General features: G+C 69.3%; 111 protein-coding genes, 2 tRNA genes and 1 pseudogene (2 of these 114 only partly in view). 67 read left to right on the top strand and 47 right to left on the bottom strand.

Annotated features, from left to right (window positions below):
* Nucleotides 1–2,402, top strand: the 3' portion of a protein-coding gene (locus BJY18_RS22445) for a PDDEXK-like endonuclease domain-containing protein (RefSeq protein ID WP_184781827.1). 1,639 nt of this gene lie to the left of the window's left edge; the window shows 2,402 of its 4,041 coding nt (coding positions 1,640–4,041); the start codon falls outside the window, past its left edge; it ends in the stop codon at nucleotides 2,400–2,402.
* Nucleotides 2,402–3,253: a hypothetical protein gene (locus BJY18_RS22440; protein WP_184781826.1), complete on the top strand. Its 852-nt coding sequence runs from the start codon at nucleotides 2,402–2,404 to the stop codon at nucleotides 3,251–3,253. The genes BJY18_RS22445 and BJY18_RS22440 overlap by 1 nt, the downstream gene beginning before the upstream one ends.
* 56 nt (nucleotides 3,254–3,309) lie before the next feature.
* Here BJY18_RS22440 and BJY18_RS22435 read toward each other — a convergent pair.
* Together BJY18_RS22435 and BJY18_RS22430 are read right to left on the bottom strand one after the other, a co-directional pair.
* A protein-coding gene (locus BJY18_RS22435; protein WP_184779869.1) for an IS5 family transposase occupies nucleotides 3,310–4,115 on the bottom strand; the annotation gives its coding sequence in 2 pieces (ribosomal slippage) (nucleotides 3,310–3,776 and nucleotides 3,776–4,115; 807 coding nt in all).
* Between the two features lie 53 nt (nucleotides 4,116–4,168).
* On the bottom strand, nucleotides 4,169–4,933 hold the full coding sequence (locus BJY18_RS22430; RefSeq protein ID WP_246458942.1) for a thermonuclease family protein: 765 nt from the start codon (nucleotides 4,931–4,933) through the stop codon (nucleotides 4,169–4,171).
* Nucleotides 4,934–5,196: 263 nt separating this feature from the next.
* On the opposite strand from BJY18_RS22430, the gene BJY18_RS22425 reads away from it, so the two are divergent.
* The gene (locus BJY18_RS22425; protein WP_184781824.1) at nucleotides 5,197–6,795 is read left to right on the top strand and encodes a 3'-5' exonuclease; all 1,599 of its coding nucleotides are present in this window, start codon (nucleotides 5,197–5,199) and stop codon (nucleotides 6,793–6,795) included.
* Here BJY18_RS22425 and BJY18_RS22420 read toward each other — a convergent pair.
* The gene (locus BJY18_RS22420) at nucleotides 6,784–7,104 is read right to left on the bottom strand and encodes a nucleotide pyrophosphohydrolase (protein ID WP_184781823.1); all 321 of its coding nucleotides are present in this window, start codon (nucleotides 7,102–7,104) and stop codon (nucleotides 6,784–6,786) included. The genes BJY18_RS22425 and BJY18_RS22420 overlap by 12 nt on opposite strands.
* Nucleotides 7,105–7,206: 102 nt before the next feature.
* Here BJY18_RS22420 and BJY18_RS22415 point away from each other — a divergent pair, with 102 nt between their 5' ends.
* Nucleotides 7,207–8,577, top strand: a complete 1,371-nt coding sequence (locus BJY18_RS22415; RefSeq protein ID WP_312873925.1) for a hypothetical protein — start codon at nucleotides 7,207–7,209, stop codon at nucleotides 8,575–8,577.
* Here BJY18_RS22415 and BJY18_RS22410 read toward each other — a convergent pair.
* The 5 genes from BJY18_RS22410 to BJY18_RS22390 form a co-directional block, all read right to left on the bottom strand.
* The gene (locus BJY18_RS22410; RefSeq protein WP_184781822.1) at nucleotides 8,550–10,091 is read right to left on the bottom strand and encodes a hypothetical protein; all 1,542 of its coding nucleotides are present in this window, start codon (nucleotides 10,089–10,091) and stop codon (nucleotides 8,550–8,552) included. The genes BJY18_RS22415 and BJY18_RS22410 overlap by 28 nt on opposite strands.
* A gap of 97 nt (nucleotides 10,092–10,188) precedes the next feature.
* Nucleotides 10,189–11,079 (bottom strand): IS982 family transposase, encoded by an 891-nt coding sequence (locus BJY18_RS22405; protein WP_184778676.1) that lies wholly within the window; start codon nucleotides 11,077–11,079, stop codon nucleotides 10,189–10,191.
* A gap of 74 nt (nucleotides 11,080–11,153) precedes the next feature.
* Nucleotides 11,154–11,315 carry a hypothetical protein gene (locus BJY18_RS22400; RefSeq protein ID WP_184781821.1) on the bottom strand — a complete coding sequence of 54 codons (162 nt, stop codon included), beginning with the start codon at nucleotides 11,313–11,315 and terminating at the stop codon, nucleotides 11,154–11,156.
* 160 nt (nucleotides 11,316–11,475) lie between these two features.
* A complete protein-coding gene (coaA, locus tag BJY18_RS22395; RefSeq protein WP_184781820.1) occupies nucleotides 11,476–12,408 on the bottom strand; it encodes a type I pantothenate kinase in 933 nt (310 codons plus the stop codon).
* A 141-nt stretch (nucleotides 12,409–12,549) separates the two neighbouring features.
* Entirely contained in the window at nucleotides 12,550–13,173 is a 624-nt protein-coding gene (locus tag BJY18_RS22390) for a macro domain-containing protein (protein ID WP_184781819.1), read from the bottom strand.
* Between the two features lie 98 nt (nucleotides 13,174–13,271).
* Here BJY18_RS22390 and pheA point away from each other — a divergent pair, with 98 nt between their 5' ends.
* The 3 genes from pheA (at nucleotide 13,272) to BJY18_RS22375 (ending at nucleotide 15,563) form a co-directional block, all read left to right on the top strand.
* Nucleotides 13,272–14,177: a prephenate dehydratase gene (gene pheA, locus BJY18_RS22385; RefSeq protein WP_184781818.1), complete on the top strand. Its 906-nt coding sequence runs from the start codon at nucleotides 13,272–13,274 to the stop codon at nucleotides 14,175–14,177.
* A complete protein-coding gene (locus BJY18_RS22380) occupies nucleotides 14,174–14,797 on the top strand; it encodes a histidine phosphatase family protein (RefSeq protein ID WP_184781817.1) in 624 nt (207 codons plus the stop codon). The genes pheA and BJY18_RS22380 overlap by 4 nt, the downstream gene beginning before the upstream one ends.
* 130 nt (nucleotides 14,798–14,927) lie before the next feature.
* Nucleotides 14,928–15,563, top strand: coding sequence for a DUF4232 domain-containing protein (locus BJY18_RS22375; protein WP_184781816.1), 636 nt, complete (start codon nucleotides 14,928–14,930; stop codon nucleotides 15,561–15,563).
* 31 nt (nucleotides 15,564–15,594) lie between these two features.
* On the opposite strand, the gene BJY18_RS22370 is transcribed toward BJY18_RS22375, so the two are convergent.
* The 4 genes from BJY18_RS22370 to BJY18_RS22355 form a co-directional block, all read right to left on the bottom strand.
* Nucleotides 15,595–16,257: a hypothetical protein gene (locus tag BJY18_RS22370; RefSeq protein ID WP_184781815.1), complete on the bottom strand. Its 663-nt coding sequence runs from the start codon at nucleotides 16,255–16,257 to the stop codon at nucleotides 15,595–15,597.
* A gap of 78 nt (nucleotides 16,258–16,335) precedes the next feature.
* Nucleotides 16,336–17,535, bottom strand: coding sequence for an MFS transporter (locus tag BJY18_RS22365; protein ID WP_184781814.1), 1,200 nt, complete (start codon nucleotides 17,533–17,535; stop codon nucleotides 16,336–16,338).
* A gap of 160 nt (nucleotides 17,536–17,695) precedes the next feature.
* Entirely contained in the window at nucleotides 17,696–18,046 is a 351-nt protein-coding gene (locus tag BJY18_RS22360) for a metallopeptidase family protein (protein ID WP_184781813.1), read from the bottom strand.
* Nucleotide 18,047: 1 nt separating this feature from the next.
* Nucleotides 18,048–19,010: a septum formation family protein gene (locus BJY18_RS22355; protein ID WP_184781812.1), complete on the bottom strand. Its 963-nt coding sequence runs from the start codon at nucleotides 19,008–19,010 to the stop codon at nucleotides 18,048–18,050.
* Nucleotides 19,011–19,104: 94 nt separating this feature from the next.
* On the opposite strand from BJY18_RS22355, the gene BJY18_RS22350 reads away from it, so the two are divergent.
* The 4 genes from BJY18_RS22350 to BJY18_RS22335 are packed head-to-tail and all read left to right on the top strand — an operon-like array spanning nucleotide 19,105 to nucleotide 22,341.
* Nucleotides 19,105–19,713, top strand: coding sequence for a hypothetical protein (locus BJY18_RS22350; RefSeq protein WP_184781811.1), 609 nt, complete (start codon nucleotides 19,105–19,107; stop codon nucleotides 19,711–19,713).
* Nucleotides 19,714–20,880, top strand: coding sequence for a glutathionylspermidine synthase family protein (locus BJY18_RS22345; protein WP_184781810.1), 1,167 nt, complete (start codon nucleotides 19,714–19,716; stop codon nucleotides 20,878–20,880). It abuts the gene before it with no gap.
* Between the two features lie 56 nt (nucleotides 20,881–20,936).
* Nucleotides 20,937–21,389, top strand: a complete 453-nt coding sequence (locus tag BJY18_RS22340) for a DUF350 domain-containing protein (RefSeq protein WP_184781809.1) — start codon at nucleotides 20,937–20,939, stop codon at nucleotides 21,387–21,389.
* A gap of 37 nt (nucleotides 21,390–21,426) precedes the next feature.
* Nucleotides 21,427–22,341: a haloalkane dehalogenase gene (locus tag BJY18_RS22335; protein WP_184781808.1), complete on the top strand. Its 915-nt coding sequence runs from the start codon at nucleotides 21,427–21,429 to the stop codon at nucleotides 22,339–22,341.
* 36 nt (nucleotides 22,342–22,377) lie between these two features.
* Here the strand turns inward: BJY18_RS22335 and BJY18_RS22330 are convergent, their stop codons facing one another.
* Nucleotides 22,378–23,658, bottom strand: coding sequence for an aspartate aminotransferase family protein (locus BJY18_RS22330; RefSeq protein WP_184781807.1), 1,281 nt, complete (start codon nucleotides 23,656–23,658; stop codon nucleotides 22,378–22,380).
* Nucleotides 23,659–23,822: 164 nt separating this feature from the next.
* On the opposite strand from BJY18_RS22330, the gene serS reads away from it, so the two are divergent.
* Together serS and BJY18_RS22320 are read left to right on the top strand one after the other, a co-directional pair.
* Nucleotides 23,823–25,091, top strand: a complete 1,269-nt coding sequence (gene serS / locus BJY18_RS22325; protein WP_184781806.1) for a serine--tRNA ligase — start codon at nucleotides 23,823–23,825, stop codon at nucleotides 25,089–25,091.
* Nucleotides 25,092–25,163: 72 nt separating this feature from the next.
* Nucleotides 25,164–26,171 carry a DUF3558 family protein gene (locus tag BJY18_RS22320; protein WP_184781805.1) on the top strand — a complete coding sequence of 336 codons (1,008 nt, stop codon included), beginning with the start codon at nucleotides 25,164–25,166 and terminating at the stop codon, nucleotides 26,169–26,171.
* 18 nt (nucleotides 26,172–26,189) lie between these two features.
* Here the strand turns inward: BJY18_RS22320 and lhgD are convergent.
* Together lhgD and BJY18_RS22310 are read right to left on the bottom strand one after the other, a co-directional pair.
* A pseudogene (gene lhgD / locus BJY18_RS22315) lies at nucleotides 26,190–27,395 on the bottom strand (L-2-hydroxyglutarate dehydrogenase); the annotation flags it as partial.
* 32 nt (nucleotides 27,396–27,427) lie between these two features.
* Nucleotides 27,428–30,511, bottom strand: coding sequence for an AfsR/SARP family transcriptional regulator (locus tag BJY18_RS22310; protein ID WP_184781803.1), 3,084 nt, complete (start codon nucleotides 30,509–30,511; stop codon nucleotides 27,428–27,430).
* 172 nt (nucleotides 30,512–30,683) lie between these two features.
* On the opposite strand from BJY18_RS22310, the gene BJY18_RS22305 reads away from it, so the two are divergent.
* From BJY18_RS22305 to BJY18_RS22275, 7 genes are all read left to right on the top strand, one after another.
* Nucleotides 30,684–31,814, top strand: a complete 1,131-nt coding sequence (locus BJY18_RS22305) for a DegT/DnrJ/EryC1/StrS family aminotransferase (protein WP_184781802.1) — start codon at nucleotides 30,684–30,686, stop codon at nucleotides 31,812–31,814.
* Nucleotides 31,815–31,836: 22 nt separating this feature from the next.
* Nucleotides 31,837–32,763 carry an NAD-dependent epimerase/dehydratase family protein gene (locus tag BJY18_RS22300; RefSeq protein WP_184781801.1) on the top strand — a complete coding sequence of 309 codons (927 nt, stop codon included), beginning with the start codon at nucleotides 31,837–31,839 and terminating at the stop codon, nucleotides 32,761–32,763.
* A 71-nt stretch (nucleotides 32,764–32,834) separates the two neighbouring features.
* Nucleotides 32,835–34,031 carry a glycosyltransferase family 4 protein gene (locus tag BJY18_RS22295; protein WP_184781800.1) on the top strand — a complete coding sequence of 399 codons (1,197 nt, stop codon included), beginning with the start codon at nucleotides 32,835–32,837 and terminating at the stop codon, nucleotides 34,029–34,031.
* Complete coding sequence (locus BJY18_RS22290; protein WP_184781799.1) at nucleotides 34,018–34,632, top strand: acyltransferase; 615 nt, start codon at nucleotides 34,018–34,020, stop codon at nucleotides 34,630–34,632. Before BJY18_RS22295 ends, BJY18_RS22290 begins: the two co-directional genes overlap by 14 nt.
* An 87-nt stretch (nucleotides 34,633–34,719) precedes the next feature.
* Nucleotides 34,720–35,298: a Uma2 family endonuclease gene (locus BJY18_RS22285; protein ID WP_184781798.1), complete on the top strand. Its 579-nt coding sequence runs from the start codon at nucleotides 34,720–34,722 to the stop codon at nucleotides 35,296–35,298.
* 9 nt (nucleotides 35,299–35,307) lie between these two features.
* Nucleotides 35,308–35,796, top strand: a complete 489-nt coding sequence (locus BJY18_RS22280; protein WP_184781797.1) for a SigE family RNA polymerase sigma factor — start codon at nucleotides 35,308–35,310, stop codon at nucleotides 35,794–35,796.
* Nucleotides 35,797–35,799: 3 nt separating this feature from the next.
* Entirely contained in the window at nucleotides 35,800–36,525 is a 726-nt protein-coding gene (locus BJY18_RS22275; RefSeq protein ID WP_184781796.1) for a hypothetical protein, read from the top strand.
* A 1-nt stretch (nucleotide 36,526) separates the two neighbouring features.
* Here BJY18_RS22275 and BJY18_RS22270 read toward each other — a convergent pair whose 3' ends face one another.
* Both BJY18_RS22270 and BJY18_RS22265 read right to left on the bottom strand, forming a co-directional pair.
* Nucleotides 36,527–37,480 (bottom strand): Gfo/Idh/MocA family protein, encoded by a 954-nt coding sequence (locus BJY18_RS22270; protein ID WP_184781795.1) that lies wholly within the window; start codon nucleotides 37,478–37,480, stop codon nucleotides 36,527–36,529.
* Nucleotides 37,477–38,583 carry a DegT/DnrJ/EryC1/StrS family aminotransferase gene (locus BJY18_RS22265; protein ID WP_184781794.1) on the bottom strand — a complete coding sequence of 369 codons (1,107 nt, stop codon included), beginning with the start codon at nucleotides 38,581–38,583 and terminating at the stop codon, nucleotides 37,477–37,479. The genes BJY18_RS22270 and BJY18_RS22265 overlap by 4 nt, the downstream gene beginning before the upstream one ends.
* A gap of 240 nt (nucleotides 38,584–38,823) precedes the next feature.
* Here BJY18_RS22265 and BJY18_RS22260 point away from each other — a divergent pair, with 240 nt between their 5' ends.
* From BJY18_RS22260 to BJY18_RS22230, 7 genes are all read left to right on the top strand, one after another.
* Nucleotides 38,824–39,480, top strand: coding sequence for a UDP-N-acetylglucosamine acyltransferase (locus BJY18_RS22260; RefSeq protein WP_312873924.1), 657 nt, complete (start codon nucleotides 38,824–38,826; stop codon nucleotides 39,478–39,480).
* Between the two features lie 10 nt (nucleotides 39,481–39,490).
* Nucleotides 39,491–39,763 (top strand): acyl carrier protein, encoded by a 273-nt coding sequence (locus tag BJY18_RS22255; RefSeq protein ID WP_184781792.1) that lies wholly within the window; start codon nucleotides 39,491–39,493, stop codon nucleotides 39,761–39,763.
* Nucleotides 39,756–40,487 carry an SDR family NAD(P)-dependent oxidoreductase gene (locus BJY18_RS22250; RefSeq protein WP_184781791.1) on the top strand — a complete coding sequence of 244 codons (732 nt, stop codon included), beginning with the start codon at nucleotides 39,756–39,758 and terminating at the stop codon, nucleotides 40,485–40,487. The genes BJY18_RS22255 and BJY18_RS22250 overlap by 8 nt, the downstream gene beginning before the upstream one ends.
* A 53-nt stretch (nucleotides 40,488–40,540) precedes the next feature.
* On the top strand, nucleotides 40,541–41,950 hold the full coding sequence (locus BJY18_RS22245) for an AMP-binding protein (protein WP_184781790.1): 1,410 nt from the start codon (nucleotides 40,541–40,543) through the stop codon (nucleotides 41,948–41,950).
* A 70-nt stretch (nucleotides 41,951–42,020) separates the two neighbouring features.
* Nucleotides 42,021–43,073: a LuxE/PaaK family acyltransferase gene (locus BJY18_RS22240; RefSeq protein ID WP_184781789.1), complete on the top strand. Its 1,053-nt coding sequence runs from the start codon at nucleotides 42,021–42,023 to the stop codon at nucleotides 43,071–43,073.
* Entirely contained in the window at nucleotides 43,070–44,314 is a 1,245-nt protein-coding gene (locus BJY18_RS22235) for an acyl-CoA reductase (protein WP_184781788.1), read from the top strand. The genes BJY18_RS22240 and BJY18_RS22235 overlap by 4 nt, the downstream gene beginning before the upstream one ends.
* A 12-nt stretch (nucleotides 44,315–44,326) precedes the next feature.
* On the top strand, nucleotides 44,327–45,307 hold the full coding sequence (locus BJY18_RS22230; RefSeq protein ID WP_184781787.1) for a lysylphosphatidylglycerol synthase transmembrane domain-containing protein: 981 nt from the start codon (nucleotides 44,327–44,329) through the stop codon (nucleotides 45,305–45,307).
* A 1-nt stretch (nucleotide 45,308) separates the two neighbouring features.
* Here the strand turns inward: BJY18_RS22230 and BJY18_RS22225 are convergent, their stop codons facing one another.
* Complete coding sequence (locus tag BJY18_RS22225) at nucleotides 45,309–47,228, bottom strand: DUF6541 family protein (protein WP_184781786.1); 1,920 nt, start codon at nucleotides 47,226–47,228, stop codon at nucleotides 45,309–45,311.
* 217 nt (nucleotides 47,229–47,445) lie between these two features.
* On the opposite strand from BJY18_RS22225, the gene BJY18_RS22220 reads away from it, so the two are divergent.
* Complete coding sequence (locus BJY18_RS22220; RefSeq protein ID WP_184781785.1) at nucleotides 47,446–48,975, top strand: hypothetical protein; 1,530 nt, start codon at nucleotides 47,446–47,448, stop codon at nucleotides 48,973–48,975.
* Between the two features lie 122 nt (nucleotides 48,976–49,097).
* The gene (locus tag BJY18_RS22215; RefSeq protein WP_184781784.1) at nucleotides 49,098–49,841 is read left to right on the top strand and encodes a lysophospholipid acyltransferase family protein; all 744 of its coding nucleotides are present in this window, start codon (nucleotides 49,098–49,100) and stop codon (nucleotides 49,839–49,841) included.
* Between the two features lie 166 nt (nucleotides 49,842–50,007).
* Here BJY18_RS22215 and BJY18_RS22210 read toward each other — a convergent pair whose 3' ends face one another.
* Nucleotides 50,008–50,808: an HAD family hydrolase gene (locus tag BJY18_RS22210; protein ID WP_246460219.1), complete on the bottom strand. Its 801-nt coding sequence runs from the start codon at nucleotides 50,806–50,808 to the stop codon at nucleotides 50,008–50,010.
* 82 nt (nucleotides 50,809–50,890) lie between these two features.
* Between BJY18_RS22210 and BJY18_RS22205 the strand changes: the two genes are divergently transcribed.
* On the top strand, nucleotides 50,891–51,778 hold the full coding sequence (locus BJY18_RS22205) for an LLM class flavin-dependent oxidoreductase (protein ID WP_184781782.1): 888 nt from the start codon (nucleotides 50,891–50,893) through the stop codon (nucleotides 51,776–51,778).
* Between the two features lie 221 nt (nucleotides 51,779–51,999).
* Here the strand turns inward: BJY18_RS22205 and BJY18_RS22200 are convergent, their stop codons facing one another.
* A complete protein-coding gene (locus BJY18_RS22200; RefSeq protein ID WP_184781781.1) occupies nucleotides 52,000–54,012 on the bottom strand; it encodes a DUF6541 family protein in 2,013 nt (670 codons plus the stop codon).
* An 88-nt stretch (nucleotides 54,013–54,100) separates the two neighbouring features.
* Between BJY18_RS22200 and glf the strand changes: the two genes are divergently transcribed.
* From glf to BJY18_RS22180, 4 genes are all read left to right on the top strand, one after another.
* Nucleotides 54,101–55,324, top strand: coding sequence for a UDP-galactopyranose mutase (glf, locus tag BJY18_RS22195; RefSeq protein WP_184781780.1), 1,224 nt, complete (start codon nucleotides 54,101–54,103; stop codon nucleotides 55,322–55,324).
* Nucleotides 55,317–55,835 carry a phosphatase PAP2 family protein gene (locus BJY18_RS22190; protein WP_184781779.1) on the top strand — a complete coding sequence of 173 codons (519 nt, stop codon included), beginning with the start codon at nucleotides 55,317–55,319 and terminating at the stop codon, nucleotides 55,833–55,835. Before glf ends, BJY18_RS22190 begins: the two co-directional genes overlap by 8 nt.
* Nucleotides 55,832–56,920 carry a decaprenyl-phosphate phosphoribosyltransferase gene (locus tag BJY18_RS22185; RefSeq protein WP_221457894.1) on the top strand — a complete coding sequence of 363 codons (1,089 nt, stop codon included), beginning with the start codon at nucleotides 55,832–55,834 and terminating at the stop codon, nucleotides 56,918–56,920. Before BJY18_RS22190 ends, BJY18_RS22185 begins: the two co-directional genes overlap by 4 nt.
* Nucleotides 56,921–57,179: 259 nt before the next feature.
* The gene (locus tag BJY18_RS22180) at nucleotides 57,180–57,428 is read left to right on the top strand and encodes a helix-turn-helix domain-containing protein (protein ID WP_184781778.1); all 249 of its coding nucleotides are present in this window, start codon (nucleotides 57,180–57,182) and stop codon (nucleotides 57,426–57,428) included.
* A gap of 180 nt (nucleotides 57,429–57,608) precedes the next feature.
* Here the strand turns inward: BJY18_RS22180 and dprE2 are convergent, their stop codons facing one another.
* Together dprE2 and dprE1 are read right to left on the bottom strand one after the other, a co-directional pair.
* On the bottom strand, nucleotides 57,609–58,364 hold the full coding sequence (dprE2, locus tag BJY18_RS22175) for a decaprenylphospho-beta-D-erythro-pentofuranosid-2-ulose 2-reductase (RefSeq protein ID WP_184781777.1): 756 nt from the start codon (nucleotides 58,362–58,364) through the stop codon (nucleotides 57,609–57,611).
* On the bottom strand, nucleotides 58,361–59,731 hold the full coding sequence (gene dprE1, locus BJY18_RS22170) for a decaprenylphosphoryl-beta-D-ribose oxidase (RefSeq protein ID WP_184781776.1): 1,371 nt from the start codon (nucleotides 59,729–59,731) through the stop codon (nucleotides 58,361–58,363). Before dprE1 ends, dprE2 begins: the two co-directional genes overlap by 4 nt.
* A 144-nt stretch (nucleotides 59,732–59,875) precedes the next feature.
* Between dprE1 and BJY18_RS22165 the strand changes: the two genes are divergently transcribed.
* The 3 genes from BJY18_RS22165 to BJY18_RS22155 all read left to right on the top strand — a co-directional run bounded on the left by BJY18_RS22165 (nucleotide 59,876) and on the right by BJY18_RS22155 (nucleotide 63,365).
* Nucleotides 59,876–60,334 carry a GtrA family protein gene (locus BJY18_RS22165; RefSeq protein WP_184781775.1) on the top strand — a complete coding sequence of 153 codons (459 nt, stop codon included), beginning with the start codon at nucleotides 59,876–59,878 and terminating at the stop codon, nucleotides 60,332–60,334.
* 5 nt (nucleotides 60,335–60,339) lie between these two features.
* Entirely contained in the window at nucleotides 60,340–62,250 is a 1,911-nt protein-coding gene (locus BJY18_RS22160; protein WP_184781774.1) for a glycosyltransferase, read from the top strand.
* 101 nt (nucleotides 62,251–62,351) lie between these two features.
* A complete protein-coding gene (locus BJY18_RS22155; protein WP_184781773.1) occupies nucleotides 62,352–63,365 on the top strand; it encodes an acyl-CoA dehydrogenase family protein in 1,014 nt (337 codons plus the stop codon).
* Nucleotides 63,366–63,464: 99 nt separating this feature from the next.
* On the opposite strand, the gene BJY18_RS22150 is transcribed toward BJY18_RS22155, so the two are convergent.
* A complete protein-coding gene (locus BJY18_RS22150) occupies nucleotides 63,465–63,707 on the bottom strand; it encodes a hypothetical protein (protein ID WP_184781772.1) in 243 nt (80 codons plus the stop codon).
* Between the two features lie 129 nt (nucleotides 63,708–63,836).
* On the opposite strand from BJY18_RS22150, the gene BJY18_RS22145 reads away from it, so the two are divergent.
* The 3 genes from BJY18_RS22145 to BJY18_RS22135 are packed head-to-tail and all read left to right on the top strand — an operon-like array spanning nucleotide 63,837 to nucleotide 66,207.
* Nucleotides 63,837–64,604 (top strand): ESX secretion-associated protein EspG, encoded by a 768-nt coding sequence (locus tag BJY18_RS22145; RefSeq protein WP_184781771.1) that lies wholly within the window; start codon nucleotides 63,837–63,839, stop codon nucleotides 64,602–64,604.
* A gap of 32 nt (nucleotides 64,605–64,636) precedes the next feature.
* Entirely contained in the window at nucleotides 64,637–65,068 is a 432-nt protein-coding gene (locus BJY18_RS22140; RefSeq protein WP_184781770.1) for a hypothetical protein, read from the top strand.
* Nucleotides 65,065–66,207 (top strand): hypothetical protein, encoded by a 1,143-nt coding sequence (locus BJY18_RS22135; protein ID WP_184781769.1) that lies wholly within the window; start codon nucleotides 65,065–65,067, stop codon nucleotides 66,205–66,207. The genes BJY18_RS22140 and BJY18_RS22135 overlap by 4 nt, the downstream gene beginning before the upstream one ends.
* A 19-nt stretch (nucleotides 66,208–66,226) precedes the next feature.
* Here BJY18_RS22135 and glfT1 read toward each other — a convergent pair whose 3' ends face one another.
* Genes glfT1 through wzm form a run of 3 tightly spaced genes read right to left on the bottom strand, consistent with a single transcriptional unit; the run spans nucleotide 66,227 to nucleotide 68,907 of the window.
* Nucleotides 66,227–67,135, bottom strand: coding sequence for a galactofuranosyltransferase GlfT1 (glfT1, locus tag BJY18_RS22130; RefSeq protein WP_184781768.1), 909 nt, complete (start codon nucleotides 67,133–67,135; stop codon nucleotides 66,227–66,229).
* Nucleotides 67,135–67,950, bottom strand: coding sequence for a galactan export ABC transporter ATP-binding subunit Wzt/RfbE (gene wzt, locus BJY18_RS22125; RefSeq protein WP_184781767.1), 816 nt, complete (start codon nucleotides 67,948–67,950; stop codon nucleotides 67,135–67,137). The genes glfT1 and wzt overlap by 1 nt, the downstream gene beginning before the upstream one ends.
* Nucleotides 67,951–67,953: 3 nt before the next feature.
* Complete coding sequence (wzm, locus tag BJY18_RS22120; protein ID WP_184781766.1) at nucleotides 67,954–68,907, bottom strand: galactan export ABC transporter permease subunit Wzm/RfbD; 954 nt, start codon at nucleotides 68,905–68,907, stop codon at nucleotides 67,954–67,956.
* A gap of 144 nt (nucleotides 68,908–69,051) precedes the next feature.
* On the opposite strand from wzm, the gene BJY18_RS22115 reads away from it, so the two are divergent.
* From BJY18_RS22115 to BJY18_RS22095, 5 genes are read left to right on the top strand one after another with little or no spacing between them, the layout of a single operon-like run.
* Nucleotides 69,052–69,681, top strand: a complete 630-nt coding sequence (locus tag BJY18_RS22115) for a hypothetical protein (RefSeq protein WP_184784773.1) — start codon at nucleotides 69,052–69,054, stop codon at nucleotides 69,679–69,681.
* 28 nt (nucleotides 69,682–69,709) lie between these two features.
* Nucleotides 69,710–70,159, top strand: coding sequence for a hypothetical protein (locus tag BJY18_RS22110; RefSeq protein WP_184781765.1), 450 nt, complete (start codon nucleotides 69,710–69,712; stop codon nucleotides 70,157–70,159).
* Nucleotides 70,156–70,623, top strand: coding sequence for a GNAT family N-acetyltransferase (locus BJY18_RS22105; protein WP_184781764.1), 468 nt, complete (start codon nucleotides 70,156–70,158; stop codon nucleotides 70,621–70,623). The genes BJY18_RS22110 and BJY18_RS22105 overlap by 4 nt, the downstream gene beginning before the upstream one ends.
* Before the next feature lie 30 nt (nucleotides 70,624–70,653).
* Nucleotides 70,654–71,703: a pseudaminic acid synthase gene (pseI, locus tag BJY18_RS22100; protein WP_184781763.1), complete on the top strand. Its 1,050-nt coding sequence runs from the start codon at nucleotides 70,654–70,656 to the stop codon at nucleotides 71,701–71,703.
* A gap of 10 nt (nucleotides 71,704–71,713) precedes the next feature.
* A complete protein-coding gene (locus tag BJY18_RS22095; protein WP_184781762.1) occupies nucleotides 71,714–72,136 on the top strand; it encodes a DUF4345 domain-containing protein in 423 nt (140 codons plus the stop codon).
* A gap of 9 nt (nucleotides 72,137–72,145) precedes the next feature.
* Here the strand turns inward: BJY18_RS22095 and BJY18_RS22090 are convergent, their stop codons facing one another.
* The 4 genes from BJY18_RS22090 to pseB form a co-directional block, all read right to left on the bottom strand.
* Nucleotides 72,146–72,775 (bottom strand): hypothetical protein, encoded by a 630-nt coding sequence (locus tag BJY18_RS22090; RefSeq protein WP_184781761.1) that lies wholly within the window; start codon nucleotides 72,773–72,775, stop codon nucleotides 72,146–72,148.
* 3 nt (nucleotides 72,776–72,778) lie between these two features.
* Entirely contained in the window at nucleotides 72,779–74,485 is a 1,707-nt protein-coding gene (locus BJY18_RS37815) for a WXG100-like domain-containing protein (protein ID WP_184781760.1), read from the bottom strand.
* 120 nt (nucleotides 74,486–74,605) lie between these two features.
* A complete protein-coding gene (locus tag BJY18_RS22080; protein WP_184781759.1) occupies nucleotides 74,606–75,772 on the bottom strand; it encodes a DegT/DnrJ/EryC1/StrS family aminotransferase in 1,167 nt (388 codons plus the stop codon).
* Complete coding sequence (gene pseB, locus BJY18_RS22075; RefSeq protein WP_184781758.1) at nucleotides 75,765–76,748, bottom strand: UDP-N-acetylglucosamine 4,6-dehydratase (inverting); 984 nt, start codon at nucleotides 76,746–76,748, stop codon at nucleotides 75,765–75,767. Before pseB ends, BJY18_RS22080 begins: the two co-directional genes overlap by 8 nt.
* 41 nt (nucleotides 76,749–76,789) lie before the next feature.
* Here pseB and BJY18_RS22070 point away from each other — a divergent pair, with 41 nt between their 5' ends.
* The 3 genes from BJY18_RS22070 (at nucleotide 76,790) to BJY18_RS22060 (ending at nucleotide 79,710) form a co-directional block, all read left to right on the top strand.
* Nucleotides 76,790–77,536, top strand: a complete 747-nt coding sequence (locus BJY18_RS22070; protein ID WP_184781757.1) for a cytidylyltransferase domain-containing protein — start codon at nucleotides 76,790–76,792, stop codon at nucleotides 77,534–77,536.
* Nucleotides 77,533–78,495, top strand: coding sequence for a spore coat protein (locus BJY18_RS22065; protein ID WP_184781756.1), 963 nt, complete (start codon nucleotides 77,533–77,535; stop codon nucleotides 78,493–78,495). The genes BJY18_RS22070 and BJY18_RS22065 overlap by 4 nt, the downstream gene beginning before the upstream one ends.
* Before the next feature lie 72 nt (nucleotides 78,496–78,567).
* Nucleotides 78,568–79,710 (top strand): epoxide hydrolase family protein, encoded by a 1,143-nt coding sequence (locus BJY18_RS22060; RefSeq protein WP_184781755.1) that lies wholly within the window; start codon nucleotides 78,568–78,570, stop codon nucleotides 79,708–79,710.
* 26 nt (nucleotides 79,711–79,736) lie between these two features.
* Here BJY18_RS22060 and BJY18_RS22055 read toward each other — a convergent pair whose 3' ends face one another.
* Nucleotides 79,737–80,321 (bottom strand): bacterial proteasome activator family protein, encoded by a 585-nt coding sequence (locus BJY18_RS22055; protein WP_184781754.1) that lies wholly within the window; start codon nucleotides 80,319–80,321, stop codon nucleotides 79,737–79,739.
* 123 nt (nucleotides 80,322–80,444) lie between these two features.
* On the opposite strand from BJY18_RS22055, the gene BJY18_RS22050 reads away from it, so the two are divergent.
* Nucleotides 80,445–81,644, top strand: a complete 1,200-nt coding sequence (locus BJY18_RS22050; RefSeq protein WP_184781753.1) for a cysteine desulfurase-like protein — start codon at nucleotides 80,445–80,447, stop codon at nucleotides 81,642–81,644.
* Between the two features lie 44 nt (nucleotides 81,645–81,688).
* Here BJY18_RS22050 and BJY18_RS22045 read toward each other — a convergent pair whose 3' ends face one another.
* Both BJY18_RS22045 and ypfJ read right to left on the bottom strand, forming a co-directional pair.
* The gene (locus BJY18_RS22045; RefSeq protein WP_184781752.1) at nucleotides 81,689–82,666 is read right to left on the bottom strand and encodes an NAD(P)H-quinone oxidoreductase; all 978 of its coding nucleotides are present in this window, start codon (nucleotides 82,664–82,666) and stop codon (nucleotides 81,689–81,691) included.
* A 35-nt stretch (nucleotides 82,667–82,701) separates the two neighbouring features.
* The gene (gene ypfJ, locus BJY18_RS22040; protein ID WP_184781751.1) at nucleotides 82,702–83,631 is read right to left on the bottom strand and encodes a KPN_02809 family neutral zinc metallopeptidase; all 930 of its coding nucleotides are present in this window, start codon (nucleotides 83,629–83,631) and stop codon (nucleotides 82,702–82,704) included.
* A gap of 488 nt (nucleotides 83,632–84,119) precedes the next feature.
* Here ypfJ and BJY18_RS22035 point away from each other — a divergent pair, with 488 nt between their 5' ends.
* The 3 genes from BJY18_RS22035 to BJY18_RS22025 all read left to right on the top strand — a co-directional run bounded on the left by BJY18_RS22035 (nucleotide 84,120) and on the right by BJY18_RS22025 (nucleotide 85,726).
* Entirely contained in the window at nucleotides 84,120–84,587 is a 468-nt protein-coding gene (locus BJY18_RS22035) for a MarR family winged helix-turn-helix transcriptional regulator (RefSeq protein WP_184781750.1), read from the top strand.
* A gap of 26 nt (nucleotides 84,588–84,613) precedes the next feature.
* Nucleotides 84,614–84,698 (top strand) — tRNA-Ser (locus BJY18_RS22030).
* Nucleotides 84,699–84,817: 119 nt separating this feature from the next.
* Complete coding sequence (locus BJY18_RS22025; protein WP_184781749.1) at nucleotides 84,818–85,726, top strand: tyrosine-type recombinase/integrase; 909 nt, start codon at nucleotides 84,818–84,820, stop codon at nucleotides 85,724–85,726.
* 323 nt (nucleotides 85,727–86,049) lie between these two features.
* On the opposite strand, the gene BJY18_RS22020 is transcribed toward BJY18_RS22025, so the two are convergent.
* A tRNA-Ser gene (locus BJY18_RS22020) sits at nucleotides 86,050–86,138 on the bottom strand.
* Between the two features lie 95 nt (nucleotides 86,139–86,233).
* Between BJY18_RS22020 and BJY18_RS22015 the strand changes: the two genes are divergently transcribed.
* On the top strand, nucleotides 86,234–86,836 hold the full coding sequence (locus BJY18_RS22015; protein WP_184781748.1) for an NUDIX hydrolase: 603 nt from the start codon (nucleotides 86,234–86,236) through the stop codon (nucleotides 86,834–86,836).
* Between the two features lie 3 nt (nucleotides 86,837–86,839).
* Here BJY18_RS22015 and BJY18_RS22010 read toward each other — a convergent pair whose 3' ends face one another.
* A complete protein-coding gene (locus tag BJY18_RS22010; RefSeq protein WP_246458940.1) occupies nucleotides 86,840–88,240 on the bottom strand; it encodes a helix-turn-helix domain-containing protein in 1,401 nt (466 codons plus the stop codon).
* A gap of 538 nt (nucleotides 88,241–88,778) precedes the next feature.
* Between BJY18_RS22010 and BJY18_RS22005 the strand changes: the two genes are divergently transcribed.
* The gene (locus BJY18_RS22005) at nucleotides 88,779–89,129 is read left to right on the top strand and encodes a hypothetical protein (protein ID WP_184781747.1); all 351 of its coding nucleotides are present in this window, start codon (nucleotides 88,779–88,781) and stop codon (nucleotides 89,127–89,129) included.
* 623 nt (nucleotides 89,130–89,752) lie between these two features.
* Nucleotides 89,753–89,899 carry a hypothetical protein gene (locus BJY18_RS22000; RefSeq protein WP_184781746.1) on the top strand — a complete coding sequence of 49 codons (147 nt, stop codon included), beginning with the start codon at nucleotides 89,753–89,755 and terminating at the stop codon, nucleotides 89,897–89,899.
* Between the two features lie 310 nt (nucleotides 89,900–90,209).
* Here the strand turns inward: BJY18_RS22000 and BJY18_RS21995 are convergent.
* A protein-coding gene (locus tag BJY18_RS21995; RefSeq protein WP_184779869.1) for an IS5 family transposase occupies nucleotides 90,210–91,015 on the bottom strand; the annotation gives its coding sequence in 2 pieces (ribosomal slippage) (nucleotides 90,210–90,676 and nucleotides 90,676–91,015; 807 coding nt in all).
* 254 nt (nucleotides 91,016–91,269) lie between these two features.
* Between BJY18_RS21995 and BJY18_RS21990 the strand changes: the two genes are divergently transcribed.
* The 3 genes from BJY18_RS21990 to BJY18_RS21980 all read left to right on the top strand — a co-directional run bounded on the left by BJY18_RS21990 (nucleotide 91,270) and on the right by BJY18_RS21980 (nucleotide 95,216).
* Nucleotides 91,270–92,529: an IS701 family transposase gene (locus BJY18_RS21990; protein WP_446680338.1), complete on the top strand. Its 1,260-nt coding sequence runs from the start codon at nucleotides 91,270–91,272 to the stop codon at nucleotides 92,527–92,529.
* Nucleotides 92,530–93,004: 475 nt separating this feature from the next.
* Nucleotides 93,005–94,651, top strand: coding sequence for an alpha/beta hydrolase (locus BJY18_RS37810; protein ID WP_184781745.1), 1,647 nt, complete (start codon nucleotides 93,005–93,007; stop codon nucleotides 94,649–94,651).
* A gap of 121 nt (nucleotides 94,652–94,772) precedes the next feature.
* Entirely contained in the window at nucleotides 94,773–95,216 is a 444-nt protein-coding gene (locus BJY18_RS21980; protein WP_184781744.1) for an LppA family lipoprotein, read from the top strand.
* A gap of 147 nt (nucleotides 95,217–95,363) precedes the next feature.
* Here the strand turns inward: BJY18_RS21980 and BJY18_RS21975 are convergent, their stop codons facing one another.
* Nucleotides 95,364–95,684, bottom strand: a complete 321-nt coding sequence (locus BJY18_RS21975; RefSeq protein WP_184781743.1) for a hypothetical protein — start codon at nucleotides 95,682–95,684, stop codon at nucleotides 95,364–95,366.
* 339 nt (nucleotides 95,685–96,023) lie between these two features.
* On the opposite strand from BJY18_RS21975, the gene BJY18_RS37000 reads away from it, so the two are divergent.
* On the top strand, nucleotides 96,024–96,209 hold the full coding sequence (locus BJY18_RS37000) for a KTSC domain-containing protein (RefSeq protein WP_312873923.1): 186 nt from the start codon (nucleotides 96,024–96,026) through the stop codon (nucleotides 96,207–96,209).
* 7 nt (nucleotides 96,210–96,216) lie between these two features.
* Here BJY18_RS37000 and BJY18_RS21965 read toward each other — a convergent pair whose 3' ends face one another.
* Entirely contained in the window at nucleotides 96,217–96,498 is a 282-nt protein-coding gene (locus tag BJY18_RS21965; protein ID WP_184781741.1) for a DUF2277 domain-containing protein, read from the bottom strand.
* 92 nt (nucleotides 96,499–96,590) lie between these two features.
* Here BJY18_RS21965 and BJY18_RS21960 point away from each other — a divergent pair, with 92 nt between their 5' ends.
* On the top strand, nucleotides 96,591–97,526 hold the full coding sequence (locus tag BJY18_RS21960; protein WP_184781740.1) for an Ldh family oxidoreductase: 936 nt from the start codon (nucleotides 96,591–96,593) through the stop codon (nucleotides 97,524–97,526).
* 280 nt (nucleotides 97,527–97,806) lie between these two features.
* On the opposite strand, the gene BJY18_RS21955 is transcribed toward BJY18_RS21960, so the two are convergent.
* On the bottom strand, nucleotides 97,807–98,031 hold the full coding sequence (locus BJY18_RS21955) for an RNA-binding S4 domain-containing protein (protein ID WP_184781739.1): 225 nt from the start codon (nucleotides 98,029–98,031) through the stop codon (nucleotides 97,807–97,809).
* A gap of 73 nt (nucleotides 98,032–98,104) precedes the next feature.
* Here BJY18_RS21955 and BJY18_RS21950 point away from each other — a divergent pair, with 73 nt between their 5' ends.
* Together BJY18_RS21950 and BJY18_RS21945 are read left to right on the top strand one after the other, a co-directional pair.
* Nucleotides 98,105–98,938 carry an SDR family NAD(P)-dependent oxidoreductase gene (locus BJY18_RS21950; RefSeq protein WP_184781738.1) on the top strand — a complete coding sequence of 278 codons (834 nt, stop codon included), beginning with the start codon at nucleotides 98,105–98,107 and terminating at the stop codon, nucleotides 98,936–98,938.
* Between the two features lie 120 nt (nucleotides 98,939–99,058).
* Nucleotides 99,059–99,706 carry a hypothetical protein gene (locus BJY18_RS21945; RefSeq protein WP_184781737.1) on the top strand — a complete coding sequence of 216 codons (648 nt, stop codon included), beginning with the start codon at nucleotides 99,059–99,061 and terminating at the stop codon, nucleotides 99,704–99,706.
* A 193-nt stretch (nucleotides 99,707–99,899) separates the two neighbouring features.
* Here the strand turns inward: BJY18_RS21945 and BJY18_RS21940 are convergent, their stop codons facing one another.
* Nucleotides 99,900–100,556 carry a response regulator gene (locus tag BJY18_RS21940; protein ID WP_184781736.1) on the bottom strand — a complete coding sequence of 219 codons (657 nt, stop codon included), beginning with the start codon at nucleotides 100,554–100,556 and terminating at the stop codon, nucleotides 99,900–99,902.
* Between the two features lie 16 nt (nucleotides 100,557–100,572).
* On the bottom strand, nucleotides 100,573–102,153 hold the full coding sequence (locus BJY18_RS21935; protein ID WP_184784771.1) for a sensor histidine kinase: 1,581 nt from the start codon (nucleotides 102,151–102,153) through the stop codon (nucleotides 100,573–100,575).
* Nucleotides 102,154–102,345: 192 nt separating this feature from the next.
* Between BJY18_RS21935 and BJY18_RS21930 the strand changes: the two genes are divergently transcribed.
* The 3 genes from BJY18_RS21930 to BJY18_RS21920 are packed head-to-tail and all read left to right on the top strand — an operon-like array spanning nucleotide 102,346 to nucleotide 105,084.
* Nucleotides 102,346–103,152, top strand: a complete 807-nt coding sequence (locus BJY18_RS21930; protein ID WP_184781735.1) for an ABC transporter ATP-binding protein — start codon at nucleotides 102,346–102,348, stop codon at nucleotides 103,150–103,152.
* On the top strand, nucleotides 103,142–104,029 hold the full coding sequence (locus BJY18_RS21925; RefSeq protein WP_184781734.1) for an ABC transporter permease: 888 nt from the start codon (nucleotides 103,142–103,144) through the stop codon (nucleotides 104,027–104,029). The genes BJY18_RS21930 and BJY18_RS21925 overlap by 11 nt, the downstream gene beginning before the upstream one ends.
* Entirely contained in the window at nucleotides 104,029–105,084 is a 1,056-nt protein-coding gene (locus BJY18_RS21920; RefSeq protein WP_184781733.1) for an ABC transporter substrate-binding protein, read from the top strand. Before BJY18_RS21925 ends, BJY18_RS21920 begins: the two co-directional genes overlap by 1 nt.
* Nucleotides 105,085–105,168: 84 nt before the next feature.
* Here BJY18_RS21920 and BJY18_RS21915 read toward each other — a convergent pair whose 3' ends face one another.
* The 3 genes from BJY18_RS21915 to BJY18_RS21905 form a co-directional block, all read right to left on the bottom strand.
* Nucleotides 105,169–105,855, bottom strand: coding sequence for a DUF4232 domain-containing protein (locus BJY18_RS21915; protein WP_184781732.1), 687 nt, complete (start codon nucleotides 105,853–105,855; stop codon nucleotides 105,169–105,171).
* A gap of 225 nt (nucleotides 105,856–106,080) precedes the next feature.
* A complete protein-coding gene (locus BJY18_RS21910) occupies nucleotides 106,081–106,485 on the bottom strand; it encodes an SsgA family sporulation/cell division regulator (RefSeq protein ID WP_184781731.1) in 405 nt (134 codons plus the stop codon).
* A gap of 164 nt (nucleotides 106,486–106,649) precedes the next feature.
* Nucleotides 106,650–107,120, bottom strand: a complete 471-nt coding sequence (locus BJY18_RS21905) for an Lrp/AsnC family transcriptional regulator (protein ID WP_184781730.1) — start codon at nucleotides 107,118–107,120, stop codon at nucleotides 106,650–106,652.
* A gap of 216 nt (nucleotides 107,121–107,336) precedes the next feature.
* Here BJY18_RS21905 and BJY18_RS21900 point away from each other — a divergent pair, with 216 nt between their 5' ends.
* A complete protein-coding gene (locus BJY18_RS21900) occupies nucleotides 107,337–108,335 on the top strand; it encodes a beta-ketoacyl-ACP synthase III (protein WP_312873922.1) in 999 nt (332 codons plus the stop codon).
* Nucleotides 108,336–108,357: 22 nt separating this feature from the next.
* Here BJY18_RS21900 and BJY18_RS21895 read toward each other — a convergent pair whose 3' ends face one another.
* From BJY18_RS21895 to BJY18_RS21885, 3 genes are read right to left on the bottom strand one after another with little or no spacing between them, the layout of a single operon-like run.
* Nucleotides 108,358–109,848 carry an adenylate/guanylate cyclase domain-containing protein gene (locus tag BJY18_RS21895; protein WP_184781729.1) on the bottom strand — a complete coding sequence of 497 codons (1,491 nt, stop codon included), beginning with the start codon at nucleotides 109,846–109,848 and terminating at the stop codon, nucleotides 108,358–108,360.
* A gap of 49 nt (nucleotides 109,849–109,897) precedes the next feature.
* A complete protein-coding gene (locus tag BJY18_RS21890; protein ID WP_184781728.1) occupies nucleotides 109,898–110,098 on the bottom strand; it encodes a hypothetical protein in 201 nt (66 codons plus the stop codon).
* Entirely contained in the window at nucleotides 110,086–110,898 is an 813-nt protein-coding gene (locus BJY18_RS21885; RefSeq protein WP_184781727.1) for a class I SAM-dependent methyltransferase, read from the bottom strand. The genes BJY18_RS21890 and BJY18_RS21885 overlap by 13 nt, the downstream gene beginning before the upstream one ends.
* Before the next feature lie 213 nt (nucleotides 110,899–111,111).
* Between BJY18_RS21885 and BJY18_RS21880 the strand changes: the two genes are divergently transcribed.
* Nucleotides 111,112–111,620: the 5' portion of a sulfite exporter TauE/SafE family protein gene (locus tag BJY18_RS21880; protein ID WP_184781726.1), read on the top strand. Its footprint extends 253 nt past the window's final position; the window shows 509 of its 762 coding nt (coding positions 1–509); its start codon is at nucleotides 111,112–111,114; its stop codon lies beyond the right edge, outside the window.

Here is a 111,620-nt window from a genome sequence, read left to right as displayed (position 1 = left end):
TCGGCTCGGACATTTTCGGAACTCAGCTCGAGGCCTTCTGGTTCGCGACGGCGGATCGGGCCACCCGGGCGAAGGACCAGCGGACGATGTCTTGGAAGCACCGCCGAGCTTTCTTGAAGCAACTGCGTGCGATGTCCACTCAAGGTCTTCGAAAGCGCGCTGAGCTGCACGCATGTCTGGTTCAGGTGGTCGAGCAACGGGACCGGTGGCGCGCGCTGGGCGGCGTGCACACTCAGCCGGCACACGTGACCGGTTTGGCCGAGATGATGGGGCAGTACACCGAGTTGCGTCGCCAGCTTGCCGCGGTTGCGGCCTCGGCCTGCAGTCCTGTTCTGGAGACCGGCACCACCCCGGACATCGAACGTGCGCTGTCCGAGCTGTCCGGCGATCGCGAGACTTTGATCCAGATGCCCACGTTGACCGCACTGGCCGATGAGTTCGGTCGGCTGGGACTCGGCAGTCTGGTGAAACAGATCGCCGAGCAACGGCTCGACCCGGACCAGGCCTGGACGGCGTTCGAGCGAGCCTGGCTGGAGTCGGTCGAGGTCGAGCTACGCCTGACCGTACCGGCGTTGCGTGAATTCGTGGCCGATCAGCAGACGCGCGTGCTGGCGGAGTTCCGGGAAGCCGACCACGCGCACCTGCAGCTCTCCGCGGCTCGGGTGCGGCGGCACGTGGCTCGGCAGGCGATGGAGGCACGGGACACCTTCTCGGCACAGGCGCAAGTGCTCAAGCGGCAGGCAAGTCTGCGTTCTCGGCACCTGCCCATCCGCAAACTGGTCGAGCGGGCGCCGGACGTACTACTGGCTGTGCGGCCGTGCTGGGCGATGTCACCGCTGGTGGTGAGCCGGATGTTGCCTGCCGAGCGCCTGTTCGACCTGGTGGTCTTCGACGAGGCAAGCCAGATCCGGCCACACGATGCGATCACCTCGATCATGCGTGGACACCGGCTTGTGGTGGCCGGAGACGAGCGGCAACTGCCGCCGAGCAGCTATTTCGACAAGGTGCTGGTCGACGATGAAACCGGCGAAGACGATGCGGACATCGAGGAGCTCTCAGACTACGAGTCGGTGCTCACCGCATTGCGTCCGGTCCTGCCGAACAGCCAGATGTTGCGCTGGCACTACCGCAGTGCCGACGAGCGGCTCATCGCCTTCTCCAACCGAGAAATCTACGGCGATCGCCTGGTCACTTTTCCCGGTGCGCACCAGGGCAGCCCGGTCACCTTGGAAGTGGTGGACGGTGCGGCATCGCCTGGGCAACGTGGTTCAGCACCCGCCGAAGTCGCCAGAGTAGTGGAGCTGGTGCTCGAACACGCGCGTTCGCGGCCGGATGAGAGCCTTGGCGTGATCACTCCCGGAGCCCCCCACCAGGCACGGATCGAACGAGCGTTACGAGAAGCCCGCGGGCAGTCTCCGGAACTCGCCGGGTTCTTCTCTGCCGAAGTGCCGGTCGGTCGCCGGTTCTTCGTCAAGAACTTGGAAAGCGTGCAGGGGGACGAACGGGACGCGATCATCCTCAGCGTCGGCGTCGCCAGAGATGCGACCGGGAAGGTGAACCGTACCGGTTTCGGGGTGCTCAACTTCGATGGAAGTGAACGACGTCTCAACGTTGCGGTCACTCGAGCCAAGCGGCGGATGACCGTGGTGTCGTCGTTCACCGCGCATGACCTTGAACCGTCGGATCGGGTCACCGGTACCGAACTGCTGCGCAGGTACTTGGAGTTCGCCGCTGCGCACGGCCGGATCGACGAGGTCGGTCGCATCGAGCAGGTCGAACTCAATGGGTTCGAGCAGGCCATCGAAGTTGCGTTGCGAGGGCGCGGTGTGCCGGTGCACCCGCAGTGGGGTTTTTCCGGATATCGCATCGACTTCGCGCTTGCCCATCGCAGCACGCCCGGCCGCATGGTGCTCGCGGTGGAGGCCGATGGCGAGCGTTATCACCGGTCGCCGAGCGCGCGGGACCGGGATCGGCTCCGGCAAGCGCACCTCGAGCACCTGGGGTGGCGGTTTCACCGGTTGTGGTCATCGGCCTGGTTTGCCGACCCGGTTGCCGAGACAGACCGAATCGTCAAGGCGTGGGAGGAGGCGATGGCCGATCCGGATGCCGAACGGGTCGAGGCGGCACCGGTTGTACCCGCTGCGCCGGTGGTACCGGCTGCTGCCGAGCGTGGGCCGCGACCGAATGTGCCCGCTGGGTCGCCCATCCAGGAGTACAGCGAGGCGCAGCTGATCGAGCTTTGCCTCTGGTTGATGTCCGACCTGTTGTTGCTCGATCGGGAAGTCCGCCTACAGCAGGCGATGACCGAGCTCGGGTTCAAGCGGCGGGGCCAGAAGATCGTCACCCGGCTCACCCGGGCCGTCGAGATAGCTCAGGACCTAGCCGACAAGAAGGAGAACTGATGTTCCCGCTCGACCCGCGTACGATCGGAAAGCTGGCCGAGGCGATCGCCGATCTCGGCGGTCCCTACGAACGCCGAGGCGCGGAGCTGGCCGAGCTGCTGGCAAACGCCGGTTGGGTGGACCCGCCGGAGTACGACGGGTCTCCACGGATTCCGTGGTTGCGAGAACATATCGAGGAACGCCGGGAAGACCGGGCGGAGATCGAGCGGTTGCTGTGCCGGGTCTGCGATCCGATCGAGTATGACGGCGGCGCGGTGGTCGCCGAGGAATTCCGGGTTACGGTGAATGACAAGCTGGCTCCGGAGGACCTGGTGGTGACCTATGTGTCCGGCCGGCCGGTGATCGGTCAGCTCAGCAAGGACGGGACTCGGGCGACGTTCAGTGAGCCCGCGGACTTCCGCAACCGCCTGGAACGGTTGTTCGCCGACCCGGTGACTGTCGACATGCTGGTGCGCCGGCTCGACGAGACCCGGATTTGCGAGTCCGGGGGCGCCTATACGATGGCTGTGATCGGTATTGGCAGCCTGGTCGAAGGATTGTTGCTCCAGTTGTTGCTGGAACGCGATGCGGAACTGCGCGAAAAAGGGTTCCCGGATCCTCGCGGAAAAGGTGGACGTAAAGACGCCGGGAGAGTCAGCCTCAAGGAGCTGATCGACCTTGCGCACGGTAAGGACTGGATTCAGCTCGATGCTGCGAAATTCGTGGACACGGTACGCGACTTCCGCAATTTCGTGCACCCACGCAAAGAATTGTCGGAGCAGCCTAGGTTCGACCGGGACAGCGTAATGCTCTGCTGGGGACCGATGCACGCGCTGTTGAACGATCTCGAGGAGAATATCGCTCCGTTGTGAATTGTCGGTGGCGTCGGTACGGGCCGGCGCCACCGAATGCTCACTTAGAGCGTGTCTCATTTGGCGAGTTTCTTGTAACAGGTGATGGTGGCGGCGAGGGTGAGGAAGGCGAGGTAGTGGCTGGGTTTGCGTTCGTAGCGGATGGTCAGGCGCCGGTAGCTGGTCAGCCAGGCGATGGACCGTTCGATCACCCACCGGTGTCTTCCGAGTTTCTCGGTGGATTCGATACCTTTGCGGGCGATGCGCGGGATGATCCCGCGCCGGCGGAGCCAGTCGCGTAGGGCTGGGATGTCGTAGGCCTTGTCGGCGTGGAGCTTGGCCGGTTTCCGGCGGCGCGGTCCGCGGCGAGACCGGATCGGCGGCAGCGCGTTGACCAAGGGTCTGAGCGCGTGACTGTCGTGAGTGTTGGCCGCGGAGATCCCAACGGTTAACGGAAGTCCGGCCCGGTCGGACAGCACATGGATCTTCGAGCCGGGCTTGCCGCGATCGACCGGGCTCCGACCGGTCAGACCGCCCCCCTTTTGGCCCTGACGGATGCTCCGTCCAGGACCGCACGCGACCAGTCGATCATGCCCTTGCCGCCAAGTTCGTCCAGCACCGCCCGGTGCACATCGCGCCACAGGCCGACCTTGGTCCACTCGGTGAACCGCCGATGCGCTGTCGGCACGGTGACCCCGAAGCTGGGCGGCAGATGTCGCCAGGCGCAGCCGCTGGTCAGCACGAACACGATCGCGGTGAACACCGCCCGGTCGCCCACTCGTGACATGCCGCCACCCTGCGGGCGCGTCTTTCCCGGCGGGATCAACGGTTCGACCAGCGCCCACAACTCGTCGGGCACCAGCCGTCGCGACAACTCGTCCATCACAGCTCATGATCATGCCCACACCTCAACCAACAACCAAGTGAGACACGCTCTTATTCACAGGCGACACCATCTCCGTCGCGGTCGAGTTTGCGACTGTATCCGGGTTCGCCGGCATGAAGCGGTGCCGCGCCTGCGGCTCGCGCGGCAGCGCAGTTTTTATAGTAGATCGATTCGGGTGCGGGTGCCGGCGCAGGTTCTTCTTCGGTCGTCCGAGGAGGAGGTGCCGCATGCGTGGTGGTCTTTTTCGTGGGCGCAGGCTTCGCTTGCTGGGCCGGGGGTTGCGGGGTCGGTGCGGTGATCAGCCCTTTGCACGGTGCGGCCCACAGCCCGCTGACTGCTTGACGGGCGACGGTTTCCGCGTCGCGCAGCGTGGCCGAGGCTGCGTCGGAGGCGAGCTGAGCGTAACCGTTTTCGAGCGCGGCAGTGGCGTAATCGGTGCCATCGTCCAAGCTGAACGCCACTCCGGTGGCAGTGTCGGTGGTGATGTGTACGGTCGAACCGATCAGCTTCGTGGTGGCCCACGTGGCGGTCTCCGCGGCATAGCAGTTGCTCCCAGTCGCGACGGCTATTCCGAGCACATGCACTGTGCGGTGGCTGCCGTCGCTGCCTGCGAGTTCGACTGTGGCCCCATCGGTCACCTGGCTTACGCGGTAGGTGATCGGTGGGGGTACCGAGGTGCTCGGCGGAATCACTTCGGCCGAGGCGGCTGGTGCGGCCACTGGCTGCGGTGCCGGTTCCGGCGTCTTGCCGAAGACTGCACCCAGTACGAACAGGATCGCGAAAACGCCGAGAGTGCTCATCAGCCACTTCGGCATCCGCTTCCGCGGGCGTGCCGAGAGATCCGGGGTCGGGTGCATGGGCGGAAATCCTCGTTTCTGGATTCGGTGTGCCGAAGGGTCTTCGCGGAAACCCAGGTCGGCGTTACGCCCGAGACGCGCAACTGTTCATCATCACCTGAACAGCCGAGGAATTTGGTCACAAGACCGTCACAAAAGCTGGTTTTCGAGCCGGATGTGGTGACGAATCAGCGGACGTGGGCGATATTTTCCGGAATCGCCGGAGAGGAAGCGCGAGCACGATGGCCGACTTGATTGAAGTAGTGCCGCTGATCCCGAGCGGCCGGATTTCTGCCCAAGATCTCGAGTTCGCCGCGATCGACGTGAAGACCACCGGTCTGCGTAGCGGGCGGATCATCGAGGTCGGTGTCGTGCGGTACCGGGGTGACGGGACCCTCCTCGGAGAGTTCTCGACCTTGGTCGACCCGCAGGAACGCCGCGCCGCCGGATGGCGTGGCCCGCACCGGATCACCGGCATGGACCTCCAAGGTGCGCCTGGGTTCGCGGACGTCCTCGGACCGATGCTCGACCTGTGCCGAAACGCCATCGTCGTGCTGCACGACCTGCCGTCGACTCGAGCTTTCCTGAACGCGGAAGTGACCCGGCTGGGGGTTACGCTGCCGGCCTTGCCCGGTGTTTCGCTCGTCGACGCGGCTCGGACCACCCTGCGGCTGCCCAACTACCGCCTTGCCACCGTCGCGCATGCGCTCGGTATCGCGGACTTTCCCGGATACCTCGCTGCGCCGTCTGCACGGGCTTGTGCGCAGGTGGTGCTCGCGTTGGCCGGTGTGCACGGGCTGGGGTTCGCTTCGGCACCGCGTTTCCCCTCGTTACCCCGGTTCGCCGGCGGCGCGACGATCATGCGCAGACCGGACGAGGCCATGGTGGAGAAAGGCTGGATGGCCGGCGTGGTGGACCGGATTTCCACCGACTCCGGCGGCGCCGGCGCGACGGCGACCCAGGCGTATCTCGATCTCCTCGCCGAGGCGGTAAGCGATCAGTTCCTTTCGGAGGACGAAGGGTGGTCGCTCGCTCGGCTGGCCGCAGCGGCGGGGATACCCGAGGTGGAGGTGCGCCGGCTCCATGTCGAGTTCGCCTCCGCGGTGCGGGCGGTGGCGGAGTCGGATGGTGTGGTCACTGCCGACGAACATCGCGAGTTGCATCAGATCGCCGGTGCACTCGGGGTTTCGGAGGTGGTGATGGACCTTCGCCCCACTGGCGGTCGGCGAAAAGCCACCCGGGTATTGGTCCTGGGCGCAAGCGCCGGTGCCGACCGGTTGCGCGCACAGATACTCGCTGAAGGGGTCCAGCTGGCCAAGAAGCTGACCGCGTCGGTTACACACTTGGTCTATGGCCCAGATGTGCCGGGGACGGACCCGCGTGTTCCGAGAGCCGTCGAGCTGGGTGCGCAGGTGCTCGAGCTGGCGGCTGCACCGGCCGCACTCGGCTTCGAGCACGCCGTACCACGGACCAAGGCGCTACCCACCGGTCGGCCGGATACAGCGCCAGAACGCCAGGTACTTGAAGCGGTGCCAATCTCCGAGCAGGTGACCGCTCAAGCTGAGCCCGTGCCGCCTCCAGCGGAGAGCAACGCGGGGTCGAGCCGGCGTACGTCCACGCCCACCCGCCCCGCAGCGGTCGCAGCTACGTCGCCCCGAGGCGTTTTCGCAGGTCGTGCATTGATGGCCGGAGGACTGGTCTTGATGCTCGTTACTGTGGTGGCGTTGTTCGGTGGTGCCGGCGTCGGCGCAGGAATCGTGATAGCGGTGTTCGGCGTGGGGGCGCTCGTCGGTGGCTGGTATGTCGAGGAAGAGAGCCGGCTGCGCGGCTCATCGCGGTAACGGTGGGAACCGCTTCTCGTTGCGGTCCACCTTGGCGTTTGCGGCGGCCAGGAGGTCGATGCCCAGTACGTCGGCGAGCCGGAGGAGGTACAGGGTCACGTCGGCGATCTCGTCCTCGACGTTGAACTCCTGGGCCGGGTCGGTGCGCCACCGGGTGGATTCTTCCGGGGTCAGCCATTGGAACAGCGCGGTCAGCTCGCCCACCTCACCGGAGAGGGCCATGGTCAGGTTCTTCGGGGTGTGGAAGGGCTCCCAGTCGCGGGCGGCGGCGAACTCGCGCAGGCGCCGGGTCAGATCGTCGAGGGTCACCGCGTCTGGTTACCACGGGTGCGTGACCGGGTCGAAAAGACGCCGAAAAGACTACGCCGTTGGCCCACACGCGCGTCCGGATCGATACGGCAGACTGGAGGCGTGAGCGGTCCCCCCGATGTGTCTTCTTACCTGCGCGGCTTGGACGTGGGGACGCTCGCCGACCTGTTGTACGCGCAGGCCCGGCGTGACCCTGAGCTACGGCATTCGCTCGAGCTGCGGGCGGCGACCCAGTCGGGTGCGGTGAGTGAGGCGCACCGGCTGCTGGACACCGCGGTGGCCGACGGGAACCTGGACTATGCGGCCAAGATCGGCGCGGTCCTGGACACCGTGGCCCGGCTGCTCGACGCGGGCAGCCGGGCGGACCTCGCGCCGCTGGCCCGGCGGGCGGTCGACGACGTGGTCGGCATGCTCGACCGGCACGGGGATCCCTCCGGCGACCTCGGGGAACGGTTCGAGCGTGCGGTCGGGCTCTACGCGCGGGCGTGCGCGGCCCGGCCACCCGATCCGGAACTGCTCGCCGACTGGCTCCTGCAGGTGTCCTTCGACGGGCGGCCGGTCGAACTGGCCGATTTCTCGGGCGCCCTCGGCGAACCCGGCACCGAACGAGTCAAGTCCACTGTGGACGAAGTGCTCGCCGGGGCACCCACCGGGCACCGGCTGACGGTCGCGCAGCGGCTGCAGGAGGAGGTCGCCGAAGTGCGGGGCGACGTCGACGGGCTGGTCGCGATCCTGTCCGCCAAGCCGCCGCGGGTGGACGTCAGCCTGAAGATCGTGCGCGTGCTGCGCGCGGCCGGCCGGCACAGTGAGGCCATCGCGTACGCGGCCAGGGCCCTCACGCCGCACAAGCCGGAGCCCAAGGACGAGGCGGTCACCCTGCGGCGCAAGGAATTCGACGAGCAGCCCGGGTCCGGCACGTACGCTGCGCTGCGGGAAGCAGCGATCGAGGCAGGAGTCTGGACCACGCAACGGGTTTCGGCGGTCGCCCGGCTGCGCGAACGTGCCGCGGAAAGCTCGGAAAACGCCGAGGAACTCGTCCGCGCGCTGCTCGCCGAAGAGCGTCCGGACGACGCCTGGCGGGCGTGCCTGCGGTTCGGCGGCTCGGTCGCGTCCCGGCTGGAGCTGGCCGCGTCGCGCGAAGCAACGCACCCGGACGAGGTGATCCCGGTGTACCGCACCCAGGTCGAGCACCTCATCGAGCAGAAGGACGCGCAGGCCTACCGCGAGGCGGCCAAGCACCTGAAGAAGCTGCGCACCCTGCACAAACGCACCGGGACGGCGGAGGAGTTCACCGGGTACGTCGCCGAGCTGGTGAACGTGCACCGCCGCAAGACCCGGCTGGTCGCGGAGATCCGGGCCGCGCGGATCGCCGTACCGAAGGCGCGCGCGCCCAGGCCTGAGACTGTCCGTGAAAGGGACCTTCACGGACAGTCCACAGTGGAGGGTCAGGCTTCCCGGAGTGCCTCGCGGTAGCCGTCGAGGTCGTAGTCCAGGCGGTCCTCTTCCTCGGTTTCGGTGAGCTGGCTTTCCAGCACCGTCACCAGCTGGTCCAGCACCGCTTCCCGGGCCAGGCCACGGGCGGTCAGCCGTTGCGCGGCTTCCCAGACCTCGGGCGGCTCGTCGTCCCACAGGTGGTCCACCACGGACGTTTCCAGGGCCAGGCGCAGACCGTCGGTGCCGTCGAACTCTTCCGCGGCCAGGGATTCGTGGTACTCGGGGTGGGCGCCGATCACCAGCAGGCGGCGTTGCTCCGGGTCGCCGGGGTCCAGGTCGGTCAGTTCCTCGTCGCCGATCACCGCGGCGGTCTCCGGGACCGCGAAACGGCGGCGTGCCACCACCGCCAGGACCTCCTCGGCGGATTCGGTGCCGTCGAGGTAGTCGCTGAAGTCCTCGTCGTCCTCGTCGTCGGCCAGGTACTCGGCCAGGTACTCCGTGACGTCCTCGACCAGCGCGGCCGCCGCGGCGTCCGACAGCTCGGCGCGGCGTGCGCCCCACGCGGCCCAGGCCAGTACGACGGGGGCGACCGCGTCCTCGTCCTCCAGTTCGGTCTCGCCGTCCAGCAGCGACTCCAGGAACCGCGCCAGCTTCTCGGGGCCCACGCGCAGCGGGTCCGCGGGTTCGGTGCGGCAGCCGTGCTCCACGAGCAGACGCGCGATTTCCCGGCCGGATTCGGGATCGCTGAGGTTCGACTCGGCGAGGAAACGGTCGACGGCCTCGGTGCGCCGCACCGGCGACCAGGCGGCCACCGCCTCGGTGGCCGACGGTTCCGGCAGACAGCGGCACCAGGTCAGCGCCACGGCGTGGAAGCGCGCGTAGTCCTCGCCGACCTCCGGTTCGGACAGCGCGTCCGTCGCGGCGATGCCCTCGGCCAGCAGCCGGTGCGCGTCGGCCGGTTCGACCTTGTCCAGGACGACCAGGTCACGGTCCTCCTCGGCCTGGCCACGCATTTCGGCCAGCACCTCGTGCGGCTCCTCGATCACCACGAGGTCGCGCACCCGGCCGCCCTCGGTGAAGTCGAGCAGCGCGAGCAGGCCCAGAGTCGCCTCGCCGCGGGAAAACACGCACAGCAACGACGATTCGTCCCCGTAGACGTCGCCGGTGCGCCAGCACTCGCCCACAGTGACCTGGCCGATCTCGCCTGCCCACTCCGGCTCCGGAATCCCGCGGCCGAGCACGACGGCGAGAGCTTCGGCAGCCGCGGCGCGCTCCTCACCGGTCTCGGCGAGCACCTTCAGCGCGGCGAGCAGCGCGGCCGCCCCCGGGGTGATCTTGCGCTGCGCGAACGCGATCAGCTCCAGCCCGAGCCGGTCCTCGGGGTCGGCCTCCGCCCACTGCCCGATCACCTCGGAGGCGAGGAGTTCGACGTCGAACGGGCCGGGTTCCGCGGCGACTGCGGAGAAGTCCCGCAGCACGTCCTTGAACAGGCCGTTGACACTGGGGCTGGCGGGCTGGGAACTCTTCTTGCGGGCGCGGCTGACCGGACTCATGCCGGACATCGTCGTCCATCCTCCGCCGGGCCGCGCCGGGGGTCCGCGGTTGCGCGCACCGCGGTGGCGCTAGACGGCTGATTCCGTGAAGTTAGTGTTAGTGGTCGTAGGCGATGAGTGATCGTTTGCTGGTCAGGCCGGTGTTCCAGTTGTGCCAGATGCCGGCGGCCATGGCCAGCAGGCGTTGGGCGACGCGGGTGAACACTCCGGCGGGGGTGCGTCCGCCGTGGGCTTCGAGGTCGAGCTGGCCCTTGAGGGTCTGGTTGACCGACTCGATCCGTTGACGGACACCGCCGAGGTTGCCGTTGCGGTAGGTCTCGTCCTTGCGGTCCGGGCGCAGCAACTCCAGCCCCATCGCCGCGGTCAGCTTCTTGAATTCCTTGCCGGCGAAACCCTTGTCCGCCAACAGGGTCTGGCCGTCACGAACGAGGTGGTGGTTGTGCTCGAGCAGGGCGGCCAAGACCTCGCGTTCGCCGAGTTTCGGGTTGGCCAGGCACCACATGATCGGCATGCCGTCGCCGGCGCAGACGAGGTAAAGCTTGAGCCCCCAATACCACCGAGAGTGTGACGCACAGTAGCCGTAACTGGCGTGGCCGGCCAGGTCGGAGCGCTTCACGGTTTCCCGGGACATCCCGCACGGCACCGGGGTGGCATCGGTGATCCACATGTCGTCAAACCAGGACGGACAGCACAGGGAAAGGGCCAGGATGGTCTTGCGCAGCAACGGTTCTGATGCCTTTAACCGCTTGTGGTAGCCGGACTGCCCAGGAAGATGAGCAAACCATTCACGCCACCGGGAGTCGGCATGAAGATGGCGAATCCATCGGCGCTCGGAGTCATACCGCAGCAACACTTGGGCAGTGGCCAGCGTGATCAACTCACTGTCCGTGAGTAGTGGGCGCCGTCCCCGGCCGGTCCGGGGCAGCACCACATGGTCATCGACGAGCACGTACAGTGCCGTCAGGAGGGTGTTCAGGTCGTTCTTCACAAAATGATCATGAGCACCCTCCACTCATGCCCACACTCGGGGCCACTTCACACGACCTTCACGGAATCACTCATCTAGGCGGCCGGATGGGCCTGGTCGGTCACCGGCTCCGGCGAGCGCAGCCGGCGTTCGCGCAGTGCCTCGTCGAAGTCGACGACGAACGTGCCGGCCGCCATCGCCACCAGCAGCGTCAACCCCAGTACCGCGCCCACCCACGTCAGCACGATCGTGAACATCGGGCCCTCCCCTCGTTCGCCGGTCGGTTACCACTTCAGGGTGCTTTCGAGGTGGTCCGCCCGGTATCGGCCAAGTGGTTAGGACCACACTGGCCGAACGGATGAGAACGAGCCCGACAGCTACCCCATGCGACGTACGAGAGGCGTGTGGGTGAGCCGGTCACAGCTTGCGCAGGCGCACCCGGTTGATCGCGTGATCGGCGTCCTTGCGCAGGACGAGCGTCGCCCGCGGGCGGGTGGGCTTGATGTTCTCCATCAGGTTCGGCTCGTTGATCGTGCGCCACAGGTGACGGGCCTCTTCGCGGGCCTCGTCGTCGGGCAGGCCGGCGAAGTGGTGGAAGTGCGACGCCGGATCGGCGAACGCGGTGTGCCGCAGCTTCAGGAACCGCTCGACGTACCAGTGTTCGATGTCGCCGGTGTGCGCGTCCACGTAGATGGAGAAGTCGAACAGGTCCGAAACGGTCAGCCGGGGGCCGGGCTGCAGCACGTTCAGCCCCTCGACGATCAGGATGTCCGGCCGCTCCACCACCTGCTCCTGGCCGGGCAGAATGTCGTAGGCCAGGTGCGAGTAGACCGGCGCGGCCACGTGCTGGGCGCCGGACTTCACCTCGGTCACGAACCGCAGCAGCGCCCGTCGGTCGTAGCTTTCCGGGAAACCCTTGCGGTGCATGATGCCGCGCCGGGTGAGTTCGTCACGGGAGTAGAGGAACCCGTCGGTGGTCACCAGGTCCACGCGCGGATGGTCGGGCCAGCGGGCCAGCAGCGTGCGCAGGATCCGGGCGGTGGTCGACTTGCCGACCGCGACGCTGCCCGCGATGCCGATCACGTACGGCACCTTCGTGCCCCGGCAGTCCTCGCCGAGGAACGTGGTGGTCGCCTCGTACAGCTGTTGCCGCGCCTTGACCTGGAGGTTGATCATCCGGGACAGCGGCAGGTACACGTCGGCGACCTCGGCGAGGTCGATCTGCTCCCCGAGGCCGCGGAGGCGGACCAGCTCGTCCGCGGTCAACGGCAGCGGGGTGGAGCTCCGCAACTCCCGCCACTGGTCCCGGTGCAGCTCGACGTAGGGGCTGAGTTCACGGACCCGTGACATCGCAACACTCCTCGGCCGTCGCCTGCGCTGGCTCCGTACAGCTTGCGTAACGCGGGTCCAACGGTAGGGCTTACCGCTCGTGAACGCGCTGTGATGTGTTGCACGCGAGGCGGGCAGCGCCGGCAACAGAGCCGGCAACGCTCACCGGCTGTGACCGTTTCGGCCGAAAACCTCCTGCCACGCCGCGGCCAGCTGCCGGGCGCAGGTCGCCGGCTCGACACCGCCGACGCCGGTGCCGAGCCCCGGCATCGCGATGGTGTCCACGGCCTCGCGTACCAGCCCCTGCTCCAGCTTGCCCTCGCGCCACTGCAGGAACACCGCACGCGCGGCGAGGTAGGGGTGCACGGTGTCGGCCGGCAGCCGCTCGCCCGGCTCCCGCATGGTCGGCGCGCTGATCAGCCACGCCGGCTCGGCCTCGCCGGTCTCCACGATCACTGACTCGCCGATCGGCAGCTCACCGCCGTAGGAGGCGAGCACCGCACTGCGCACGCTCTGCTCGATGCCGGGGAACGCGCGGGCGTACACCGCATCGATCCCGCCACGCATCCAGCCGTAGGAATTGGCCGGGCTGACCACGGCCTGCGCGACGACGTCGAGCACCGATCCGCGGTGCACCCGCACCGGGCCGGCAAGGTCGGCCACCACGGCGGCCCATGCCGTGGCGAGTGGTTCATCGACGGCGCACAACACCAGTTCCGGCGTCCGGGGCGAACCCGGCGAAACGTCCGCACCGCGCCCGGTGTGTGTGCCCGATTCGGCGGTCACGCGTCCAGCATGGCAAAAAACGCCACCCGGCGTAACCGGTTTCGGTACCGGCTGTCCGAGTGAAACCCGCCACGTAGGCGATCAGTAGCCTGACGTCCGTGTTGCGGATCGCGTATTTCGGCCCCGAGGGCACGTTCACCGAACAGGCCGCCCGTGCGCTCGCGCCGGGCGAGGACCTCACTCCCTACGAGACCATCCGGCTCGCGCTGGACGCGGTGCGGGACGGCGCCGCGGACGGCGCGTGCATCCCCATCGAGAACTCGGTGGAAGGCGTGGTGCCGGCCACCCTCGACGGGCTCGGCGGCGGCTCGGCGCTGGTCGCGGTGGCCGAGGCCGTCCTGCCCATCCGGTTCAGCGTCCTCGCCCGGGCCGGTGCCACCGAGATCCGCACCGTGGCCAGCCACCCGCACGCGCTCGCACAGGTCCGCGAATGGCTTGAGGCGAACCTGCCGCACGCCACCGCGGTCGCTGCGTCGTCCACCGCGGCCGCCGCGGTCGGGGTGGTGGAGGGCACCTACGACGCCGCGGTGTCCGCCCCGGTGGCGATCGAGCACTACCCGCTGGAGGAGTTGGCCACCGGGATCGCCGACGTCGGGGACGCGCAGACCCGGTTCCTGTTGGTCCGCCGCCCCGGTGAGCTGCCGGAGCCGACCGGCGCCGACCGCACGTCGATCGTCGCCGCGGCGGAGAACCGCACCGGCACGCTGGCCCAGCTGCTGTCCGAACTGGCCGGCCGCGCGATCAACCTGACCCGCCTCGACGCCCGTCCGGTCCGCGACAGCTTCGGCGAGTACCGGTTCTTCATCGACTTCGAGGGCCACCTCGCCGAACCACGCATCGCGGACGCGCTGACCGCCCTGCGTCGACGCTGCCACCTGCGGTTCCTCGGGTCGCACCCGCGTGCGGACCAGCTGCCCGCCACGATCGAACCGGGCGCCGGCAACCAGGACTTCCTCGATGCGCGGGCCTGGGTCGACGCGGTGCTGAAGGGAGAAGACGCGTGAGGATCCTGTTGGTCCGCCACGGCCAGACTGAGGGCAACGTGCGCGGCGCGCTGGACACCGCGCTGCCCGGTCCGCCGCTCACCGAACTCGGCCAGCAGCAGGCGAAGGCGCTCGCGCAGCGGCTGTCGTCCGAACCGATCGTCGCGGTCTACGCCTCGCAGGCCATCCGTGCGCAGCAGACCGCGGCGCCGCTGGCCGAGGCGTTCGGCTTCGAGGTGCAGGTGATCGACGGGGTCAAGGAGGTCGACGCCGGGGAGCTGGAGAACCGGTCCGACCGGGCGTCGATCGAGGTCTACCTGCGGGCGGTGGCCGAATGGACCCAGGGCGCGCTCGACGTGGCGATCCCCGGCGGGGAGACCGGCGCGCAGGTGCGCGAACGGATGCTGCGGGCGGTCACCGAACTGCGGGCCAAGCACGAGGAGATCGATCCGGACGGCGCGGTCGTGCTGGTCAGCCACGGCGGCGCGATCCGGCTCGCCGGCGAATGGCTGGCGCCGAACGTGCCTCCCGAACTGGCCGCCGCCGCGCTCATCCCGAACACCGCGTCGGTCGAACTGCTGGCCGAACCGGACGGCTGGCGATGCCTGCGCTGGGTCGACACCGTCCTGCCTCCCTCGTGAACCGGCTTGGCCGCTGACGAGGCCACGATGTGGGGAATTGGCCGGACAGGCCGCAACCCGGTCGGTGCTTCGCACGTCTTCTGGGTAGCTTCACCAAGGATTGCTACCCCTGCACTGCGAGGCGAGTGAGATGGCAAGCACGAAGACCAAGGTCGTGATGGCCGCGGCGGGCGTGTCCGGCGCGCTGCTGCTCTCCGCGTGCGGCAACGGCACCCCACCGGCCGCCAGCAGCCCGCCGGCGACCAGCAGTAGCGCTTCCGAGACGTCACCGGCCAGTTCGGCCACGTCCGCGCCCGCGAGTTCGTCCGGCGAATCGGAGAGTCCCGCACCGCCGGCGGGAAACGGGCTGTGCAAGGCGGCCGACGTCACGCTGTCGCTCGGCAAGGGCGACGCCGGCGCGGGATCGACCTACCGTCCGCTGCTGATCAAGAACTCCAGCGGCAAGACCTGCACGATCCAGGGCTATCCCGGGGTGTCCTACGTCGGCGGCTCCGGCGGGGACCAGGTCGGCGAGGACGCGGTCCGCGTGGGCGGCAAGGGGCCGGTGATCAAGCTCGAACCCGGGCAGTCGGCGGCCGCGGACATCCAGTTCGCCCAGGTGAACAACTTCGACCCGAGTGCCTGTCAGCCGACCGACGTGAAGGGGCTGCGGATCTACCTGCCGCAGGAAACCGCGGCGAAGTTCGTCGAGGATCCGGGCACCGGCTGTGCCGGCAAGCAGGTCCCGGGCCACCAGCTCAGTGTGAAGACGGTGCACCGCGCCTGAGTGCGGGTCCAGGAGTCCTGCCCGCGGGTGGTCAGCCGCGCGCGCAGAGCTGCTGCACGCGGATCACGTCGGCCTGGGCGACACGATCGTCGAACCGGCTGCGCAGCACCATGCGGTTCACGTTCTCCAGGCTCCGCGCGAGCGGCTGGTAGGTGTCGTTGAACGCGGCCGCAGCCTTGGCCAGCGCCGTCGCGCCCGCGACCCGGTCGACCGCGTCGTCGGCCAGGCGGGTGAACTGGGCCGCGTCGTAGCCGCCCGTGGTGTCCGGCAGCCGTCCCGCCCGGGAAAAGGCGTCGCACGCCGCGGCCGCGTCCTCGTCGGCGCCGCCACGCTGGCCGGATAGCGTCCAGAGCAACCCGACCACGCACACGCCGAGCACGAAGCCCGCGACCGCGGCGAACACCAGCGGGCGGCGGGAGGTGGGTACCGAGCGGGACGGAGCGGTGGTGCGGTCGGTCTGAGCGGCGGCGGCCTGTTCAGCGGCGGTGTGGTCGCCGCTGGTGTCATCGCCGGGCCGGCCCGTGCGGGTTTGCTCGCTGTGGTCCGTGTTGCTCCAGTCGCTGCCGACCTGGTGACTGCTGCTCTTTCCGCCGCCGGTGTCACCGGTCCAGCCACCGCGAGTCTGCTCACCGCTGCTCTGCTCACCGGCGGTCTGGTCGCCGTTCGGTAGTGATGCGGGGTCGGGGGTGGGCATGACGGTCCTCCGGCGGGCGGGGCGAGGTGTCATTCCAGCACCGAAACCGCCCCTCCGTGCCTGGCTGAGGCCGATTCGTCACCGAAGTGGGTGGTTGCGTAGGGCGAACGCCGCGTAGCCGGTCACGGCCAGTAGCAGCACTCCGGACGCGGTGAACGTGCGGCTCGGCGAGCCGAGCAGTTCCGTGAGCAGGCCGCCGAGCAGTGCGCCGACCGGGATGGCTCCCCACACTGCGGTGCGCCAGACGCCGAGCACGCGGCCGAGCAGTTCACTGGGCACCAGTGTGTGCCGCGCGGTGGCGAGCACCACGTTCACCGCCACCACCGCGGCCGCGAACAGGCCGAACAGCACGGCCGAGGCCACCGGTTGCCGAACCAGCCCCATCCCGCCGAACCCGAGCGCGCAGCACAGCACCCCGCCGACCAGCACCGGCCTTCGCCCGGTGAACCGGACGAGCCGCGGGGTCAGCGCGGCGCCGGCGAGCCCGCCGATTCCGCCCACGAACGCGAACAGCCCGAACGTGGCCTCGGACAGCCGCAGGTCCTCCAGCGCGTACAGCACCAGCTGCGCCTGGGCGAGTTCGCTGGCCAGGCTCAGCAGGCCGGCCACCGCGAGCAGGCGCAGCAGCAGCGGATTGCCGCGCAGCCAGCGGACGCCCTCGGCGAAGTCGGCGCGGACGCGGGTGTTGTCCTCCGCTCGCGGCCGGTAACTGCCGGCCAGGCCGAGCAACACCGCGGCGGCGACCGCGAAACCGGCCGAGGTCAGCAGGAACGGGAACGCCGCGAACAGCGCGAACGTGGTGCTGCCGACCGGTCCGCCGAGAAAGGTCTGCCCGACGATCTCGCAGGCCTGGAGCTTGCTGTTCGCACTCTCCAGCCGGTCCTCCGGGACGAGCGCGGGCGGCAGCACGTTCGCCGCGCTGTCCGCCACCGTCTCCGCGGTGCCGATGAGCAGCGCGGCGACGTAGATCGTCCAGATGTCCACCGCGGACACGGCGACGAGCACGGTGATCGCGGCGACCACGGCGGCTCGCGCCGCGTTCGCGACGATCATCGCCTTCTTGCGGTCGACCCGGTCCACGAGCGTGCCGGCCAGCACCGCGAACAGCAGCCACGGCAGGAACTGCACCGCGGACAGCGCGGCGATCTGCACCGGATCGCGGGTGAGGGTGGTGGCCAGCAGCGGGAACGCGACCTTGCCGATGCCGTCGCCGAGGTTGGAGGTGGCACTGGAGGCGATCAGCCAGCGGAAGCGGCCGTCGGTCCGCGCGTGCGCCACTGGTCACCTCCCCGCCGTAGTGCTGTGACCTCGAGTTTAGAGGGCGGGGCGGCGCAGGGTGATCGTTTGGTGACTTCTGGTTATTCCGCAGTGGATTTCGGGACGCGGCGAAGGGAACAGCAGGCGACGGCGGAAGCGGCGGGGGTTTCCGCAGCCCGGGTCAGCCCCAGCCGAGTTCGTGCAGCCGCTCGTCGTCCAGGCCGAAGTGGTGGCCGAGCTCGTGCACCACGGTGATCAGCACTTCCTCGACGACCTCGTCCTCGTCCTCGCACATGGCCAGCAGCGGCCCGCGGTAGATGGAGATCCGGTCCGGCAGCACGCCGCCGTAGTCGCTGGTGCGCTCGGTCAGCGCGATGCCGTGGTAGAGCCCGAGGATGTCCGGGGCCTCGTCGTTGTGCTCCTCGACCAGCACCACGACGTTGTCCATCGCGGCCGCGAACTCGGCAGGGACCTGGTCCAGTGCCTGGGAGACCAGCTCCTCGAACCGCGCAAGGGTCATCTCGACCGGCACGTCAGCGGTTCCCGGTGGAGCTCGGCGGCGCGCTCTGCGACGAGGCGGGCGTGGACTGGGCCTTCACACTGCCGGTCACGGCCTGGAAACCGCTGCCGTCGGACAGGGTGGCCGCGACCTTGCAGTTGACCTTGGTGGAACCGGCGTCCCAGCTCTCCTGCTCCCGCACGTCCCAGCCGAGGGTCAGCTTCTTCTCGCCGAGGTCGGCGCCGCCGGTGTAGTCCTTGGCGGCTTTCGTGCACTCGGTGTCCAGCCAGGACTTCTGGTCGTCCTGCTTCGGGTAGCCGTCCTTGAACTCGCCGGCCAGGTCGAGCGTCGCGATGATCTCGTAGGAGTGCGGACGACCGCAGCCGACCGGGTCGCCGACGCCCTTGCCGGCCAGCGCGAGACAGGTTCCCGGCTCCCACACCGGCGACTGGTCCTGGTCCTTGGCGGCGCCGGTGGTCGGCTGCAGTGTGCCGCCGGGACCGGCCCACTGCAGCCCGCAGCGCAGCTGGCGATCGCCGTCGGCCCACTGCGCGGCGGCCGGGCGCAGCAGGTTGGTGGTGAGCTTGCCGTACGGGTCGAGCGCGTGACCGAGGTAGGGCCGCACGTCGCTGTTGCACTTCTGCTGGGCGATCTGCTGCCACTGGTCCAGGCTCGGGAACGGCGCGTCCTCGGTGAACTGGGCACCGATGTCGACGCTGCCGGTGACCTCGAACAGGTGCGGTCGCGTGCACGGCACCACGTGCGCGTCCGAGGCGTCGGCGGCACTCCAGGTCAGGCAGCTGCCGGGCGGGGAGTGGAAGGCCTGCTGAGCGGCCTCGTTGAGCTCGCCCTCCTCGCCGCCTGCCAGCGCCGAGGTCCAGGAGAACGTGACGCTCAGCGCGAGCGCGATGATGGCACCAAGGAACACCCCGGCCATCACCACGCGGGTGGTCAGGGTCTTCATCTGCGGAGGGAACCGCTCGGCACCTCGGGACATCGGTACCCATGATGCCCGCGCCGCGTGAGCCTTGCGTGTGGCGGGTGGCTACTGTGGAGGTGGTTTCACCGTGCCGGGGGATTACGGAGCGCACATGACGCAGGACGACAACACCGGGGAGCAGCCTCAGCAGCCTCAGGAGCGGGGCTCGATGCGCTTCCAGGACGGGAACACGCAGCCTCGTGAGCCCTCGCTGGCCGAGCAGCGCGCCCGCAGGCAGGCGCTGGCCGACCGCGAGCGCGAGGAGCAGGAGGCCGCCGCGGCCCGCGCGGTCGCGCAGCGGAAGGCCGACACCAAGCGCAAGGTCCTGATCGGCGGCGGTGTCACGGTCGGGCTGGCCGGACTCATCTCCACCTACTACACGGTGGCCAAACCGACCGAGACCACCGCGGTCTGCACCGATGCCAGCGGGGTCGTGCAGAACGACCAGTACTGCGACGAGAGCTACGCCGCCAGCCACGGTGGGCACTACAGTGGCGGGTTCTGGTTCATCCCGCTGCCCGGCGGTGGCTTCTCGCAGTACCGCTACAACTATGGCGGCACCGGCACGGTCGGCCAGCGCGTGTCCGGCGGCAGCTTCACCGCACCGTCGGGCAACACCAACGTCTCGACCAAGTCCGGCACCAGCGTGCAGCGCGGCGGGTTCGGCATCAGCGGCAAGTCCGGTGGCATCGGCGGGACCGGCAAGAGCGGGGGCTCGTAGGTGTACCGGGACCGCAAGCAGCCGCGCCGGGACTGGCAGCGGACCGTCGAGGAGCAGGGCCTGGTGTACGGCACCCCGGCCCGCGACGGAGCAGGGAAGGCCCGGCCGTACTGGGACGAGTCGGTGCACTACGTCTTCGACATGGACGAGGTGCTGTCCATCGAGGCCGACGTCGAGCTGCTGCACTCGATGTGCCTGGAGGCCGTCGACAACGTCGTGACCACCGAGGGTTACCGGCGCTTCGGCATCCCGGAGTGGGTGTGGCCGCACATCGCCGAATCGTGGAAGCGGCAGGACCCGCACGTGTACGGCCGGTTCGACCTGCGTTACGACGGCAAGTCGCCGGCCAAGCTGCTGGAGTACAACGCGGACACGCCGACCACGCTGCTCGAGGCGTCGGTGGTGCAGTGGCACTGGAAGACCGAGGTGTTCCCGGACGACGACCAGTGGAACTCGGTGCACGAGAAGCTGGTGGAGCGCTGGGGCGAGATCGGCGAGAAGCTGCCGTCGAAGGAGCTGCACTTCACCTGGTCCTCGGCCGACCCCTCCGGTGAGGACCACGTGACCACCGCGTACCTGCAGGAGACCGCGGCCGAGGCCGGGCTCGACACGGTGGGCCTGTCGATCGAGGAGATCGGCTGGGATCCGGTGCTCAAGCGCTTCGTGGATCTCGAAGAAGCGCAGATGGCCACGGTCGTGAAGCTGTACCCGTGGGAATGGGTGGTCGACGAGGAGTTCGGCCGCTTCGCGGTGGAGACCATGCCGCGCACGCTGTGGGTCGAGCCGCTGTGGAAGATGCTGCTGTCGAACAAGGCGCTGCTCGCGGTGCTGTGGGAGAACTACCCCGGGCACCCGAACCTGCTGCCCGCGTTCACCGACGACCCCGGCCTGCTCACCGAGTACGTGCGCAAGCCGAAGCTGGGCCGCGAGGGCGCGAACGTGCAGATCGTGGCCACCGGCTACGAGACCCAGACCGACGGCGTCTACGGCGCCGAGGGGTTCGTCTACCAGGCGTTCGACCCGCTGCCGGAGTTCGACGGCTACCGCCCCGCGCTGGGTGCCTGGATCGTCGGCGACTCCTCGGCCGGGCTCGGCATCCGGGAGACCAGCGGGCTGGTCACCGACGACGGCGCGGCGTTCGTCCCCCACCGGATCCGCGAGTCGTGATACAACGCTGCCTGTCTGATTCATGCGTTTCGCGCTGATCGTGCAGGGAGCACCCGGTGACCTCGACTCTTGCGTTGTCCGACACGTTCGGCACCGACCTCGTGCGGGGGATCGGCGCGATCCTGCTGTACGGCGTGGTCGGCCTGCTGTTGATGTTCGCCGGGTTCTACGCGATCGACTTCACCACGCCGGGGAAGCTGTCGAAGCTGGTCACCCGCGGTCTGCCGAACGCGGTGATCGTGACCGCGTCCGGACTGCTGTCGATGGCGTTCATCGTGGTGGTGGCGATCTTCAACTCGGCGAGCGATCTCACCGAGGGCCTGATCACCTCGCTGGTCTACGGCCTGATCGGGGTGATCGTGCAGGTGCTCGCGGTACGGCTGCTGGAGTGGGCGACCCGCATCGACGTCGGCTCGACCATCGAGAGCGAGAAGTTCGCCCCGGCGAGCGTCGTGGTCGCCGCCGCGCACCTGGGCCTCGGCCTCGTGGTGGCCGTGGCGATTTCGTGACTTCCGCACACTGCCGCGGGCGGATCGTCCCACTAACGTGGGTCTTGTGCGACTGCTCAGGACGCCGGAAGACCGGTTCGCGGACCTGCCCGATTTCGCCTTCGCTCCGAAGTACACGGATCTCGCCGACCCCCACGGCGGCCTGATCCGGGTCGGGTACGTCGAGGCCGGCCCGGTGGACGGGCCGCCGGTGCTGCTGCTGCACGGCGAGCCCAGCTGGTCCTACCTGTACCGCAGGATGCTGCCGGTGCTGGCGGACGCCGGGCTGCGGGCGATCGCCCCGGACCTCGTCGGGTTCGGCCGGTCGGACAAGCCTGCCGAGATCGTCGACCACAGCTACGCGCGGCACGTGGAATGGGTGCGGCGGTTCGCGTTCGACGACCTGGACCTGCAGAACGTGACCCTGGTCGGGCAGGACTGGGGCGGGCTGCTCGGGCTGCGCCTGGTGGCCGAGCATCCCGGCCGGTTCGCCGGCGTGGTCGCGGCCAACACCGGACTGCCCACCGGGGACACGGACATGCCCGCGGTCTGGCACAAGTTCCGCGAGACGGTGGAGAACGCGCAGGTGCTCGACGTCGGCCGCTCGGTGCAGGCCGGCTGCCGCACCGAGCTGTCCGAGGAGGTCAGGGCCGCCTACGACGCCCCGTTCCCGAACGAGATGTACAAGGCGGGTCCGCGCGCGATGCCCGGCCTGGTGCCGACCCGCCCGGACGACCCGGCCTCGGAAGCGAACCGGGCCGCCTGGCGGACGTTGACCGATCTGGACGTCCCCCTGCTGTGCGCGTTCTCCGACGGCGATCCGATCACCGGCGCGATGGGCCCGATCTTGCAGCGCAGGATGAAGGGGGCCGCCGGTCTGGACCATCCGACCATCGAAGGCGCGGGACACTTCCTGCAGGAGGACGCGGGCGAGGTGCTGGCCGAGCACGTGGCCCGCTTCGTCCGCCGCTGACCCCGCCCTGCGCGGACGGGGCGTGGCGGGCGAGCGTCAGGAGACGGCGGCCAGGGAGTCGAGCAGGATCCGCAGGCCTTCGTCGGCCTCGGATTCGGTCAGGGTCATCGGGGGACCGATACGCAGCACGTTCTTGTGCAGCCCGCCCTTCCCGATCAGCAGGCCGCGTTTCCTCGTCTCCTCCAGCATCTGCTTCGCGGCGCGGACGTTAGGGGTGGTCGTACCCGGTTCGACCAGTTCGACGCCGATCATCAGGCCCTTGCCGCGTACCTCGCCGACGAGCGGGTGCCCCGCCGCGCGCAGGCCGTTGATCAGCTGGTCGCCGCGGGCGGCGCAGTTGGCCTGCAGGTCGTGGTCGTCGATGTAGTCGAGCACGGCCAGTGCGCCCTGCATGGAGACCGGGTTGCCGCCGAAGGTCGAGAACGACTCCGCCTGGAAGCAGTCCAGCACGTCGCCGCGGGCGACCACTCCGCCGACGGTCAGGCCGTTGCCCAGCCCCTTGGCGAAGGTCATCATGTCCGGCATCACGTCGTGCGCCTGGATGCCCCAGAAGTGCTCGCCGGTGCGGCCCCAGCCGGTCTGCACCTCGTCGGAGACGAAGAGAATGCCGTAGGAGTCGAGGACCTCCTTCATCGCCTTGAACAGTCCGTCCGGCGCCATACTGAAGCCGCCGACCCCCTGGATCGGCTCGGCGATGAGGCAGGCGACGTCGCCCGCGGTCGCGATGTCCAGCACGTCCACCAGATCGGCCACGCAGGCGTCGATGTAGGCCGCGTCGGACAGGTCGCGGAACGGACTGCGATAGCGGTAACCGCCGTGCACGTAGTTGACCTTGACCGGGCTCAGCGCGGACGCCGACCAGCCGCGGTTGCCGGTGATCGCGACCGTGCCGAACGAGCGGCCGTGGTAGGAGTTGCGCATGGCCAGCACCTGGTTGCTGCGCCGGTACTGGGTGGCGAGCATCAGCGCGGTGTCGTTGGCCTCGCTGCCGGAGTTGGTGAAGAACACCTTGGCGTCCGGGATGCCGGAGCGCTGCGCGATCTTCTCGGCCAGCTCGACCTGCGAGCGGATCAGGTAGAGCGTGGACGTGTGCAGCACGCCGGTGTCGAGCTGCTTGCGCACCGCGTCGCTGATCTCGGCGACGTCGTAGCCCATCGAGTTGGTCAGCACACCGGCGAAGAAGTCGAGGTAGGTGCGGCCTTGGGAGTCGGTGATCCGGCGGTCCTGCGCGTGCACGATCTCGATCGGCTCGTCGTAGAGCAGTGACATCCAGGACGGGAGCACTGCGCGATGGCGCTTGAGCAGGTCGTCGGTCATGGCGTTCTCCTCGCTCGGGGTCCTGGCGAGTATGCGGAGCGTGGGAATCGGGCGACAACGATCAGACTGTCGGGTAGTCCGCGGCCGGCCGCACAGTGTGTACGGGATACGTGTACGGGAAACCGAGTCGAGCTGGTGTCCGGCCTGCGACTACCCTTTTGCGGGTGATTGACCCCAGGACTCTGCGTGAAGACCCGGAAGCCGTGCGCGCGTCGCAGCGTGCCCGTGGCGAGGACGAGGGGGCGGTCGACAAGCTCCTCGGTCTCGACACGCGCCGCCGTTCCGCGATCGCGAACGCCGATCGGTTGCGGGCCGAGCAGAAGTCCGTGAGCAAGCAGGTGCCGAAGGCCTCGGCGGAGGACAAGCCCGCGTTGCTGACCCGGGCGAAGGACCTGTCCGCGCAGGTCAAGGCCGCCGAGGTGGAGCAGGCCGAGGCGTCGGAGGAGTTCGACCAGCTGTTCCGCACCGTGCCCAACCTGGTGCACCCGGACGCACCGGTCGGCGGCGAGGACGACTTCACCGTGCTCAAGACGGTCGGGCAGCCGCGGCCGTTCGACTTCACCCCGCGCGATCACCTGGAGCTGCTCGAGGGACTGAGCGCGGTGGACATGGAGCGGGGCGCGAAGGTGTCCGGCTCGCGGTTCTACTTCCTCACCGGGGTGGGTGCGCAGCTGCAGCTCGGGCTGCTGAACATGGCCATGGCGAAGGCGATGGCGAACGGTTTCACGCCGATGATCACGCCGTCGCTGGTGCGCCCGGAGATCATGGCAGGCACCGGTTTCCTGGGCGCGCACTCGTCGGAGGTCTACCGCCTGCGGGACGACGACCTGTACCTCGTGGGCACGTCGGAGGTGCCGCTGGCGGGCTTCCACTCCGACGAGATCCTCGACCTCGGCGCCGGTGCGCGCCGGTACGCCGGCTGGTCGTCGTGCTTCCGCCGCGAGGCAGGCTCGTACGGCAAGGACACCCGCGGCATCATCCGCGTGCACCAGTTCGACAAGATCGAGATGTTCGTCTACGCGAAGCCGGACGAGGCGGCGGCCGAGCACGAGCGGCTGCTCGGCTGGGAAGAGGAGATGCTCGCCGCGATCGAGGTGCCCTACCGGGTGATCGATACCGCGACCGGCGACCTCGGCACGTCCGCCTACCGCAAGTTCGACTGCGAAGCCTGGGTGCCCACGCAGGAGACCTACCGCGAGCTGACCTCGACGTCCAACTGCACCACCTTCCAGGCCCGCAGGCTCTCGGTGCGCTACCGCGACGACAACGGCAAACCGCAGATCGCCGCGACCCTCAACGGCACGCTCGCCACCACCCGCTGGATCGTGGCGATCGTGGAGAACCACCAGCAGCCGGACGGTTCGGTGCGGGTGCCGGAGGCGCTGCGGCCGTTCCTCGGCGGGCTCGAGGTGCTGGAGCCGGTCAAACGCTGATCCGGGGTTCCTCCTCGTTCCGCGGGTGCGGGGCTCGCGCGGTCAGTAGGGTGCGGGCCGAGGAGGACGACGATGGGGTTCAACCGAGTGCGGCTCGCCGCGGTGGTCGCCGGGGTGGTGCTCTTGCTCGCCGGGTGCACCGAGCGGGTGCGGGGTGTGGCCGCTTCCGTGCCCGGGCAGGGGCCGGTCGCGCAGGCGGTCGACGCGTGTTCGCTGCTCGACGCGCAGCAGTTGGCGGGGCTCGGTTACGAGGGCGGGGGCCGGTCGGTCAAGGCGAGCAAGGAACAGCGCGCGCCGGCGATGTGCCTGTGGAACCGCGACGACGAGGGCGGCGAGCTGATCGTCATGTCCGTCGGCCGGTCGGTCGACCTGTCGCTCGACGACTACCTCCAGGGTGCCCTCCAGAAGGATTCGCCTGCCCAGCTCGGCGGGCTTTCCTGGACGCGCTACGCGTCGTTGATCGAGGGCAGCTGCGATCTCTACACCACCCTCGGCCGCAAGTCGTTCGCGTTCGTCAGTGTGTCCTATCCGGACGACGCGAAGGCCTGTGAGCTGGCCAAGACGACCGCGCCGCAGGTCGCGTCGCATCTGCCGGGCGGGCAGCCGGCACCTTCGCTGACGCCGCCTTCGGCCTCGTCGAGCGCGCCACCGTCCGGACCACTGGCCTCGCTCGACCCGTGCACGCTGCTGAAGCCGGAGCAGGCGCAGCAGCTGGCAGTGGAACCGCAGGGCGCGAAGGACCAGTCCACCGCGGTTCCCGGCGCCACCTACTGCCTGTGGAAGGACAACGACGGCGACCGCGGGCAGAAGCCGTTCGAGGTGTGGCTCGGTCCCAGCCAGCCGATGACCAGCTGGCCCGGCATGGACGTATCACCGGTGCAGCAGATCGACGCGGGTGGCCGGAAGTGGTCGCTGTTCGCGAACTTCAACGATTCCGACGGCGTGAATTGCGCGGCCGGGCTGGCGGTGTCGGATACCTCGTCGATTCAGCTCGTGAGCGGCAACCTCGACGACCCGAACAAGTCCTGTGACGCGATCAAAGCCGGAATTCCCTTTGTCAGCGGGAATTTACCCGGCTGAATCCTCCACTGAGGACGGCTATGCGGACACCCGGTCGGCCACGTGCTTGGCGATTTCCAGTGCGCTGGTGGCGGCCGGGCTGGGGGCGTTCAGTACGTGCACCTGGTCGCGGGTGGATTCGATGAGGAAGTCGTCGACCAGTGAGCCGTCCGGGCGTAGTGCTTGCGCTCGGACGCCGGAGCCGTGCCGGACGAGGTCGTCTTCGGTTACCGCGGGGACGAGCCGGGCGAGGCTGGCCGCGAATCGCTTCTTCGAGAAGGACCGCAGCACCTCTTCCAGACCGGTGGGGTAGACGTACTTGCGGGCCAGCCGCCACGAACCGGGGAAGCGGGCGACGTCCGCGAGGTCCTTCATGGACACATCGGCCCAGCGATATCCCTCACGGCGCAAGGCAAGTACGGCATTCGGGCCTGCGTGCACGCTGCCGTCGAGCATGCGCGTGAGGTGCACGCCGAGGAACGGCAGCGCCGGATCCGGTACCGGATAGACCAGTCCGCGCACCAGATTCCGCCGCTCGGACTTGAGCTCGTAGTACTCGCCGCGGAACGGCACGATCCGCGCTGACGGGGTGAGCCCGGCCAGCTCGGCCACCCGGTCGGCTTGCAGGCCCGCGCAGTTGACCAGCGCGTCCGCCCGCAGCACATCGGTGCCGGTGGCCACCTCGACCCCGCCGGCGCGGCCCGCGCGGATGCCGAGCACCGGCGTCCGCAGCCGCAGGTCGGCGTCGGCCTCGTCGAGCAGCCGGACCAGGGTCGTGCACACCGCGGGGAAGTCGATGATCCCGGTGGACTCCACGCGCAGCGCCGCGACGCAGGAGACCTCCGGCTCGTACTCGCGGGCCTCGGCCGGCGAGATCCGCTTCGCTGGCACGCCATTGGCTTCCGCCCGCTCGGACAGCGTTTCCAGCGCGGGCAGCTCCGCCTCCCGGGTGGCCACCACGAGCTTGCCGCACACCCGCACCGGCACCCCGTACTGCCTGGCAAAATCCACAATGGACCGATTGCCGGCCACCGACATCCGCGCCTTGAACGAACCCGGCTTGTAGTACAGCCCGGCGTGCACCACGTTCGAATTGTGCCCCGTCTGGTGCGCCGCCCAGCGGTTCTCCTTTTCGAGCACCGTCACGTCCTGACCGCGCTGCGACAGCTCCCAGGCGACGGCCAGCCCGACGATTCCCCCACCGACCACCACGACGTTCCGCACGGCAGGAAAGCGTACGCGCTCCGGCGTGGCGTGCGTAGTCCCCGACCGCGTGGTTACCGGGCCGCGGACAGCCCGGCCTCGGCGAGCGCCTTATCCGGCCCCAGCTCCCGGCCTGCCGCCTGGGCTTCGGCGAAACCGCTGCTCAGGGCCGTCGCGGCGGCCTCGGCGACCCGGGCGACGTCCGGTTGCCCGGGTACCGCGCTGCCACGCAGGGCTTCCGCCGCACCGAGCAGCGTTGCCGCCTCGGCGAACCGCTCCTCCTCGGCCACGACTCCCGCGCCCGCTTCCAGCGCTGAGGCAAGTAACGAATTGTCGTGCCAAGAATATGCGGTCTCCACCGCGTCCCGGACTCGGCGGCGGGCCTCGTCCGGCCGGTGTCCGGCCACCGCGATCCAGGCCAGCGCGACCGACGCGGCTGTCCGCACCAGGGCGACCGCGAACGAACCCGAGGTGCATTCGGCCAGCGCGCGTTCGGCGAGTGCCCGTGCTCCGGCGAGGTCACCCGCCCGGCGAGCCAGCCCGGCCAGTCCGACGTATCCGGCGGCGCGGGTTTCCGGCATCCCGGTCCGCCGTGCCAGCGCGACGGTTTCTTCGTAATCCGCGCGGGCACCTTCGACGTCGCCGCGCCAGACACGGCTGTCGCCGCGACGGCAGAGCAGGTCGGCGTAGTCGTCGGTGGCGCCGATTTCCCGCATGAGTGCCATCGACTCGGTCATCGCGGCGGCTGCTTCCTCGTGCCGGCCACGCCAGGTGAGTACCTGCGACAGATGGTCCAGCGACATCGAAAGTCCCCAGCGTTCACCGAGCGCGCGGTAGCGGTCCTGGCCCTCGCGTAGTCCGCGCTCGGCGGCATCCAGATCTCCGGTGAGCATCGCGCGCAGCCCGTCGCCGAGTGGGATGAGCGCGGTGAGCCACGGATCGGACTGCTGCGCGAGCCGGGTCTGCGCGAGCCGCACCGCGTCGTCCTCCGGTGGACCGAGGACCACGGCTGAGAGCATCAGCATCATCGGCCGTTCCGGCGCCCAGCCGCTGTCCGCGAGGTATCCGTCCACATAGGATCGGTAAGGCCGGACGGCTTCGTGCCCGGGTTGGCCGGCCGTCGCGGCCAGCAGGCACATCAGGAACGGCTCGCCCTCCGGTGGTTCGGTCCCGCAGTGCCGCAGGACCTCAAGGGAGAGCACGGAACTCTCGTAACGCCGCCCGCGCATCCACCAGTACGGCGTGAGCGCGGCGACGAGCCGCAATGCGGTGGGGAGGTCCGCGGTGGCCGCCCAGCGCAACGCGGCCACGAGGTTGTCGTACTCCGCGTCGAGCCGGTCGAGCCACGCCAGTTGCGCTGCGGTGCGCAGCTTCGGATCGGCCTCCTCGGCCAGCCGCAGGAACGTCTGCGCGTGTGCCTGCCGCAGCTGCTCGGTTTCCCCCGCCCCGGCCAGTTTCTCGGCGCAGAACGCCCGGATCGTCTCCAGCATCCGGTACCGGCCGGCGGAATGCTCGACGAGGGACTTGTCGGCCAGCTCCGGGAGCAGCTCGGCCGGTACCCCGCAGACCTCCTCGGCGTACGCCAGCGTCGCACCGCCGGAAAACACAGTGAGCCGCCGGGCGAGGCGGCGTTCGTCGTCGTCGAGCAGATCCCAGCTCCACTCCACCGCGCCGCGCAACGAGCGATGCCGCGGCTGGGCGGTACGGCTGCCGCGGGCGAGCAGCCGGAACCGGTCGTCGAGCCGGGCCGCGATCTCCGCGACCGGCAGTGTGCGTACGCGTGCAGCGGCCAGCTCCAGCGCGAGCGGCAGACCGTCGAGCGCGGTGCAGATTCGGATGACGTCACCGGCGGTGTGCTCGTCCACCCGGAACGCCGGATCGCTCGCCCGCGCGCGGTCGGCGAAGAGTCGCACCGCCGGGTAGCCCAGCGTCTCGGCCGCAGGCGTGCCGGGCGGCGGCACGGTGAGCCGGGGGATCGGGGCGAGCTGCTCGCCGGTGATGCCGAGGGGTTCCCGGCTCGTGGCCAGCACCCGTAGCCCCGGACAGACCGGCAGCAGCCGCGCGACCAACCCGGCCGCGGTGGCCACGACGTGCTCGCAGTTGTCCAGTACCAGCACCATCGCCTGGTCCCGCAACGCCGAAACGATCCGGTCGACCGGCTCCGGCCCGCCGGCGCCCCGCAGCGGGGACGCGGTCTGCCGAAGGCCGAGCGCGCCGAGCACGGCCGCCTCGACGTCGTCGGCGACGTGGGACGCCAGCTCCACGAAAGCGCAAGGCCCGGCGTTCGCCGCGACCTCCACCGCCAGCCGGGTCTTCCCTGCGCCGCCGGGACCGAGCAGGGTGACCAGCCGCGCATGCCGGAGCAGATCGGCGACCTGATGCAGCTCGCCCTCCCGGCCGACGAAGCTGGTCAGCTGCGCGGGCAACGGTGCGGCTGCGGTGCCCGGCTCGTCTCGCAGCACCGCAAGGTGGGCTTCGGCCAGCTCCTGGCCGGGATCGGCGCCCAGCTCGTCGGCCAGAACTCGGCGGGCGTCCTCGAACGCGGCGAGCGCTTCGGCGTTGCGGCCGGCCGCGTGCAGCGCGCGGACCAGCTGGGCACGCGGCCGCTCCCGCATCGGTTCCTCGGCGACGGTCGTGCGCAGCTCGTCGAGTACGTCCTGCGCGCGGCCGAGGGAGATCTCCGCGTCGACCCGGTCGGCGGCGGCTTCGGCACGCAGCTCTTCCAGCCTGGTGGCGTGGGTGGCCGCCGCGGGAACGTCCGCGAACGCCGGGCCACGCCACAACGCCAGCGCCTCGCCGAGCAGCGCGCTCGCGCGCGCCGGATCACCCGCCTCTCGGCGCGCTTCACCGGCGAGGCGTTCGAACCGGTGCGCGTCGACGTCGTCCGGCTCCACCACGAGGCGGTAACCCGCGGAGGTGAATTCCACCGGCAGCCCTACCGCGCCGCGCAGCCGGGAGATCTGCGACTGCAACGCGTTCGCCGCGCCGTCCGGCGGGTGCTGGCCGTACAGGCCGTCGATGAGCCGATCCGCGGACACGACCCGGCCCGCTTCCGCCGCGAGGAGGGCCAGCAGCGTCCGCCCCCGGGCCCCGCCCACGGCGACCGGCGCGCCCGCGGCGTCCCATGTCGTGACCGCCCCCAGCACCCCGATCCGCATGGGGACAGCCTAATTGCCGTGAAGGTGTCCGGACGGCACTGAACGAGGCCGGCACGGGCCTGGTCGGTTACCCGGAGGTTTCGTCCCCACGGCGGGTTGCGGGCCGGGACGTCTATACACTTCGGCGCGGCCCCCGCGCAACGCGAGGCCGTCGATTCACAGGAGATGGACAGTGGGCGAACCGGTGCTGCTCGGCCGGCCGACCGTCGGCGAGGAGGAACTGGCCGCCGTCGCCGAGGTGTTCCGCTCCGGCTGGCTGGCCGGGGCCGGACCGGCCTGCCGGAAGTTCGAGGAACGCTTCGCCCGCGTCACCGGCACGGCGCACGCGCTCTCCACGAGCAGCTGCGGCGCCGCGCTCTTCCTCGGCCTGCGCGTGCTCGGCGTGCGGCCCGGCGACGAGGTGATCGTCGGCGACTACACCTTCCCCGCCACCGGGCACGCCGTGCTGCAGGCCGGCGCCACACCGGTGTTCGCCGACATCCGCCCGGACGTCTTCAGCGCCGACCCGGCCGCGATCGAAGCGCTGATCACGCCCCGTACGGCCGGCATCCTCGCGGTCGACGTCGCAGGCCAGCCGGGTGACTTCGACGAATACCGCGCCATCGCCGACGCGCACGGCCTGTGGCTGTTCGAGGACGCCGCGTGCGCCGCCGGCGCCACCTACCGCGGCCGTCCGGCGGGCAGCCTCGCCGATCTGGCCGCGTTCTCCTTCCACGGTCGCAAGGGCATCACCGCGGGCGAGGGCGGCGCACTCGTCTCCGACCGCGAGGAACTCATCGCGCGGGCCCGGAAACTGCACACCTACGGGATCGAACCGGCCATCAGCCGCGAGGGCTCGGACGTGCTGCCGGTACCGGAATTCCACGAGCTGGGCTGGAACTTCCGGCTGTCGGACATCCAGGCCGCGATCATGGGTGTGCAGCTGGACCGGTTGCCCGACCTGCTCGCCGCCCGGCGCGCGGTCGCCAAGCGCTACCACGAGGCGTTCGCGGACGTCGACGCGTTGACCGTGCCCGCCGAGCTGCCCGACCGCGAGCATCCGTGGCAGGCCTACCTGCTCACTGTCGCCCCGGAGCTCAGCCGGGACGCGCTGGCGTTGCGCCTCCGGGAGCAAGGGGTGCAGTGCAATTTCGGCACCTACGCCTCACACCTGCAGCCGGTCTACGGCGAGCAGAAGCCGCTGCCGGTGTCCGCGGACGCGTTTCGCCGTCAGCTGGCGATCCCGATGCACGCCGAACTCACCGACGCCGAGGTGGACCGCGTGGTGGCCACCGTGCGCGAAGCCGTCCGTACCGTTTCCTGAGTCACGAGGAGAACCAGCGCCCATGTCCGAGAAGAAGGTCCTCTTCACCGGCGGTGGTGGGTTCATCGCCGCGCACGTGATCCCGCTGCTGCTCGAGGGGGGCTACACGGTACGGATCTTCGACAACATGACCCGCGGCGACCGCTCCCGGGTCAACGAGTTCGTGGCCACCGGCAAGGTCGAACTGGTCGAGCAGGACGTGCGCTACGGCGGCGCGGTGCGCGAGGCGATCCGCGGCTGCACGCACGTGATCCACTTCGCGACGGTGTCGATCAACAAATCGATCGCGGACCCGCACGAGTCGATCGACATCAACATGACGGGCAACCACAACGTGTTCGCCGCCGCGGCCGACGAGGGCGTCGAGCGCCTGGTGTTCGCCTCCACCGCCTCGGTGTACGGCGAACCGAAGCGACTGCCCATGCACGAGGACGACGAGCTGCGCCCGCTCACCCCGTACTGCATTTCCAAGCGGGCCGGCGAGGATCTGCTCGGATTCTACGAGCGCACCAAGGGCCTGTCCTGGAACGCGTTGCGGTTCTTCAACGTCTACGGTCCCGGGCAGAAGATCGAGGCCTACTACACCTCGGTGATCAACCACTTCATCCAGCGGCTGCGGGCCGGGCAGCCACCGGTCATCGACGGCCGCGGCGACCAGTCGATGGACTTCGTGCACGTGTCCGACCTCGCCCGCGCGGTGGTCGCCGCGCTGGAGTCGGAGCGGGCCGACGTGCCGATCAACATCGGCACCGGGGTGGACACCTCGATCGCGGCGCTGGCGAAGATCCTCATCGAGGCGGTCGGCGTGGACGTGCAGCCGGAGTTCAACGAGCGTGACGTGCTGGTCTCCCGCCGGGCCGCGGACATCGGCCGGGCCCGCGAGGTGCTGGGCTGGGAGCCGCGGATCACCGTCGAAGAGGGCATGCGGGCGCTGGTGCGGGACTCGTGAGTGGCAATGCCGGTTCTCACCGGCGTAGCCACTCACGAGTCAGCGCTGCGGGGCCTGCCGAAGGGACTCCCATGCGCATCGCGGTGGTGAACAACTTCTTCCCGCCACGGGTGGGCGGGAGCGCGCACATGGCGGCGTCGCTGGCCGCCGAGTACGCCGCGGCCGGGCACGAAGTCCTGGCGATCACCGCGGCCTACGCGGACGCTCCCGCGGACGAGCAGCGCGACGGCTACCGCGTCGTCCGGCTGCCCGCGGTGAAGATGCCGCAGCTGGGCCTGTCGATCGACTTCGACATGGCGTTCGCCTCGCTGCGGCCGGGAAACTGGCGGCGGCTGTGGAAGCTGCTGGCCGGGTTCAAGCCGGACGCGGTGCACCTGCACGGCCAGTTCTTCGACCTGTCCTGGATGGCCGGGATCTACGCGCGCCGGCACCGGCTGCCCGTGCTGCTCACCATCCACACCCTGCTGATCAGCGACAACAAGCTGTACGGCCGGGTGTTCCGGATGCTCGACGCCGCGCTGGTCAAGCCGGTGCTGGACTACCTGCGCCCGCGCTACGTCCTGCTCGACAAGCTCGGCGTGGACTACTGCGAGCAGCGGTACGGCACCGGCGACGAGAACTCCGAGTACTTCCCGATCGCCGTGGACACCGGGCACTTCACCAAGCCGGTGACCAAGGACGTGCGCGCGGAGCTGGAAATCGGGGACGCGCCGCTGATCGTGTCGCTCGGACACGTCATCCCGCTGCGCAACCGGCTGCCGCTGGTGGAAGCCCTGCCCGGGATCCTTCAGCGGCATCCGGGCGTGCGCGTGGTGGTCGTCGGACGGGTGTATCACGACGCGTTCCTGCGCCGGGCCGCCGAACTGGGGGTGGCGGACGCGCTGATCGTGACCGGCGCGGTGCCGAAGGAGGACGTGCCGGCCTACTTCGCGGCCGCGGACATCGTGACCCACGATCTCAACGGCGGCTGCGGAACCGCGTCGCTGGAAGCAATGCTGTCCGGGACCGCGACCATCGCGTCGGTGACCGAGGACAACTACCCGGGCATCGAACTGCGCAACGGCGAGAACATCCTGCTGGTGCGGCCGGACGACGCCGAGGCGGTCGGCGCCACGGTACTGTCGCTTTTGGACGATCCGGAGCGGCGCGCGCGGATCGCGGAGCGGGAGAGCGCGATGGTGCGGGACAACTTCGGTCTGGACGTGGTGGCCGAGGAGCATCTGCGGGTGCTCGCGAAACTGGTGGCGGACAACGATGTTCTTCGATGACGAGCGCTCGCACCGGTTGCGGCCGCAGATCCTGACCGACGTCGTCGCGCAGTACCTGAACGACGCCGAACGCGCCGCGTTCTACGGCCTGCCGGAGACCTGCCGGGTGCGGGAGCGGGTGAAGATCGTCAGCCCGGAGAACCTGCGGATGGGGGAACACTGCTGGATCGGCGAGGGCGCGGCCCTGGACGCCAGCGGTGGCCTGGACATCGGCGAGCACACCAGTATCGGGCTGAACACGCTGGTGTTCACGCATTCCAGCTGGCTGGCGAACATGGCACTGCAGAACCATTCCGGCAGCGACCTGATCGAACGCAAGCCGGTGAAGATCGGCAAGGGCTGCTTCATCGGCGGCCTGGTGGTGATCATGCCCGGCGTGACCATCGGCGATTTCGCCACGGTGCAACCGAATTCGGTGGTCGCCAAGGACGTGCCGCCGCGCACGCTGGTCGCGGGCAATCCGGCAAGGGTGTTCCAGCGCTACGACGAGGAGTACATCGAGTCGGAGGTACGGCGGGTGCGCGAGGAGAACGCCCGCCGCCGGGAACTCTCCGATGATGCGTCCGGCTGGGGTTCTCCGGCGGGTGACTTCAGCGAGTAGCGAAGTGATGACCTACAGCTTCGCGCTGGTGGAAGCGTCGGATAACATGGAACACTGATTCCGGTCACTGAACGTGAAGGAGAAGTCATGAGTGCCCTCGAGTGGCCTCAGCAGCAGCTCCTGACCCTCGACGACTGGGCGGAACTGCCGGAGACCTCGGAGTTCCACATGGAGGTCGTCGAAGGGGTTCTCGCCGTGTCGCCGCGTCCATTCCCGCTGCACCAGCTCGTGCTGGGCCGGGTGGCCTACCTGCTTACCAGGCAGCTGCCCACGGACCTGGTGGCGGTGAACGAAATGGAGATGGTCGTCCGTACCGTGCCGCTGACGGTGCGCTCGCCGGACGTCCTGGTCGCGCCGACGTCGCTCATCCAGGCGAACCCGCCGCGGATCGGGGTGGCGGAGGTTCCGCTGGCCGTCGAGGTGCTGTCCCCGGGCACGAAGCGCACGGACGAGCACGACAAGTTCCGCGAGTACGCCGCCGCCGGAATCGAGCACTACTGGATCATCGACCTCGAGCAGCCGGTCAGCCTGCGTGCCTACCGCCTCGTCGAGGGCGGTTACGCGGACTTCGGTGAGCACACCGGCAGCGCCGCGCTCGAGTTCGCCGGTACGACGGTGAAGTTGGACCTCGACGCGTTGATCGACGCGCGCGGCCAACGGTCGTAACCTGGCCCGGTGCGCAGTGACGACGAGTTCGCCGAGTTCGTCCACGCGTGTTCGGGCCGGCTCACCCATGCCGCGTTCTTGCTGACCGGCGACCGTCATCAGGCCGAGGACGCCGCGCAGACCGCGTTCACCCGCACCTACGCTGCCTGGTCGCGGGTGCGCCGCAAGGACCCCTACGCCTACGCGCGGCAGGTGCTGGCCAACTACGTCATCGACGGCTGGCGGCGGCCGATCCGGGAGTACGCCACCGAGGAGCTGCCCGAGCGGGAACCGGTGCCGGACCTCGCGCAGGCCGTCGCGCAGCGGGAGTGGCTGTCCACCGCACTGGCCCGGCTCACCGTCCGCGAACGCGCCGTCATCGTCCTGCGGCACTTCTTCGACCTGCCGGAACACCAGGTGGCCGCGGAGCTGGGCGTGTCCGTCGGCACGGTGAAGAGCACGAACTCCCGGGCGCTCACCAAACTGCGTGTCGACGACGGCTCGTTGGTCGGGTGGTGACGCGTGCCCGACGAGATCGAACGGCTGCGTGCTGCGCTTCACGAACCTCCGGCCGAGCAGTTCGCCCCGCCCGACCTGACCCGGATCATGGCCGACGGCAAGCGGTTGCGCCGTCGTCGCCGGGCTCTCAGCGGGGCCGGTGCGGCGGCCGCGGTGGTGGCCGTGCTCGCCGTCGTCTTCGGCACGGTGTGGTTGCGCACGCCCGGGCCGGCGCAGCAGGTACCGGCCGCCGCGCCGCCCACCGCTTCGGATCTCGGCACCCCGGCGCCGACCACCCCTGTCGCGCCGGTGCCGACGCAGCCGATCGGCGACGTCATCACCACCGACCTGCGTACTCCGGACGGGCAGCTGGTGTTCTACTTCGCCAAGGTCGACCAGGTGCCCGGGGTGGACTTCGGGGTGATGGCCGGCCTGCGCACCGCGGACCGGCTGCAGCCGCTCTACCTGGCCAACGAGACGAAGGGTTCGGACACCTCGTTCGGCTTCCACGGCACCTCGGGCGGGACCATCGTCGGCCGGACCCGGATACCGGTGTTCGGCTACTTCAGCGGACCGGCCGAGCAGATCACGACCACGGTGGGCGGCCGGACGCTCGCCGCGCACACCGCGAGGTGGAGCAAGGACCCGGACGTGGTGATGTTCTGGTTCGACCCGAAGGACGTGCCGTCCGCGGCGCGGCTGACCCCGCTGGTCGCCTACACCGCGGACGGGAAACGGCTGACCCGGTGAGTCAGACGGCCTGCTCCAGCACCTGCGAAACGACGTGGTGCGAGGGCAGGATCAGCTCACGCTCGGTGGCCGCGTCGAGCTTGCCCTCGAGCAGGTCCAGAAACCGGTCCAGCTGGGTGGCGAGCGGCTCACGCGCGGTGATCAGCTCCGGAATCTCGATCACGGTCTGCTGCCGGTAGCCGAGGCCGTCCGGGGTGACCGAATCGTGCGAGACGTGCCGGTAGATGGTCACGTCGCGGCGCAGCAGGTCGATCTCCACCATGCGGTCCAGTTCGGACACCACGAGGGAGCGGACCTTGCGCTGCCCCAGCCGGGACGCCGACACCGTGGCCAGCCCGGTCGGGAAGGACAGCACCGTTTCGATGGTGTCCTCGGCGCCCTCGGCCGACTGCGGGTGGAAGTACCCTGCGCCCGAGGTGACCCGCGAAGGTGTTGCCCCGCCGAAGAACTGGATTGCCAGGTCGACGTCGTGCACCAGCAGGTCCCACGCCACCCCGGTCCGGATCCGCGGCGCGTACGGGCCGTGCCGGCGGGCCATCAGGTGCACCGGCTCGTGCACCAGCGCCCGCGCGGTCATCACCGCGGGGTTGTAGCGCTCGAGCAGCCCGCACATCAGCGGGACGTCCTTCTTCGCCGACAGCGCGACGATTTCCTGGGACAGTTCGAGACTGTTGCACACCGGCTTCTCGACCAGCAACGGCTTGTCCTGGCCGAGGATTTCCTGCGCCAGGCCGTAGTGCGCCTCGGTGGCCGAGGCCAGTACGACAGCGTCCACATCGGACAGCGAGCCGATTTCCGGCGTCCACCGGGTTTCGTAGCGCTCGGCGACCGCGCGGCCTGCTTCCTCACGCGGGTCGATCACGCGGACCAGGTCCACCCGCTCGTTGCCCGCCAGCACGCGCGCGTGCAGCGAACCCATGTTGCCCGTGCCGATCAGGGCGATCCGGAGTGTCATGCGCCCAGCACCTCGCGCACCGTCTCGACGACCCGGTCCAGATCGGACTCGGTCAGATGCGGGTGCACCGGCAGCGACAGCGCCTGGTCGGCGACGGACTTGGCCACCGGGAAGTCCGCGACCCTTGCGTCCGGGATCAGCGGATGGCCGCGGTAGCAGTCGTAGTCGAACACGACCTTCGGATAGTAGATGCCGTTGCCGATGCCCTTTTCGGTGAGCGCGGCGGCCAGCTCGTCCCGCGAGAGCATCGCGTGCGGGCCGACCAGGACGGTGTACTGGTGCCACACGTGCTCGCGGCCCGGCAGCACCTGCGGCACGCTCAGGCCCGGCGTGCCGGCCAGCCCGTCGGACAGCCGCTTCGCGTTCGCCTGCCGCGCCGCGGCGAGCTGGTCGAGCTTCTCCAGCTGCGGGATGCCGACCGCGGCGTGCAGGTCGGTCATCCGGTAGTTGTGCCCGGCCATCTCGTACTGGTAGCGCGCCCGCATGCCCTGGTTGCGCAGCACGCGCAGGTGGTCCGCCAGCCCGTCGTCGTCGGTGGTGATCACGCCGCCCTCGGCGGTGGTCACGTTCTTGGTCGCGTACAGCGAAAAGCAGCCGATGCCGAACGAGCCTGCCCGCTTGCCCTCGAACGAGGCGCCGACCGCCTGCGCGGAGTCCTCGATGATCCGCAGCCCGCGCTCGGCGGCGAACGGGGCGAGCTTGCCCATGTCCGCGGTCTGGCCGTAGAGGTGCACCGGCATCAGGACCTTGGTCCGGCTGGTGACCGCGGCGGCGACCGCGTCCGGGTCGATCGCGAAATCGTCGCGCCGGATGTCGGCGAACCGGACCGTGGCTCCGGCCTCCAGGATGGCGTTCAGCGTCGCCACGAAGGTGAACGGAGAGGTGATCACCTCGTCCCCCGGCTGCAGGTCCAGCGCCTGCAGTGACGCGACCAGCGCGGTGGTGCCGTTGTTCACGGCGATGGCGTGCTTCGTGCCCGCGACGTGCGCGAAGGCTTCCTCGAAGCGCTTGACCATCGGCCCCTGTGCGATCGCGCCGGATCGCAGCACCTCGACGACCAGGTCCTCCGCGTCACGGACGTCGACCACGGTAATGGGGATCATCGGCAGTCTCTCTCGGCAGGCGATTTCGATGCGTCCGGTACAGTGGGCCGCCGGTTCTGCGCCCGGCCGCCCTGCAGCAACGCGGGCCACACGTTACCGGGCGCGCCACCGCGCCCAGTACCCAGCCGCCGACGAACGGATACGCGAACAGTGTCGGACGCTCAGGCCGCCAGGCCGGGAACCAACCGCATTCACCCGACCGCTGTTCTCGGCGACGGGGTCGAAATCGGCGAAGGCAATGTGATCGGACCGTACACGGTCATCGTCGGGCCGGTCCGGATCGGAGACGGCAACTGGATCGGTCCGCACGTGAGCATCGGCACGCCCGGTGAGGACCGCGGCGGCCCGCACCCTGCGGCATGGGACACCGCGCCGGCCGGCGACCCGGAGCAGGACGGGAACGGCGTCGTCATCGGCAGCCGCAACCGGATCCGCGAGTACGTCAGCGTCCACCAGGGCACCTGGCGGACCACCACGGTCGGCAGCGACGGCTACTTCCTGCGCAACTCGCACATCGCGCACGACTGCCTGGTCGGCGACGGCGTGACGATCGCCTCGAACGCGGTCACCGGCGGCCACTGCCACATCTGGGACGGGGCCAACCTCGGCATGGGCGCGATCCTGCACCAGAAGGTCGTGGTCGGTCCCGGCGCGATGATCGGGATGGGTTCGGCGGTCCGGCGTGAGATCGGCGCGTTCACCATCGCCGTCGGCAACCCGGCACGCGTCACCGGCGTCAACGTGGTGGGCCTGTCGCGGCGCGGCGTGGACGAGGAGACCATCGAGGTGCTCGGGCCGTGGCTGAAGGGCAAGGCGGGGCTCCCGGACGTCGCGCTGCCCGGCGACCTCTCTACCTTGGTCAAGGCGTGGGACGCCCGCCCGCGCGAGGAACAGTAAGGACGGAGAAATGACTGTGTCTGACGCTCAGGCCGCGGGGCCGGAAGTGGCCCCCAAACTGCGCGAGGTCTTCGTCGAGGCGCTGGACCTGGACGGCGACGTGGACGTGGAAAACCTGAAGTACCGCGACATCGAGGCGTGGGACTCGGTCGGCCACATGGCGCTGGTCGCGGCGATCGAGGACGAGTTCGACGTCGAGTTCGACACCGACCAGGTCATCGACATGTCCAGCTTCAAGGTCGCGACCGACATGGTGACCGAGCTGAAGTCGAAGAATGACTGATCTGGCCGGCCGCGTCGCGCTCGTCACCGGCGGGACCCGCGGGATCGGCCTGGCCACCGCCGGTGCACTGGTCGAGGCCGGGGCGACGGTGGTGCTGACCGGCCGCGACGAGTCCAGGGCGAAGGAGGCGGCCACCGCGGTGGGGGCGGCCGCCGGGCTGGCGCTCGACGTGACCGACGCCAAGGCGGTGTCCACGCTGGTCCGCGGGGTGGCGAAGGAACACGGCAGGCTCGACGTCGTGGTCGCCAACGCCGGGGTCATGGAGGACGCGCTGCTCGGCATGATCCGCGAGGAGAGCGTCTCCACGACGCTGAACACCAACGTCGCCGGCACGCTGCACACCGTGCAGGCCGCGGCACGGGCGATGATGCGGAAGAAGACCGGCGCGATCGTCGTGCTCGCCTCGGTCGTCGGTGAGTACGGCAGCGCCGGGCAGACGGTGTACGCGGCGTCGAAGGCGGCGGTGGCGAACATCGCCCGCTCGGCCGCGAAGGAGCTCGGCCGCTCCGGCATCCGCGTGAACGCGGTGGCGCCCGGCGTGATCGAGACGGACCTCACCGCGGGCCTGTCGGACGAGGCGAAGGCGGACAATGTCGCGAAGACACCGCTGGGTCGCCTCGGGACCGCGCAGGACGTGGCGAAAGCGATCCGGTTCCTGGTCAGCGACGACGCGGCGTTCGTCACCGGCCAGGTCCTGGGCATCGACGGCGGCTTGGTGCTGTGAGTGGCGAGGCCGGTGGGAACCGGCCCGGCCATTCGCGAAGCAGAGGAGATTCGGTGAGTGTGGTTGGCGAGGGTGCCCGGCTGGTCGACGTGGCCGGTGCCCGCACGCTGGCGGGCGACGAACTGACCGCCGAGGTCACGCGGTCGGCGCGGGCGCTGAGCGCGCTGCCGGTGGGCGTGCTGTTCGCGCGGATGTCGGTGGACCTCGACAGCGTGCTGCGTTATCTCGGCGCGATCGAGGCGCGGCGGGCGATCGCGCTGATCGATCCGGCGCTGGACGCCGACGTGCTGGCCGGCCTGATCGAGCGGTTCCGGCCGGCTGCCGTGCTGGCCGCTCCGGACGCGGAGGCCCCGGCGGGGTACCGCGTCGAAGGCGGGCACTGGGTGCGGGAGTCGGCGGACGGCGTCGCACCGCATCCCGACCTCTCGATTCTGCTGCCGACCAGCGGGTCCACCGGCAATCCGAAGCTCGTCCGGCTGTCCCGCGAGGCGGTGCTGGCCAACGCCGCGGCCATTGCCGAGGTACTGGGCATCGATTCCGCCGAGGTGGCGCCGACCTGCCTGCCGCTGCACTACAGCTACGGCGTCTCGGTGCTGAATTCGCATCTGCTGCGGGGCGCGACCGTGGTGATCGAACCCTCCGGAGTGCTCGGCCGCGGATTCTGGGACGCCGTCGCGGAACACGGCATCACCTCGCTGTCCGGCGTGCCGTACCACTACGAGATGCTGCGGCGGCTGAAGTTCGACCCGGCGAAGTACCCGACGCTGCGTACGCTCACCCAGGCGGGCGGCAAGCTGCGGGACGAGCTGATCACCGAGTTCAACGACAAGATGCTCGCGGTCGGCGGCCGGATGTACGTCATGTACGGCCAGACCGAGGCCGCGCCGCGGATGACCACGGTGCCCGCGCAGCGGCTGGCGGAGAAGCTCGGTTCGGCCGGTCCGGCGCTGCCTGGCGGCGCGTTCGCGATCCGCCGTGACGACGGTTCGGAGACCACGCATCCGAAGATCGTCGGTGAGGTCGTCTACCGCGGGGTCAACGTGATGATGGGCTACGCCGACGACGAGGCCGGGCTGGCCGCGGGCGACGAGTGCGGTGGCGTACTGGCCACCGGCGACCTCGGGTACCTCGACGAGGAGGGGTACCTGTTCATCACCGGCCGGCTCAAGCGCATCGGCAAGGTGTTCGGCAACCGGGTGAGCCTCGACGACCTGGAGCAGGCCGTGCGAGCCGCCGCGGTGGGCATCGACGTGGTCGCCGCGGTGCCGGCAGGGGACAAGGTCGTGCTGTTCGCCGAGCTGCCCGAGGGCGATGGCGCGAAGGCGATCTGCAAGGACGCCGCGCGGGCGCTGTCGGATCGGCTGCACCTGCACAGCAGCGGGTTCGACGTGCGTCCGATCGACACCGTGCCGCTGCTGGCCAGTGGCAAGATCGACTACCGGCTGCTGGGAGGACGGGTATGAGCGCCGCTCGCGAGCGAAACATCATGCACCGCAAGGGATTCGACACTGGTTCGCGGAGCGGGGCGATGGCATGAGCGTGTTCACGCGTGCACAGGCGGAGCGGGAGGCGGCGCTGCTGCCCGAGCTGACCGAGCTGACCGCGCACCACCGGGCGAACTCCGCCGGGTACGAGCGGATCCTGCGGTCACTGGGCTTCGCGCCGGACGCCTCGTTCGGCGCGATCGCCGACCTGCCGTGGCTGCCGGTGCGGATGTTCAAGACCCACGACCTCAAATCCGTTCCGGACGACGAGGTCTTCAAGACGCTCACGTCGTCGGGCACCACCGGGGCAGGCGCCTCGCGGATCTACCTGGACAAGGCCGCGGCGGGGGCGCAGACCAAGCAGCTCGGCGCCACCCTGCAGGAGGTGCTGGGCGGCGAGCGGCTGCCGATGCTGATGGTCGACACCATCGGCATCATCAAGAACCGCCGGTCGTTCTCCGCGCGCGGCGCCGGTGTGCTGGGCATGGCGAACTTCGGCCGCAAGCACACCTACGTGCTCGACGAGAACGACCAGCCCGACGTCGAGGCGGTGCGGCGGTTCCTCGCCGAGTACGGGGACCGCCCATTCCTGATCTTCGGCTTCACCTTCATGGTGTGGCAGTACCTGTACGAGGTCGCCAGGGAGCATCGGCTCGACCTGTCCAACGGGATCCTCATCCACTCCGGCGGCTGGAAGAAGCTCATCGACCGCGCGGTGGACAACGGCGAGTTCCGCCGCCGGTTCGCCGAGGACACCGGGCTCACCCGGATCCACAACTACTACGGGATGATCGAGCAGATCGGCACCGTGTTCCTGGAAGGCCCGTCGGGGAACTCCTTGTACTGCCCCGATTTCGCGGACGTGGTGATCCGGAACCCGGAGACCTGGGAGGAGCAGCCGGTGGGTGAGCCGGGTGTGATCGAGGTGGTCAGCACGCTGCCGCGCTCGTACCCCGGCCACGTCCTGCTCACCGAGGATCTGGGTGTGTACAACGGGATCGACGACGGTGACTGGCCGGGTAAGCACTTCTCGGTGCTCGGGAGGCTGCCGAAGGCCGAGGCCCGCGGATGTTCGGACACCTTCGGCGGAGCTGCCGCATGAGCGCGCTGGAGCAGCGTTTCCCCGCTGCCGAACCGATCGGCGTGGACGCTCTGCTGGACGGGCTGCGCGAGGAGCCGCCCGGTGGCCGGCTGCGCGTCGGTGACCCGCGGGTGGTCGAGTTCGTCACGAAGTTCGCGCGCAAGCTGCTCGCACCCGCGCTGGCCCGCCGCTTCCCGGAACTGGCCTCGCTGGGTTTCTTCCTGCGCAAGGGAGAGCTGAACCGGGCACTGTCGGGTTTGGACACTGCCGAAGGCGTGCTGCGGTTCCCACGCGGGCTGGTGTTCCACGTGCCACCGGCCAATGTGGACACCATCTTCGTGTACTCCTGGGCGCTGTCCGCGCTGGCCGGGAACCACAACGTGGTGCGCGTGTCTTCGCGTTCGGCCGGGGCGGCTGAGGCCGTGCTGGAGGCGCTGAACGCGGCACTCGACGACGTTTCGCCGGATACCGCGGCCACCATCCGGGCCACTCAGCGGATGGTCACCTACGACCGTAGCGACGAGGTCAGCGGCGCGTTGTCGCTGGCCGCGGACCTGCGGGTGATCTGGGGTGGGGACGCCTCGGTGGCCGCGCTGCGGAAGTACCCGCTCGCGCCGCACGCGCGGGACCTCACGTTCCCGGACCGCTCATCCTTCGCTATCGCGTCGGTACGCGGCTGGCAGGAGGCCACGCCGGAGGCCCGGCGCACCGCGGCCGAAGGCTTCTACAACGATTCGTACTGGTTCGACCAGGCCGCCTGCTCGTCGCCGCGAGCGGTGTTCTGGGTGGGCGACGCGGCGGCCGCGCGGGCAGCCGGCGCTGAGTTCCGCGAGCTGCTCGGGCAGGTGCTGGCGGCCAAGCAGCACGTCGTCGAGCCGGCCATGGCCGTGCAGAAGCGGGTGTCGGCCTACGGCGCGGCAGTCGACGGGCTGGTGTCGGAGATCCGGTTCGACGGCAACGCGCTGGCCACCCTGGAACTCACCGACGCCACCGTGCTGCCGCGCGAGTGGCTGGGCGCGGGCACGTTCGCGAACGCCTCACTCGGGTCCCTCGACGAGCTCGTGCCGATCGTGCGGCGCAAGGACCAGACGGTCAGCCAGTTCGGCTTCACCACCGCGGAACTGACGGACTTCGTCACCGCGCTGGCCGGGCGCGGGGTCGACCGGGTGGTGCCGTTCGGTTCGGCGCTCACCTTCGCCGGGGTGTGGGACGGTTACGATCTGCTTGCCGAGTTCAGTCGCCTGGTCACCGTGCAGGCCTGAGGAGCAGTTTCGATGACCGTTCGGGAGGACGACGTCCCGCCCGCCGGGAAGCCCCGCAAGTCCGCGCGGGCGCGGGTGCTCGACGTGGTGCGCTGGGTCGCCATCCTCCTTGTCGTCGGTTTCGCGGCCCGGCAGCTGGCGCTCAACTGGGACGAGTTCTGGCACACGCTGGCCGACGTCGCCTGGCAGTCCTCGGTGCTCAGCCTGCTCGCGCTCGTGGTGTCGATTCTGGTGTCCACGTGGGGCTGGCAGGTGCTGGTCGACCACCTGGGCAAGCCGATCGGCTACGCCCGCGGCGCGCAGATCTGCCTGGTCGGGTCGCTGGGCAAGTACGTGCCCGGCTCGGTGTGGGCCTACCTGCTGCAGATGGAGCTGGGGCGCAAGGCCGGGCTCGCCCGCGCCCGGATCTTCACGGGCTCGCTGATCCAGCTGGCCGTGAGCGTGGTGTCCGCGCTGGTGGTTTCGCTGCTGGCCGCCCCCGCGGTGTTCAGCAACAGCCCGCGCGCGGTGTGGCTGTTCGTGTTGATTCCGGTGGGGCTCGCGCTGCTGCATCCACGCGTGCTGAGCTGGGGCACGTCGCTGGTGTTGCGCCTGCTGCGCCGTCCGCCGCTGGCGCAGCCGCTGGGCTGGGGCGTGGTGCTGAAGGCGTTCGGCGCGTCCACGGGGGCCTGGGCGCTGCAGGGGGTGCACCTGTGGCTGCTGGCGAACTCGGTCGGCGCACCCGGAGTCGGCGGTTTCGTCCTGTGCGTGGGCGCGATGGCGGTGGCGATGACCGTTGGCACCTTCGCGTTCATCCTGCCCAGCGGCGTGGGCGTGCGTGAGGTGGCTCAGGTCGCGGTCCTCACCGCGAGCGGGCTGACAGTCGGCCAGGCCACGGCGTTCGCGGTGGCGTCCCGGGTGATGTTCACCGTCGCCGACCTGTTCACAGCCGGTTTCGCCGCGGCCGCGGCTCGGCTGTCGGCGCGCCGCGCGCCCGCTCCGACCGCGGTGTGAGTCAGCGCTTCAGCTCGTAGATCACCGCGTCCTCGTTGCGGTAGGCCTCGCGCAGGAACGGCAGTCCCTGCAGCTCGAGCAGCCCGGCGCCCGAGTACGCGCGATGCGGTGGCTGCGAGGGACGCCCGAGGATCACCCAGTGGACGTTCAGCCGGGCCACGGCGGCACGTACCGCCGGATCGGTTTCGTAGTCCCGGAAGCGCGTGGCCAGCAGCCGGGCGTCCGACGGTGGAGCGGTGCCGTCGTCGTGCGCGGCCACTGTGCGGACACCGCTCAGCGCGTACGTCCACGGGGTGCCGTCGAAGCGGTCGTTCATCGCCCATTCGCCGGGACGGGCCAGCCGGCCCAGTTCGACCATCGCGCGTTCTTCGCCGGGCGTGATGACCAACGTGCGTGGATCGGCGGCTCGGTAGCCGCCGGCGACCTTGTCGCCGTTCGACCGGGCGTAAAGCCCTTTGGTGACCGCCACGAAACCCAGCAGCACCACCGCTGCGACCGCGAACGCGGGTACGCGCGTGGGCAGCCGCTCCCGCAGCCACGCTTGCAGCGACGCGACACCGTGGCCCGCGATGAACGACAGCGGCACGATTGCCATCGAGATGAACCGGTACGGGTCGTCCCACCACGGCCGTGCGAGGGCCATCACCCACGGCTCGTCCGACGACGCCACGAGGATGTACGCCAGCCCCGTGACCAACGCGGTCAAGCCGATCCAGCGCAACGCACTGAGCCGCGCGAAGAACACGAAACCGAGCAGCAACGCCACCGAGAGCCAGATCTGCGGCCGTGACTCGTAGTGCTGGAAACCGAGCAGGGCGCCCAGAGCGTTCGTCGCTCGCCACTCGATCGGCCAGCCGAGGTACGGCAGCGAGCCGTTGGCCAGCCCGAGCGCGCCGAACAACTGCAGCCACGCCACCAGCACCGACGCCGCGGCGATCGGCACCAGCGCCAGCAGATCGCGGCCGATCAGCCGCCACCGGGCGAGCCAGCGCTGCACCAGCAGCGGACCGGCGAACAGGATCGCACCGAACAAAGTGGACGAGTGCACGCACAGCAGCCCGACCGCGGCCGCGACGAGCACGAACCCGGTGTCCGGCGCGACCCGGCAGAGGTACCGGCGCAGCACCACAGCGGCCAGCGGGGTGAGCGCGAGTCCCAGCAGGAACGGGTACAGCGGCCCGCGGTTCATCGACTCGTACAGGCCCATCACCGGAGCCACCGAAGTCAGGGCCACGGCACCGGCCAGCACCGCGCGGCCGCCGAACTCGCGTACCAGCACCACGAGCGACAACGCCAGCAAACCCGGTAGCAGCGCGGTGTTCGTGTCGAGAGTGAGCGGGATCGACCCACCGCTCAGCGTGTACTGCTCGGCTGCCAGCAGGTGGTAAGCGTTGGGGTAGAACGGAGGCGACCCGTCGCCGTACCAGTTCAGGGTGCCCATGCCGAACAGGCTGCCGTCGCCGGTCGCGGCGATGTAGCGCACTCCGTTGGCCGCGTACGGTGCGTCGCCGCCCTGCGCGATCGCGCCGAGGTGTCCCATTCCGCGCACTGCGGCGTAAAACCCGGCCACAGCGGCGATCAGCAGACACGCGCCCACCGCCCAGTGCGCCCGCGGTGCCCACACCGTCGGTTCGGGGCTCGGTGGCCACTTGTGCCGGGTGAGCCGCCGCAGTCCGAACGCGACAGCCGCGAACAGCACTGTGGTCACCGCGAAGGTCCAAGTGGTGAACGGAAGTCCCAGCGCCGCCGTCCACGGTCCGGCCAGCCCACCGACGGCGTAGCTCAGCAGCGGTGTGAGCCCGGCCAGCCGCCATCCGCGCAGGCCGGCCGCGAGGCCGGTGACCACTCCGGGAACGCCGAGCACGAGCAGGCAGACGGCAATGCTCGCGACAGCGGAGGACAGCGTGGGTTCGCTCGGCAACGGACTTCCTCGACTCGGCGGATCCGCTCGGACCCCGGCGGCGGATCGGAATGGGGGCCACAGCCTATCCGGGCACACATACACCCGAACGGCTTATGTCCGGGAAGCCGGCACGCGCGTTTGACTGGACCCCGGTGAAAGCGCGGACCGGACACCCGGTCCGCGGGGATGCGCGACGGCGGGTGGGGCCGGCCGGCGCGGGACACAGGGGAGTCGCGTGGTCTACGCGGTCGTGGGGGGATGGCTGGTGCTCGCCGCACTGGTCGTCGCCTGCTGGCGACGGATCGCGTCCGACCGCCGGTGGCGCACTGCCGCACTGCTGTGCGCGCTCGCGTTTTCGCTTCTGCACCAGCTGCTGTTCGCGGCCGAGACGGAGGACGCGTTCGTCAGCTTCCGGTACGCGCAGAACATCGCCGACGGCACCGGGCCGGTGTTCAACGCCGGTGACCGCACCGAGGGTTATTCGAACTTCCTCTGGCTCGTGGTGATCGCGCTGCCACGGGCCGCGTTCGGGGTCGCGGTGCCCGCGTCGGCGATGGTGCTCAGCGCGCTCGCCACGCTGGGGTGTGTCCTGCTGGCGTACTTCCTCGCCGATCGCGTCACCGAACTCGCGTTGCCGCCGGGTGCCGAACCGCGGCGAGCGGTCGGCGTCACGGCCGCGGTGCTCACCGCGGGCGCCAGCGGGCCGGCCGTGTACGGCGCTTCCGGCACCGAGCTGCCGATGTTCGTACTGCTGGTGCTGGCCGTCGCGTACGCGCTGGTGGCGCGGCGTCCGGTGGTCGCAGGTGTGCTCGTGGCCGGCGCGGTGATGACGCGTCCGGAGGGGCTGGTGCTGGCCGTCGTCGCCGGACTGTGGCTGGTCGCCGCGGCCGCACGGGAACGGCACACCTGGTGGGCGCCGGTCGGATACGCGCTCGGCGCGCTGGTGTTCCTCGTCCCGTGGACGGCTTGGCGGGCCACCTACTACCACCAGTTCCGGGCCGGGCAGCTGCACCTGCCCAGTCCGGACTGGCCGTACCTGGCCGGGTTCGCCTTGGCGCACCTGGCTTTCCTGGTGCCCGGGGTGGTGGCGGCAGGTGCGCTGCTGCGTGCCCGTGACCGGGCGAACGAGGCGCGTTCGGTGCTGTGGTTCCTGCTCGCGCTCGCGGCCGGTCTCACCGTTTTCGCCGTGGTGCTGGCGCACGATCCGGACCCGGCGTGGCGGCTGCTCGCGCCGGTGCCGCCGTTGCTCGCGGTGGCCTCAGCCGGTGCGTACGGGGTGCTCACAGCCGCGCGTCCCTCGCCGAAACCACGCACGTATTCGCGGCTCGTCCCGGCCACCGCGGCCGCGCTGGCCGGTGTGGCGGTGGCCGCCTCATTGGTGAGCCCGCAGGTACTGAGCCGCGTGCACACCTGGCGCACGCACGGCGCGCAGCTGGCCGAGATCGGCGACTGGCTCAGCCACTACCTGCCGCCGGGGTCCGTGGTGAGCGCCGGCGCGCCCGGCGTACTGGCCAGCCGCGCCGGCGGCCGGGTACTGGTGATCGGCCAAGGAGCGGGCCGCTCGACGCTGACCGTCCCCGGTCGCGACGGCTACGCGCAGAGCCAGGACTGCACCGGCGGCCGGTTCGACGGCTACCGCGTCGCCACTTTCCACCGCACCGGCACCCCGTTCTGGATCGCGGTGTACCCCCGCGCCGACGAGGTGACGCGGCTGGTCGGCGATCTCGACGAAGCTCCCGGATTCCAGTACGTGGCCTGTCCATGACCGCTGGCCACCGCCGCCGCGTGAACGCAGGTCAGAGCCGGATCGTTCCCCGGAGGTGGTGTGGCGGAGACAACCTACGCGTCCGTAGGTTGGCCTGGTCACGGTCCCGTAGCCTGAACCGCATGGCTGATCTCGTGTACCCGCCCGTGCTGGCCGCCGCACGACTGATGTTCCGGTTGCTGGACAACCGCATCCGGGTCGAGGGCGCGGAACACGTGCCGGCGCGCGGTGGGGCGGTCATCGCCTGCACGCACGTCAGCTACCTGGACTTCATCTACTGCGGGCTGGGGGCCCGTACCTCGAAGCGGCTGGTGCGGTTCATGGCCAAGCACGAGATCTTCGACCACCGCGTGGCCGGGCCGCTGATGCGCGGGATGCACCACATCCCGGTCGACCGGGCCGCCGGGCAGGCCTCCTACGAGGAGGCGGTCGCCCGGCTGCGGGCCGGCGAAGTGGTCGGCATGTTCCCCGAGGCGACCATCAGCCGTTCCTTCACGGTCAAGCAGATCAAGACCGGCGCCGTCCGGATGGCCGCGGCCGCCGGGGTGCCGGTGGTCCCGATGGCGCTGTGGGGCACGCAGCGGCTGTGGACGAAGGGGCGGCCCAAGGACCTGACCCACCGGCACGTGCCGATCTCGGTGCTCGTCGGCGAGCCGATGACCCCGGGGCCCGAGGAGGACTGCGAGGTCGCCACGAAGGATCTCCGTGCCCGCATGTCCGCGCTGCTCGACCACGCCCAGGCGACCTACCCGGAGAAGCCCGCCTCGGACGCCGAACGCTGGTGGCTGCCCGCGCACCTCGGCGGCAGCGCACCCACGCCGGAGGAGGCGGCCGCACTCGACCGCCGCCCCGGCGGCGACGACTGACTCCCGGCCGCAGCCCCGCTCCCCACGTCCGGAGGCGCGGTGTGGTCACGACCAGCGTTCCAGCACCTGGGCCACGCTGCCCGTGTCTGGGGCGCGGGAGGGGCCAGAACCAGCGTTCTCGGCGTCTCGGCCACCCCCCCCCGCGCGTCGAGCGGCACGGAAGTGGTCAGAACCAGCGTTCCAGCACCTGGGCCACGCCGTCCTCGGTGACCGGGCCGGTGACCTCGTCCGCGGCGGCCAGCGCCTGCTCGTGCCCGTTCGCCATCGCGACACCGTGCCCTGCCCACCGGAGCATCTCCACGTCGTTGGGCATGTCGCCGAAGGCGATCACCGACTCCGCGGGCACGTCGAAGCGGGCGGCCACATCGGCGAGTCCGTGGGCCTTGGTGATCCCGTGCGCGGACAGCTCGATCAACCCGCCGGAGGACGAGTACGTGACGTCCACCGAGTCGTCCAGCACCGCGCGGACTGCCTCGGCCATCTCCTCCGAACTCATCCCGCGGCGGCTGATCAGCAGCTTGATCGCCGGTTTGCCGAGCACCTCGCCACGCATCGCGACGCGACCCTCACCGTCCCCCCACGGATTGTGGTAGTCCGGCTCGATCACGAAGTTGCGCATGCTGTGGTCGGCCGGGCCGAGGTCGATCCGCTCGGCCGCCAGCCGGCATCCGGGCAGCGCCTTGTCGAGCGCGTCGGCCAGGTCGTGCAGCAGCATCGGCTCCAGCTGCCCGTGCACCTCGACCACGGAATCGGTGCCGATGTCGAGCAGCACCGCGCCGTTCGCGCATACCGCGTAGCCGGTGAGGCCGAGCGGCTGCGAGATCGGTGCGATCCACCGGGGCGGCCGTCCGGTGCACAGCACGAACGGCACCCCGTCCGCGAGCACCCGCCGCACCACGGCCACCGTGCGCTCGGTGACGATTTCGCTGGGGCCGAGCAGGGTGCCGTCGACGTCGGACGCGATCAACCGGGGTTTCTCCACGACGACATTGTCCTCCGGCGCCGCCCGTCGGAGCGAATGCCGGTGCCGGGCACTACGGTCGGACAGCGTGCGAGCAGGCATCGTGATCCTTCCGGAAGATCGTTGGTGGGCGGCCGAGCCGAAGTGGCGGGCCGCCGAGGAGTACGGCTTCGACCATGCGTGGACCTACGACCACCTGGGCTGGCGGTCCCTGGTGGACGGCCCGTGGTTCTCCGCGGTGCCCACGCTCACCGCGGCGGCCATGGTCACGTCACGGATCCGGCTGGGCACCTTCGTCGCCTCGCCGGTCGCGCGGCATCCGGTGCCGTTCGCGCGCGAGCTGATCACCCTCGACGACGTGTCCGACGGCCGGTTCGTGCTCGGCGTCGGCGCCGGGGTGGACAACGCGTACTACGACGCGCAGGTCATCGACGCGCCGAAGCTCACCACCCGGCAGCGCGTGGACCGGTTCACCGAGTTCACCGAAGCACTCGACGGGCTGCTGATGACCGACCGGTTCGACTACTCCGGCGAGTACTACACCGCGGTGGGCGCGCGGAACCTGCCTGGCACCGTCCAGCGGCCGCGGCTGCCGTTCGTGGTGGCGGCGAACGGCCCGCGCACCATGACGCTGGCCGCGCGGTTCGGCGCCGGCTGGGTCACCACCGGCCGCGGCGGCACCACCATCGACGAATGGTGGCAGGGCATCGCCGAGCTCGTGCGGGTCTTCGACGAACGCCTCGAGGCAGCCGGCCGCGACAGCACGACGATCGAGCGGCACCTGTCACTCGACGCGGCGCCGGTCTACTCGCTGAGCAGTGTGGACGCGTTCCGCGACGGTGTCGAACGGGCCCGTGCGCTGGGCTTCACCGACGTCATCGCGCACTGGCCGCGCTCCACCGGGCCGTACGAGGGCCACGAATCGGTGCTGGAGCAGGTGGTCGACACCGTGCTGCCGGAGCTGCGCGAGGAGTAGCCCGGCAGGCCCTCGGCTCTGCGCCTGCCGATCGGGCAGGGTGGCTGGTCCGTTCGGGTGGGTTCGGCGGTCGTGGGAAACCTCGGCCAGCGCACGGCCGTCAAGACGGTGAGGAGAGGGGGAGCGGCTCGAGGGGGAGCCGTCTTCTCGCCCGGTGGGGGCAGCCGGGCAGGAACTCCTCGTGGTCGCGGTCGTGGGGAGCCGCGATCACGAGGAGCCCGCTACCGCACGATCGTGTAGATGGCCGCGCCCGGGTTCCGGTAGTCCAGGCGCAGGAAGTCACGGCCGTCCAGACCGGTCAGCCCGGGTGCGATCGGGGTGTCCTTGCGGATCGTGCCGCTGCCGACCAGCACGTGGTGCACGTCGAGCCGGTGGACCGCGGCGCGGACCTGCGGATCGGTGTCGTAGTCGCGGAAGTGCCGGGCCAGGTACATCGCGTCCGGGGAGACCCGGCCGCCGCCGTCGTAGTGGGCCGCGACCGGGTGCACGCCGCTCAGCGCGTACATCCACGCGGTGCCGTCCATCCGGTCGTTCAGCACCTTCTCCCGCGCCGGGATGCCCATCGTGCCCAGCCGTGCGATGGCGTCGATTTCGTCCGCGCTCACCGGTGGCGTGACCGAGCCTTCGGGGCCGTTGTAGTACAGGAACGACACCGCGGTGGCGTTCGCGCTGCGGTAGAACCCGCCGGTCAGCACTGCCATCGCGGCGATCACGACCACGCCGGTCACCGCGCCGAGCCGCGCCAGCACCTGCGGTCGTGAACGAGCCCACGCGCCACTGCGGGCCAGCCGGGCGATCCACCGTTGCAGCTCCGCCATCCCGTGCCCGGCGAGCAGACACAGCGGGATCGCGGCGAGCGCCATCAGCCGGTAGCGGTCGTTCCACCACGGCCGCGACAGCGACACCACCCACGGCAGGTAGCCGTAGGAGGCCACGAGCACGAAGAACGCGGAAATCCCCAGCGCGGACATCAGCACCCAGCGCATCCGGCCGAGCGTGCGGAAGGCCAGCACCCCGGCGACGAGCAGCACGGTGAGCCAGATCTGCGGACGGTTCAACACCTGCTGAAACGTGACCAGCAGCTTCAGCGAATGCGGGATCGACAGGTTCGAATTCCACCCGTAGTACGGGTAGGACCCGGAGGTGAAGCCGATCGCGCCGAAGATCTGCGGCGCGGCCAGCAGCACGCTGACCAGCATCACCGGCACCGTCCGCAGGATGTCCCCGCCGAGCACGCGGCCCGCGGAGCGCCCGTCCGGTACCCCGTCCACGGGCCGGCGGCGCAACGAGCGGTACCAGCGCTGCAAGACCAGCGGCAGGGCGAAGAGCACCGCGCCGAACAGCGCGCTCGAATGCGCGATCAACAGGCCGTCCGCGGTGAGCGCGAGCACCAGGCCGGTGTCCACGCCCGGCCGTACGAGGAACCGCTGCAACGCGACCACCGCGAGCGGCGTGAGCACGATGCCCAGCGCGTACGGGAGCAGGCCGCTCGACACGGATTCGTACGCGCCCGTGGTCGCTCCCGCGGCGACGAGAGCGGTGCAGCCGGCATGCACCGCACGTCCGCCGAGCTGCCGGATCAGCGCGACCATCGACACTGCGAAGAGGCCCGCGACCGGCATGGTGATCGCGTTGAGCGTGACCGGGATGCTCGTGCCGGAGATCTGGTACACGAGCGCGCCGACCAGGTGGTAGCCGTTCGGGTAGAACGAGCCGTCCGGGTACCAGTTGAGCGTGCCCATGCCGGTCAGTGAGCCGTCGCCGGTTTCGGCGATGTAGCGGATGCCGTTCGCGTGGAACACCGTGTCCCAGCGCTGGAACACCGCGGTGGTGCCGCCGCGCGCGGAGAGCACCACGGCGATCGACAGCGCTGTCGCCACCACCACGCACACGGCGACCGCCCAGTGCTCCCGCGCGGTCCAGGCCGACGGCGGTTCCTCCGCACCCGCCCTGAGCCAGCCGCGCGCGACGAGGAGCCGTCTCGCGCCGTATGCGACCGCCGCCAGCGCCACCGTGCAGACGGCGGCGGTGAGCACGGTGTAGGGCAGGCCGGCTTTCGCCAGCCACGGGCCGGCCAGGCCGGTGACGGCGTAGCTGAGCAGCGGCGCGAGTCCCGCCAGCGCCCAGCCGCGCAGGCCGGCCGCCCGGCCGATCAGGCCGCCGGGGACCGCCAGCACGGCCAGGTAGGTGGCGATCCCGGCGGCGTAGCTCCAGAAGGTGTCCGGTGCAGGCATGCTTCTCTGTGTGTGGTCTGGGTGAACCCAGGCGGTATGCCGAGGTCGGTTCGGGCCGCGGTGGCAGGACTGCGTACCCTGGGCGCCCGTGAGCGAGCACACGAACCCCGCCAAGATTACTGAAGACGAGTTCGCCGGGTACGACCTCGTCATCGTCGGGTCCGGATTCTTCGGGCTGACCATCGCCGAACGGGCCGCGGCCGAGCTCGGCAAGAAGGTACTGGTGCTCGAGCGGCGCAGCCACCTCGGTGGCAACGCCTACTCCGAGGCCGAGCCCGAAACCGGCATCGAGGTGCACAAGTACGGCGCGCACCTGTTCCACACCTCGAACAAGCGCGTGTGGGAGTACGTCAACCGCTTCACCGCGTTCACCGGCTACCAGCACCGCGTGTTCGCGAAGGTCAAGGACCAGGTCTACTCGTTCCCGATGAACCTCGGCCTGATCAACCAGTTCTTCGGCAAGTCGCACACGCCGGACGAGGCGCGCGAGCTCATCGCGAAGCAGGCGTCGGAGTTCGAGACCGGTGCCGCGCAGAACCTCGAGGAGAAGGCCATCTCGCTGGTCGGCCGTCCCCTCTACGAGGCGTTCATCCGCGGGTACACCGCGAAGCAGTGGGAGAACGACCCCAAGAACCTCGGCGAGAACATCATCACGCGGCTGCCGGTCCGCTACACGTTCGACAACCGCTACTTCAACGACACCTACGAGGGCCTGCCCGTCGACGGGTACACCGCGTGGCTCGAGAAGATGGCCGAGCACGAGAACATCGAGATCCGGCTGAACGTCGACTACTTCGACGTGCGGGAGAACATCCCGGAAGGCACGCCGACGGTGTACACCGGGCCGCTCGACCGCTACTTCGGCTACTCGGCGGGCCGGTTCACCTGGCGCACCGTGGACTTCGAGTCCGAGGTCGCCGACACCGGCGACTTCCAGGGCACCTCGGTCGTCAACTACAACGACGAGGAAGTGCCCTACACCCGCATCATCGAGTTCCGCCACTTCCACCCGGAGCGGGACTACCCGAAGGACAAGACGGTCATCTTCCGCGAGTTCTCCCGTTTCGCCCAGGAGGACGACGAGCCGTACTACCCGATCAACACGCCGGAGAACCGCGAGAAGCTGGAGAGCTACCGCGAGCTGGCGAAGGTTGAGGCGCGCGAGAAGAACGTGCTGTTCGGCGGCAGGCTGGGCACGTACAAGTACCTCGACATGCACATGGCGATCGGGTCGGCGCTGTCGATGTTCGACAACAAGATCGCCCCGCACCTGTCCGACGGCGCCCCGCTCGACGGGTCGATCGATGCTTGAGAAGGACACCCCCCGGGGTGAGGTGGCGGTACTGGCCAAGGCGCAGGGTTTCCTGAAGAAGCCCGGCACCGTGCAGGTCGCGCGGGGGATGTCGCTGTTCGGCGAGCACAGCGCGGGCTGGTTCGCACTCGGTCTCCTCGGCGCGGCGGTGGACCGCAAGCGCCGCAAGGACTGGCTGACCGCCTCCGCCGGCGTGGTCGGCGCGCACGCCGCCTCGATCGCGGTGAAACGGGTGGTCCGGCGGCCCCGTCCGGACCACCCGAGCGTCGAGGTCCTGGTCGGCACCCCGAGCAGGCTGAGCTTCCCGTCCTCGCACGCGACGTCCACCACCACGGCGGCGGTGCTCTACTCGGGATTGACCGGGCGTAACCTGGTTCCCGCCCTCGTACCGCCGATGCTGGCTTCGCGGCTGCTGCTCGGCGTCCACTACCCGACCGACGTGCTGGCCGGAGCCGCCCTCGGGGGCGTCATCGGCGGTCTGATCCGACGGAAGCTGGACAAGAAGCGATGAGCGAAACGACCGACGAGCGAGCCGAGAACGAGACCGAGGTGTCCACGGCGGACGAGTCCGCCGAGGCCGCAGGGCCCACCGCGGAATCGCCCGCTGAGCCGGTCGAAGCCGCTGCGTCCGCCGAGCCGTCCAGCTCTGAGTCCTCCAGGGCCGAGTCGTCCACTCCTGAGTCGTCCGCTGCCGCTCCGGCCGCCGCCACGCCGAGCCCGGCCAAGCTGGTGCTCGGCGTGGTCAAGACGGCCCGGCCGAAGCAGTGGGTGAAGAACGTCCTGGTGTTCGCCGCGCCGTTCTTTGCGTTCTCGAAGGCGACGAACCGTACCGAGCTGGTCGTCGACGCTCTCATCGCGTTCGTGGCGTTCTCGCTCACCGCCTCGTCGGTCTACCTCATCAACGACGCCGTCGACGTGGAGGCCGACCGGGCACACCCGACCAAGCGGAACCGGCCGATCGCGGCCGGGATCGTGCCGGTCGGCGCGGCTTACGGCGCCGCGGTCGTGTTCTTCCTTGCCGGGCTCGCGGTGTCGTTCGCCGCGGACTGGCGGCTGGCCATCGTGCTCGCGGTGTACGAGGCCGTGCAGCTGGGTTACTGCTTCGGCCTCAAGCACCAGCCGGTGGTCGATCTGGCCATCGTCGGCTCGGGCTTCCTGATGCGCTCGATCGCAGGCGGTGTGGCGGGCGGCATCGCGATGTCGCAGTGGTTCCTGCTGGTCACCGCGTTCGGCTCGCTGTTCATGGTGGCAGGAAAGCGGTACGCGGAGATCATGCTGTTCGAGCGCACGGGCGCGAAGATCCGCTCGTCGCTGAAGAAGTACTCGGCCAGCTACCTGCGGTTCGTCTGGGCCACGTCGGCGGCCATCCTGATCATGTCCTACTGCCTGTGGGCGTTCGAGATCCGCCAGACCGAGCACAATTCGGTGTGGGCGGTGGTCTCGATGGTCCCGTTCGTGATCGCGGTACTGCGCTACGCGGTCGACGTCGACGGCGGCAACGCGGGCGCCCCCGACGAGATCGCCCTGCGCGACCGTGTCCTGCAGGTGCTGGGCGTGGCCTGGGTCGTCACCCTGGCCCTGTCTTTCTACCTGTGAGTGTCCCGTCGGCCTGACCGGCTGAGGGACTGGTGCCAGTTCGGTCGCCGGCGACGATTTTCGGTCCATTCCCGGAATCGTCGGCGACGATTGCCGAAACATCACTCGCCCGGTTCCACCGTTCACGAGTGCTGACAGGTATACCGGTGAGACACCGTTTCCCGGCGGCACCTGGCAAGACATAAATGCTCTGAGCACACACCATCTGATCATTCGCGCTCTGGTGCTCGATGCCGTGGATGTGTGTGATTAACCGACGATGGCCAGAGCACCCCTTTCCCCGGCGACGCGGACCCTTGGTGAACGGGTTCGCGAACGCAGGCACGCGCTCGGGGTGAGCCAGGAGCAGCTGGCCGACCGGGCCGGAGTGCACTGGACGTTCGTCAGCCAGGTGGAACGCGGACTGCGCAACGTGAACCTGCACAACCTGCTCAAATTCGCCGAGGGGCTCGACCTGGACGCGGGCGCGCTGATCGAAGGGCTGCGGCCGCCGCGCGAAGAACTGTGACGGCGACCGCGGCTTCCGGAGAAGACCCACCCCCGGCCCCGGGTCGCCAACAATCAGCGGCGGCAGTACAACGAACGTCGTGCCGGTTTCCCGGTATCGCGCCGATAAGAGCCGGGGTAGCGGTTTCCGGATCCGTTCGCCGCGAGGTGTTCGTTTTCGACGCGCCGACGCGGTACTGGTTCAGATCGGCAGCTTGCGGAAGATCGGGCGCGGAACGTGCCGCAGGATCGACAGCATCAGGCGCATCGGTGCCGGGGCCCAGACCAGTTCCTTGCCTCGGCGGGCGGCGTCCACTGCGATGTCCGCTACCTGTTCGGCGGTCACCGCCAGCGGGGCGGGCTGCATGCCGTCGGTCATCTTGGTCTTGACGTGCCCGGGGCGGACCACCGTCGTCTGCACACCGTACGGCGTGAGGGCTTCGCCGAGGCCGAGGTAGAAGCCGTCGAAACCGGCCTTCGTCGAGCCGTACACGAAGTTCGACCGGCGCACGCGTTCGCCTGCCACCGAGGAGAGCGCGATGATCTTGCCGTGGCCCTGCGTCTTGAGCTTCTCCGACAGCGCCACGCCCACCGACACCGCGGACGCGTAGTTCACCGTGGCCAGCTCGACTGCCTTCGCGTGGTCCTGCCAGACCTCCTCGGCGTCCCCGAGCAGGCCGAACGCGACCACTGCGACGTCGATGTCCCCGCCGGCGAAGGCCTCGTCCAGCACCTTCGGGTGCGAGGCGGTGTCCTTCGCGTCGAAGGCCACCGTGGACACCTCCGCGCCGCGGTCCTTCAGACGCTGCGCGGCGGCCTCCAGCCGGGGCGACTGCCGGGCGGCGAGCACCACCCGCAGCGGCTTCTCCGCGAGGTACTTCTCCGCGATCGCCAGCGCGATGTCGGACGTGCCGCCGAGCAGCAACAGGGACTGGGGGTTACCGACCGCGTCGATCACAGTGCGAGCCTCCGGCTCATGTCAGAGGCGAAAACGCCTTCGGGGTCAACAGAGGCGCGGATCTTGCGCCATTCCTCCAGCCGCGGGTACATCCGCGCGAACGTCTCCGGCGACGTCCGCGAGTCCTTCGCGGTGTAGAGCCGCCCGCCCGCGGCGAGGACCATCTCGTCCAGATCCTGGCACAGCGCGCTCAGGCCGGGCTTGATCGGGAAGTCGAGGCAGACCATCCACCCGGTGTCCGGGAACGACAGCGGCGCGCGGTTTCCCTTGCCCATCTGCTTGAACACGTTCAGCGCCGAATAGTGCCCGGAGTGCGCGACCTTCTCCACGATCGCGCGGAGGCTCTCGTTCGCCCCGATCGGAGTGCTGAACTGGTACTGCAGGAAGCCCTTGCTGCCGTAGCCGCGATTCCACTCTCCGACCAGGTCGAGCATGTGGTAGAAGGCGGTGATGTTCTGGATCGAGCCACGGCCCTGTTTGGGCGTCGAGCGGTAGTAGAACTCACCGATGGCGCTGAGGGAAAGCTTGTTCATCAGGCCGTTCGGGAACACGTCCGGCACGGTCAGCAGCTTCGGCGCGGAGAACTTCAGCGGCTCGGCGCGCAGCTTCGGTGGCAGGTCGTCGAGCTTGGCCAGCGAGCCACGGGCGAACGCGCCACGACCGAGTTTGGTGCCCTTGTTGATCGTGTCGAACCAGACCGACGAGTAGGTGTAGTCGTCGTCGGAGCCGTCGCTGATCAGCGCGAGGGTGCCGTCGAGGTCGTCGGTGCGGTCGTTGTCGACGATGAAGTAGGCGGTCTCGGTCTTGGTCATCCGGATCGTGGCGCGCAGGATGATCCCGGTCAGCCCGATGCCGGCCACGGTCGCCCAGAACAGCTCCGAATCCGGGCCTTCCGGGGTGAGCGTGCGGACCTTGCCGTCCGCGGTGAGCAGGTCCAGCGAGACCACGTGGTTGCCGAAGCTGCCGGCCGAATGGTGGTTCTTGCCGTGGATGTCGTTGGCGATCGCGCCGCCGATGGTCACCTGGCGGGTGCCGGGCAGGACCGGGACCCACAGGCCGTAGGGCAGGGCCTCGCGCATCAGCTTGTCGAGGCTGACGCCGGCATCGAGGTCGACCAGGCCGCTGTCCGGGTCGATCGAGTGGATCGTCTCGAGCGCGGTCAGGTCGACCACCAGGCCGCCGGCGTTCTGCGCCGGATCGCCGTAGGAACGGCCGAGGCCGCGGGCGATGACCCCGCGCGGACCGGCGGACGAGACCGCGCGGGCGATGGCCTCCACGTCGCGCGTCCGCAGCACGTCGGCGACGGTGCCGGCGGTGCGGCCCCAGCCGGTGAGCGTGCGGCGCTGTGTCTCGGATGCTTGGGTCACTCGACCAGGGTAGCCACGCCGAAAGGCGCCCGGAACGTGACCCTGAAGCGGCCGCTTCTACACTTTGCGCATCAAGGCACAAGCGTCCGAGCCGCAGTGGCGGCTTGTACGGACACCGACGCAATCCGCCGAGAAGGTATTCCAGTGGTGGCTACAGAACCGCAGAGCGACATGGCGCAGGCCGGCCCCGGCCTCCTGGGCCAGCTGATCCGCTTCGGCCTGATCGGCGGCTTCTGCGCCCTGCTCGACCTGGGCACGTATTCGCTGCTCAGGGCCGTCGGCATGGACGCGGTGCCGTGGGTGGACGTGGCCCGCGCGATCAGTTTCGTCGTGGGCACGACCACGGCGTTCTTCCTCAACCGCCGGTTCACCTTCGCCGGCGGACGGCGCGACGGGAACTCCCAGGTGGGCGCTTTCGTCCTGCTCTACGTAGTCACGTTCTTCGTCGCCGTCGGCGTGAACCAGCTGATGCTGCACGTGCTGCCGGAATCGGCGTGGAAGGCGACGCTCGCCTGGGTCGTGTCGCAGGCGACGGCTACGGTGATCAATTTCGTCATGCTCAAGTGGGTCGTGTTCCGTGAACGGCCGGTAAAGGAGAACTGAGTTCGATGCCCGGTAAAGCAGCCCCGGTCGCCGAGACCGCCCCCGCGGGCGAGACGCGGTTCGCCGAGCACGCACCCCAGGGCCGGCTGACGGCCCAGCGGTGGCTGTTCGCCGGGCCGGCGCCGATCGTCAGCAAGGACCTCTACGCCGAGGTCGAGCAGGGCAACGCACTGCGGGAGCGCGGCAGCGTCTCGCTCGAGCCGTCCGCGAAGATCACCGGCAACACCTACTTCGGCCGGTTCCCGGCCACCTACTGGCAGCGCTGGACCACCGCGACCGAGGTCGCCGTCGAGGCCGTGGTGACCGGTGACGGGCTGCTCTCGGTCGGTGCCTCCGACCTGGAGGGCGACGCCCGCGTGGTGGCCGCCGAGCAGGTGGCCGGCGCGAAGGGCCAGAAGGTCACGCTCACCGCACCGCTGGACAAGTTCCACGACGGCGGCGCGCTGTGGCTCGACCTGGAGACCGAAGGCGGCCAGACGCTGCGGGTCGAGCAGGTCCGCTGGACCGTCGACGCGCCGGAGAAGATCCGCCCGACCGCGGTCACCATCTGCACGATGAACCGCGCCGACGACTGCCTGAAGAACCTCCAGGCCCTCGCCGCGGACGTGAACTCCCTCGACACCCTCGACGCCATCTACGTCGCCGACCAGGGCACCGACCTGGTCGAGTCGCGCGACGGCTTCGGGCAGGTCGCGAAGGACCTCGGCGACAAGCTGCACTACATCAAGCAGCCGAACCTCGGCGGCGCTGGCGGCTTCACCCGCGGCCTCTACGAGGTGGCAGGGCACACCGCAACCGAGCACGCGAACGTGCTGTTCATGGACGACGACGTGCTGCTCGAGCCGGACCTCGTGGTGCGGATGACGGCGTTCTCCAACCGCACCGCGAACCCGGTGATCGTCGGCGGCCAGATGCTCAACCTGCTGCACCCGAACCAGCTGCACGTCGGCGCCGAGTACGCGCGGCTGAACACGCTGGAGCCGGGCCAGCCGGTGCAGCACTCGCTGTCCACCGCGGACCTGCTGGGCGTGGACGAGGAGACGCTCAAGCCCAACCGCCAGGAGCGCCGCCTCGACGCCGGGTACAACGGCTGGTGGTCCTGCCTGATCCCGTACGAGGTCGTGAAGGCCATCGGCTACCCGCTGCCGTTCTTCTTCCAGTGGGACGACGCGGAGTACTCCTACCGGGCCCGCGAGTACGGCTTCCCCACGGTGACCCTGCCGGGCGCCGGCGTGTGGCACGCGGACTTCCACTGGAAGGACTGGGACGAGTGGCACCGGTACTTCAACCTGCGCAACTCGATCATCACCGCGGCGCTGCACTCGCCGTTCAACCTGAACCTGCTGTCCCGGGTGCTGATGGCGCAGCTGGTGCGCTACCTGCTCGGCATGCAGTACGGGCTGTCGGCCACGCTGATCAAGGCCGTCGAGGACTTCCTGGAAGGTCCGGAGATGCTGCGTGACGGCGGCGTCGCGGCGATGAAGGAGATCCGCCGGATCCGCGACCAGTACCCGGAGACGAAGCGGCACAAGGCCACCGACGTGCCGGGCATCGCGTCCAACGACATCGGCATCATCAACAGCGCCCCGCGCCCGAGCATGCAGCGGCTCGTGCTGATCAAGCGCGTGCTCGACCGGGTGCTCGGCCGCAGCCGGTTCGGGCTCGGCGCGGTACCGGTCGACGAGGCGCACTGGTGGCACATCGCGCTGTTCGACACCGTCGTGGTCACCGACGCCTCGCAGGAAGGCGTGCGGGTGCGCAGCTACGACAAGATCAGGATGTTCGACCTCGCCAAGCGCGGCGCCAAGGTGATCCAGCGGCTGCGCAAGGAAGGCGCGGGCGTGCAGGCGCAGTACAAGCAGGCGATGCCGGAGCTCACCTCGCGCGAGAACTGGAAGCGACTCTACGAGCTGTAACTCCCTGCGGTAGCGAAGTCCGTAAGGCCTCCTCCGGGTTTCCGGAGGAGGCCTTACGGCGTTTCGGCCCCGCGGCGGTGACGTCCACGTAGCCTGGGTGCGTGCTGGACCTCGTCGCCCGTGCCCGGGCACTCGCCGATGACTTGCTGTTTCCCGCTGCCGCGGAGGTGGACGAACGGGGTGTGGTGCCGCGTTCGCACTTCGACGCGCTCGCCGCGGAGGGCCTGTACGGCCTGGCCGCACCCGCCGAGGCCGGTGGTCCCGGCCTCGCGTTCACCGAGATGGTCCAGGTGCTGGAGACGATCACCGGTGGCTGCCTGAGCACCGGGTTCACCTGGCTGCAGCACCACGGGCTGGTCGCCGGGCTGGCCGGTTCGGACCGCGCCGGCCTGCGCGAGCGGTATCTGCCGGACCTGATCAGCGGGGCACTGCGGGGTGGTTCGGCCTACGCCGGCGTGATTCCGACCCCGCCGCGGGTGCGGGCGCGCAAGGTGAACGGGGGTTACCGGTTCGACGGGGACGCGCCGTTCGTGAGCGGCTGGGGCACGATCGACCTGCTCCAGCTTTCCGGCCGCGACGGCGACACGGTGGTCAACGCCGTGGTGGCAGCGCGGCCAGGGAACGGCGTGGCCGCCCAGCCGCTGCGGCTGGTCGCCGCGCAGGGCACGGCCACGGTCCGGCTGACTCTTGACGACTACTTCGTGCCCGACGAGCAGGTGTTCTCCGAGGTGGAGTACGCACAGTTCGTCAGCGGCAACACCTTCGCCTCGCGGTTCAACGGCTGCGCGCCGCTCGGCCTCGCCGAACGCTGCGCGCGGCTGATCGAGGATTCCGGCCAGGCGGAGACCGCGGCCACGCTGCGGGCCGAGCAGGACGGGATCCGTAAACGCCTCGACGCCGGCCTCGCCGACCCGGCGACCCTGCCGTCCGCCCGCGCCGCCGGTTCCGACCTGGCCTACCGCTCGGCGGGAGCCCTCGCGGTGGCCACCGGCAGCCGCGCAGTACTCACCGGCGGGCACGCGGGCCGTCTCATCCGAGAGGCGACCTTCCTCCTGGTGGCCGCCAGCCGCCCGGAAATCCGCGACGAGCTGCTCGCACTGGCCTGCCGCCCGTGACTCGGTGGGCGACCTCGGCCGTCAGTGACCTCGGGTGTCCGTGCCGTCTGTGACTCGGTGAGCGGCCCGGTGGGTCCGTGCCGTCGGTCACCCGCGCCGCTACACCGAGAGGCCGAACTTGCCCTTGCGGCTGAGGTCGTCGACGTAGGCGGCTGCCACGTGGGCGAAGTTCACCGAGACGGTGTTGCCGTCGCGGGTGCGTACGGAGTGCACTCCGCCGTGCTTCAGGAGGTCGGCCAGTTTTTCTTCGACAGCGGGGGACTCCTCGGCGGTGAGCGGGAACAGCAACGGTTCGCCGCCCGCGGCGAGGTGCAGGACGAGTGCCGGTTTGGGATCTGCCATGGTTCCATCGCAGCAGCGGTGGATCACCCGCCGCAAGCGGGTTCGCGCACAGCGGAGCGGTTGGCGGCCGGTTCCGCGGGTGCACTACCGTTTCCGCGGAGACCGAACCAGTGATGGGCAGGGTGAGCCGTGCCGTACTCGTTTTCGCTGTCGCCGGCGGCAGTCGACCTGCTGCTGGCCGAGTTGGGGCTGGGCCGGGCCCCGGCGCCGTTCGTGGTGCCGCACGTGGGCATCACCACCGGGGAGCGCGCGGCGATCCGGGACGCGGTGTTCCGCGACCTCGACGGCCGTGGTCTGCTGCGCCGCGGCTCCCTCGATGACGACGTCGCGCTGGCGCTGACCACCTTCGTCCGGCCCGCCGTCGCCGTTTCCGCCGCGGCGCAGCTGCACGGCGACCAGCTGTTCGCGCGGGTCGCCGCCACCGGTCAGTACGCGGTGCTGGCCCGCCACAACGGTGGGATGTTCGCCTTCGAAGAGGTGCGGCCGACCAACATCGTCCCGGCGATCGTCGACCTGCTGCCGCTCACGCCCGCGGCGCCCGGCCAGTCGGTCACGGTCACCCGTCCGGCGAAGAAGGCCCGCCGCGGCGACAGCTACGACCCGTTCGCCGGGGTGAGCGCCCCGCGCACGCACAACCCCCAGCTGCGTGCGGCGGAGCGGATCTTCGAGAAGCCCCGGCTCGGCGTCGGCGAATTCACCCCGTACGTACGCGACGAGAACGGCCGTGAGCTGGCGTTGCCGCCGGTGGCCTGGTTCGACACCGAAGCCGGCCGCTACCTGCTCAGCACGCGGGATTCCACCGACGGCAGCCGCTGGCTCACCTACGCGCCTGCCGACAATGCCCGTATTGCCCAGCAGTTGTTCACCCAGCTGGAAGGGTCTTCGGCAAACGCCTGACCCGGGCGCCGCCGGTCAGTACACTCCGGCGCATGAGCACTGTTCCGGGTACCGACGCGCTCGCGGCCGGCGGACTGGACGCCAAGGGCGTCGCCGAAGCCGCGACCCAGACGCGGAAACTCGTCGACTCCGCGAAGTCCGGCGGCTTCACCATCGACGGCGACGCGCTCGGCGACCTGCGCAAGGCGCTCACCGACATGGTCACGCGGCTCGAAGGCCTGCGCCCGAAAACGCAGGTGCTGGCGTCCCCACCGCAGCTGGGCAGCCACCCGTACGGGCACATCGTGGCCGAGCACGACCGCAAGAGCGGCGCGGACACGGCCGGGTCCGCCACCGACGTGCTCGACCAGTTCGGCCGGCTCCTGCGTGAAGCCGACGAAGCGCTCGCGCGTGCGGCCGGTGTCTACACCGAGAACGAAGACCAGGCCATCGACACCCACCGCACCGTGAAGGGCGCCGAATGACCACGCACATCCCGCAGCACGAGCTGGCCCCGTCCGATGCGGACTACCTGGGCCACGACCACCAGCAGCTCAAGTCGTTCGTGGAGACGAACCTCGACGTCGAGCAGGTGTCCGCGGTGTCGCAGGCCTACACCGAGCTGCAGAAGGCGTTCGAGGACTTCGCGACGCAGCTGGGCGACGCTGTACGCAAGGCGAAGGGCGCGTGGAGCGGCGACGCGGCGCTCGGCGCGCAGGCGTACTTCGAGAACCTCGGCGAGTGGGCCGAGGTGAACTCGCAGAACGCGAAGCTGGCCGCGGAGACCATCGAGCAGCAGCGTGCCGCGGCGCAGACCGCGAAGAACACCATGCCGGACGCCGTGCCGTTCGACTGGTCCGAGGAGTTCGACAAATGGGTCGACGCCGGTCCGATGGGCCTGGGTGACTCGATCGGCTCGACGCTGCAGAAGCGCGACGACAGCCAAAACGCGCACGAGCAGGCCGCCGAGACGATGTCGAACTACGACGCTTCGCTGCACCAAGCGGCTTCGAAGCAGCCGACGTTCGCCGAGCCGCCGAAGTTCGCCACCGCCTCGGACGGGCCGGCCGCGCCGACCATGCCCTCGGGCGACCTGAACCACGACAACTCCTCCTCGGGTGGTGCGCCGGCCGGCGACCACGCCGCGCTGGGTGGCGGCGGCGCGAGCGGCGCGGGCGCGCCGAGCCTGAGCGCGCCCGGGCAGTACACCGGCGCGGTCCACACCCCGATGCCGGACGCCTCCACCACCGCTGCCGGCTACACCCAGCCGGCCGCGCATCCGGGTGGCAACGCGGGTTCGTCGTCGTCCGGGATGGGCATGGGCGCGATGCCGATGGGTGGAATGGGCATGGGCGGCGGCGGTTTCGGCGGCGACGAGGAGCACCAGACGAAGATCGGCCGCAGCGGCGGTTTCGGTCCTGGCCAGGAGGCCGCGGCGCCCGGAGCGGCCGAGGCGGCAGCGGGTGGCATGGGTGGCGCACCGGCCCGTCCTGGCATGGGTGGTTTCGGCCGCTCGTCCTACGACGACGACCCGCAGTCGGGCTTCCAGCTGGAAATGGACGAGCCGGAGGAGGACAGCGTCTTCGGTGGCGGCAGCGCGGCCCCTCCGGTGATCGGCGAATAGGACCGCCCGCGGGGCCGGGTCAGTAGCGGTAGAACCGCTCGGCCCGGCCCTGGCGGACCAGTTTCAGCCACTGCATGAACGCCTTCGGATCACGCTTCACCCCCACGAAGTACAGGCCGAAGCGCAGGATCTCCAGCGCGCCGATCCGGCGCATCCCGGGCTGGGACAGCAGATAGCCGCGGTTGCGGTAGGTGTAGTAGCGCTTGACCTCGTTCTCCGGGTCCTGCGCGTGGAACTTCCCGCCCAGCATCGGCTTGAACTCGTCCGAACCGTCCGGGTGCAGGTAGGTCGTGCGCAGCGAGGTGCCGAACGGCAGCCCCGAGCGGACCAGCCTGCGGTGCAGTTCGACCTCGTCGCCGCGGAAGAACAGCCGGAGATCGGGCACTCCTGTCACGTCCAAAGTGGACGCACGGAACAGCGCGCCGTTCATCAGCGAGGCGATCCCTTGCAGGAAGTCCGTGCCCAGCTCGGCCGACGAACGCTTCCAGGTGAGCCCGCGGCGCAGCGGGAACGCCAGCTTCGCCGGGGCGTCGATGTTCGCCACCACCGGGGAAACCTCGGCCAGGCCGCGTTTTTCGGCTTCCTCGAGGAGAATTTCGAGCACGTGCTCGTCGGCCGGGCGGCCGTCGTCGTCGGCCAGCCACACCCACTCCGCACCCATCGCGAGCGCGTGCAGCATGCCGAGCGCGAAACCACCCGCACCGCCGAGGTTCCGGTGCGAGGGCAGGTACGTGACCGGCAGCGGGTACCCCGCCACCACCTCACGGGCAGGCTGATCCGGCCCGTTGTCCACCACCACGAGGTGATCGACCTGGCGGGTCTGCGCGGCGATGATCTTCAGCGAGTCCGCGAGCAGCTCACGCCGGTGCCGCGTGACCACCACGCCGACGACGGCGCCCTCGGGCACCTCCCGCGTCTCGCCGGTCATCACGCGCCGCCGTTCTTCACCGTCGCGGGCTCGATGCCGAGGCGCTCCAGGCCCTCCTGGCTCATGTTCTCGAACGGATCGCGGCCCTTGTACGCGGTGAGCACGTCACGCAGTGAACCCTGCTGCTTCAGGTTCCCTTCGTCCATCCAGATGGCCGAATCGCACAGCTCGAAGAGGAATTCGTCCGAGTGGCTCGCGAACACCAGGATGCCGGAGCGCTTCACCAGGTCCTTGAGCCGGTCGCGGGCCTTGTTGAGGAAGGCCGCGTCGACCGCGCCGATGCCCTCGTCGAGGATCAGGATTTCCGGGTCGATCGAGGTGACCACGCCGAGAGCCAGGCGCACCCGCATACCGGTGGAATAGGTGCGCAGCGGCATCTGCAGGTAGTCGCCGAGTTCGGTGAACTCCGCGATGTCGTCGACCCGCTTCTCCATCTGCTTGGCGCTCATGCCGAGGAACAGGCCGCGGATGATGATGTTCTCGACGCCGGAAATCTCGGGATCCATGCCGATACCGAGGTCGAAGACCGGCGCGATCTTGCCGGAGATCCGCGCCGAACCGCGGGTCGGTTCGTAGATTCCGGCCAGCAGGCGAAGCAAAGTGGACTTGCCGGCCCCGTTGTGGCCCACCAGCCCGACGCGGTCGCCGTCGTTCAGCTTGAGCGTGACATCGTGCAGTGCCTCGATGATCGGCACCTTCTGCTCGGTGCCGATCTTCCCGCCGACCTTGCCGAGCACGCGTTTCTTCATGGACCGCGACTTCGCGTCGAAGATCGGGAAATCCACGAACGCGTTGTAGACGTCAATGCTGACCATGTGTCACACCCAATACGAGACGCGAGAGCGGTAGTTGCGCATGGCGACCAGCGCGAGTCCCCAGCCGACGATCGTGATCGCGCCGACCACGACCCAGCTGGTCCAGCCCACGGCCTGCCCGAGCAGCGGGGACCGGGTCACCTGCATGAAGTGGTACAGCGGGTTGGCCTTGATGAACGGCAGTGCCCAGGACACGCCGGCTCGCGCGCCCCCGGACAGCAGTTGGTCGACCGGCCAGACGATCGGCGTGCCGTAGAACAGCAGCTGGATCAGGGAGTTGATCACCTGCGGAATGTCGCGGAACCGCGTCGAGATGATGCCGAGCAGCAGGGTGGCCCAGCACGCGGTGAGTCCCAGCAGCACGAAGCCGGGAATGGCGAGGAAGATGTTCCAGCTCAGGCCCGGGTGGCAGAACTTCCCGGGCAGGCAGGCCCCGTCCGGCGAGCCGAGCGAGTACTGCTTGTCCAGCGCCGAGAAGAAGATGACCAGCAGCACCAGGTAGACGATCAGGTTGTGCGCGAGCAGCAGGGTCTGCCGCCACACCGTGCGGAGCACGTACACGCTCAACGGCGCGGGGAGCTGCTTGATCATCCCCTCGTTCGCGATGAACGTCTCCATGCCTTCGGAAAGGCAGCCCTGGATGAAGCCCCAGATGATGAACCCGGTGGAGATGTAGGGCAGGAACACCTGGATGGGCAGGTTGAACAGCTGCGAGTACAGCAACCCCAGCCCGAGCGCGATGACGCCCTGGCTGATGGTGATCCAGAACGGCCCGATGACCGACCGGCGGTAGCGCTGTTTGATGTCCTGCCAGCCGAGGTGGGACCACAGCTCGCGGGCTGCGAGGCCGTCCCTGATGTCGGCGATCGCCCTGGAGAACGTCTTGCGGTCCGACGCTGGCGGTACCGGCATCGAGATGCCGGGTCCGGCCGCGTCCACCGTGCTGGTGGCATGCACGTGGACGAGGGTACCGATGGGCCGCGTCGCGCTCGGGCCGCCCCGGCCGGATCGGAGCACGGCAGAGCCGATACGCGGCCGGTCGCTCGGTTCGTCCTGGTATTTTCTTGCGCTATGACAGCTGCTCTCGGTGCGGCGAGCCTGATGGTCGAGCTGCTCTCGGCGTACGCCGACCAGCCCGAGCCGCGTTCGGTCGCGGTCGTCGGCAACCAGCCACTGGCACCGGACCCGGTGCGCGCCAAGGCCGTGGACGACTGCGACCTGGTGATCCGGGTCAACGGTTTCGTGACCGACGATCCGGGCGGGCCGGAGACGACCGGCCGTAAGGTGCACGCTGTCGTCTTCAACCGCGCCGTACGGGCGACCCGGCACGTTTTCCGCGACTACCACCGCAGGCTCTACCTGCTGGTGGAACCGGGCAGGCTGCACTGGGAACCCGAGGCGCTGCCCGGCTGGTGGCCCGCCGACCTGGGATTCGTGCCGGTGCCGAACCGCGAGGTCCTGCTGCCGCTCTCGGACGCGCTGGGCCTGCCCACGCGCACCGAGCCGACCTGGTCGACCACCGGCACGCTCGCGGCCTGGATCGCGCACACGTCGTTCCCTCGCGCGCAGCTCGTGCTGACCGGGTTCTCGTTCATCGACAACCCGCACCAGACTTCGTGGGAGCACGCGTCCGGCGATTCGTGCATCGTGGGGCCGGAACACCAGATCGCCGCGGAGGGGCGGCTGCTGGAGTCCTGGACCCGTACCGGCGACACTGTCCTGCTGCGTTGAACCCCACTGGAACGAAGGAACCCGACTCATGGCCGTGCAGAAGATCAGAACCGGGGTGATCAGCCGGCTGGCCCGGCTGATCGACTTCCGCATCGACGAGCGGATGCGGGAGACCATCCGGGACCTCACCAACCGGGTCAACGACCTCGAACACGCCACCGCCGACCACCGTCGCCGGCTCGACGCGGCCGAAACCGGCCTCGGCGACGCGATCGGTGACCTCCGCTGGACCCGGGCCGAGCTCGACCGGATCATCCCGCACATCGCCGCGCAGGAAGCCCAGCTGGAGACGTTGCGGGAATCGCTGGTGATGACCCCGCGCGCGGACGCCGCGGAGACCGCGGAGGCCCGTTCGCTGATCGAGGAGATCCAGCGGCAGCACGCGCAGATCCGGGTCCGGCTCGCCGGGATCGCGCGGTACGAGGATCGGCTGCGCAGGCTCGAGGACGCGCAGCTCGCGCCGACGACGCCGCAGTGACGCCGCCGGCCGTCACCGCGCGGGACGCGACGGAGGCGGACGCCGAGCTGCTGCTGTCCTGGCGCAACGATCCACGTACCCGCGAGGCCTCGCGGTCCACCGGCGTGATCGCCCTCGCCGATCACCAGCGCTGGTTGCACGGCGTGCTGGCGGACCGGGACCGGATGCTGCTCGTCGTGGAACAGGACGCGGCACCGGTGGGCACGGTGCGGTTCGACCACGAGGGCGCGGGCGAATGGGAGGTCAGCATCACGCTGGCGCCGCGGAGCCGTGGCCGCGGCCTGTCCCGGATCGTGCTGGCCGAAGGCGAGCGGATACTCGCCCAGCGGCGCGGCGCGGTGGCCGTACTGGCCGCGGTGCACCCGGACAACGCGGCGTCCGGCGCGTTGTTCGAGCGTTCCGGTTACCGGGAGGGGGCGCCCGCCGGGAACGGTTTCCGGCGGCTGCGCAAGACTCTGGGCTGACCCGCACGCACCACCGGGAGGACACCACCCATGTCCGAAGTCCGCATCGGCGCTCACACGCTCGGCCCGGAGCACCCGCCGTTCGTGATCGCCGAGATGTCCGGCAACCACAACGGCGACCTCGACCGCGCGCTGGGGATCGTGGACGCGATCGCCGACGCCGGGGCGCACGCGGTGAAGCTGCAGACCTACCGGCCGGACACCATCACCATCGACGTCGACGGCCCGGCGTTCCGCATCGGCGACTCACATTCCCTGTGGGGCGGCGAAAACCTGTACCGGCTGTACGAAAAGGCGCACACGCCGTGGGAATGGCACGAGCCGCTGTTCGCCCGCGCCCGGGAACGGGGGCTGGAAGTGTTCTCCAGCCCGTTCGACCCGACCGCGGTCGAGCTGCTGGAGTCGCTGGACGCGCCCGCGTACAAGATCGCGTCGTCGGAGATCGTCGACCTGCCGCTGATCGAGCAGTGCGCGCGCACCGGCAAGCCGCTGGTCATCTCGACCGGGATGGCGAACGTCGCCGAGATCGACGCGGCCGTGCGCACGGCCCGCGAAGCCGGCAACGACCAGCTCGTGGTGCTCGGTTGCACGGCGAGCTACCCGGCGTCGCCGTCGGAGAGCAATCTCCGCGGGCTGCCGGTGCTGGGCGGGGTCACCGGAACCCTGGTGGGCCTTTCCGACCACACGCCGGGCATCGGCGCGCCGCTCGCCGCGGTGGCCCTGGGCGCGGTGGCGATCGAGAAGCACGTCACGCTGGCCCGCGCGGACGGCGGCGTCGATTCGGACTTCTCGCTGGAGCCCGCGGAGCTGGCCGCGCTGGTGGTGGAGAGCCGCCGCGCGTGGGAGGCGCTCGGCCGCCCGGTGCTGGGGCCGCGGGAAAGCGAGAAGGAGGGCCTGCGCCTGCGCCGCTCGCTGTACGTCGTGGAGGACGTCCGGGCCGGCGACGAAGTGACCGCACGCAACGTCCGCTCGATCCGCCCGGCCGGCGGCCTCGCCCCGGCGGAGCTCAGCACCGTGCTGGGCCGCACGTTCCGCGTGGACGCGGCGAAGGGCACCGCGCTGACCTGGGACCTGATCTAGTCTCGACCGTATGGCAGAGGCGAAGTCCCGGAAAGCGCTGGTGATGACTCTCGGTCTCCTCGGTGCGATTCCCGTCGCGTCCGGGCTGAGTGGGATTTTCGGCGGCCCGGAACGCGCGCCGGGCGGCGGCCGGACCACTCCGAGCGTCGACAGCGAATACCGTTTCGTGAACACCTTCTGGACCGCTGCCGGGCTCGTGCTCTGGTGGTCGATCCAGCGCCCGGAGAAGCGCGCGGCAGCGACCAGGACAGTGCTCGGCACCGCTGCCGTCGGTGGGTTGCCGCGATTGCTCTCGGCGCGCCGGGCCGGTGCGCCGCATCCGGTGTTCCGCGCGGCGACGGTGCTGGAATTGCTCGTGGTGCCGGTGGTTCTGGTGTGGCACACGATAGTGATGCGTGCCGGCACTCAGCGGTCGAAGAAGCCTCGCACCTGATCTGAGCGCTCAGGGCGAGATGACCGGGAAGTACGTCAGCACTTCCCGCTCGCCCGAGTGGTAGCAGCCGGCGATCTCCAGACCGCGCCACATCCCCGACCACACTCCGGTCTGCTCGTCGAGCACCAGCTCCGGCGAGGCCCACGCGCCGTCCGCGGCGGCGCGGACCTCCTCGGGCGACCACGAGCGCGGAAAATAGGTCTGGTCCACCAGGTACTGCTTGCCGTCCTCGTCCGAGGTGTGGCGGAAGGTGTACCGCTGCGCGTCCGGGTAGCCGGCGGGCCGGGTGAGCAGCGGCTGGCCCGCGTTGTCGGCGAGGTAGCGGCGAAAGCCGTTGACCACCGTCCAGAAGACCTGCTGCGGCAGCACTGTCCGCGGCCACAGGTCGTACCGGCTTTCCAGCAGCACCAGGTCGTTGACGAAATCGACGAGGCAGCTGTTGCCGACCAGCGTCAGCTGCTCGCCGCGGCTTTGTTCGAGCAGCTGCCCCAGCCCGTCGAGCGCGGCGAGGTTGGGCTGCGCGTCCGCGTAGAGCCAGGCGGCGAGCGGGAGGTACTCGCGCGGCGCCCGGATCCGGAGCCTGCGGTGTTCGTCGAACGACAGCGACACGGCGTCGTCGACCTGGAACGGAGTGCTCATGCGCTACTGCGGGAAGTAGGTGGCCGGGTTGACGTCCAGCTTGTCCGGCGCCGGGTTCTGCGTGGGGTCGTGCGGATCGAAGTAGCCCGGTTGCGCGCCGGCGGAGGGGATCGGATCACCCGGCTGGTACTGCGGGTTCGCGAACCCGTTCACGTCGATCCGCTGGCCGGCGTAGGGATTCTCCCCCGCGGGCGGAGGAGCGCCGTGGTCGGGCCCGGGAACGCCGCCGGGTTTGTCATAGATCGGGGTGTAGGGAATCTGCCCTTGCCCCTGCCAGGTATAGCTTCCGGGATGTCCGTGCGCGGTGGTCTGGTTGCCGGTCGGGGTGAAACCGCCGGAGGGGTGACCGCCGTTCCACGCCTGGCCGGCGACGTTCTGGGTCAGCCCGGTGTGCGTACCGGGCGGGAACATGGTGCTCTGTCCCGGCCTGCCCGCTCCGGTCAGCTTGGTGACCGGATTGCCCGATCCGTCGAGCGTCTGCGGTGCGTGGATGTTGTAGACGCCGTTCTGCTTGGGGGGACCGAACACCGGCGTCCCGCCGTTGATGCCGTTGCCGAGCGTCGCGGTCGGTGCCGTACCGGGAGGCAGGTCGCCGGTGGCGACGTGCCCGCCGCTGAACGTCGCGGGCCTGGCCCTCCTCGGGTTCGGATTCGGCCTCGCGGGTTTGAGGTTGCCCAGGTTCACATGGTCGTGGGTGTGCTGGGAGATCGTGCCACCGCCGTGCGGGTTCTGGCCCGGCGCTCCCGGCGAGGTGTGTGTCCGGCCGTCCCCGTCGTACTTGTCCTTCCACTCCTGCTCGGGATTGCGCAGGTCGTCGTCGAGAGAGCGGCTGCTGGTGGTCGAGTCGTCCCCGTGCCCGGAGCCGGGCGAATCACCCGGGCCGGACCGCGGACGTTGCCCACCCGGCGTCTTCGGTGGCTTGTCGATGTGCGGGGCATCGGCCTTGCCTGCTTTGCCCGCCTTGATCTTCTTCAGCGCGGCACCGACCTCGTCGAACACGCCGTGCGCCTTGCGCAGCAGGGTGCCCAGTGTCTTCAGCGCCTTGACCAGTTTCTGGACCAGGCCGGAGATCTTGGTGGCCGTGGTCGCCACCTTCGCGGCCACCTGCGGTACGACCCAGGCGAGGCCGATCCCGCAGGTGAAAACGACCTGCAGTGCCCACGACACGAGATGGGCCACGACCTCGGCGATCGTGTCGCGCACGAGTGAGCGCACCGCGGCGACGACCTCGCCGGCGGTCTGCACCCCGTTCGCCGCGCCGCCGCTCGCCTCGCCTGCCGCGGCGACCAGGGTGGACACGTCCTCGGCACGCTGCCGGTAGGCGTCGGCGGCATCGCCTTGCCAGCTCTGCAGATCGGCCTTGACCTGGTCGAGCAGCTCCTGCCCGACCGAGGACAGTTCCTGGGAGACGTTCTGCCAGGTCTGCGAGTACGAGGTGATCTTGTCGGGATTGCCGGCGAGTGCGTCGAGGGCCTGCTTGAGCGGACCGACGTGTTCCATCAGCCAGCCGACCCCGGCGGAGATGATGGCGCCGAACGGGTCGCTGATGACCTCCAGCGCGTCCATCGCGGTGCCCGCGACCCCGAGTGCAGCCGATGCCCAGTCGCCGCTTTCGATGCTGGACTTGACGTCCTGGGCGTCTTCCAGCAGCGGCACCCCCGAAACGGCCGTGGTGCTGCTGACCGGCGCTGCCACCAGTGGGTTGCTCATCGAGTTCCTCTCGCCTCCGGCCACCTTAGGAGCCGGCTGTCCCACGCACCAGCATGTGCCGGTGCCGCAGGGACGCCCCGGCCCATCCAGTCACGGGAATCTGGCAGAACGTGCAGCTGGTCAGGCGCCGAAGAAGCCACGTACCCCTTCCACCACCCGGTCGACGTCCGCGTCGGTCAGTGAGGGGAACAGCGGCAGAGACAGTTCCTGCTCGTAGTACGCCTCGGCGTTCGGGCACAGGCCGCGCCGGTAGCCGAGGTCTTCGAAGACGGGATGCCAGTACGCCGGGATGTAGTTCACCTGCACCCCGATTCCCCGCCCACGCAGGTGTTCGAAGAGCGCACGGCGACGGCCTTCCCGTACCCGCAACGGATACAGGTGCCACACCGGGTCGGCGCCTTCGCGCGACGGCGGGGTCAGCACACCGTCGAGATCGGCGAACGCGGTGTTGTATCGGGCGTGGATCTCCGCGCGGCGCTTCTTGAACTCACCCAGCCGACTGAGCTGACTGCTGCCCAGCGCGCAGAGCACGTCGGGCAGCCGGTAGTTCAGGCCGAACTCGTGCACTTCCTGGTGCCACGGACCCTCGTCCGGATACCGCTGCGCCGTCTTGTCGCGTACCAGTCCGTGGTTGCGGAACGCCTGTGCCCGCCGCAGCAGGTCCGCGTCGGCGGTCACGACCGCGCCGCCTTCGGCGGTCGTCAGGTTTTTGGTCGGGAAGAAGGAGAACGTGGTGAGGTCCGCGATCGAGCCGACCGGACGCCCTTGCCAGCTACCGCCCACGGAGTGCGCGGCGTCTTCGAGCAGGAGTGCGCCGGCTTCGTGGGCGACGCGGGACAGCGTGTCCAGCTCGGCCGGGTGGCCGGCGTAGTCGACGGCAGCGACGACCTTCGTCCGGTCGGTGACCGCTGCGCTCGCAGCCTCCACCGAAAGGTTGCCGGTGTCCGGTTCGACGTCGGCGAACACCACCTTGGCACCGTGCAGAGCGGCCGTGGCCGCGGTGGCGACGAACGTCATCGGCGAAGCCACCACCTCGTCGCCCGGCTTGATTCCGGCCGCTGCGTACGCGACGTGCAGCGCCGCGGTGCCGGACGTGACGGCGACCGCGGGGACGCCTCCGGTGTGCTCGGCGAGGTCGGCCTCGAACCGCGTGACCGCCGGACCGGTGGTCAGCCAGTCACCACGCAGTACCTCGGCGACGGCGCCGATGTCCTCGTCGGTGACGGACTGGCGCCCGTACGGCAGGAACGCCGCTGTCGTGCTGTTTCCCGCGGCGGACTCAGCCATACTGCTCGACCAGCTCTCGCAGCTCGTCGGCTTCGAGCCACAGGTCGTTGGTGTCCGAGCGATACGCGAACCCCTCCGGCATGGCCTTCCCGTCGGCAGGCGGCTCGTAGCCCCAGCCGGCCAGGTGCGGCTGGACCACATACCGGTCGGTGAGCTGCACCGTGCGCCGGGCGTCGTCCGGGGCGATCATCTCCTCGTGCAGCTTCTCGCCCGGCCGCACCCCCACCTCGTGCATGGCCGAGCCGGGTGCGATCGCCTGTGCCAGGTCGACCAGCCGCATGCTGGGGATCCGCGGGACGTACAGTTCGCCGCCGCGCATCTGGTCGAACGAGTCGACCACGAACCGCACCGCCTGCGGCAGGGTGATCCAGAACCGGGTCATCCCCTTGTGCGTGATGGGCAGCGATTCGCCCTGCTCGGCGAGCCTGCGGAAGAACGGGATCACGCTGCCGCGCGAGCCCATCACGTTGCCGTAGCGCACGACCGAGAACCGGGTCGGATGCGTGGCCGCGTAGTGGTTGCCGCTGATGAACATCCGGTCGGCGCACAGTTTGGTGGCGCCGTAGAGGTTGATCGGGCTGGACGCCTTGTCGGTGGAGAGCGCCACGACCTTCTTGACCCCGGTGTCGATCGCCGCCTCGATCACGTTCTGCGAGCCCATCACGTTCGTCTGGACGAACTCGAACGGGTTGTACTCACCGGTGTCGACCTGTTTGAGCGCCGCGGCGTGCACCACGTAGTCGACGCCGTGCATGGCGCGTTCGAGCCGGCGCCGGTCGCGGACGTCGCCGATGAACCAGCGCAGCCGCGGGTCGTCGGCGAACAGCTGGCGCGCCTCGTACTGCTTGAGCTCGTCGCGGGAGAGCACCACGAGCCGGCTGGGGTTGAGCTCGGCGAGGGCGTGCGCGATGAACGCCTTGCCGAAGGAGCCGGTCCCGCCGGTGAGCAGGATGCTGGAGCCATCCAGCTCGGACATCGATGACCTCCGCGTTTCGGGGTTTCTGGGCTCGGGCCATCATGTCACCCATGCGTGCAGGTCCCGGCGTCAACGCCGTGATTCAGGCCAGGGCGTCGTCCACGCGGCTGCCAGGGAAGGTGCTGCGCCCGCTCGCCGGGCGCAGTGTGCTCGGCTGGGTGGTGCGTGCGGCGGCCGCCGCACCCGGCGTCGACGAGGTGGTCGTGGCCACTTCGGACGCCACGGATGACGACCCGGTGGCCGCCGAGGCGGACCGGTGCGGGGCCCGGGTCGTGCGGGGCCCGCTGGACGACGTGGTGGCGCGGTTCGGGCTCGCGGCGTCGCAGTACCCGGCCGGCGCGGTGGTCCGGCTCACCGCCGACTGCCCGCTGCTCGATCCGGTGCTGATCGGCCGGCTGGCCGCGGTGTGGCGGGCCGAGCCGTCGCTGGACTACGTGTCGACCACGCTGGTGCGGACGCTGCCGCGGGGCTTCGACGCGGAGCTGGTACGTACGGAGGTCCTGACCGAGCAGGTCGAGACGGCGTCGGGGCCGGACCGGGAGCACGTCACGTCGGCGATCTACCGGCAGCCGGACCGCTACGACTGCACCGGGGTGGTCGTCAGCCCGCCCGCCGACGACCTGCGGGTGACCCTGGACACCGCGGAGGACTGGGAGCTGATTTCGGCACTGGTGGGTGAGCTGGGCGATCAGCCGGGCGACTGGCGTTCCGTCGTGGCGCTGCTGCGGGCACGGCCGGACCTCGTGGCGTTGAACGCGCACGTCGAGCAGAAGAAGGTCGGTCGGTGAGGCTGCTCCTGCGTGCCGACGCGTCGCCGACAATCGGCGCGGGGCACGTCTCGCGGGTTGTCGCGTACGCGGAGCGCGCGGTCGCGCGGGGCTGGGAAGTGAGCTTTGCAGGCCGGACGGACAACGCGGAGTGGCTGGCCGCGCGCTTCGGCGAGCTGTCGGTTCCGCGGGTTTCTTCGGCTGACTTCTCCGGTTTCGACGCCGTCCTGATCGACCACTACGCGATCGGTGACGTACGGGCCGAGGTCAATGCCGCCGGGGCACTGTTGGTGTCCATCGAGGACGGACAGTTCGGTCGACGTCCCGCTGATGTTGTGGTGGATTCGGGATTCGTACCCGGCTCGCGTCCCGCTGACGGGTCGGGCGTGCTGTTGCGCGGTGTCGAGTACACCGCGCTTCGCGACGTCGTACTGCGCGCGCGGTCGCGCCGTGCTGCACGGGCGCCGTCGGATCCACCGCAGGTGACGGTCGTCCTCGGCGGTGGCGCTGAGTGGGCTTCGACGGTGACTTCTCTCTTGCGTGCACTCCGCGACACCGGACTGCCCTTCATTGCCGACGCGCTCGTCCGCGGTACGCCTGCGCTGCCGGAGTTTGCGGACGGGCAGGAAATCCGCCTCGCCGCTCCGCATGCCGGGCTGCTCGACCTCCTGGCCACGACCGACGTCGCCGTCAGTGCTTCGGGAGTCACGTTCCTGGAGCTGTGCTGCCTTGGCGTGCCCACGGCGGCGCTGCAGCTCGTGGACAACCAGGCGGCCGGCTACCACGCCGCACTCGACCTCGGTCTCGCCTGCCCGCTGGGGGAGGCGGGCACCTTGGCGGAGCGGATCCCGGAGGCGGCCGCGGTGCTGCGTGGACTGCTTTCGGACGCGGCGACGCGGTCCAGGCTGAGCCGCACGGCCGCGTCCACTGTGGACGGACTCGGCGCGGACCGGGTGCTGGACGTGCTGGCGTCGTTCTGACTGCGGGCGGCCGGGCATCTCGGCAGCGATCGCGGGCCCGGGCTGTCCTCGATCAGCTTTAGCGTGTCCGGCATGACCGTCACCCCGTTCCGCATCCACGTCCCTCAGGACGACCTCGACGACCTCCGCGCCCGCCTGGCCAGGACGCGCTGGCCGGATCAACCCGAAGACACCGGCTGGGAGCTGGGCATCCCGGTGGACGAGATGCGGGAGCTGGCCGAGTACTGGCGGCTGCGGTTCGACTGGCGGGCCGCGGAGGAACGGCTGAACGGATTCCCCCAGTTCACCACGGAGATCGACGGCGCGAACATCCACTTCCTGCACGTCCGCTCACCCGAGGACGGCGCCACCCCGCTGCTGCTCACCCACGGCTGGCCCGGGTCGATCGTGGAGTTCCTCGACGTGGCCGGGCCGCTCGCCGACCCCCGTGCCTACGGCGGGGATCCCCGCGACGCGTTCCACGTCGTCGTGCCGTCGATTCCCGGGTTCGGCTTCTCCGGGCCGCCGCGCGAGCACGGGTGGGGGCCGGTCCGCGGGGCGCGAGCCTGGGCGGAGCTGATGAGCCGGCTCGGCTACGAGCGGTTCGGCACGCACGGCGGTGACTGGGGTGCGCTGATCTCCCGCGAGCTGGGTGTCCAGTTCCCCGAGCGGGTGGTGGGGGTGCACGTGACCATGCTTCCCACCGCCGTGGCGCGGGCGGAGGCGGACCTGGAAGGCCTGAGCGGGGCGGACCGGACCACCGCCGAGCGGTCGCTGGCGAAGTCGCGGGCGTTCCAGCGCACCGGCACCGGGTACGCGATCATCCAGGCCACCAAGCCGCAAACGCTTGCCTACGGGCTCACCGATTCCCCGGCCGGTCAGCTGGCCTGGATCGCGGAGAAGTTCCGAGCGTTCTCCGGCGCCGACCACGACCTGATCGACCGCGAGACTCTGCTGACCAACGTCTCCCTGTACTGGTTCACCGGTACAGCGGGATCGTCCGCCCGCATCTACGCCGCGCTCGAAGGCCCATGGGGCGCGCCCCTGCCGGACTGCACGGTTCCCACGGGCGTCGCCGTGTCCCCGGGCGACATCGGGCTGCCGGTCCGCGCGCTGGCCGAGCGCACCGACACCATCGTCCACTGGACGCAGTTCCCGGCCGGTGGCCATTTCCCGGCACTCGAACAGCCGGACGCGCTGATCGGTGACCTGCGCGTGTTCTTCCGTGGTCGCTAGAGGTCGCTGGAGGTCGCTAGAGGTCGCTAGAGGTACTGCCCGCCGCCGAGGTTCGGGCCGTGCGCTTCCCCCGCGTGGCCCGGCGTCGCGGGTGACGAGCCCGCGGGCAGCCCGCGGCGCATCTGCTCCAGCTGGACCCGCGCGGCCATCTGCTGGGCGAACAACGCCGTCTGGATCCCGTGGAACAGGCCTTCCAGCCAGCCCACCAGCTGGGCCTGGGCGATCCGCAGCTCGGCGTCCGAGGGCGTGTGTTCCTCGGTGAACGGGCGGACCAGCCGTTCCAGCTCCTCGCGCAGCTCCGGGGCCAGCGCCTGCTCCAGCTCACGCACCGACGTCTGGTGGATCTCGCGCACGCGGTCGCGGCTGGCGTCGTCCAGCGGTGCCGCGCGGACCTCTTCCAGCAGCTGCTTGATCATGGTGCCGATGCGCATCACCTTGGCCGGCTCCTCGACCAGGTCGCCGACGTCGCCGGGCTCACCGGCCTCGCCGTCGGGCATCATCCGGGCGCTGCCGACCGGCACCCCGTCCGGACCCACGACCATCACGTGCGGTGCCGAATCGTCACCGTCTGCGCCCGATACGCGGAAGTTCGGCTCGCTCATGTGCTCCATCCCCGTCAACTGACTCTGCGGTTCAGGTCCGAGCGTAGCGGCAACCCGGCACCCGGGTACCCGGGTGCAGTTCTGCCCAACCCCGCGGTGACGGCGAAACCGCACGTCCGTACGGTGTCCTCCATGGCGTTCGACGTCGCTCGTATCCGTGGACTGTTCCCCGCACTGGGTGATGGCTGGATCCACTTCGACGGCGCCGCCGGCATGCTGGTCCCGGAACAGGTCGCCTCGGCGGTCTCCACCGCCATGCGGGCGCCGGTGTCCGGGCCGGGCGGAGCGTTCCCGGCCTCGCAGCGCGCGGAGAGCATCGTCACCGCCGCGCGCCGTGCGGTGGCCGACCTGGTCGGCGCGGAACCGGGGGCCGTCGTGCTCGGGCCCAGCTCGCCGGTGCTGCTGCGGCGGCTGGTCGACGCGCTCGCCGAACGCTGGACGATCGGCGACGAGATCGTGGTGTCCCGCCTGGACGAGGAGGCGAACATCGCGCCGTGGTGCCGGGCCGCGAAACGCGTCGGCGCCGTGGTGCGCTGGGGCGAGATCGACATCGAAACCTGCGAGCTGCCCGCCTGGCAGTACGAGAACCTCGTGTCGGCGCGGACGAAAGCCGTCGCGGTCACGCTGGCGTCCGGGTCCGTGGGCACCCGCCCGGACGTGTCGACGGTCATCGAGTTCGCCAAGCGCGTGGGTGCGCTGGTGGTGGTGGACGCGACCTACGCGGCCCCGTTCGTGCCGCTGGACCTGCAGGAGCTGGGGGCGGACGTGCTGGTCGTGTCCGCGCAGGCGTGGGGCGGCCCGTCGGTGGGTGCGCTGGTGTTCCGTGATCCGGAGCTGCTCGAACGGATCTCCTCGGTCTCGCTCGATCCGAACGCCCGCGGCGTGGCCCGGCTGGAACTGGGGCCGCATCCGTATCCGCTGCTCGCCGGCCTGGTCGCGTCGATCGACTACCTCGCCGGGCTGGACGACGCCGCGGCCGGTTCCCGCCGCGAACGCCTGGTGACCTCGCTCGGTTCCGCCAAGTCGTACCACGCCGGCCTGCTCGCGCAGCTGTCCACCGAACTGCGCTCGCTGCGGCACGTGATGGTGATCGGCGACGCGATGCGCCGTATCCCGTCCCTGGCCTTCACCGTCGCGGGCAAGAAGGCGCCGGAGATCGCGGACTACCTGGCCGCGCAGGGATTGTGCGCGTTCGCCGACGAGGGTTCCGGCGGCGTGTTCGCTTCGCTGGGCGTCGCCGAGGTCGGCGGTGCGGTGCGGATCGGCTTGGCGCACTACTCGAACGTCTTCGAGATCAACCAGCTGGTGCGGGTGCTCGAAGAGCTCCGCTGACACCTCGTGAGTGGCAAGGTCCGTTCTCACCACTCACGAGGGGGTCAGGACTTGGCGGCCAGCAGGACTTTGCCGAACACGGTGCCCTCCTCGAGCATCCGGTGCGCGGACGAGGCCTCTGCCATCGGCACGACCTGCCCGACCACCGGCGCCACCGAACCCTGTTCGACCAGCGGCCACAGCCGTTCCCGCACGTCGGCCACGATCGCCGCCTTCTGCTCCAGCGGACGGCCGCGCAGCCCGGCGGCGAACACGCTGGCGCGCTTGCCGATCAGCTTGCCGAGGTTCAGCTCGCCCTTGACGCCGCCCTGCATGCCGATGACGACCAGCCTGCCGTCCGCGGCGAGCGCGTCGACGTTGCGGTCCAGGTACTTCGCGCCCATGTTGTCGAGGATGACGTCGGCACCGTTCGTCTCGGCCCGCAGCACCTCGACGAAGTCCTGCTCCTTGTAGTTGATCGCGATGTCGGCACCCAGCTGGCGGCAGCTTTCCAGCCGCTCGGCCGAACCGGCGGTGACCGCGACCGTGGCGCCGAGTGCCTTGCCGACCTGGATCGCGTGCGTGCCGATCCCGCCCGCGCCACCGTGCACCAGCAGCACCTGTCCTTCGGCGAGACCGCCGTGCATCACGACGTTGGCCCACACCGTGCAGGCCACCTCGGGCAGCCCGGCCGCGGTGAGCGTCTCCACCTCGCCGGGCACCGGGAGCAGCTGACCCGCGGGTACGGCGACGCGCTCGGCGTACCCGCCGCCGGCCAGCAGCGCGCACACCTCGTCGCCGACCTGCCAGCCCTCGACGCCTTCGCCGAGCTCCGCGATCACACCGGAGCATTCGAGGCCGAGGATCGCGCTGGCGCCCGCCGGGGGCGGGTAGTTTCCCTGGCGCTGCAGCAGATCGGCCCGGTTCACCGCGCCGGCCACGACATCCAGCAGAACCTCGCCGGGACCAGGACTCGGGTCGGGCACCTCGGTCCACTCGAGAACGTCGGGGCCACCGGGATCGCGGATCGTGATCGCGTGCATGGGCCCGACTGTAGCCCCCGCCGGGACCGTCGTGCTCAGCCGAGGCTCGAGGTGCTGAATGTGTTGCAGCGCGCCGGTTGCCCGCTCTGGAACCCGGTGGTGAACCACTTTTCCCGCTGCGCCGACGTGCCGTGCGTGAAGCTCGACGAGTCGGCCTGGCCGCCGCCGAGGCGGGTCTGGATGTAGTCGTCGCCGATCCGGGACGCGGTGTCCAGCGCACGGGAGATGTCGTCCTGCGTGACGTCCTGGACCAGCGGCTCGCCGGATTCGGTGGGCGTGGTGGTGGCGTGGTTCGCCCAGACCCCCGCGTAACAGTCGGCCTGCAGTTCCAGGCGCACCGAACCGGAGGTCGGTCCGGTACCGGTGCCGCGCTGCGAAGTGCCGAGGAGGTTCTGCACGTGGTGGCCGTACTCGTGGGCCAGCACGTAGGCCTCGGTGAACAACCCGCCTTCCGCGCCGAAGCGGGACTTCAGCTCGTCGAAGAACGACAGGTCGATGTAGACGTGCGCATCGGCAGGGCAGTAGAACGGGCCGGTGTCGGAGGTGGCGCTGCCGCAGCCGGTGCGCACGCCGCCGGTGAAGAACCGCGTGGTGGCCGGTCGGTACGTCTGGCCGGAACGGGCGAGTTCCTGGCTCCAGTAGTCCTGCACCGAGTTGACCACGGCGACGATCGCGCAGTCGTGGTCGCGGTTCGCGTCCGCGCCGGTGTGGCATTTCTGCGCGAGCGTGCCCGCGTCCACCTGCTGCCCGGAGCCCAGGTCGCCGAGCCCGAAGCCGCTCGCCGTGTCCGGCCCGGTGCTCACGCCGCCGAACTGGGACATCAGGAAGTAGATCACCAGACCGACCAGCCCGAGACCGCCGCCGCCGAGCGCCACCCGCCCGCCGACCCCGCCGCCACCGTCACCGCTGCCCCGCAGGTCCTGCACCTCGGAGGTGTCCAGCCCCGCGTTGTCGTCGAATCGCACCGCGAAAGCCTAACTGTGGCCGGGAAAAAGATCCTGGGTGCGGCCCCGCGCGCTGCGGGACCACACCCAGGTACTACCGAGGTTTCGGATGGCGGTTGGCCACCGGCCGGGCCGGCGTCCGGCGATGCCTTCGCGGTACCGAGTCCGCGAAGAGAAACAGCGCCAGAGCGACGCCGGGGTGCGCGCGATCGATGCCTGCGCACCGGTAGTGCCTGCTCGTGCTGTTCACAGTCGCGACCGAACCGGATCGAGGCCGTGCCGGCCGCGGGGACACAGCGGGCGGTCAACCGCGGGGATCACCTGCCATGCCATCACCTGGCCCTTCCACGCGGGCGGCCCGGACGAGCGTACCCCTGCGGCGCGCTCAATACCCGAAACACCCTCCGCTCACAAGAAGGATGCGCTTCTTCGCGCCGAGTCTCAACCGTTTCGTGACCCCTCCTTCGGGCGAAGTTCGGCCGGACGGCCGCGCCAACTACGCTTCGTGGATGACCGACGACCACGGCGTGCGCTGGCTGGACGGGCCCGAACAGCACGCTTGGCGGGCCTACATCGTCGCTTCGCTGCGGTTGCGGCAGCGCCTGCACCGCGAGCTGACCGAGGGGCACGGGATCTCGCTCGTCGACTACGAGGTGCTGGTCTGCCTCGACCTCGTCCCCGACGGGACGGCCCGGATGACGGAGCTGGCGGGCCAGCTGGGCTCGACCAAGAGCCGCCTTTCGCACCAGATGAGCAAACTGGAGGCCGCCGGACTGGTCCGCCGCCGTCCGGACCCGGACGACAAACGCGGCGTCCTCACCGGACTGACCACCTCCGGCCGCCGCCTGCTGGAACAGGCCGCGCCCACCCACGTGCACGGTGCCCGCGAGCACCTGATCGACCTGCTGACCCCGGCGGAACAGGCCACCGTGGGCACCGTCTTCACCCGAGTCCTCGAACACCTGGACGAGGCCTGAACGAGGCGCGATACCCTGAGCGCGAAGGAAGCGTGGCAGAGCGGCCGAATGCAGACGCCTTGAAAGCGAGCGTGGAGAAATCCACCTTCGCCGAGAGCCCCGCCGCTTCCGATTCGACTTCCTGACCAGCGCAAAGGTGGTCTAGGAGACCGTCAGCAAGTACGGCGAAGAGCGAGCACAGCGCTTCCAGTGCAGTCGCCTGGTGACACTTCAAGACCAGGTTGGAGCGCATGAAAGACCCGATCAAGTACGCACCCGGGGAGTGGGGCGAGCTGGCGCGAGAGTGGCGTCGGTCCCTTGAAGCAGACAACAAATCTGTGCGCACGGTGGTGATCTACCTCGGTGTGGTCTACCAGGCAGGCGCCTGGGCGATGGCGCAAGACGAGCAGTACGGCCCGACCGAGACGCTGCGCGGCTACATGAAGAAAGTCCTCGACGCGACTAGCGCCGGCAACGCGCACAACCATTTCCGGACGCTGCGGACCTTCTTCAACTGGCTGGTGAACGAGGAAGAGATCGACCGTTCTCCCATGGACCGCATGAAGGCACCCGAGTACGAGCCGCCGCCCGTGCCGATCTTGCATGTCGAGAAGATGAGTCTCTTGGTGGCGTCGTGCTCTGGTAAGGATTTCGCTGACCGGCGGGACGAGGCGATCTTGCGCCTTCTCTGGGCGTCGGCCGGACGTCGGGCCGAAGTCGCCGGGCTGCTGCTTGAGTCGGTGGACCAGGACTACGACGAAGTTGAGGTATTCGGTAAGGGGCGGAAGCTCCGCAGGATCCCTTACGGAGCGAAGACCGGGAGGGCGATTGGTCGATACCTGCGAGCACGCCGTCGGCATCCTCAGGCGGCGCTACCGGCATTGTGGCTCGGGTCGACGGGCCAAGGCGGTCTCACCGACGAGGGCATTCGGGCGATCGTTGAGCGGCGGGCGAAGCAGGCGGGGATCGGCCACGTCCACCCGCACATGTTTCGACACGCGTTCGCGCACTACTGGCAGCTTGACGGCGGCAACGAGAACGACCTCATGCGGATCATGGGGTGGAAGTCGCGCGAGATGCTCAATCGGTACGGCGCCAGCGCGGCAGTGGCACGAGCGCACAAGTCCGCTCGTGCGCTCGCCATCGGCGATCGTGTCTAGCTGGTGACATGGGGTGCGCTGTGCTCGGTGGTATGGAACCGGAAGGGTTGACACCGACACAGCGCACCACGCGCGCCAAGATTGCCGCGCACACGTCTTGGGCTAACACCTCGGACCGTGCGGCACGGACTGCACCTGCTCGGCAGGCTGCACACGATCGCTTCGAGAAGCAGGTCGACCCGGAAGGGGAGCTTCCGCCGCGTGAACGGGCAGAGCGGGCCGAGTCAGCCCGGAAGGCCCACTTCTCGGCGCTCGCTCTGCGCAGCGCTCTCGCTCGCCAAAAAAAGGACGTGACCAGCTAGTTTTCGCGGGCCGAGGAAGCTTGGCGGTAGCGGCGGGATTCGAACCCGCGGAGGGCAGAACCCTCGCATGTTTTCAAGACATGTTCCTTAGGCCGCTCGGACACGCTACCGCGAGCCAGGGTAGCCGATGACCTGTCGGCAGCGGGCATGTGGCGAGCGACCAGGCCGCGGGCTTGATCAGGCCACGGCTGCGGCCGGTCGCGTGATGTCCGGCGCGGCGAACGGACCGTTCGCCGTAGCATCTACTCACGTGGCTACGGAACCCAACGGGCAAGAGCTGACGCGCTGGAAGATCCACAGTGAGCGACTAGTCGACGACACCCGCCGCGACCGGGTGAGTATCGCCTCGGTCGAACTGCCTGACGGAATGACCTTCGAGCAATGGGTGTTCCGCATCCGCCCGGCTGCGATGATGGCCGTCCTTGACGGTCAGGACCGGGTGCTCATGCTGTGGCGGCACCGGTTCATCATCGACCGTTGGGTGTGGGAGTTGCCGGGCGGTTACGTCAATCCGGACGAAGACCCCGCGGTGACAGCGGCGCGCGAGGTCGAGGAGGAGACCGGCTGGCGGCCGCTCGACGTCGAGCCGCTCGGCTCGTTGCAACCGATCATCGGCAGTGCGGACGCTGAGAACCTGCTGTATGTGGCTCGACGGTCCGTGTACATCGGTGAGCCCGAGGACATCAACGAAGCCGAGCGGGTCGCCTGGATTCCGCTAGACACGGTCCGGGAACGCATCACCAAGGGGGAGATTGTCGGTGCGGCCTCGCAGGTCGCGCTACTCCACATCCTCGCGTTCTACCGATAAGGCTCACGCCGGCGTGGGGACGCCTACTGCACTCATCTGCGCGTAGACCGAGCGCACTCGGTGGTCGGTTCGGTAGGGAGCAAGGCGCCGGCCGACGTCGGCGAGGTAGGCGCCACCTCTGATCGACCGAACGTTTTCACTCATCCGCAGTGCCTTCGCTGCTTCGGCGCACGCCTCGTCGACATGGCCTTGATCAGCCAGGATTGATGAGAGAAGGGCCGTGTTGAACAACCGACCTCGGTCGTACCCGTCGCTCATGCTGAGCGACCGACGAGCGAACTGCTCGGCTTTCGCAGGTTGGCCGAGATCGCGGAAGGTATGAGCGAACTTGGCCGACAGATAGGCGCTGTCGAAGTAGCTAAGCCACGTCGGCCCGGAGCCGGGCACGAACCGCTCGAAAGCACGTTCGGCCTCGCCGAGCGCCGCGAAGCACGCTGCGGTGTTGCCCTTGAGCGCCTGACCGTGAGCTTCCAGCACCGCGGCTTCTGCCTGTAGGGCGACCAGACCGGATCGTTTCGCCGTTCGCCTGGCCGCGAGCGCCATGTCGACGGCGGTGTCGCGAGACCGGTTGAACGCGGCGTGGTGCGACATGGCGGCAAGCATCTCGGCCGCGAGCGCGTCGTCGCCGGCGTCTTGCGACAGCTTCAACGCTTCCCGCAAGTGCCGTTGCCCTTCCGCTGCGTTGCCGACGTCGTAAGCACTCCAGCCGGCGACCTGGTGCAGCTCGGCGGCGGCCGCGAGTAGCTCGTTGCGGGCCGTCACTGTCCTGCCCGTGCCGTTCAGCATCGGCGTCACGCTTGAGGTGAGGTAGCTCGTGATCGAAGTCGTTCCGCGGCTGTGTCCGCCACCGAATCGATTGTCGAGCTGCCGGAACGTCTCCGTCATGTGGCGAACGATCTCGGCGTCGGTGCTTCTCGGCTTGGCTGGTCCGGAGGCGGCCCCCGGAGTCGAGCCGAGCAATGACGCGCCAATCGCTGTGACGCCTACGCCTGCGGTCTTGAAGAACTGTCGCCGTTGCACGTCATCGAGGCTAACCTCGCCTGCCGGCTCGGCCGATTCTTCGGGTGTATCGGAAACGCTGAACCAGAGCATCGAGCGCGGCACGTGTAGAGCCCTTGCCCAACGTTCGAGCTTGTGTAGGTCGGCCGGAGGCCGGGCGCCGGGAGCCTCGAGGCGGCTCACCTGCGCTTGTGTGAGGTCGAGCCAAACGCCGAGCGTGGCCTGCGAAACACGGGGTCTGTGTTCTTGGCGGTAGGCCGCAAAGAAGCTGCCGAAGTGGCGCGCCTGGAGCGCGATACGAATGCTCCCCGCTTCCCAGAACGCATCGGTCTGCGGCTGCGCTTCATGCGAGATCAGGCGGCGAGTGCAAGGGCCACAGTGATCGCTAACGCGGTCGCGCGCCAAGCGCGCGCCACACGCTTCGCAGGTTCGCGCCGCTATTCGCACCTGGTCACCCTTCGCTCACGGCGAAGTGTATGTGAGTCAGCACCCTAGTTTGCAAGTTCCATACATCGAATGTATGAGATCCGACGTTAAGCCTGCTCGATCGCCGGATTTCATGCGTAGCTGTCGTTTTCTACGGAACCTCTTCGGCGGACGCTCAGTGCATGGACGAGGTAGCGCAGGGTGACAATGGCACGTTGAGGCGCCGGCCCGACACCGCAAGCTGGTGCATGTCGTGAGTGTCGACCAAATCGTCGTGCACGTCGTAGTCGCGCTCGCGGCTGGGGGTGCCCTGGTCTCGGCAGTGGTCCCGTACGTCCGGCGCGTTCGCCGTGACCGTGCGCGTTTCGCTGACGAGCAAGGACCGCCGACGGACCACAACGGCCGGAAGCCGGCGAGCATGGCTGGTCATCCCCTCGAATTCGTGGCGGGTGCGGGGCGTGAGCCCTCCGGCCCCTCGCACTCGCCACGGTCCACCGGCACGGCTGCCTGTCGGAAAGTGGCTGCCACCGGCGATGTCTTCGCGCGCGCGGGAGCGTCCATCTCGGAGGGCGACCGCGCCACGGTCCGTCGTTCGCTCACTGAGGAGATTCGCCCGCTGTACATTGCTTACTGGTGGGCAATGGGGTTCGGGAAATTATTTACACTGGCAACACTGTTCTTCGTTGCTTCAATCGTCGCAATTTTCGGCGACTACTCGCGTGTTGTGCTGATTGCAACCCTATCGGCTAGTGCGATCCTGATTGGAGTTCCTGCAATCAAATTGCATCGCTTCGTTTGGCAGGCGCTCAATCTTGCGGTCGGTGTGTATGTGGTCGCACTCGAGGGAGAGCTAAATGTGGACGAGTGAAGACGCCCTCAAAGAGTTGATGAAACGAAATTTCCACGGCATGGAGATTGCGGGCTCACCGGGGCACCCCGAGTGTCTTTTGTATACGCGCGGCTGGGATGAACCGTTTATGGACGAGGTCATCGTTCGGGACGAGGGCGATGCGACAGCGTGTCGCAGCCGTCTCGAGGACGGCGTCGACCTCTCGGACCGAAAGCAAGTCGTGTGGTGGAAAGACGGCGCTGTCGTCGAAGTGGTCGACGAAATAATTTTCAATCTGCCACATCCGGCCAACCGTTGCGCGCCAAAACTCGTAATACCGACACCCGGAAGCCTTTGGCTTCCTCCAGGTGCGCGAGGAGTATTTCAATGCTAACGGAACTATATCGCGGGGATACGTTATGCACGTTGTAACCGTTGTCGGACTGGTCGTCACAGTAACGCTAATGAGTCTAACTGGCCTGTTCCTCTACTGCTTCGCGTTCGCGTCAAATACGGGACGTCACGCGCTAATCGTGGAAAAAGGAAGAGGCTGCCGCTCTGCTAGTAGTGGCGAACCAAGAAGGGCAACCTTTCCGCCGCTGCCCGCGGCGCCTGCCAACGACCACCGTGGCGGAGTACGGGACGATTTTCCGCCTGACGTTGTGGGGGCACGTCCATACCTCGAGGCATACTGGCGAACCTCCGGTCGCGACCTGGTCGACCAGACAATCGAACTGGCCGCCTTCCGCTGGGTCGAGGACGAACTCGAGTACGCCAGCGCAACCGGACAACTCCAGTTGGTCGCCTGACACGTATCGGGTCACCGGCCCCCGAGGTCATCAACGACTACCGTCCTACTCTGAATTGGGGAATTTCGATATGCAAGCGGAGGTACCTCCTTACCTGATCGCTGGGCATTTGGATGCTGCAGCGGCCGACCTTGAAGAGGCAGCAGACCGACTTCGCCGATCGATCGGCGAAGGTACCGTGCCGAAGACCACATCGGAGCTGGCCGCACGGCTCGAGGCGCTTGCCGCACAAGTCCGCGGGGGGCCGCAACCCGAGCACGCAGGCGAAATACAGCATCCCCAAGCCAATGGAGACGGCTAAGAGCGTGTCTCATTTGGCGAGTTTCTTGTAACAGGTGATGGTGGCGGCGAGGGTGAGGAAGGCGAGGTAGTGGCTGGGTTTGCGTTCGTAGCGGATGGTCAGGCGCCGGTAGCTGGTCAGCCAGGCGATGGACCGTTCGATCACCCACCGGTGTCTTCCGAGTTTCTCGGTGGATTCGATGCCCTTGCGGGCGATGCGCGGGATGATCCCGCGCCGGCGGAGCCAGTCGCGTAGGGCTGGGATGTCGTAGGCCTTGTCGGCGTGGAGCTTGGCCGGTTTCCGGCGGCGCGGTCCGCGGCGAGACCGGATCGGCGGCAGCGCGTTGACCAAGGGTCTGAGCGCGTGACTGTCGTGAGTGTTGGCCGCGGAGATCCCAACGGTTAACGGAAGTCCGGCCCGGTCGGACAGCACATGGATCTTCGAGCCGGGCTTGCCGCGATCGACCGGGCTCCGACCGGTCAGACCGCCCCCCTTTTGGCCCTGACGGATGCTCCGTCCAGGACCGCACGCGACCAGTCGATCATGCCCTTGCCGCCAAGTTCGTCCAGCACCGCCCGGTGCACATCGCGCCACAGGCCGACCTTGGTCCACTCGGTGAACCGCCGATGCGCTGTCGGCACGGTGACCCCGAAGCTGGGCGGCAGATGTCGCCAGGCGCAGCCGCTGGTCAGCACGAACACGATCGCGGTGAACACCGCCCGGTCGCCCACTCGTGACATGCCGCCACCCTGCGGGCGCGTCTTTCCCGGCGGGATCAACGGTTCGACCAGCGCCCACAACTCGTCGGGCACCAGCCGTCGCGACAACTCGTCCATCACAGCTCATGATCATGCCCACACCTCAACCAACAACCAAGTGAGACACGCTCTAAGTATTTGTACTCAGACCCCTGTATGTAGAACTGCCGGTCTTGTCGTCTAGTACTCCAGCCGGACTTCGTGATCGGGGCTGGTGGGGGGGGTGCCTGGAGATGGGTGCGGCCGACAGTTGATCATGGTTGGTTGTGTGGACTTCCCAAGATCGCCTGACGGCCGCAGGTGTGAGCATAGACCCTGTCCGGTGGCGGGCGATGTTCGATGAGCTCATGGGGCGGATCGCGGGCCGGTTCGGGCGGGTCGAACCGCGTCGTGGGGCGGAGAAGTTGTTGCTGGGGTTGATGTCTGAGTTGCCGCGGAAGAATTGCTGGACCATCGCCGAGTATGTCGGGGACCCGAGCCCGGACAGGTTGCAGCATGTGCTGGCGCGGGCGGTGTGGGACGCCGACGCGGTACGCGACGACCTGCGTGACTACGTGGTCGAGCACCTCGGTGAGACTGACGCGGTCCTGATCGTGGACGAGACCGGGGATGTGAAGAAAGGCAGCCACACGGTCGGGACGCAGCGCCAGTACACGGGCACTGCTGGGCGGATCGAGAACTCCCAGGTCGCGGTCTATCTGACCTACGCCACCACCGCGGGACACGCCTTCGTGGACCGGGCCCTGTATCTGCCGAAGTCCTGGACCAGCGACCCCGAACGCTGCCACGCGGCCGGAATCGACGAGAACATCGCGTTCGCGACCAAACCGGCGCTGGCCACCGAGATGATCGCCCGCACCCTCGACGCCGGAATCACGGCGTCCTGGGTGACCGGCGACGAAGTGTATGGCGCCGACCCGCACCTGCGCACGGAACTGGAACACCGTGGTGCCGGCTACGTGCTGGCCATCGGACGCGACCGCCGCGTCGCGACCGGAGTCGGCACCTTCCGCCCCGACGACCTCGCGGGACGGCTGCCGAAACACGTGTGGCAACGCTTCTCCGCCGGTGCGGGCGCGAAAGGACACCGCTACTACGACTGGGCCCTGATCGACATCGACCCTGACACCACACCGGCGGGACACCGGTGGCTGCTGATCCGGCGCAACCGCCGCACGAAAGAACTCGCGTTCTACCGCTGCTTCGCAGCCACTGCCACCGCGCTGCCCGTTCTGGTGCGGGTGGCCGGAACCCGATGGCGCGTCGAGGAATCCTTCCAAACCAGCAAAGGACTCACCGGACTTGACCAGCACCAAGTCCGCCGCTGGACCTCCTGGCACCGCTGGACCATCCTGGCGATGCTCGCCCACGCCTTCCTCACCATCGTTGCCGCCACCGAGCGCACCCGGCAAGCGACCTCGACCGACTGGATTTCCTTGACCTGCAACGAAGTCCAGCACCTATTCGCCACACTCGCCATCACACCGATCACCGACATCGCGCACCGACTACGCTGCTCGATCTGGCGCAGACAACACCAATACCGAGCACGGCAGGCCCACTACCAGCGACAAGCCACCCGAGAACCATGAACATCACGATCTACGGCTGGAGTACTAGGCAGGTTGGCGCGCGTCTCAGGTGTTGAATTGCCCCCCTCAGTTCCCGTAGGGTGATCGACCGACTACCAAAGCGGGGAGGGGCTGTGGACGGTCGTTACCAGGTGGTGATCGAGAAGATCCGCCACGCAGGAGGGGCAGCGGGGCGGGTTGCGGACGGCCTGCGCGGCGCGGCATGTGGCAGCGTCGTGCCGAGCGGTGATCTCGGCATGCCGGGTGCCCGGGCAGTGGGGAAGATGGGCGAGGTCCGGCGAGCGATCGAGGATCGAGAACAGGGCTTTGAGTCTCGGCTCAGCACACACGCGGCGAATGTGAGCCGAGCTGCTGATCTATATGCCCATCAAGAGGCGGTAGCGGCGGCGGACCTGATACCTGCCACTGGTGTCAGTCGCGTTAGCAAGGCCGTCTAATGGTGAACTGGGCTGAGGTCGTTCGTTGGAATCCGGCTGTGCTCAACGATGCGGTTGGGCCGATCAATGCGGCTTACAACAAGCTCGTAGCTTGCTCGGACGATTTGCGCGACATCAACACGCCGGACGGCTGGCGAGGCACCGCCGCAGACGCCGCTACTCAAGAGGTCCGCCAGATCATCGACGGTTTGGAAGAGCATGCCGCCGAGGTCGCAGCGCTGCGCCGCAGTGCCGGCGATGTCGGTGATGCCATCGCCGGGGTGCAAAATGGTGTCCGAGAGGCGCAGGCAATTGCGGCCTCGCATCATATGACCATTGGCGATGATGGAAGCGTTACGGATCCCGGACCGCCACCGGACACCCCCGACAATCAAAAAGAGGTTGTTGCGGATGAACGTAAACGCGTAGCGGTCGAGCTGGCCGACCGCGTCGAGGAGGTGCTTCGGCAGGCCGCAGACGTCGACAACGACTTTTGCATTGTGCTCGACCGCATCCTTTCTGGACATACCATCGATGCCACCGCCGACGATAACGACAAGGTGAGCTTGGCTGCCGCGGGTAACTCGGGCGCTCTCACGGCTGGGCTGTCGGTACTATCGCCTCCGCCGGTCGATGCAGACCCGTCGATGAACGCGGCATGGTGGGCGGCATTGTCTGATAGGGAGCGACAGCAGATGATTGCCGAGCATCCCGAACTCGTTGGTAACCGGGATGGGGTGAAAGCCGCGGACCGTAGTAAGGCAAACCTCCTTCTATTGGAGAAGGAGAAGCAAAGCTTCACTACTGACCTGGACCGGTTGAGGCGAGAAGATGGTGACTCAGACGAGATTGCTCGGCTCGAGGAACGACTCAAGGCAATTAATGCGATCACTGGTATGATGCATAACCCCGATGGCACTCTTAACCCTAATAGGCAGCTTATGTCTCTCGACCTTACGGGCGATCACCCAAAGGCGGCCATCGCTACCGGCAATGTGGATACCGCACAGCATGTGGCAGTGTTCACGCCCGGCATGAACTCAACAGTTGACGGAAATATGAACGGCTACGTCCACGACATGGATGGTGTTGGCAAGAGCGCGGAGGACATGTTGCGCCGCGCTGGTGATATGTCCAACGTCGCTACGGTCACTTGGCTAGGCTATGAACCTTCCTCTTTCAGCGACCTATCGTCGCTGATTGATCTTGGTACTGCGGAAAACGTCGATATTGGCGGCGACAAGCTCGCTCGTTTCGACCAGGGTATCAACGCATCGCGGCCTGTTGAGCCACACCTGACTGCTCTTGGCCACTCTCAAGGGTCGATAGTGACTGGCATCAGCCTCGCTCACCCGGGTACCGGTGTCGACGACGCAGTGGTCTTCGGCTCACCTGGCGTCGCAGATCATTTCGGCATCGACAACACCGCACATGACCTTAAGGTGCCCGATGGGCATGTTTACAACATCAAGGCAGACGGCGATCCTGTCGCGCAGTGGGTACCGGAAATATGGCGTTACGGGGCTGCGCCGTACACGATGGACGGCGTGAATCAGCTCTCCGCCGATGCTTCCGGCCCGTTCGTGGCCTCCCATGGCCACAGTGAGTACGCGATGACCGCGCCGAACGGTGTAGATAGCACCAGCAAACACAACATCGCCGCGGTGGTGGCCGGAAAACCGCAGCTCACGATCCCTGCAAGGTAGAAAGCCGATCAACTTGTCTTCACGAGCATGGCCGATCGTCGCAGCGTTGACTGGTACAATTCTGCTGGGCGGATGCTCCGGCGGCCACGAGTATCTTGACCCTCAATCCCCGGGACCATCGATGTCGAAGCAACAACAGCACGCTCAACTGGCGACTCGGCCGACGCTCGACAAGGCTGTCGTTGGTTACGAGAAGCTCCGCACCGCGCTCCGCGAGCGCCTCACTGCCGAATTCGGGGTCACACAATGGACTGAGGAGCCCAATTCGGACGATTACCGCGGTTGCGCCCCACAGTTTCCGGACGTGACGGAGCAAGAGGCCGGCAAAAAGTTCTTGCCACGGTGGTACGCGCAGACCTCCCTATTGCCTCAGTGGGCGAAGGTCAAGGAGGTAGTGCGGGAGGTCGCCGGCGGGTATGGATTCACCACCATAACTCTTGACACGAACCAGGCCGGCGACGCCGAACTCAACCTCGCGGACCAGCTTGGTGCGGAGCTGTCCGTAGGGTCAGCAAAGTACACTGTCATGTCCTTGACCACGGGGTGCCACCTCATCAAGAAGTAGTCGTGCGTCGGGTTTTGGTGCCGGAGAACGAATCAGAATGAACCCGCTGCCCCGTTCCAAATCGGTAATCAAGAGCCGCCGTCTGCGCCTCGGACACTGTTCGCGGTGGCCTGCTGGTTGCTGGCCGGTGTTGGCATGACCGCCTGCTCATCGCAGTGAGCCCCAGAACTTTTGATTAGCCCTGTTCCACGCGGCATCGCTGAGATTCAGCGTCAACGGCAACGGGGCGACCTGCCCGGACCGGTACACGCTGTACGGGGTTTCGTTCAGTAGCGCGGCCGCGCCGGCGCCGGTGGGGAGTGTGGTTGAGGCGAGTCTCGGTGCGGTGCCGCTGCCGGTGGTGAGCCCGGCGAATGCGACGGCGTCGCCGCGGTTGACGGCGAGCGTGTCGAGGTTGACCGACTTCATGCCGGCGGTGGCGATCCAGCTCAGCCCGGAGACGGTGGCTTTCCGGTCGAGGTTGGACACGTTCGGGCCGCGGCTGAGCGGCGAAGATCAAACCCAGTCCAGTCGCCTAGGGCGGTTGCGTTCGCTGCTAGAGTGCGTCTGTCCAGGTAAAAGCCAGGCGAGCACAGCGCTAACCCCCGTTCAGCTTGAAAGCGTCCGTAGGGAAACCTACCGGGGTTCAAATCCCTCCGCTTCCGCTCCGGCGGTACCGGCGCCCCGCCGCTCGTCGTCCCGGGTCGTCCGGCGCGGCGAGCGGTGTGCGTGTGACCGGGATCGGCTGAGGGTGGTTCGTCGGGGCCGGGCTTTCGTTGCCGGGCAGCGTTACCGTGTGGTGTGCGCCGTGTTCCGGTCGAGTCGTCGGTGATCCGTGACGTCGGGTACGACCCGGCTCGTCGCGTGTGCGAGGTCGGCTTTCACTCCGGCGTGGTCTACCAGTACTTCCTCGTGCCCGCCCGCGTGCACCGGGAGTTCCTGGCCGCGGAGAGCCACGGGCGGTACCTGAACCTGGAGATCAAGCCACGCTTCGGGTTCCGCCGGGTCGACTGAGCGCCGGTCAGGGGTTCTCGAGCTCCCGCAACGCCATCCGGGCGCGGACCTCGGGGCGGCGCAGCGGCGGCACGGTGGCCGGTGGCTGACGGCGCTGCGGCAGTTCGTCGAGCAGCCGGGCGGTGATCGTGGCGATCTCCGCGACCGCTTCCTCGAACGGGTCGCGGGTCGCGTCCGAAAGGGACTGCACGCCGGTCACTTTGCGCACGTACTGGCGTGCCGCGGCTTCGATCTCTTCCGTCGTCGCGGCGGGCTGCAGGCCGCGCAGGGTGGTGATGTTTCGGCACATGTGGTTCAGGGTAGTGCTCTTCGGACGCTCGCATCACACTCTCGGGCCATCCTCGTTGACGCGGCGAGAGACCGCCCGGCACTCTCGGTGAAGTGCCCCTCAGACCTCGGTCCCGCCGTCCCGCCCCGTCCACCGCTCCCACCGACACCCGCATTCCCGAACAGGCGTGGCACCGGGTTCCCGCCGACGAACTGGTCACGCTCGTTTCCCTGGTGCTGACGGCACACGGCTTTCCGGACGCCCGCGCGCGAATGGCCGCGGAAGCGTTGTGCCACGGCGATCTCACCGGTGCGCCGGACACCGGGGTGCAGCAGTTGCTCCAGCTCCATCTGCCCGCCGTGGAAAGCGGTTTCGTCAGTCCTGGCGCGGAACCACTGCTGATCGCGGACCGAGGCGCGGCCGCGCTCATCGATTACCGTCGCGCCAGCGGATTGTGGGCTGTCGGCGACGCGATGGACCGCGCGGTCGTCCGGGCCGGCCGGTTCGGTGTCGGACTGGTGTCCATGCGCGGCGCGGGCCCGTTCGGCCGCGCCGGGCACCACGCGGCGCGGGCGTTGCCGCACGGGATGATCGGGCTCGTGCTGGCCGCCGGCGGCGTGGAGGACCAACCGGCGCATCCGCTCGGCATGGCCGCCCCCGCCGGGGCGTACCCGGAGTTCATGCTGGACGTGGATCTCGGTGACGCGGCGAGGAACCCGCAGTTCGCCGGTTTCGCGCTGATGGTGGACGTGCTGGCCGGTGTGCTCTCCGGCGTGGCCGACCACGAGCACGACACCGGCCTGCTGGTCATGGCGATCGCCCCGACCACCCTCCGCAGCGCGGACGGCTTCTACCGCGCGGCGAGCGCCCTGTTCGGCAGCATGCTCGGCTGGGAGGGCGGCGGCCCGATCCGGTACCCCGGCTGGCGGGAGGCGCAGTACCTCGAACAGTGCCGCGCGCTGGGCGTGCCCCTGTCCGCCTCGGTCCGCCGGCAGCTGGATTCGCTCGCGCTGAAACTGAGCCTGCCCCCGCTGACCACGGTGGGGTAGCGGCCTGTTCGCTCCGGCCGGCTGGGCTGCGGCTCGCTGTGTGTGGTCGGCCGGCTGGACCCCTTGTCGCCACGCTGGGGTGATCGGGTGGGCTGGCACGGGGTTCGGCCGGGTGAACCGGGCTCGACTGTGGTCACGCAGCCGTGTCCGAGCCAGGTTCAGCCTGTACGTGCGCAGCCGTGTCCGAGCCAATCGAGCTCAGATGGTGCGCGCGCAGCCGTGGCCCAGCGAGTCGAGCTCAACTGGTCGGCTGGGGCAGCCGTGGACGATCGAGTCCGGCTCAACCCGTGGTCACGCGGGCGCGGTCGTCGCCCAGTGCGACCACGTCGCCGGCCGTGAGCTGGCGGCCTCGGCGGGTTTCGGTCTCGCCGTTGACCGTGACCTCTTCTGCCTCGATGAGATCCTTCGCGTCCGCGCCGTCCTCGGCCAGGCCGGCCAGTTTGAGGAACTGGCCCAGCTTGATCGGTGCACCGGTGATGTGGACGTCGCGCACGGGGTCGCTCATGTGCGGCATCATGTCACGGACCGTACGGGCTCGTGCGCGACCAGGATCCGCATGCCGAGGCGAGGGAGCCGCGATGAAGGACTTCACGGGCAAAGTGGCCGCGATCACCGGAGCGGGGTCGGGGATCGGCCAGGCGCTGGCGTACGAGCTGGCGGTGTGCGGGGCCCGGCTGGCGCTGTCCGACCTGGACGAGTCCGGCCTGGAAACCACCGTCGCCGAGGTTCGGGCGCGCGGGGCGGAGGTGCGCGGTTACCCGCTCGACGTCGCCGACCGGGCCGCGGTGCTCGCGCACGCCGACGAGGTGGTCGCCGACTTCGGGCAGGCCAACCTCGTGGTGAACAACGCGGGTGTGGCCCTCGGCGCGACCGTGGAGGAGATGCGCTTCGAGGACTTCGACTGGCTGCTCGGCGTCAATCTCGGCGGGGTGGTGAACGGCACCAAGGCTTTCCTGCCGCACCTCATTGCTTCCGGCGACGGGTACGTTGTCAATCTCTCGAGCGTGTTCGGATTCGTCGGAGTGCCCACGCAGAGTGCGTACAACGCGGCGAAGTTCGCCGTTCGCGGATTCACCGAGTCGCTGCGGGAGGAAATGCTGGCCGGCCGTCGTCCGGTCGGCGTGAGCTGCGTGCACCCGGGCGGAGTCAAGACCGGCATCGCGCGGCACGCACGCGGTGGACACGAGGGCGACCAGGAGGCCGCCGCGGCCGGCTTCGAGAAAATTGCCCTGACCACACCGAAGAAAGCGGCCGAGACGATCCTGCGCGGGGTGCGCCGGCGCTCCGCCCGGATCCTGATCGGACCGGACGCCTACGTGATCGACGCGATCCCGCGCGTGCTCGCTTCGGCCTACCAGCGACCACTCGCCCTGCTGGCCCGTCCCGGGTTGAAACGGCTCGACCGGAACTGATCCGATGCCAGTCACGGAAAGCGATGATCACTCGATGGAGTTGCTTTTCTGACAGAACCGTCGGAAATGCACCAGAATGCGGGTGTCCATCCGTGTGCCCGTATCCCGGAGGTAACCCCGATGTTGCGCCTCGTCGAGAGCCGGCCGGCCGGAAGCCGCCCGGCCACGGAGCTGGCCGACCGAACCGGGATCATCGCGGCGAGCGTGCCGCGCAGCAGGCAGAGCCCGGAGGAGGCAGGCGAGGAGAGCAGCTGCGAGGAGACCCGGCCGATCCCGGTCGTCACCGGCCTGCACACCGCGGAGTCCGCGGTGGCCGTGCGTCGGCGCCGGCGGTCCTGGGCCACCGGCAGCGTGGCGCTCGCGCTGATCGCGCTCGGCTGGCTCGGCGGTGGCCTCGTCGCGGGCGGTGTGCTCGGGCACGAGCAGGACGACGCGGTGGCGGAGGCCGACCAGCGCGTCGTGACCGCTCCGCCGCCACCGCAGCACCAGTCGCCGCCGCCCGCCCCGCCGAAGGCCGCCGCGCCGGTCACCGTTTACGTGCCGGTGCCCGCGCACGACGAGCCGACCAGCAAGCATGCCACCGTCCGGCCGACCACCCCGCGTGCCTCCGCACCGTCGGAGCGCTCGGACCAGGACGAGGCTCGCGCGGACGCCCCCAAGCCCGCGCCCGCCACCAGTGCGGCGCCGAAGAAGGACTTCCGGCAGTACGTCGAGCAGCAGTGGCAGCCGTGGACGGAGCTGGCGCAGAAGATGTCCGGGCTGCGCTGAGCTTCAGCCGGGCCCGAGGGGGTTTCCGGCGGTAGGTCGGGTGGCGGTGGCGGCTGTGGTTGGAGTTGGTGCAGAGGGTGTCGGGGTTGCGCTGAGCTTCAGCCGGGCCCGAAGGGATTTCCGGCGGTAGGTCGGGCGGCAGTGGCAGCCGTGGACGGAGCTGGCGCAGAAGATGTCCGGGCTGCGCTGAGCTTCAACCGACCCACACGTACTCGTGCTCTGGCCGTCCCGTCGCGCCGTAGCGTAGCCGCATCTCCACTGCTCCGGATTCGGCCAGCGCGGTGAGGTAGCGCTGCGCCGTCGCGCGGGCCATGCCCAGTTCGCCGGCCACCTCGGCGGCCGAGAGCGGAGCCGGTGAACTGCGCAGCCGCTCGGAGACCAGCCGCGCGGTGGCGCTCGACTGGCCCTTCGGGGTGGCAGCGCGGTCCTGGTCGTGCAGGGCGCGGAACGCACGGTCCACGTCGTCCTGGTTGAGTGGCCTTTCGGTGGTCAGCAGGCCGCGGTAACGCGCGTAGGAGGTGAGCCGCTCGGCGAGCTGCCGGGTCGTGAACGGCTTGATCAGGTAGTTCAGCGCCCCCGCCCGGATCGCGGCGGTCACCGACGCGGCGTCCGTGGCCGCGGACAGCACGATCGCGTCGGTCTGCAGGTCGGGCAGCACGGACAGCCCCGGCTCGTCGGGCAGGTACACGTCGAGCAGCACCAGATCCGGCGCGAGCTCGCGCACGCGGGCACGCGCCTCGGCGGCGGTGTGCGCGACACCGGTGACGGTGAATCCCGGTACCTCCGAGACGAAACCGGCGTGCACCCCCGCCACGCGGAAGTCGTCGTCGACGATCAGGGTGTGGATCAACGGGGAACCTCCAGGTTCACGACGCAGGCCCGCTCAGCAGGCCGGGGAGCTTGGCGACGAACAGCGCGCCGGTCGCGCCGCCGCCGGGATCGGCGAGCCACACGTCGCCGCCGTGGGCGCGGGCGGCGTGCCGCGCCAGCGCCAGGCCGAGCCCGTGGCCCGGCGCGAGTTTGGTGGACACGCCCTCGTCGAACAGCTTGTCCCGCAGTGATTCCGGGACGCCCGGACCACTGTCCACAACAGACACGTGCAAGGTCGTCCCGTCGGCGAGCAGGCCCAGTTCGACTGCGGCCGGCCGGCGCGGTCCCATCCGGGCCGCGTGCAGTGCGTTGTCGACCAGGTTGCCGATCACCGTGCCGGCCGCGACCGGATCGGTCACCGCGGCGAGCACGAGGGTGTCGTCGGACAGCCGCAGTTCCATGCCTTTTTCTTGCGCCTGCTCACTTTTCGCGACGAGCAGCGCCTGCAGGTACGGATCGGCGACCTGCTCACCCGGCGGTTCGGCCCGTGCGCCGGTGGTCTCGGTGAGCGTCTGCAGGTACTCCTCGGCCTCGGCGTGGTGGCCGAGCTGCAGCAGCCCGGACAGCGTGTGCAGCCGGTTCGCGAACTCGTGCCGCTGCGCACGCAGACCGTCGGACAGCGACCGGATGCCGTCGAGTTCCCGGGTGAGCGTGTCCAGATCGGTCCGGTCGCGGAAGGTCAGCACGGTGCCGAGCGGACGTTCTTCCCGCCGCACCGCGCGGGAGTTGACCACGAGCACCCGGTCCCCGGCCACGGCGAGGAGATTGTCCACCGGCAGCCCTTCCGCGACCGCTTTGCGCACGCGGGGCGAGAGGTCCAGCTCGGCCAGTGGAGTCCCCACCGCGAGCGGCGTGCCGAGCAGCCGTTCGGCCTCGTCGTTGCGCACGGTCACCCGCTGCTGCGCGTCGACGGCCAGCACGCCTTCGCCGATCCCGTGCAGTACGGCCTCGCGTTCGTAGAGCAGTTCGGTCAGCTCGTGTGGTTCGAGGCCGTGGGTCACCCGGCGCAGCCGCCGGTTCAGCAACGCCGAAGCCCCGGCGCCGAGCAGCAGCGCGCCGGCGGCGAACACCGAGGTCAGCACGATGAGCTGGTTGACCTCGCCGGTCAGTGCGGCCACCTCGAAGCCGACGCTGACCTCGCCGACCACCCGTTTTCCTTGCCAGATCGGCACTTTGCTGCGCACGGACACGCCCAACGTGCCTCTCTGCACGGCACTCACCACTTCCTTGCCGGCGAGCGCGTCGTCGGCCCGGGTGCTGACCTGCTTACCCACCTCGCTCGGGGTCGGGTGTGCGAGTCGGATCTGCTTGTCGTCGGTGATCACTACGAACAACGCGTTGGTCGACGCGGTCACCGCCTGCGCCCGCACCTCGAGCGGCCCGCCCTGCCGTCGGGCCGCGGCGCCGGCTACCACCACCGGATCGGCTGCCACTGACCTCGCGATCGCCAGCGCCCGTTCGCCGTACTGCTCGGTGAGCACGGAACGCAGCAGCGAGCTGACCAGCGCGACGCCGAGGCCGACCACGAGCACCACCACGCCGATCTGCAGCAGCAGGACCTGACGGGTGAACCGCATCCGCGGAAAGAGCGCCCACTTCGGCATGCCCGGCAACATACCCCCAGCTCAACGCGGTGCGCTAAACGAGCAAAACGTGGAGAACGCGCAGAGCGCACGCAGAACGTCGACAAGCTTCCCGGTCGTGCGCGGCCCTCTTACCCTCCCTGGCAGCCCTGTGAGCGTCCCCACCGTGACGAAGGAGTCACCGCCATGGCCCCACCCTTGATCGAACTGATCAGAGCCACCAAAAGGTTCCCGAGTGGCTCGGGTTCGGTGCACACCGCGGTCCGCGAGCTGAGCATGACCGTCGAGCCGGGGCAGTTCGTCGCCGTGGTCGGTCCGACCGGGTGCGGCAAGTCGACGACGTTGTCGCTGGTGTCCGGGCTGCAGCCGGCCTCGGCCGGACGGGTGCTGGTGCACGGCACCGAGGTGAAGTCCATTCCGGACGGTGTCGGCTACATGTTCCAGACCGACGCGGTGATGCCGTGGCGTTCGGTGCTGGAGAACGTGGCGTCCGGACCGCGATTCCGCGGCGAGTCCAAGGCCGACGCACGGGCGAAGGCGGCGGACTGGATTTCCCGCGTCGGCCTCGCAGGTTTCGAGAAGTACTACCCGCACCAGCTTTCCGGCGGGATGCGCAAGCGGGTCGCGCTGGCCCAGACGCTCGTGACCGAACCGAAGATCCTGCTGATGGACGAGCCGTTCTCCGCGCTCGACGTGCAGACCCGCGCGCTCATGCAGGACGAGCTGCTGCGGCTGTGGTCCGGTTCCGGTGCCGCGGTGGTGTTCGTGACGCACGATCTCGACGAGGCGATCGCGCTGTCGGACAAGGTGGTCGTGCTGACCACCGGCCCGGCGACGGTGAAGGACGTCTTCGAGATCCCGCTGGAACGTCCGCGCAAGGTCGAGGAACTGCGGCTCACCGAGGAGTTCCGGGCGCTGTACTCGAACATCTGGGAATCGCTGCGTGGCGAGGTCGACAAGGCCCGGCAGAAGGGGGCGAGCAATGTCGCTTGAAACTCCGTCCGTGGCCGCGGAACAGCTGCCGGTCCTGGAGACCGAACAGGACGTGCTGGCCAGGGCCAGGCGTTCGGCCGCGCGGCACCGGCGCAACGTGTGGCTGCTGCGGCTGGCGATCGTGGTGGTGTGGCTGGGCAGCTGGGAGCTGGCCGGCCGGTACTGGATCGACCCGTTCTTCTATTCGATGCCCTCGAAGATCTGGCAGCGGCTCGCCGAGTGGTTCACCACCGGAACCGATTTCGGGTCCATCTGGTACCAGATCCTGGTGACCGTCGAGGAGGCGTTCATCGGGTTCGTGCTCGGTGCGATCGCCGGCGTGCTCTGTGGTGTGGTGCTGGGCCGCAGCCGGTATCTCGCCGAGGTACTGGCGCCGTTCATCAAGGCAGCCAACGCGATGCCGCGTATCGTGCTGGCGGCGTTGTTCGTGATCTGGTTCGGGCTCGGGCTTTCCTCGAAGGTCGCCACGGTGTTCGTCCTGGTGTTCTTCGCGGTGTTCTTCAACGCCTTCACCGGTGCCCGCGAGGTGGACCGCAACCTGATCGACAACGCACGCATCCTCGGTGCCACGCGATGGCAGGTGCTGCGGTCGATCGTGTTGCCCAGCGCGACTTCGTGGATCCTCTCGTCCCTGCACGTCGCGTTCGGGTTCGCGCTGATCGGTGCCGTGGTCGGGGAGTACACCGGGGCCAAGGCGGGGATGGGCTTCCTCATCGCCAACGCACAGGGCACGTTCGACACCGCCGGCGTCTACGGCGGAATGCTGATCGTCATGGTGGTCGCCTTGTTCGCGGAGTGGGCCATCGGGACCGCGGAACGACGACTGCTGCGCTGGCGTCCGCAAATGAGTACCGACGAAGGAAATCGGGGCATCTGATGCGGCTGAAAAGGACACTCGCGGTGGCCGCGGCCGCACTGGTCACGCTGAGCGGGGTCACCGCGTGCCGCGATTCCCGCAACATCGATCTCGGCGACAGCGGACGGCCGCACATCAAGATCATGGTCGGCGGACTGTCCAAAGTGATCTACCTGCCCGGTCAGCTCGCGCAGCAGCTCGGCGAGTACCGCAAGCAGGGCCTCGACGTCGAGCTGTACGACCAGCCCTCCGGCGCGAACGCGGAGACCTCACTGCTCGCCGGTGAGGTGCAGGCCGTGGTCGGGTTCTACGACCACACCATCGATCTGCAGGCCAAGGACCAGTGCCTGACCAGCGTCGTGCAGTTCTCGAACGTGCCGGGCGAGGCGGAGATGGTCGCCACCGGCAAGGCCGGGCGGATCCGGTCCGGTGCGGACTTCCGGGGCAAGAATCTGGGCGTCACGTCGCTGGGTTCGTCGACCGACTTCCTCACCAAGGCGCTGGCCTCGCGCGGCGGTGTCGGAGGGAAGGACTACACGCCGGTGAAAGTCGGTGCCGGGCAGACGTTCATCTCGAACCTGCAGCAGGGGGCGATCGACGCCGGGATGACCACCGATCCGACGATCGCGCAGCTGACCAACACCGGCGAGGCCAAGGTGCTCTACGACATGCGCACCGTCGAAGGCACCCGTGCCGCGCTCGGCGGGCTCTACCCGGCCAGCTCGCTGTACATGGGCTGCGAGATCGTGAAGCGCTACCCCGATGTGGTGCAGAAGCTCGCGAACGCCTACGTCGACACGCTCAAGTGGCTTTCCTCGCACACCCCGGAGCAGGTCGCGGACATCATGCCGCCCTCGTTCGCGGGCGGGGACAAGGCGTTGTACGTCAAGTCGCTCAAGGACAGCCTGCCGATGTTCACCGAGGACGGGCGGATGGACCCGGCGGGCGCGCGCAACGTGCTCGAGGTGCTGGGTTCCTCGTCCAGCAACGTGAAACCGAGGAAGGACGAGATCGACCTTTCGCAGACCTACACCACCCGGTTCGTGGACGCTGCGCACGCGCGCTCAGCGCAGTAGTCCCCCTGCGGGAGTCCGCACTCCGGCCGTCGCCTTCCCCACGGTCGGTGTGCGGACTTCCGTGTACCAGAAGGAAAGGTACGTTCAGGCGGGGTCGGCGAGAATGCCGTTGACGAAGGTGCCCGGGTGCGTGGCCCCGTCCTGGCGGGTGATCGCGAGGCCGGCGGGCCAGTCGGCGTGCAGGGCCTTGGTCTGGCCCGGCGGAATGGTCGTGACCTCGGTCGGCGTCCAGCCCGCGCCCTGGTCCGCCTTGAGCGTGGTGATGGACGCGGTCGCCGTCTTGCCCGGTCCGACGACGTTGTGGTCGACTCCGTTGTCCTGACGCGGCAGGTGGTACACCGAGCCGTAGGGCTTGCTGTCCGGGCCGTTCAGGTCGACGCCGGGCACGCCGTAGAGCGCGCAGTCGCCGGACGAGGTGTTCTTGAACGTCAACGCAAGTTCCACCTGGCCGCTGTTCCCTCCCGCTCCCGTGGCCGGTTTCGGCGCATCCAGCGAGACGGACAGGTCATCGGTGGTGCAGCGTGGCGTGGAATTGCCGGGCCCGGCCGGCTTCTTCGTTTCGGCAGCGTCCGGCGAGCCGCCGGAATCCGCGGCGGGCGCGGAATCCGACGAGGAAGAATCCGACGCGGAGGGAGCCGACGAGGAGGCACTGGGCGCCGCCGAGGTGGCGGGCGCGGCGGCATCCGGTGTCGAACCGCAGGCGGCGAGGGTGAAGACGCCGGCGATGGCCGCGGCGCCGAGGGACACTCGCGTGAGCGTGGTGGTGGACATCCGAATGTTCTCCTCTTCCCGGTGATCGTGACCCACGTCGTTCGAGGTCATCGGGTAGATGCCCAAGATCGCCTGCGGTATGCGCCGGAGTGCGGTTGTTCTCTTCGGGGCAACCCGATCGTGGGGCGTCGCGTCCACCCGTGCGGGAAAGGAAAAGAGCGGCTCGAGTACCTCCAGCGCACTCGAACCGCTCTTTTCCCTTGGGTGCCGCGGGATCGGCAGGCCTCACACGTTGCTGATCTCCTCGATCAGCCGGTCGACGTCGAAGTGCTCGCTCTCCGCGCCGAGCGGCACGAGCTCGTAGGAGGACTCCAGGAACGTCCGGATGTCCTCGCGCTCCAGTTCGAACGAGGCGTAGCCGTCCGGCGATTCGATCTCCATCGTCAGCAGTTCCTCGTCCTCGGACAGGTCGGGGCGGATCCGTACGTCGCCGATCCCGGACGGTTCGGTGAGGCCGGTCGCGAGCAGTTCCCGCGCGAACGTCCACTCGATCCACCGTCCGCGTTCGGTCCGGAATGCGACGGTGACCGCGAAGGGCTCCCCGGCGTGGAAGGACAGCCGGGACAGCACCGGCGTGGTGCTCTCGTTCAGCAGGACGAACTGGGTCTGGTGAATCGCGTCGGTGTCCACGGCTGCTCCTGGTGTCCTCCGGTCGTTCGCGCCTTGCGAACTGGTCGGCAAGGAGATGACCGAACCCGCGGGCCGTGACGGCGGTTCTCCGACGTTCACGCGATCGGCTGCATCTGTCCTCTGTGGCGTAACGCCGGACACAGAACCCTTGTGCCCGCCCGAGGTCAGGCGAGCGGCAGCGTGAGCCCCACTTTGACGCGGTCCATCGCGACGCTCGTGGTGAAGTGCCGGACGTCCGGGTTGTCGACGAACATCCGCCGGCTGAACGCCTCGAAGGCGGCCATGTCCGGACAGGTGACCACGAGTGCGAAGTCCGCCGCGCCGGTCACGTAGTAGCACTGCTGGACGCAGCCCTCAGCGACCACCTGGCGGCGGAAGACGTCGAGTACCCCCAGGGTCTCCCGTTCCATCTCGACCATGACCACGAACGTCATGTCCAGTCCGAGCGCGGCCGGCGACAGCACCGCGACCTCCTTCTCGATCACCCCGGTTTCGCGCAGCCGCTTGATCCGCCGTTGCACGGCCGCCGCGGACAGGCCGACCTTGGCGCCGATCACCTCGGCGATGGTGCGGGCGTCGGCCTGCAGGCAGGCGAGAATGGCGAGGTCCAGCTGGTCGAGGTCGGGAGTGCGCACGCCCCAGGCTAACCGGGCGGACGCGCCGGGCGCCTCGTCTTTACGGCCGCCCGGCAGGGGTAACCGGCATGGCGCACCGCAATACCTCCTATCGAGCGAATGTGGAAGAGGTCTCTTAGTGACCTGCAACACAACTCACCGGTCTACTAAGGGGTAGCCCATACAAGAGAGGCAGCCCGGGGAAACCGCCGCCCACCCGGTCTGGGAGGTTCCGTCGTGAGTGCCGCAGGAGTGTCGCCGGGGCGTGCCGCCGTGGTCGCCGGATGGGGCGGTGCGCTGCCCGAGCGGGTGGTCACCAACCACGAGATCGCCGCCCGGCTGGACACCACGGACGAGTGGATCCGCACCCGTACCGGGATCCGCGAGCGCCGCCAGGCCGCCCCTGGCCAGTCCACAGTGGACCTGGCGGCCGAGGCGGGCCGTGCCGCGCTGCGCGGTGGCCGCGCGGACGCGCTCGTCCTCGCCACCTCCACTCCCGACCAGATGTGCCCGGCGAGCGCGCCGCAGGTCGCCGCACGACTGGGCCTCGGCACGGTGCCCGCCTTCGACGTGAACGCGGTGTGCAGTGGTTTCGTCTACGCGCTGGCGACCGCGAGCGGCTTCATCTCCGGCGGGATCGCCGAACGCGTGCTGGTGATCGGCGCCGACGTGTTCACCTCGCTGATCGACCCCGGCGACCGGGCCACGGTGCCGATCTTCGGCGACGGCGCCGGTGCGTTGCTGCTGCGTGCCGGTGCGCCGGGGGAACCGGGTGCGCTGGGCCCGTTCGACCTGCACAGCGAGGGTGAGCTGGCCGAACTGCTCTGGGTCGAGGCGGGTGGTTCGCGCCGCCGCGTGCCGGACGATCCGGGGGAGCGGTTCCTCGTCATGCAGGGCACCGCGGTGTTCCGGCAGGCCTGCGCGCGGATGGCGGAATCCTCGCGCGCGGTGCTGGAAGAGGTGGGCTGGATGGTCGGCGATGTCGACCGGTTCGTGGGCCACCAGGCCAACATCCGCATCCTGCAGGCGACCGCGAAACACCTCGGCCTGCCCGCGGACGCGGTGGTCGCCAACATCGACCGGGTCGGCAACACGAGTGCCGCGTCGATCCCGCTCGCCCTGTCGGACGCGGCCGCCGACGGCACCCTGTCGGCCGGGCACCGGGTGCTGCTCACCGCCTTCGGCGCCGGTCTCACCTGGGGCTCCACCGTCCTGACCTGGCCGGAGCTGCCCTGAGTCCTGGCCCGTGAGGCGGCCTTCACGGACGTGGGGGCACCGTCCAGGCGCGGGTGGACTGGTGGCGGCCGCGCAGGTGCAGTTCGCCGTGCAGTCGCCAGTGCTCGCGCTCGCCGCCGAGCGCGGCTTTCACGGTCACCTCGGCGGCGAGGATGCGCGACGGCGCGGCTTTGGCGTGTTCGGTGAGCCGCGCGGCTTCGTTGACCGCGTCGCCGATCACGGTGTACTCCAGCCGGCTCGACGTGCCCAGCTGACCGGCGAAGACCGAACCGGTCGCCACGCCGATGCCCAGGTCCAGTTCGCCGTCGGAGACGACTGCGTCGCGGATGGCGCGGGCGGCCGCCAGCGCCATCGTGGGACCGTCGGACAGCCGGGTGGGCGCGCCGAAGACGCACAGCGCGGCGTCGCCCTGGAACTTGTTCACCAGCCCGCCGCGGGCGTCGACCGCGGAAACCACGCTGGCGAAGAACCGGTTCAGCTTGTCCACCAGTTCCTGTGGCGGGGTGCGGGACGCCAGCGCGGTGGAATCGACCACGTCCACGAACAACGCGGTGACCTCGCGGACGTCGCCGGACAGCGAAGCGCCGTACTCGAGCGCGTGCCGGGCGACGTCGGTGCCCACGTGTCTGCCGAACAGGTCCCGCATCCGGTCCTGTTCCCGCAGCCCGGCGGCGAGGTCGTTGACCGACGTCTGCAGCATGCCGATCTCGCTGGAGTCGTCCACGTTCACACGGACGTCGGTGCTGCCGCGGGCGATCCGGTCCAGCGCGATCCGCAGCCGGTGCAGGGGCGAGGCGACCGCGCGGGCCAGTAGCGCGGTGCCGATCGCGCCGGTCGCCAGCCCGGTCACCGACAGCACGACCAGGCTCGGCGTCGGATCCGCCCGGCCGAGGTCCGGCGGGGTGGCCACGAGCAGCACGCCGATCAACGGCACCCCGCAGGCCAGCGCCCAGGTGACGATCAGCCGGGTCAGCACGGTGACCGGCAGCGAACCCCGCGGTGGGAGCACGTCGAGCGCCATCGTCATCACCGGGCGGGCGACCCATTCCGCGGCCAGGTACGTCAGCCCGACGGTGGTGAGCCCGCCGAGCCCGATGGTGAGCGCCATCCCTGCTGCGTCTTCGCCCGAGCCCAGTACCCCCGCGAGGACGCCGAGCGTGAGCGCGCCGAGCAGCCACAGCGTGCCGCTGACCACGGCCATGTCCACCGGCAGCCGCAACGCCCGCCGGGCCTCGTCCTCGGCCGGTGGCCGGCCGAGCGTGAACCAGACCACCGTGCGCCGCTGCAGGTACGCCGTCCAGAGCGTGCCGGCGAGGAGGCTCAGCGCGACCACGCCGGCCGCGGTGACGCCCAGGATCCAGCCGCGGTCGCCGACGTCGCCGGGCAGCCCCTGCAGGAGCAGCAGCAAAGCCACGACCCCGGCGCCGGCGACACTAGAGCCGATCCCGAGCCCGGCGAAGCCCAGGCTGGTACGCAGAACCAGCCGGAACCGCCCCGCCGTCTTCCCGTGCACGCCGCCGATCGTATGGGTTCCCGGGCCGGGGAGCGAAACCGTCCTGTCGTCACCCACCGGCAGCAGCCACGGCGAAAAGCGGTGGCTCGTCCGCGGCGCCGGTGCGGTTGCCGGGACTCCAGCATCCGGGGCCGCCGTGGCGACCACTGAACAGCGTGATGCCGGCCGGCGAGTGCGTGGTCGCGCAGAAACCGCACATGGTGCTGCGCAGCCACGCGAAGCGTCCGAAGTGGAGGGTCAGAACGTCCACTCGCCGATCCGGCCCATCCGGCGCAGCGGGGGAATGAGCGCGCTCGCCCGCAGCGCGAGGCGCGACGCCCTCGGCAGCCGGGCGACCACGTCCGGCGGCGCCCAGTCGGTGGCGTCCAAACAGGACACCAGACGCAGGCCGTAGCGCTCCAGCTCGTGCGGATCGTCGATGCCCCAGTGCAGTTTCGCCTTCGACCGGCGGACCACCGGATTGACCACCTGCGCCTTGACGCCGAGCGTGCTGAAGAAATCGCAGACGAGCCTGCCGGACGGGAACCGGCCGACGAGCCGGCGCACCAGCTCCGTGCCGGTCGTGGCGGTGAGGTACATGGTGAGGCCTTCGGCGACGATCAGCGTGGGCCGATCCGCCGGGACCTGGTCCAGCCACGCGAGATCGGTGACCGACGAGCCGATCGTGGCGTAGCCGGGACGCCGCGGGTAGAGCCGCTCGCGCAGCGCGATCACGTCCGGATAGTCGAGATCGAACCAGCTGACGCTCGCCGGCGGGTCGAGCCGGAACACCCGGGAGTCCATCCCGCAGCCCAGATGCAGCACGACCGCGTCCGGGTGCTCGGCCAGCCACGTCCGCACGAGTTCGTCGATGGCCCGCGCCCGGATCACCACGGACATGGCGGTGTCCTGGTTCACGCCGAGCCGGGCGAAGTCGTAGTCGATGCGCCGCACCGCTTCGTCGGCCGCGGTGTCCGCGAGCACCGAGTCGGCCCGGCGGGCATCGAGGGCACGGCCGTACAGCGTGCCCAGCATGGTTTCCTTCTCCTCGGTGAACCGCACCTTCTCCATGGACGACCCCCGGCTGCACGGTCTTCACAAACTTGTGAAGAGAGTAGCGCGATTCCGACACGGCGGCATCAGATCGGATCGCAGGTACGCGCAGGGCCTCAGCCGAGGTGGTCGTGCGAGCCGGTTCGGGTCGCCCGCCGCGAACCGTGCTCCTGGGTGTCGGTCCGGACACATCGCGTCGCCGGAAGCCGGTGGGGTGCCTAGGGTCCCCCTATGACGTGGTGGCACGCCCTGATCATCTTCGTCGCCGGAGTGTGGGCGGGCGGGATCAACACGGTGGTCGGATCCGGGACGCTGGTGACCTTTCCGGTGCTCGTGGCGCTCGGGTATCCGCCGGTCACCGCGACCACCTCGAACGCCGTCGGACTCGCGCCGGGCACCATCAGCGGCGCCTACGGATACCGTGCCGAGCTCGTCGGGTACTGGCCGCAGGTCGCGCGGTTCTCGGTTTCGGTGTTCCTCGGGGCGATCGGCGGCACCGCTGCGCTGCTGACCTTGCCCGGCGATGCCTTCGAGACCATCGTGCCGGTGCTCGTCGGGCTCGCCGTGGTGCTGGTCATCGTGCAGCCCCGGGTGTCCAAGTGGGTGCAGCGCCGCCGGGAGGCCAGCGGCAGCGAGCACAAACCCGGCCCGCTGCTGTTCGGACTGCTCTTCGTGATCGGCATCTACGGCGGCTACTTCACCGCGGCGCAGGGCGTGATGATGATGGCGGTGATGGGCAT

The sequence above is a fragment of the Amycolatopsis jiangsuensis genome, from assembly GCF_014204865.1.
GTDB lineage: Bacteria > Actinomycetota > Actinomycetes > Mycobacteriales > Pseudonocardiaceae > Amycolatopsis > Amycolatopsis jiangsuensis.
The sequence above is the reverse complement of the archived record's forward strand: the minus strand, read 5'-3'. Positions and strand labels throughout refer to the sequence as shown.

Bases quoted from the DNA above. Each gene is read 5' to 3' on its own strand.
- coaA (WP_184781820.1), bottom strand. From the start codon at position 12,408: ATGTCACGGGTCCGTGAACTCAGCCCCTACGTCGAGCTGCACCGGGAC.
- BJY18_RS21980 (WP_184781744.1), top strand. From the start codon at position 94,773: ATGTCGAAGCAACAACAGCACGCTCAACTGGCGACTCGGCCGACGCTC.
- BJY18_RS21990 (WP_446680338.1), top strand. From the start codon at position 91,270: ATGTTCGATGAGCTCATGGGGCGGATCGCGGGCCGGTTCGGGCGGGTC.
- BJY18_RS22135 (WP_184781769.1), top strand. From the start codon at position 65,065: ATGACCACGCACATCCCGCAGCACGAGCTGGCCCCGTCCGATGCGGAC.
- BJY18_RS21920 (WP_184781733.1), top strand. From the start codon at position 104,029: ATGCGGCTGAAAAGGACACTCGCGGTGGCCGCGGCCGCACTGGTCACG.
- BJY18_RS22320 (WP_184781805.1), top strand. From the start codon at position 25,164: ATGGGGTTCAACCGAGTGCGGCTCGCCGCGGTGGTCGCCGGGGTGGTG.
- BJY18_RS22255 (WP_184781792.1), top strand. From the start codon at position 39,491: ATGACTGTGTCTGACGCTCAGGCCGCGGGGCCGGAAGTGGCCCCCAAA.
- BJY18_RS22235 (WP_184781788.1), top strand. From the start codon at position 43,070: ATGAGCGCGCTGGAGCAGCGTTTCCCCGCTGCCGAACCGATCGGCGTG.
- BJY18_RS21915 (WP_184781732.1), bottom strand. From the start codon at position 105,855: ATGTCCACCACCACGCTCACGCGAGTGTCCCTCGGCGCCGCGGCCATC.
- BJY18_RS22290 (WP_184781799.1), top strand. From the start codon at position 34,018: ATGTTCTTCGATGACGAGCGCTCGCACCGGTTGCGGCCGCAGATCCTG.
- BJY18_RS22060 (WP_184781755.1), top strand. From the start codon at position 78,568: ATGACCGTCACCCCGTTCCGCATCCACGTCCCTCAGGACGACCTCGAC.
- BJY18_RS22150 (WP_184781772.1), bottom strand. From the start codon at position 63,707: ATGGCAGATCCCAAACCGGCACTCGTCCTGCACCTCGCCGCGGGCGGC.
- BJY18_RS22110 (WP_184781765.1), top strand. From the start codon at position 69,710: ATGGCCGTGCAGAAGATCAGAACCGGGGTGATCAGCCGGCTGGCCCGG.
- BJY18_RS22140 (WP_184781770.1), top strand. From the start codon at position 64,637: ATGAGCACTGTTCCGGGTACCGACGCGCTCGCGGCCGGCGGACTGGAC.
- BJY18_RS22240 (WP_184781789.1), top strand. From the start codon at position 42,021: ATGAGCGTGTTCACGCGTGCACAGGCGGAGCGGGAGGCGGCGCTGCTG.
- BJY18_RS22370 (WP_184781815.1), bottom strand. From the start codon at position 16,257: ATGCCCACCCCCGACCCCGCATCACTACCGAACGGCGACCAGACCGCC.
- BJY18_RS22265 (WP_184781794.1), bottom strand. From the start codon at position 38,583: ATGATCCCCATTACCGTGGTCGACGTCCGTGACGCGGAGGACCTGGTC.
- BJY18_RS22230 (WP_184781787.1), top strand. From the start codon at position 44,327: ATGACCGTTCGGGAGGACGACGTCCCGCCCGCCGGGAAGCCCCGCAAG.
- BJY18_RS22095 (WP_184781762.1), top strand. From the start codon at position 71,714: ATGGCAGAGGCGAAGTCCCGGAAAGCGCTGGTGATGACTCTCGGTCTC.
- BJY18_RS22295 (WP_184781800.1), top strand. From the start codon at position 32,835: ATGCGCATCGCGGTGGTGAACAACTTCTTCCCGCCACGGGTGGGCGGG.
- BJY18_RS22115 (WP_184784773.1), top strand. From the start codon at position 69,052: ATGGTCGAGCTGCTCTCGGCGTACGCCGACCAGCCCGAGCCGCGTTCG.
- BJY18_RS22375 (WP_184781816.1), top strand. From the start codon at position 14,928: ATGGCAAGCACGAAGACCAAGGTCGTGATGGCCGCGGCGGGCGTGTCC.
- pseI (WP_184781763.1), top strand. From the start codon at position 70,654: ATGTCCGAAGTCCGCATCGGCGCTCACACGCTCGGCCCGGAGCACCCG.
- BJY18_RS22410 (WP_184781822.1), bottom strand. From the start codon at position 10,091: ATGAGTCCGGTCAGCCGCGCCCGCAAGAAGAGTTCCCAGCCCGCCAGC.
- pseB (WP_184781758.1), bottom strand. From the start codon at position 76,748: ATGTCCGAGCTGGATGGCTCCAGCATCCTGCTCACCGGCGGGACCGGC.
- BJY18_RS21885 (WP_184781727.1), bottom strand. From the start codon at position 110,898: ATGGAGAAGGTGCGGTTCACCGAGGAGAAGGAAACCATGCTGGGCACG.
- BJY18_RS22025 (WP_184781749.1), top strand. From the start codon at position 84,818: ATGAAAGACCCGATCAAGTACGCACCCGGGGAGTGGGGCGAGCTGGCG.
- BJY18_RS22185 (WP_221457894.1), top strand. From the start codon at position 55,832: ATGAGCGAAACGACCGACGAGCGAGCCGAGAACGAGACCGAGGTGTCC.
- BJY18_RS22355 (WP_184781812.1), bottom strand. From the start codon at position 19,010: ATGTCCCGAGGTGCCGAGCGGTTCCCTCCGCAGATGAAGACCCTGACC.
- BJY18_RS22070 (WP_184781757.1), top strand. From the start codon at position 76,790: ATGTCACCCATGCGTGCAGGTCCCGGCGTCAACGCCGTGATTCAGGCC.
- BJY18_RS21955 (WP_184781739.1), bottom strand. From the start codon at position 98,031: ATGAGCGACCCCGTGCGCGACGTCCACATCACCGGTGCACCGATCAAG.
- BJY18_RS22035 (WP_184781750.1), top strand. From the start codon at position 84,120: ATGACCGACGACCACGGCGTGCGCTGGCTGGACGGGCCCGAACAGCAC.
- BJY18_RS22425 (WP_184781824.1), top strand. From the start codon at position 5,197: ATGGCCGACTTGATTGAAGTAGTGCCGCTGATCCCGAGCGGCCGGATT.
- BJY18_RS22350 (WP_184781811.1), top strand. From the start codon at position 19,105: ATGACGCAGGACGACAACACCGGGGAGCAGCCTCAGCAGCCTCAGGAG.
- BJY18_RS22190 (WP_184781779.1), top strand. From the start codon at position 55,317: ATGCTTGAGAAGGACACCCCCCGGGGTGAGGTGGCGGTACTGGCCAAG.
- BJY18_RS22200 (WP_184781781.1), bottom strand. From the start codon at position 54,012: ATGCCTGCACCGGACACCTTCTGGAGCTACGCCGCCGGGATCGCCACC.
- BJY18_RS22330 (WP_184781807.1), bottom strand. From the start codon at position 23,658: ATGACCGACGACCTGCTCAAGCGCCATCGCGCAGTGCTCCCGTCCTGG.
- BJY18_RS22440 (WP_184781826.1), top strand. From the start codon at position 2,402: ATGTTCCCGCTCGACCCGCGTACGATCGGAAAGCTGGCCGAGGCGATC.
- BJY18_RS22050 (WP_184781753.1), top strand. From the start codon at position 80,445: ATGGCGTTCGACGTCGCTCGTATCCGTGGACTGTTCCCCGCACTGGGT.
- BJY18_RS21935 (WP_184784771.1), bottom strand. From the start codon at position 102,153: ATGCGGTTCACCCGTCAGGTCCTGCTGCTGCAGATCGGCGTGGTGGTG.
- BJY18_RS21925 (WP_184781734.1), top strand. From the start codon at position 103,142: ATGTCGCTTGAAACTCCGTCCGTGGCCGCGGAACAGCTGCCGGTCCTG.
- BJY18_RS22215 (WP_184781784.1), top strand. From the start codon at position 49,098: ATGGCTGATCTCGTGTACCCGCCCGTGCTGGCCGCCGCACGACTGATG.
- glfT1 (WP_184781768.1), bottom strand. From the start codon at position 67,135: ATGACCGGCGAGACGCGGGAGGTGCCCGAGGGCGCCGTCGTCGGCGTG.
- BJY18_RS21950 (WP_184781738.1), top strand. From the start codon at position 98,105: ATGAAGGACTTCACGGGCAAAGTGGCCGCGATCACCGGAGCGGGGTCG.
- BJY18_RS22430 (WP_246458942.1), bottom strand. From the start codon at position 4,933: ATGCCGAAGTGGCTGATGAGCACTCTCGGCGTTTTCGCGATCCTGTTC.
- BJY18_RS22160 (WP_184781774.1), top strand. From the start codon at position 60,340: ATGCCCGGTAAAGCAGCCCCGGTCGCCGAGACCGCCCCCGCGGGCGAG.
- BJY18_RS22270 (WP_184781795.1), bottom strand. From the start codon at position 37,480: ATGACACTCCGGATCGCCCTGATCGGCACGGGCAACATGGGTTCGCTG.
- BJY18_RS22090 (WP_184781761.1), bottom strand. From the start codon at position 72,775: ATGAGCACTCCGTTCCAGGTCGACGACGCCGTGTCGCTGTCGTTCGAC.
- BJY18_RS22055 (WP_184781754.1), bottom strand. From the start codon at position 80,321: ATGGAGCACATGAGCGAGCCGAACTTCCGCGTATCGGGCGCAGACGGT.
- BJY18_RS22045 (WP_184781752.1), bottom strand. From the start codon at position 82,666: ATGCACGCGATCACGATCCGCGATCCCGGTGGCCCCGACGTTCTCGAG.
- BJY18_RS22250 (WP_184781791.1), top strand. From the start codon at position 39,756: ATGACTGATCTGGCCGGCCGCGTCGCGCTCGTCACCGGCGGGACCCGC.
- BJY18_RS37815 (WP_184781760.1), bottom strand. From the start codon at position 74,485: ATGAGCAACCCACTGGTGGCAGCGCCGGTCAGCAGCACCACGGCCGTT.
- BJY18_RS22180 (WP_184781778.1), top strand. From the start codon at position 57,180: ATGGCCAGAGCACCCCTTTCCCCGGCGACGCGGACCCTTGGTGAACGG.
- wzt (WP_184781767.1), bottom strand. From the start codon at position 67,950: ATGGTCAGCATTGACGTCTACAACGCGTTCGTGGATTTCCCGATCTTC.
- BJY18_RS22285 (WP_184781798.1), top strand. From the start codon at position 34,720: ATGAGTGCCCTCGAGTGGCCTCAGCAGCAGCTCCTGACCCTCGACGAC.
- BJY18_RS22310 (WP_184781803.1), bottom strand. From the start codon at position 30,511: ATGCGGATCGGGGTGCTGGGGGCGGTCACGACATGGGACGCCGCGGGC.
- BJY18_RS21965 (WP_184781741.1), bottom strand. From the start codon at position 96,498: ATGTGCCGAAACATCACCACCCTGCGCGGCCTGCAGCCCGCCGCGACG.
- BJY18_RS22400 (WP_184781821.1), bottom strand. From the start codon at position 11,315: ATGTTCACGATCGTGCTGACGTGGGTGGGCGCGGTACTGGGGTTGACG.
- BJY18_RS21945 (WP_184781737.1), top strand. From the start codon at position 99,059: ATGTTGCGCCTCGTCGAGAGCCGGCCGGCCGGAAGCCGCCCGGCCACG.
- BJY18_RS22080 (WP_184781759.1), bottom strand. From the start codon at position 75,772: ATGGCTGAGTCCGCCGCGGGAAACAGCACGACAGCGGCGTTCCTGCCG.
- BJY18_RS22300 (WP_184781801.1), top strand. From the start codon at position 31,837: ATGTCCGAGAAGAAGGTCCTCTTCACCGGCGGTGGTGGGTTCATCGCC.
- BJY18_RS21930 (WP_184781735.1), top strand. From the start codon at position 102,346: ATGGCCCCACCCTTGATCGAACTGATCAGAGCCACCAAAAGGTTCCCG.
- BJY18_RS22015 (WP_184781748.1), top strand. From the start codon at position 86,234: ATGTCCGGCGCGGCGAACGGACCGTTCGCCGTAGCATCTACTCACGTG.